The sequence below is a fragment of the Streptosporangium sp. NPDC004631 genome, from assembly GCF_053601935.1.
In genome coordinates this window covers 55,075-167,305 of the sequence record NZ_JBSGCR010000010.1, presented here as the reverse complement: position 1 = coordinate 167,305, position 112,231 = coordinate 55,075, and the positions used below count along the sequence as shown (strand labels likewise).

At 71.2% G+C, this 112,231-nt stretch carries 106 protein-coding genes and 1 riboswitch (2 of these 107 running past the window's edge); of the genes, 59 read left to right on the top strand and 47 right to left on the bottom strand.

The features are described from left to right. Window positions 1-1,110: the 5' portion of an alanine dehydrogenase gene (ald, locus tag ACWEF2_RS13380; RefSeq protein WP_453814884.1), read on the bottom strand. Its footprint begins 6 nt before the window's first position; 1,110 of the gene's 1,116 nt are visible here — the first part of the coding sequence; it begins with the start codon at window positions 1,108-1,110; its stop codon lies beyond the left edge, outside the window. A 474-nt stretch (window positions 1,111-1,584) separates the two neighbouring features. On the opposite strand from ald, the gene ACWEF2_RS13375 reads away from it, so the two are divergent. Further along, window positions 1,585-2,364, top strand: coding sequence for a SecDF P1 head subdomain-containing protein (locus ACWEF2_RS13375; RefSeq protein ID WP_453814882.1), 780 nt, complete (start codon window positions 1,585-1,587; stop codon window positions 2,362-2,364). Window positions 2,365-2,501: 137 nt separating this feature from the next. On the opposite strand, the gene ACWEF2_RS13370 is transcribed toward ACWEF2_RS13375, so the two are convergent. Together ACWEF2_RS13370 and ACWEF2_RS13365 are read right to left on the bottom strand one after the other, a co-directional pair. Then, window positions 2,502-3,890 (bottom strand): NCS2 family permease, encoded by a 1,389-nt coding sequence (locus tag ACWEF2_RS13370; protein WP_453814881.1) that lies wholly within the window; start codon window positions 3,888-3,890, stop codon window positions 2,502-2,504. A gap of 33 nt (window positions 3,891-3,923) precedes the next feature. Next, window positions 3,924-6,158, bottom strand: coding sequence for a xanthine dehydrogenase family protein molybdopterin-binding subunit (locus ACWEF2_RS13365; RefSeq protein WP_453814879.1), 2,235 nt, complete (start codon window positions 6,156-6,158; stop codon window positions 3,924-3,926). Between the two features lie 396 nt (window positions 6,159-6,554). Here ACWEF2_RS13365 and ACWEF2_RS13360 point away from each other — a divergent pair, with 396 nt between their 5' ends. The 4 genes from ACWEF2_RS13360 (at window position 6,555) to ACWEF2_RS13345 (ending at window position 11,428) form a co-directional block, all read left to right on the top strand. Then, window positions 6,555-7,847: a helix-turn-helix domain-containing protein gene (locus ACWEF2_RS13360; RefSeq protein WP_453814877.1), complete on the top strand. Its 1,293-nt coding sequence runs from the start codon at window positions 6,555-6,557 to the stop codon at window positions 7,845-7,847. Window positions 7,848-8,066: 219 nt separating this feature from the next. Beyond that, window positions 8,067-8,693, top strand: a complete 627-nt coding sequence (locus tag ACWEF2_RS13355) for a copper resistance CopC family protein (protein WP_453814875.1) — start codon at window positions 8,067-8,069, stop codon at window positions 8,691-8,693. Window positions 8,694-8,709: 16 nt separating this feature from the next. After that, the gene (locus tag ACWEF2_RS13350) at window positions 8,710-10,749 is read left to right on the top strand and encodes a cytochrome c oxidase assembly protein (protein WP_453814874.1); all 2,040 of its coding nucleotides are present in this window, start codon (window positions 8,710-8,712) and stop codon (window positions 10,747-10,749) included. Window positions 10,750-11,011: 262 nt separating this feature from the next. Beyond that, on the top strand, window positions 11,012-11,428 hold the full coding sequence (locus tag ACWEF2_RS13345; protein WP_453814872.1) for a sensor histidine kinase: 417 nt from the start codon (window positions 11,012-11,014) through the stop codon (window positions 11,426-11,428). 119 nt (window positions 11,429-11,547) lie between these two features. On the opposite strand, the gene map is transcribed toward ACWEF2_RS13345, so the two are convergent. After that, on the bottom strand, window positions 11,548-12,396 hold the full coding sequence (map, locus tag ACWEF2_RS13340) for a type I methionyl aminopeptidase (RefSeq protein WP_453814870.1): 849 nt from the start codon (window positions 12,394-12,396) through the stop codon (window positions 11,548-11,550). 45 nt (window positions 12,397-12,441) lie between these two features. On the opposite strand from map, the gene ACWEF2_RS13335 reads away from it, so the two are divergent. After that, window positions 12,442-12,621 (top strand): hypothetical protein, encoded by a 180-nt coding sequence (locus ACWEF2_RS13335; protein ID WP_453814868.1) that lies wholly within the window; start codon window positions 12,442-12,444, stop codon window positions 12,619-12,621. 9 nt (window positions 12,622-12,630) lie between these two features. Here the strand turns inward: ACWEF2_RS13335 and ACWEF2_RS13330 are convergent, their stop codons facing one another. Then, window positions 12,631-13,209, bottom strand: a complete 579-nt coding sequence (locus ACWEF2_RS13330) for a hypothetical protein (protein WP_453814866.1) — start codon at window positions 13,207-13,209, stop codon at window positions 12,631-12,633. Between the two features lie 123 nt (window positions 13,210-13,332). On the opposite strand from ACWEF2_RS13330, the gene npdG reads away from it, so the two are divergent. Continuing rightward, window positions 13,333-13,998: an NADPH-dependent F420 reductase gene (gene npdG / locus ACWEF2_RS13325; RefSeq protein ID WP_453814864.1), complete on the top strand. Its 666-nt coding sequence runs from the start codon at window positions 13,333-13,335 to the stop codon at window positions 13,996-13,998. A 78-nt stretch (window positions 13,999-14,076) separates the two neighbouring features. Continuing rightward, window positions 14,077-14,550, top strand: a complete 474-nt coding sequence (locus ACWEF2_RS13320; protein WP_453814862.1) for an N-acetyltransferase family protein — start codon at window positions 14,077-14,079, stop codon at window positions 14,548-14,550. 22 nt (window positions 14,551-14,572) lie between these two features. Here the strand turns inward: ACWEF2_RS13320 and ACWEF2_RS13315 are convergent, their stop codons facing one another. The 4 genes from ACWEF2_RS13315 to ACWEF2_RS13300 are packed head-to-tail and all read right to left on the bottom strand — an operon-like array spanning window position 14,573 to window position 17,988. Then, window positions 14,573-15,178, bottom strand: a complete 606-nt coding sequence (locus tag ACWEF2_RS13315) for a response regulator transcription factor (RefSeq protein WP_355600026.1) — start codon at window positions 15,176-15,178, stop codon at window positions 14,573-14,575. Then, window positions 15,175-16,278 (bottom strand): sensor histidine kinase, encoded by a 1,104-nt coding sequence (locus ACWEF2_RS13310; protein ID WP_453814860.1) that lies wholly within the window; start codon window positions 16,276-16,278, stop codon window positions 15,175-15,177. Before ACWEF2_RS13310 ends, ACWEF2_RS13315 begins: the two co-directional genes overlap by 4 nt. Window positions 16,279-16,288: 10 nt before the next feature. Then, window positions 16,289-17,065 carry an ABC transporter permease gene (locus ACWEF2_RS13305; RefSeq protein ID WP_453814858.1) on the bottom strand — a complete coding sequence of 259 codons (777 nt, stop codon included), beginning with the start codon at window positions 17,063-17,065 and terminating at the stop codon, window positions 16,289-16,291. Next, on the bottom strand, window positions 17,062-17,988 hold the full coding sequence (locus ACWEF2_RS13300; RefSeq protein WP_453814856.1) for an ATP-binding cassette domain-containing protein: 927 nt from the start codon (window positions 17,986-17,988) through the stop codon (window positions 17,062-17,064). The genes ACWEF2_RS13305 and ACWEF2_RS13300 overlap by 4 nt, the downstream gene beginning before the upstream one ends. A 238-nt stretch (window positions 17,989-18,226) precedes the next feature. Between ACWEF2_RS13300 and ACWEF2_RS13295 the strand changes: the two genes are divergently transcribed. Together ACWEF2_RS13295 and ACWEF2_RS13290 are read left to right on the top strand one after the other, a co-directional pair. Then, window positions 18,227-19,402 carry a trans-sulfuration enzyme family protein gene (locus ACWEF2_RS13295; RefSeq protein WP_453814854.1) on the top strand — a complete coding sequence of 392 codons (1,176 nt, stop codon included), beginning with the start codon at window positions 18,227-18,229 and terminating at the stop codon, window positions 19,400-19,402. A gap of 67 nt (window positions 19,403-19,469) precedes the next feature. Beyond that, the gene (locus tag ACWEF2_RS13290; protein WP_453814961.1) at window positions 19,470-20,399 is read left to right on the top strand and encodes a threonine/serine dehydratase; all 930 of its coding nucleotides are present in this window, start codon (window positions 19,470-19,472) and stop codon (window positions 20,397-20,399) included. Window positions 20,400-20,464: 65 nt separating this feature from the next. On the opposite strand, the gene panB is transcribed toward ACWEF2_RS13290, so the two are convergent. Further along, on the bottom strand, window positions 20,465-21,310 hold the full coding sequence (gene panB, locus ACWEF2_RS13285) for a 3-methyl-2-oxobutanoate hydroxymethyltransferase (RefSeq protein WP_453814852.1): 846 nt from the start codon (window positions 21,308-21,310) through the stop codon (window positions 20,465-20,467). A 368-nt stretch (window positions 21,311-21,678) separates the two neighbouring features. On the opposite strand from panB, the gene ACWEF2_RS13280 reads away from it, so the two are divergent. After that, window positions 21,679-23,241 (top strand): MFS transporter, encoded by a 1,563-nt coding sequence (locus ACWEF2_RS13280; RefSeq protein WP_453814850.1) that lies wholly within the window; start codon window positions 21,679-21,681, stop codon window positions 23,239-23,241. Window positions 23,242-23,248: 7 nt separating this feature from the next. Continuing rightward, window positions 23,249-23,866, top strand: a complete 618-nt coding sequence (locus tag ACWEF2_RS13275) for a TetR/AcrR family transcriptional regulator (RefSeq protein ID WP_453814848.1) — start codon at window positions 23,249-23,251, stop codon at window positions 23,864-23,866. 90 nt (window positions 23,867-23,956) lie between these two features. Here ACWEF2_RS13275 and ACWEF2_RS13270 read toward each other — a convergent pair whose 3' ends face one another. The 9 genes from ACWEF2_RS13270 to ACWEF2_RS13230 all read right to left on the bottom strand — a co-directional run bounded on the left by ACWEF2_RS13270 (window position 23,957) and on the right by ACWEF2_RS13230 (window position 36,071). Next, complete coding sequence (locus ACWEF2_RS13270) at window positions 23,957-24,172, bottom strand: DUF1918 domain-containing protein (RefSeq protein WP_355600018.1); 216 nt, start codon at window positions 24,170-24,172, stop codon at window positions 23,957-23,959. Between the two features lie 360 nt (window positions 24,173-24,532). Continuing rightward, window positions 24,533-26,317 (bottom strand): NAD+ synthase, encoded by a 1,785-nt coding sequence (locus tag ACWEF2_RS13265; protein WP_453814846.1) that lies wholly within the window; start codon window positions 26,315-26,317, stop codon window positions 24,533-24,535. 62 nt (window positions 26,318-26,379) lie between these two features. Then, window positions 26,380-27,270 (bottom strand): TolB family protein, encoded by an 891-nt coding sequence (locus ACWEF2_RS13260; protein WP_453814844.1) that lies wholly within the window; start codon window positions 27,268-27,270, stop codon window positions 26,380-26,382. A 60-nt stretch (window positions 27,271-27,330) separates the two neighbouring features. Beyond that, on the bottom strand, window positions 27,331-29,424 hold the full coding sequence (locus ACWEF2_RS13255; RefSeq protein ID WP_453814842.1) for a histidine kinase: 2,094 nt from the start codon (window positions 29,422-29,424) through the stop codon (window positions 27,331-27,333). A gap of 2 nt (window positions 29,425-29,426) precedes the next feature. Next, the gene (locus tag ACWEF2_RS13250; protein ID WP_453814840.1) at window positions 29,427-30,893 is read right to left on the bottom strand and encodes a BTAD domain-containing putative transcriptional regulator; all 1,467 of its coding nucleotides are present in this window, start codon (window positions 30,891-30,893) and stop codon (window positions 29,427-29,429) included. Between the two features lie 85 nt (window positions 30,894-30,978). Next, on the bottom strand, window positions 30,979-32,958 hold the full coding sequence (locus tag ACWEF2_RS13245; RefSeq protein WP_453814838.1) for a sensor histidine kinase: 1,980 nt from the start codon (window positions 32,956-32,958) through the stop codon (window positions 30,979-30,981). 302 nt (window positions 32,959-33,260) lie between these two features. Beyond that, on the bottom strand, window positions 33,261-34,541 hold the full coding sequence (locus ACWEF2_RS13240) for a terpene synthase family protein (protein WP_453814836.1): 1,281 nt from the start codon (window positions 34,539-34,541) through the stop codon (window positions 33,261-33,263). 62 nt (window positions 34,542-34,603) lie between these two features. Continuing rightward, on the bottom strand, window positions 34,604-35,149 hold the full coding sequence (locus ACWEF2_RS13235; RefSeq protein WP_453814834.1) for an EF-hand domain-containing protein: 546 nt from the start codon (window positions 35,147-35,149) through the stop codon (window positions 34,604-34,606). A gap of 34 nt (window positions 35,150-35,183) precedes the next feature. Next, a complete protein-coding gene (locus ACWEF2_RS13230) occupies window positions 35,184-36,071 on the bottom strand; it encodes a terpene synthase family protein (protein WP_453814833.1) in 888 nt (295 codons plus the stop codon). A gap of 328 nt (window positions 36,072-36,399) precedes the next feature. On the opposite strand from ACWEF2_RS13230, the gene glnA (ACWEF2_RS13225) reads away from it, so the two are divergent. The 5 genes from glnA (ACWEF2_RS13225) (at window position 36,400) to ACWEF2_RS13205 (ending at window position 43,770) form a co-directional block, all read left to right on the top strand. Beyond that, window positions 36,400-37,761, top strand: coding sequence for a type I glutamate--ammonia ligase (glnA, locus tag ACWEF2_RS13225; RefSeq protein ID WP_453814831.1), 1,362 nt, complete (start codon window positions 36,400-36,402; stop codon window positions 37,759-37,761). A 299-nt stretch (window positions 37,762-38,060) separates the two neighbouring features. Further along, window positions 38,061-38,786: a hotdog fold domain-containing protein gene (locus tag ACWEF2_RS13220; RefSeq protein WP_355600084.1), complete on the top strand. Its 726-nt coding sequence runs from the start codon at window positions 38,061-38,063 to the stop codon at window positions 38,784-38,786. A 57-nt stretch (window positions 38,787-38,843) separates the two neighbouring features. Further along, on the top strand, window positions 38,844-39,545 hold the full coding sequence (locus tag ACWEF2_RS13215; RefSeq protein ID WP_453814829.1) for a type 1 glutamine amidotransferase: 702 nt from the start codon (window positions 38,844-38,846) through the stop codon (window positions 39,543-39,545). 96 nt (window positions 39,546-39,641) lie between these two features. After that, the gene (locus tag ACWEF2_RS13210) at window positions 39,642-42,611 is read left to right on the top strand and encodes a bifunctional [glutamine synthetase] adenylyltransferase/[glutamine synthetase]-adenylyl-L-tyrosine phosphorylase (RefSeq protein ID WP_453814960.1); all 2,970 of its coding nucleotides are present in this window, start codon (window positions 39,642-39,644) and stop codon (window positions 42,609-42,611) included. Window positions 42,612-42,678: 67 nt separating this feature from the next. After that, window positions 42,679-43,770, top strand: a complete 1,092-nt coding sequence (locus ACWEF2_RS13205; RefSeq protein ID WP_453814828.1) for a hypothetical protein — start codon at window positions 42,679-42,681, stop codon at window positions 43,768-43,770. Between the two features lie 235 nt (window positions 43,771-44,005). Here the strand turns inward: ACWEF2_RS13205 and glnA (ACWEF2_RS13200) are convergent, their stop codons facing one another. Continuing rightward, window positions 44,006-45,430, bottom strand: coding sequence for a type I glutamate--ammonia ligase (gene glnA, locus ACWEF2_RS13200; RefSeq protein ID WP_453814826.1), 1,425 nt, complete (start codon window positions 45,428-45,430; stop codon window positions 44,006-44,008). 368 nt (window positions 45,431-45,798) lie between these two features. Here glnA (ACWEF2_RS13200) and ACWEF2_RS13195 point away from each other — a divergent pair, with 368 nt between their 5' ends. Continuing rightward, complete coding sequence (locus ACWEF2_RS13195; protein WP_453814824.1) at window positions 45,799-46,263, top strand: RDD family protein; 465 nt, start codon at window positions 45,799-45,801, stop codon at window positions 46,261-46,263. 45 nt (window positions 46,264-46,308) lie between these two features. Here ACWEF2_RS13195 and ACWEF2_RS13190 read toward each other — a convergent pair whose 3' ends face one another. The 9 genes from ACWEF2_RS13190 to ACWEF2_RS13150 form a co-directional block, all read right to left on the bottom strand. Next, window positions 46,309-47,106, bottom strand: a complete 798-nt coding sequence (locus tag ACWEF2_RS13190) for a class I SAM-dependent methyltransferase (protein ID WP_453814822.1) — start codon at window positions 47,104-47,106, stop codon at window positions 46,309-46,311. After that, window positions 47,106-47,786 (bottom strand): DUF4191 domain-containing protein, encoded by a 681-nt coding sequence (locus tag ACWEF2_RS13185; protein ID WP_453814821.1) that lies wholly within the window; start codon window positions 47,784-47,786, stop codon window positions 47,106-47,108. The genes ACWEF2_RS13190 and ACWEF2_RS13185 overlap by 1 nt, the downstream gene beginning before the upstream one ends. A 202-nt stretch (window positions 47,787-47,988) precedes the next feature. Continuing rightward, window positions 47,989-48,918, bottom strand: coding sequence for a lipoyl synthase (lipA, locus tag ACWEF2_RS13180; protein WP_453814819.1), 930 nt, complete (start codon window positions 48,916-48,918; stop codon window positions 47,989-47,991). A gap of 200 nt (window positions 48,919-49,118) precedes the next feature. Next, a complete protein-coding gene (gene lipB, locus ACWEF2_RS13175) occupies window positions 49,119-49,796 on the bottom strand; it encodes a lipoyl(octanoyl) transferase LipB (RefSeq protein WP_453814817.1) in 678 nt (225 codons plus the stop codon). 28 nt (window positions 49,797-49,824) lie between these two features. After that, entirely contained in the window at window positions 49,825-50,562 is a 738-nt protein-coding gene (locus tag ACWEF2_RS13170) for a Type 1 glutamine amidotransferase-like domain-containing protein (RefSeq protein WP_453814815.1), read from the bottom strand. A 38-nt stretch (window positions 50,563-50,600) separates the two neighbouring features. Then, complete coding sequence (locus ACWEF2_RS13165) at window positions 50,601-51,497, bottom strand: TIGR01777 family oxidoreductase (protein WP_453814814.1); 897 nt, start codon at window positions 51,495-51,497, stop codon at window positions 50,601-50,603. 143 nt (window positions 51,498-51,640) lie between these two features. After that, window positions 51,641-53,074: a 2-oxoglutarate dehydrogenase, E2 component, dihydrolipoamide succinyltransferase gene (gene sucB / locus ACWEF2_RS13160; protein WP_453814812.1), complete on the bottom strand. Its 1,434-nt coding sequence runs from the start codon at window positions 53,072-53,074 to the stop codon at window positions 51,641-51,643. Between the two features lie 37 nt (window positions 53,075-53,111). Continuing rightward, the gene (gene lpdA, locus ACWEF2_RS13155; RefSeq protein WP_453814810.1) at window positions 53,112-54,491 is read right to left on the bottom strand and encodes a dihydrolipoyl dehydrogenase; all 1,380 of its coding nucleotides are present in this window, start codon (window positions 54,489-54,491) and stop codon (window positions 53,112-53,114) included. 210 nt (window positions 54,492-54,701) lie between these two features. After that, entirely contained in the window at window positions 54,702-56,189 is a 1,488-nt protein-coding gene (locus ACWEF2_RS13150) for a leucyl aminopeptidase (protein WP_453814808.1), read from the bottom strand. 126 nt (window positions 56,190-56,315) lie between these two features. On the opposite strand from ACWEF2_RS13150, the gene ACWEF2_RS13145 reads away from it, so the two are divergent. The 3 genes from ACWEF2_RS13145 to ACWEF2_RS13135 all read left to right on the top strand — a co-directional run bounded on the left by ACWEF2_RS13145 (window position 56,316) and on the right by ACWEF2_RS13135 (window position 58,762). Then, window positions 56,316-56,663, top strand: coding sequence for a GntR family transcriptional regulator (locus ACWEF2_RS13145; RefSeq protein ID WP_355598500.1), 348 nt, complete (start codon window positions 56,316-56,318; stop codon window positions 56,661-56,663). A 95-nt stretch (window positions 56,664-56,758) separates the two neighbouring features. Then, complete coding sequence (locus ACWEF2_RS13140; RefSeq protein WP_453814806.1) at window positions 56,759-57,742, top strand: hypothetical protein; 984 nt, start codon at window positions 56,759-56,761, stop codon at window positions 57,740-57,742. Between the two features lie 96 nt (window positions 57,743-57,838). Continuing rightward, entirely contained in the window at window positions 57,839-58,762 is a 924-nt protein-coding gene (locus tag ACWEF2_RS13135; protein ID WP_453814804.1) for a CPBP family intramembrane glutamic endopeptidase, read from the top strand. Window positions 58,763-58,846: 84 nt separating this feature from the next. Here the strand turns inward: ACWEF2_RS13135 and ACWEF2_RS13130 are convergent, their stop codons facing one another. Then, the gene (locus tag ACWEF2_RS13130; protein ID WP_453814802.1) at window positions 58,847-59,677 is read right to left on the bottom strand and encodes an adenosylcobinamide-GDP ribazoletransferase; all 831 of its coding nucleotides are present in this window, start codon (window positions 59,675-59,677) and stop codon (window positions 58,847-58,849) included. 79 nt (window positions 59,678-59,756) lie between these two features. After that, on the bottom strand, window positions 59,757-60,914 hold the full coding sequence (locus tag ACWEF2_RS13125) for a bifunctional adenosylcobinamide kinase/adenosylcobinamide-phosphate guanylyltransferase (protein WP_453814800.1): 1,158 nt from the start codon (window positions 60,912-60,914) through the stop codon (window positions 59,757-59,759). Window positions 60,915-61,092: 178 nt separating this feature from the next. Between ACWEF2_RS13125 and ACWEF2_RS13120 the strand changes: the two genes are divergently transcribed. Further along, window positions 61,093-61,299, top strand: a complete 207-nt coding sequence (locus tag ACWEF2_RS13120) for a hypothetical protein (RefSeq protein ID WP_355598508.1) — start codon at window positions 61,093-61,095, stop codon at window positions 61,297-61,299. Window positions 61,300-61,507: 208 nt separating this feature from the next. Here the strand turns inward: ACWEF2_RS13120 and ACWEF2_RS13115 are convergent, their stop codons facing one another. Next, the gene (locus ACWEF2_RS13115) at window positions 61,508-62,506 is read right to left on the bottom strand and encodes an aldo/keto reductase family protein (protein ID WP_453814798.1); all 999 of its coding nucleotides are present in this window, start codon (window positions 62,504-62,506) and stop codon (window positions 61,508-61,510) included. A gap of 65 nt (window positions 62,507-62,571) precedes the next feature. Between ACWEF2_RS13115 and ACWEF2_RS13110 the strand changes: the two genes are divergently transcribed. Further along, a complete protein-coding gene (locus ACWEF2_RS13110) occupies window positions 62,572-63,819 on the top strand; it encodes an SMI1/KNR4 family protein (protein WP_453814796.1) in 1,248 nt (415 codons plus the stop codon). Between the two features lie 72 nt (window positions 63,820-63,891). On the opposite strand, the gene ACWEF2_RS13105 is transcribed toward ACWEF2_RS13110, so the two are convergent. Further along, entirely contained in the window at window positions 63,892-64,500 is a 609-nt protein-coding gene (locus ACWEF2_RS13105; protein ID WP_355598515.1) for a DUF3043 domain-containing protein, read from the bottom strand. Between the two features lie 170 nt (window positions 64,501-64,670). Here ACWEF2_RS13105 and ACWEF2_RS13100 point away from each other — a divergent pair, with 170 nt between their 5' ends. From ACWEF2_RS13100 to ACWEF2_RS13070, 7 genes are all read left to right on the top strand, one after another. Beyond that, window positions 64,671-65,453 (top strand): PspA/IM30 family protein, encoded by a 783-nt coding sequence (locus ACWEF2_RS13100; RefSeq protein WP_453814794.1) that lies wholly within the window; start codon window positions 64,671-64,673, stop codon window positions 65,451-65,453. After that, window positions 65,450-65,728: a PspA-associated protein PspAA gene (gene pspAA / locus ACWEF2_RS13095; protein WP_355598519.1), complete on the top strand. Its 279-nt coding sequence runs from the start codon at window positions 65,450-65,452 to the stop codon at window positions 65,726-65,728. The genes ACWEF2_RS13100 and pspAA overlap by 4 nt, the downstream gene beginning before the upstream one ends. 9 nt (window positions 65,729-65,737) lie before the next feature. Then, window positions 65,738-66,640 (top strand): zinc metalloprotease HtpX, encoded by a 903-nt coding sequence (gene htpX, locus ACWEF2_RS13090; protein WP_453814792.1) that lies wholly within the window; start codon window positions 65,738-65,740, stop codon window positions 66,638-66,640. Between the two features lie 3 nt (window positions 66,641-66,643). Next, window positions 66,644-67,216, top strand: a complete 573-nt coding sequence (gene pspAB, locus ACWEF2_RS13085; protein WP_453814790.1) for a PspA-associated protein PspAB — start codon at window positions 66,644-66,646, stop codon at window positions 67,214-67,216. Between the two features lie 3 nt (window positions 67,217-67,219). Next, window positions 67,220-68,686, top strand: a complete 1,467-nt coding sequence (locus tag ACWEF2_RS13080; protein WP_453814788.1) for an alpha/beta fold hydrolase — start codon at window positions 67,220-67,222, stop codon at window positions 68,684-68,686. A 96-nt stretch (window positions 68,687-68,782) separates the two neighbouring features. Then, complete coding sequence (locus ACWEF2_RS13075; protein ID WP_453814786.1) at window positions 68,783-71,212, top strand: protein kinase domain-containing protein; 2,430 nt, start codon at window positions 68,783-68,785, stop codon at window positions 71,210-71,212. A 121-nt stretch (window positions 71,213-71,333) separates the two neighbouring features. After that, window positions 71,334-72,044 carry an SIMPL domain-containing protein gene (locus tag ACWEF2_RS13070; RefSeq protein ID WP_453814785.1) on the top strand — a complete coding sequence of 237 codons (711 nt, stop codon included), beginning with the start codon at window positions 71,334-71,336 and terminating at the stop codon, window positions 72,042-72,044. 143 nt (window positions 72,045-72,187) lie between these two features. Here ACWEF2_RS13070 and nadA read toward each other — a convergent pair whose 3' ends face one another. After that, complete coding sequence (gene nadA / locus ACWEF2_RS13065) at window positions 72,188-73,342, bottom strand: quinolinate synthase NadA (RefSeq protein ID WP_453814783.1); 1,155 nt, start codon at window positions 73,340-73,342, stop codon at window positions 72,188-72,190. A gap of 193 nt (window positions 73,343-73,535) precedes the next feature. Here nadA and erpA point away from each other — a divergent pair, with 193 nt between their 5' ends. Further along, window positions 73,536-73,889 carry an iron-sulfur cluster insertion protein ErpA gene (gene erpA / locus ACWEF2_RS13060; RefSeq protein WP_068894270.1) on the top strand — a complete coding sequence of 118 codons (354 nt, stop codon included), beginning with the start codon at window positions 73,536-73,538 and terminating at the stop codon, window positions 73,887-73,889. 192 nt (window positions 73,890-74,081) lie between these two features. Continuing rightward, entirely contained in the window at window positions 74,082-75,068 is a 987-nt protein-coding gene (locus tag ACWEF2_RS13055) for a carbohydrate kinase family protein (protein ID WP_453814780.1), read from the top strand. 139 nt (window positions 75,069-75,207) lie between these two features. Here ACWEF2_RS13055 and ACWEF2_RS13050 read toward each other — a convergent pair whose 3' ends face one another. Both ACWEF2_RS13050 and ACWEF2_RS13045 read right to left on the bottom strand, forming a co-directional pair. After that, window positions 75,208-75,477, bottom strand: coding sequence for a sulfurtransferase TusA family protein (locus ACWEF2_RS13050; protein WP_355598534.1), 270 nt, complete (start codon window positions 75,475-75,477; stop codon window positions 75,208-75,210). Between the two features lie 25 nt (window positions 75,478-75,502). Further along, on the bottom strand, window positions 75,503-76,639 hold the full coding sequence (locus ACWEF2_RS13045; RefSeq protein WP_453814778.1) for a cysteine desulfurase family protein: 1,137 nt from the start codon (window positions 76,637-76,639) through the stop codon (window positions 75,503-75,505). A 168-nt stretch (window positions 76,640-76,807) separates the two neighbouring features. Here ACWEF2_RS13045 and ctaC point away from each other — a divergent pair, with 168 nt between their 5' ends. From ctaC to ACWEF2_RS13025, 4 genes are all read left to right on the top strand, one after another. Continuing rightward, a complete protein-coding gene (gene ctaC, locus ACWEF2_RS13040; protein WP_453814776.1) occupies window positions 76,808-77,605 on the top strand; it encodes an aa3-type cytochrome oxidase subunit II in 798 nt (265 codons plus the stop codon). Then, window positions 77,602-79,263 carry an aa3-type cytochrome oxidase subunit I gene (gene ctaD, locus ACWEF2_RS13035; RefSeq protein ID WP_453814774.1) on the top strand — a complete coding sequence of 554 codons (1,662 nt, stop codon included), beginning with the start codon at window positions 77,602-77,604 and terminating at the stop codon, window positions 79,261-79,263. Before ctaC ends, ctaD begins: the two co-directional genes overlap by 4 nt. Then, window positions 79,260-79,655: a cytochrome c oxidase subunit 4 gene (locus tag ACWEF2_RS13030; RefSeq protein ID WP_355598542.1), complete on the top strand. Its 396-nt coding sequence runs from the start codon at window positions 79,260-79,262 to the stop codon at window positions 79,653-79,655. Before ctaD ends, ACWEF2_RS13030 begins: the two co-directional genes overlap by 4 nt. 205 nt (window positions 79,656-79,860) lie before the next feature. Then, complete coding sequence (locus ACWEF2_RS13025; RefSeq protein ID WP_453814772.1) at window positions 79,861-81,057, top strand: Ig-like domain-containing protein; 1,197 nt, start codon at window positions 79,861-79,863, stop codon at window positions 81,055-81,057. A 331-nt stretch (window positions 81,058-81,388) separates the two neighbouring features. On the opposite strand, the gene qcrB is transcribed toward ACWEF2_RS13025, so the two are convergent. From qcrB to ctaE, 4 genes are read right to left on the bottom strand one after another with little or no spacing between them, the layout of a single operon-like run. Continuing rightward, window positions 81,389-83,029 carry a cytochrome bc1 complex cytochrome b subunit gene (gene qcrB / locus ACWEF2_RS13020; protein ID WP_453814770.1) on the bottom strand — a complete coding sequence of 547 codons (1,641 nt, stop codon included), beginning with the start codon at window positions 83,027-83,029 and terminating at the stop codon, window positions 81,389-81,391. Then, window positions 83,026-84,138 (bottom strand): cytochrome bc1 complex Rieske iron-sulfur subunit, encoded by a 1,113-nt coding sequence (gene qcrA, locus ACWEF2_RS13015; protein WP_453814769.1) that lies wholly within the window; start codon window positions 84,136-84,138, stop codon window positions 83,026-83,028. The genes qcrB and qcrA overlap by 4 nt, the downstream gene beginning before the upstream one ends. Continuing rightward, window positions 84,135-84,947 (bottom strand): cytochrome bc1 complex diheme cytochrome c subunit, encoded by an 813-nt coding sequence (gene qcrC / locus ACWEF2_RS13010; protein ID WP_453814767.1) that lies wholly within the window; start codon window positions 84,945-84,947, stop codon window positions 84,135-84,137. The genes qcrA and qcrC overlap by 4 nt, the downstream gene beginning before the upstream one ends. Before the next feature lie 16 nt (window positions 84,948-84,963). Further along, window positions 84,964-85,581 carry an aa3-type cytochrome oxidase subunit III gene (ctaE, locus tag ACWEF2_RS13005; protein ID WP_355598552.1) on the bottom strand — a complete coding sequence of 206 codons (618 nt, stop codon included), beginning with the start codon at window positions 85,579-85,581 and terminating at the stop codon, window positions 84,964-84,966. A gap of 195 nt (window positions 85,582-85,776) precedes the next feature. Between ctaE and ACWEF2_RS13000 the strand changes: the two genes are divergently transcribed. From ACWEF2_RS13000 to ACWEF2_RS12990, 3 genes are all read left to right on the top strand, one after another. Beyond that, a complete protein-coding gene (locus ACWEF2_RS13000; protein ID WP_355598648.1) occupies window positions 85,777-86,175 on the top strand; it encodes a response regulator in 399 nt (132 codons plus the stop codon). 90 nt (window positions 86,176-86,265) lie between these two features. After that, window positions 86,266-87,312, top strand: coding sequence for an anthranilate phosphoribosyltransferase (gene trpD / locus ACWEF2_RS12995; protein ID WP_453814765.1), 1,047 nt, complete (start codon window positions 86,266-86,268; stop codon window positions 87,310-87,312). An 82-nt stretch (window positions 87,313-87,394) separates the two neighbouring features. Beyond that, window positions 87,395-88,213: a sensor histidine kinase gene (locus tag ACWEF2_RS12990; RefSeq protein WP_453814763.1), complete on the top strand. Its 819-nt coding sequence runs from the start codon at window positions 87,395-87,397 to the stop codon at window positions 88,211-88,213. A gap of 18 nt (window positions 88,214-88,231) precedes the next feature. Here the strand turns inward: ACWEF2_RS12990 and ACWEF2_RS12985 are convergent, their stop codons facing one another. The 3 genes from ACWEF2_RS12985 to ACWEF2_RS12975 all read right to left on the bottom strand — a co-directional run bounded on the left by ACWEF2_RS12985 (window position 88,232) and on the right by ACWEF2_RS12975 (window position 90,841). Further along, window positions 88,232-88,519 (bottom strand): Lrp/AsnC family transcriptional regulator, encoded by a 288-nt coding sequence (locus ACWEF2_RS12985; protein WP_453814761.1) that lies wholly within the window; start codon window positions 88,517-88,519, stop codon window positions 88,232-88,234. A 43-nt stretch (window positions 88,520-88,562) separates the two neighbouring features. After that, a complete protein-coding gene (locus tag ACWEF2_RS12980; RefSeq protein ID WP_453814759.1) occupies window positions 88,563-90,275 on the bottom strand; it encodes a DEDD exonuclease domain-containing protein in 1,713 nt (570 codons plus the stop codon). A gap of 179 nt (window positions 90,276-90,454) precedes the next feature. After that, window positions 90,455-90,841 carry a transposase gene (locus ACWEF2_RS12975; RefSeq protein WP_453814757.1) on the bottom strand — a complete coding sequence of 129 codons (387 nt, stop codon included), beginning with the start codon at window positions 90,839-90,841 and terminating at the stop codon, window positions 90,455-90,457. Between the two features lie 226 nt (window positions 90,842-91,067). Here ACWEF2_RS12975 and ACWEF2_RS12970 point away from each other — a divergent pair, with 226 nt between their 5' ends. From ACWEF2_RS12970 to ACWEF2_RS12930, 9 genes are all read left to right on the top strand, one after another. Next, the gene (locus ACWEF2_RS12970) at window positions 91,068-92,270 is read left to right on the top strand and encodes a sensor histidine kinase (protein ID WP_453814755.1); all 1,203 of its coding nucleotides are present in this window, start codon (window positions 91,068-91,070) and stop codon (window positions 92,268-92,270) included. A gap of 46 nt (window positions 92,271-92,316) precedes the next feature. Beyond that, a complete protein-coding gene (locus ACWEF2_RS12965) occupies window positions 92,317-92,994 on the top strand; it encodes a response regulator (protein WP_453814753.1) in 678 nt (225 codons plus the stop codon). A 185-nt stretch (window positions 92,995-93,179) separates the two neighbouring features. Next, complete coding sequence (locus ACWEF2_RS12960; RefSeq protein WP_453814752.1) at window positions 93,180-94,502, top strand: NYN domain-containing protein; 1,323 nt, start codon at window positions 93,180-93,182, stop codon at window positions 94,500-94,502. A gap of 45 nt (window positions 94,503-94,547) precedes the next feature. After that, a complete protein-coding gene (locus ACWEF2_RS12955) occupies window positions 94,548-95,162 on the top strand; it encodes a hypothetical protein (RefSeq protein ID WP_453814750.1) in 615 nt (204 codons plus the stop codon). Window positions 95,163-95,300: 138 nt separating this feature from the next. After that, window positions 95,301-96,239 (top strand): NlpC/P60 family protein, encoded by a 939-nt coding sequence (locus ACWEF2_RS12950; RefSeq protein ID WP_453814748.1) that lies wholly within the window; start codon window positions 95,301-95,303, stop codon window positions 96,237-96,239. Window positions 96,240-96,743: 504 nt separating this feature from the next. Then, a riboswitch (cyclic di-AMP (ydaO/yuaA leader) is annotated at window positions 96,744-96,902 on the top strand. An 82-nt stretch (window positions 96,903-96,984) separates the two neighbouring features. Further along, the gene (locus tag ACWEF2_RS12945) at window positions 96,985-97,494 is read left to right on the top strand and encodes a C40 family peptidase (protein WP_453814746.1); all 510 of its coding nucleotides are present in this window, start codon (window positions 96,985-96,987) and stop codon (window positions 97,492-97,494) included. Window positions 97,495-97,864: 370 nt separating this feature from the next. Then, window positions 97,865-98,650 (top strand): hypothetical protein, encoded by a 786-nt coding sequence (locus tag ACWEF2_RS12940; RefSeq protein ID WP_453814744.1) that lies wholly within the window; start codon window positions 97,865-97,867, stop codon window positions 98,648-98,650. Next, window positions 98,647-99,924 (top strand): M48 family metallopeptidase, encoded by a 1,278-nt coding sequence (locus ACWEF2_RS12935; protein ID WP_453814742.1) that lies wholly within the window; start codon window positions 98,647-98,649, stop codon window positions 99,922-99,924. Before ACWEF2_RS12940 ends, ACWEF2_RS12935 begins: the two co-directional genes overlap by 4 nt. Next, on the top strand, window positions 99,921-101,063 hold the full coding sequence (locus tag ACWEF2_RS12930) for a glycosyltransferase family 4 protein (RefSeq protein ID WP_453814741.1): 1,143 nt from the start codon (window positions 99,921-99,923) through the stop codon (window positions 101,061-101,063). The genes ACWEF2_RS12935 and ACWEF2_RS12930 overlap by 4 nt, the downstream gene beginning before the upstream one ends. Before the next feature lie 16 nt (window positions 101,064-101,079). On the opposite strand, the gene ACWEF2_RS12925 is transcribed toward ACWEF2_RS12930, so the two are convergent. Further along, window positions 101,080-102,873 carry an AMP-dependent synthetase/ligase gene (locus tag ACWEF2_RS12925; RefSeq protein ID WP_453814739.1) on the bottom strand — a complete coding sequence of 598 codons (1,794 nt, stop codon included), beginning with the start codon at window positions 102,871-102,873 and terminating at the stop codon, window positions 101,080-101,082. 263 nt (window positions 102,874-103,136) lie between these two features. Here ACWEF2_RS12925 and ACWEF2_RS12920 point away from each other — a divergent pair, with 263 nt between their 5' ends. The 5 genes from ACWEF2_RS12920 to ACWEF2_RS12900 all read left to right on the top strand — a co-directional run bounded on the left by ACWEF2_RS12920 (window position 103,137) and on the right by ACWEF2_RS12900 (window position 107,245). Then, window positions 103,137-103,574, top strand: a complete 438-nt coding sequence (locus ACWEF2_RS12920; RefSeq protein ID WP_453814737.1) for an SRPBCC family protein — start codon at window positions 103,137-103,139, stop codon at window positions 103,572-103,574. 81 nt (window positions 103,575-103,655) lie between these two features. Beyond that, window positions 103,656-104,093 carry a hypothetical protein gene (locus tag ACWEF2_RS12915; RefSeq protein WP_453814735.1) on the top strand — a complete coding sequence of 146 codons (438 nt, stop codon included), beginning with the start codon at window positions 103,656-103,658 and terminating at the stop codon, window positions 104,091-104,093. A gap of 72 nt (window positions 104,094-104,165) precedes the next feature. Continuing rightward, window positions 104,166-105,110, top strand: coding sequence for an ROK family glucokinase (locus ACWEF2_RS12910; RefSeq protein ID WP_453814733.1), 945 nt, complete (start codon window positions 104,166-104,168; stop codon window positions 105,108-105,110). A gap of 18 nt (window positions 105,111-105,128) precedes the next feature. Beyond that, window positions 105,129-105,890, top strand: coding sequence for an endonuclease/exonuclease/phosphatase family protein (locus tag ACWEF2_RS12905; RefSeq protein ID WP_453814731.1), 762 nt, complete (start codon window positions 105,129-105,131; stop codon window positions 105,888-105,890). A gap of 206 nt (window positions 105,891-106,096) precedes the next feature. Continuing rightward, window positions 106,097-107,245 carry a hypothetical protein gene (locus tag ACWEF2_RS12900; RefSeq protein WP_453814729.1) on the top strand — a complete coding sequence of 383 codons (1,149 nt, stop codon included), beginning with the start codon at window positions 106,097-106,099 and terminating at the stop codon, window positions 107,243-107,245. A gap of 78 nt (window positions 107,246-107,323) precedes the next feature. Here the strand turns inward: ACWEF2_RS12900 and ACWEF2_RS12895 are convergent, their stop codons facing one another. Both ACWEF2_RS12895 and ACWEF2_RS12890 read right to left on the bottom strand, forming a co-directional pair. Continuing rightward, entirely contained in the window at window positions 107,324-107,794 is a 471-nt protein-coding gene (locus ACWEF2_RS12895; RefSeq protein WP_453814727.1) for a hypothetical protein, read from the bottom strand. A gap of 46 nt (window positions 107,795-107,840) precedes the next feature. Further along, window positions 107,841-108,605, bottom strand: a complete 765-nt coding sequence (locus tag ACWEF2_RS12890; protein ID WP_453814725.1) for an alpha/beta hydrolase — start codon at window positions 108,603-108,605, stop codon at window positions 107,841-107,843. A gap of 146 nt (window positions 108,606-108,751) precedes the next feature. Here ACWEF2_RS12890 and ACWEF2_RS12885 point away from each other — a divergent pair, with 146 nt between their 5' ends. The 6 genes from ACWEF2_RS12885 to ACWEF2_RS12860 all read left to right on the top strand — a co-directional run bounded on the left by ACWEF2_RS12885 (window position 108,752) and on the right by ACWEF2_RS12860 (window position 111,889). Then, window positions 108,752-109,477 (top strand): lysophospholipid acyltransferase family protein, encoded by a 726-nt coding sequence (locus ACWEF2_RS12885; RefSeq protein WP_453814723.1) that lies wholly within the window; start codon window positions 108,752-108,754, stop codon window positions 109,475-109,477. A 297-nt stretch (window positions 109,478-109,774) separates the two neighbouring features. After that, complete coding sequence (locus ACWEF2_RS12880; protein ID WP_453814721.1) at window positions 109,775-110,320, top strand: fluoride efflux transporter FluC; 546 nt, start codon at window positions 109,775-109,777, stop codon at window positions 110,318-110,320. Then, entirely contained in the window at window positions 110,317-110,712 is a 396-nt protein-coding gene (locus ACWEF2_RS12875) for a DUF190 domain-containing protein (protein WP_453814719.1), read from the top strand. The genes ACWEF2_RS12880 and ACWEF2_RS12875 overlap by 4 nt, the downstream gene beginning before the upstream one ends. Then, the gene (locus ACWEF2_RS12870) at window positions 110,709-111,068 is read left to right on the top strand and encodes a fluoride efflux transporter FluC (protein ID WP_453814717.1); all 360 of its coding nucleotides are present in this window, start codon (window positions 110,709-110,711) and stop codon (window positions 111,066-111,068) included. Before ACWEF2_RS12875 ends, ACWEF2_RS12870 begins: the two co-directional genes overlap by 4 nt. 81 nt (window positions 111,069-111,149) lie before the next feature. Beyond that, window positions 111,150-111,533, top strand: a complete 384-nt coding sequence (locus tag ACWEF2_RS12865) for a fluoride efflux transporter FluC (RefSeq protein WP_453814715.1) — start codon at window positions 111,150-111,152, stop codon at window positions 111,531-111,533. Then, on the top strand, window positions 111,530-111,889 hold the full coding sequence (locus ACWEF2_RS12860; RefSeq protein ID WP_453814713.1) for a fluoride efflux transporter FluC: 360 nt from the start codon (window positions 111,530-111,532) through the stop codon (window positions 111,887-111,889). Before ACWEF2_RS12865 ends, ACWEF2_RS12860 begins: the two co-directional genes overlap by 4 nt. Window positions 111,890-111,905: 16 nt before the next feature. On the opposite strand, the gene ACWEF2_RS12855 is transcribed toward ACWEF2_RS12860, so the two are convergent. Then, window positions 111,906-112,231, bottom strand: the final stretch of a protein-coding gene (locus ACWEF2_RS12855; RefSeq protein WP_453814711.1) for an ammonium transporter. The gene runs 883 nt beyond the window's last position; the window shows 326 of its 1,209 coding nt (coding positions 884-1,209); the start codon falls outside the window, past its right edge; the stop codon is at window positions 111,906-111,908.

The window sequence follows — 112,231 nt, the reverse complement described above, 5'->3', positions numbered from 1 at the left end:
GAGCACCCGCGCCAGGGGCACGGCCTCCAGGCCGTGGGCCTGGGCCACCGGCAGGTTGGCCAGGTGGCCCTCGTGTGTGTTCAGGCCGAGGGCCAGCGCGGGGTCGCCGCGCAGCGCCTCGCGCCAGCCCAGGTCGGCGATGGCCATCGCGTAGGGCAGGGTCACGTTGGTCAGCGCGTACGTCGAGGTGTGCGGGACCGCGCCCGGCATGTTGGCCACGCAGTAGAAGATCGAGTTGTGCACGCGGTAGGTCGGCTTGGCGTGGGTGGTCGGCCGGGAGTCCTCGAAGCAGCCGCCCTGGTCGATGGAGATGTCGACCAGGACCGATCCGGGTCTCATCCGCGACACCAGATCGTTGCCGACCAGTTTGGGCGCCTTGGCGCCGGGCACCAGGATCGCGCCGATGACCAGGTCAGCGGCCAGGACCGCACGCTCCACCTCGTAGCTGTTCGAGGCGACCGTCTGACAGTGCCCCTGATAGATGGTGTCGGCCTGACGGAGCCGGTCGATGTTCTTGTCCAGCAGCACCACCTCGGCCTGCATGCCGAGCGCGATGACCGCGGCGTTCATCCCCGAGACCCCGGCGCCGATCACGACCACGTTGGCCGCGTGCACGCCCGACACCCCGCCCATGAGCACGCCGCGCCCACCCCCGGACCGCATCAGGTGGTAGGCGCCCACCTGCGGGGCGAGCCGCCCGGCGACCTCCGACATCGGGGCCAGCAGCGGCAGGGAGCCGTTCGCGGTCTGCACGGTCTCGTAGGCGATGCCGGTGACGCCCGCTTCGAGCATGGCGTGGGTGCACGCCTCCGACGCCGCCAGGTGCAGGTAGGTGAAGAGCACCTGCCCCTTGCGCATCCGGTGGTACTCCTCGGCGACCGGCTCCTTCACCTTCAGCACCAGATCGCCCTCGGCCCACACGTCGTCCGCCGAGTCCAGGATGACGGCGCCCACGCCCTGGAAGTCGGAGTCGGGGATCGACGATCCGGCACCCGCGTCCGTTTCGACGAAGACCTGATGGCCGTGCCGGACGAACTCATGTGCTCCGGCGGGGGTGAGAGCCACGCGGTACTCGTGGTTCTTGACCTCGCGGGGAACTGCGATCTTCACGGCCCCTCCAGGGTTCGCGCCTCTGTCACCTTCACTGTGCGTTCCCGGGGAAGGGACCACTATCCGCAAGATGGAAGGAATCGACAGGCATTGCTGACAGTCTGTCGACCACTGGAGATTGTCATGTTTTCGGACCTGGCTTGACTTTCCGGTTACCGGGTCCTTTGAGTGATCGGTAGGCTCACCGCGAGCCGATGTGAGAAATACGGGGACATGACGATGGGGATGCACGCGGGGCCGGGTGACTCACCCGTGCCGCAGAGACCTCGGGCCGGCCGCCACAGTCGCTCCCGGCGGGCGCCGAAACCCCCGCCGGGACCTCCGGCCGGGTCTCCGTCCGGATCCTCCCCCGGATCTCCGCCGGGGCCCCCGCCCGGCCTCCCCGGCGGCCCCGGTGTCCCACCCGGCGGGGCGGGGCACCCCCGGGCGAGCCGGGTCACCACGATCCTCCTGATCGTCGCACTGATCGTCGTCGTGCTGACCACCGGTGTGCTCGGCACGCTCGCGGTGCTCATGACCCGCGACCCCGACATGCCGCTCGGCGCCGCGCCTCCCCGGCGCCTGGCGGTCCCCATCCACTTCGCCCCGGTGACGGGCAGTCAGGCCGGTCCCTGCACGGCTCCCGACGCCCTGCCCGACGACCCGGGGCAGACCTGCTACACGCTCGCCGCGGGGGTCAGCGTGAACGCCGTACGGAAGATCGAGGCGGTCCGGGAGCAGAACGGCGCCTACTCGGTCAGGATCGCGTTCGCGCCCGCGTTCCGCGACCAGATCAACGACCTCACCCAGGAGGCGGTCCGGCAGCAGATCGCGATCGTGGTGGGGGAGAAGGTGGTGGCGGCACCCAGGGTCGCCCAGGTGATCACCGAGGACAGTCTGAGCATCGCGGGTTCCTTCACCAAGGAGCAGGCGGACGCGATGGTCGCCCGGCTGCTCGGCGCCGCCGACACGGCGGGTTCCGGCACTTCTCCGAGCACACAGCCGAGCACCCCGGGAGGCGCCGAGCCGACCGGCGTGCTCACCCCGCCCGCGGTCACGCCCGCCACGGGTACCCCGGCGACGGCCACCACCCGGGCCTCCCAGCCGGCCGCCACCCCCACGGCACGCGGCGACGGCGGTGAGCGGAGGTACCCGGACTGCGCGACCGCGGTCAAGAACGGCTACGGCCCGTATTTCAAGGAGATTCACAAGCAGTACAAGTGGTATGTCGACCGGGACGGGGACGGCGTCGCCTGCGACCCCGGCGACCTCTAGGACCACTCCTCACCGGGTCAGGTGTCCTTCGCGGCGCCGGACCGGCGAGCGGTGACACCGGCCTGATCCGCCCGGCGCCGCCGGGCGGCCCGGCCCGGTGAACGTTCCCAGGCACGCCACCGGACGGGCCTCGGACGCTAGGCGAGGCCCCGGGCGAACATCCCCTGGACGGCCTCGATCGCGAAGTACGCGGCGAAGACCGCGGTGACCACCCAGAGCAGCCAGGGGATCTCCCGGCCCCGGCCGACCGCCGCCTGGACGACCGTGTAGGAGATCATCCCGGCGCCCACGCCGTTGGTGATGCTGTAGGTGAAGGGCATCAGCGCGATCGTCAGGAACGCCGGGACGGCCAGGGACAGGTCGTTCCAGGGGACGTTCCTGGCCTGCGTCATCATCAGCGCGCCGACCAGGACCAGCGCGGGGGCCGCGGCGGCGGCGGGCACCACCGAGGCGATCGGGGTGAAGAACAGGGCCAGCACGAACAGGCCGCCGGTCACCAGGGCGGCCAGGCCGGTCCTGGCCCCCTCACCGACCCCGGCCGCCGACTCCACGAACACCGTGTTCGCCGAGGCGCTGGAGAGGCCGCCGACCGCCCCGGCCACGCCGTCGACGGTCAGGATGGCCCCCAGCCGGGGCACCCGGCCCTCCGCGTCGATCAGGCCCGCCTCGTCGCTCACCCCGATGATCGTGCCCATCGCGTCGAAGAACCCGGAGAGCACCAGTGTGAACAGCACGACCGTCGCGGTCACGGCTCCGGCGCGGCCGAACCCGCCGAACAGGTCCACCCGGCCGATCAGCCCGAGGTCCGGGAGCGCCACCACCCCCTCCGGCACCCGGGGCACCACGACCCCCCACCCCCCGGGCTCGACCCTCGCCACCGAGTCGACCAGGATGGCCAGCACGGCGGTGACCCCGATGCCGATCAGGATGGCCCCCCGGACCTTGCGCACGTAGAGCACGATCACCAGCAGCAGGCCGAAGCAGAAGATCGCGACCGGCCAGCCGGTGAGATGTCCCGTCCTGCCGAGCTGTACCGGCGTCCCCGTCCCCTTGGCGACGAACCCGGCGTCCACCAGCCCGATCAGCGTGATGAACATCCCGATCCCCACGCTGATCGCGTGTTTCAGCGCGAGCGGGATGGAGTTCATGATGAGCCGGCGCAGCCCGGAGATCGCCAGCACCACGATCACCAGGCCCTCCAGCACGACCAGTCCCATCGCCTGCGGCCAGGTCATGTGCGGCGCCGCCTGGTAGGCGACCACCGCGTTCAGCCCCAGCCCCGCCGCGACGCCGAACGGCGCGTTGCCCACCACCCCCATCAGCAGCGTGCTGACCGCGGCCGCGGTGATGGTCGACGCGGTGAGCTGCGGGATCGACAGCTTCGCCCCGGTGACGTCGGTGGCCCCGCCCAGGATGATCGGGTTCAGCAGGATGATGTAGGCCATCGCCATGAACGTGGTGATGCCGCCCCTGACCTCGCGGGCCACCGTCGAGCCCCGCGCCGACAGCTCGAAGAACCGGTCCATGCTCCCTCACCCCTTACCGGGGGTGATCGGTTCCTACCCCCTCAGCGCGATGTCATGGGGCCGGATGGGCACCCGGGGCAGCGGCAGGCCGGTGGCCGCCCGCACGGCCGCGGCGATCGCGGGGGTGGAGGAGAGCGTGGAGGGCTCTCCCGCGCCGCGCAGGCCGTAGGGGGCGTGCGGGTCGGGGTTCTCCAGGATCGACAGCCGCATGGGCGGCATGTCGAGAATGGTGGGGATCAGATAGTCGGTGAACGACGGGTTGAGCACCCGTCCCCGCACCACCTGGATCTCCTCCATCAGCGCCAGCCCCAGCCCCTGCGCCGATCCGCCGTGGATCTGCCCCTCCAGCGCGAGCGGGTTCAGCACCCTGCCCACGTCCTGGACGGCCGCCAGCTCCACCACCTTGACCAGGCCCAGCTCCACGTCCACGTCGACCACGGCCCGGTGCACGCACAGGGCCAGCTGGGTGTGGGAGTCACCCCGCCCGGTGAGGCGGTCCATCGGAAAGGTCGGCCGGTGACGGTACTCCCTGGTCTCCTCGACCGCCCCGGCCCGTTCCAGCGCCTCCTCCAGCGACGCCCCGCCGGCCCGCAGCGTCTCCAGCCGCTCCCGTACGGCCTCGCACGCCGCCTTGACCGCGCCGCCGGTGACGTAGGACTGGCGGGAGGCCGACGAGGAGCCCGCCGAGCCCACCGCCGTGTCGGCCCGCGCGACCGTCACCCGGTCGATGCCCAGCTCTGTCCGGGCGATCTGCTCCTGGACCGTGACCAGCCCCTGGCCCACCTCGGCCGCCGCGGTGTGCACCAGCACGTGCGGCTCGCCGCCGAGCAGCTCCACCCTGACCCGGGCGGTGGAGTAGTCGTCGAACCCCTCCGAGAAGCAGATGTTCTTGATGCCCACGCCGTACCCGACGCCTCGCCGTACCCCCTCGCCGCGGGTGGTCTGCGCGACCCCGCCCGGCATGTCCAGCGGGCCGGTGCCCCGCGCGGCGGGCATCGGCGTCGCGGCGAGCTCCCGGAGCATGTCGGCCAGCGGCGCGGGGGAGTCGATGACCTGACCGGTGGCCAGCGTCGAACCCTGGGAGACCGCGTTGCGGACGCGGATCTCGACGGGGGACAGGCCGCACGCCTCGGCGAGCCTGTCCATCTGCGACTCGTAGGCGTAACAGGCCTGCACCGCGCCGAAACCGCGCATCGCCCCGCAGGGCGGGTTGTTGGTGTAGACGCCGTAGGCGTCGATGTGGACGTTGGGCACCTCGTACGGCCCGACCCCGAGCGAGGCGGCGTTGCCGACCACGGCCGGGGACGAGGAACAGTAGGCGCCGCCGTCGAGCAGGATCTCCGCCCTGACGTAGAGCAGTCTGCCGTCGCCGGTCGCGCCGTGCTCGTAGCGCATCCGGGCCGGGTGCCGGTGCACGTGGCCGAAGAACGACTCCTCGCGACTGTAGACGATCTTCACCGGGCGGCCGGTGCGGAGCGCCAGCATGCAGGCGTGCACCTGCATGGACAGATCCTCCCTGGCGCCGAAGGCGCCGCCGACCCCGGCCAGCGACAGCCGTACCCTCTCCGGTTCCAGGCCCAGGCACGGTGCGATCTGGTCGCGATCCACGTGCAGCCACTGGGTGGCGACGAACAGGTCCACCCCGCCGTCCTCCGCCGGTACGGCCAGCCCGGACTCGGGGCCGAGGAACGCCTGGTCCTGCATGCCGACCTCGTACTCCCCGGTGACCACCACGGGGGCCTCGAAGTCGGAGCCCACCCTGACCGGCTGGTGGCGCAGCACGTTGCCGCGCTCGTGGACCGCCGGGCACGACGGGTCGAAGGCGGCCCGGCGCGGGTCGGTGACCGCCTCGCGGACCTCGTAGTCCACCACGATCGCCTCGGCCGCCCGCCTGGCCGACTCGGGATGGCAGGCGGCGACCAGCGCCACCGGCTCCCCCTGATAGCGGACCTGGTCCACCGCCAGCACCGGCTGGTCCCTGAGCTCCAGGCCGTGGAACTTGGCGCCCGGCACGTCCTCGTGGGTGAGCACCGCCAGCACCCCCGGCATGGCGAGCGCGGCCCCGACGTCGACGGAGCGGATCCAGGCGGACGGGTGGGGGCTGCGCAGCGTCACCCCCCAGATCATGCCGGGGAGGTACAGGTCGGAGGAGTAGGCGAACTCGCCCGTCACCTTCAGCGTCCCGTCGGGGCGCGGGGCGCTCTCGCCGACACCCCGCCCCTGTGCCCGCCGCCGCTGTTCCCGCCGGATCTCGATGCCGCTCACCACAGCAGTACATCAGCCGGGGCGGGGGCGGAACATCGTGGACACGAGGAGAGTCGTCGACACGGCCCGCTACGTTATCCACCGGGTTGAAGAGCTCACCGGTGCGACCCCTCCACGACGGCGGACCGTGTCGACCTGTTTCTCGCTTTACACGCGGACTGACCTACCTGCTAGTCGGGGTAGCTCCAGCCCGCCCGGTGCTCCACCTGGACGTGCAAAGAATACTGACTCACGGCCTGCGAGGGGGCAGACGAATCAGCGCTTGCGGTCGTAACATTACTTGCGGCGGCAATTGCGGCCGTAAACAGAACGGCGAGGGCAGACAAAGCAAGGCGTTGGCGCACGGGGGGGCTCCTGTCGTGGGTTCTGCTGCTCGAACGATATCTTTCAAGGGGTAACGTGGCTGGTCAAGACTTGGTGGGGCAACGCATCAAGACCGTCCGTCGTCAACGTGGTCTTTCCCAAGCGCAGCTCGCTCATCCGGAGCTATCCGACAGCTATGTCTCTCTGATCGAGAGTGGCAAGCGTACTCCTACGCCCGCCGTTCTTGAGCTGCTCGCCGAAAAACTCGGCTGTTCCCTCACCTACCTGATCAACGGTGTGACGGCCGAGCAGATGCAGGAGATCGAGCTCGGGCTCGGCTACGCGCGGCTGGCCATGGAGAACGGCGAGGTCGGCGAGGCGCGCACGCGCTACGCCGAGCTGCTCGCGGACAACGGCCTCGCGGGCCTGCCTCAACTCAGGCAGGACGCCGAGTACGGCCTGGCCCTGGCCACCGAGGCGTGCGGCGACCTCGACGGGGCGATCGACCTGCTGAACGGGTTGCGCCGGAACGACTCGGCCGCGATGACGCCCGAGCGTCACGTCGCCGTCGCCGTCGCGCTCTCCCGGTGCTACCGCGAGCGGGGCGACCTGGCCCAGGCGGTGAAGGTCGTGGAGCAGATCCTGGGCGGCGCGGTGCGACCGGCCTGGACCGACGGGCTGATCAGGCTCGGCGCCCAGCTGCTGGCCGCCTACGTCGAGCGCGGCGACCTGCTCAGAGCCCGTCAGTTCTCCGCCGAGCTGCTCGCCGCGGCCGAGGCGCTCGGCATGCCGCAGGCCCTCACCCTGGCGCACTGGGGCGCGGCCATCGTCGCGGTGGAGAGCGGACGCGGAGACGAGGCGATCCCGCACGTCGAGCGGGCCCTCGCCATCCAGTCCGAGTACGGCGAGCCCCGCCGTCAGGCCCGGCTCCACAACGACTACGCCCAGGTCATGCTGACCGTGCGGCCCATGCAGGCCGGTTCCTGGCGCGACCTGCTGGTCAAGGTGGAGACCGAGCTGTCGGAGAGTTCGGCCAACCCGATGGACAAGATGCGCTGCGCGATGAACCTCGCCCGGGTGGAGCTGCTGCTCGCCAACCCCCAGCGGGCGGGAGAGCACATCAAGGCCGTCTGCGACATGCTCGACGGGATGCCCAAGCCGCTGCAGATGGAGGCACGCCTGTTGCACGGCCAGACCTCCGCCGAGCTGGGCGGCCAAGAGCTCGCCCTGCGGGAGCTGGAGGCGGCGGCCGAAGCCCTGGAGCAGCTGCCCGCCACCCGCTACACCGCTCACGCGTGGCTCACGGCGGCTCGGGTCTTGGAACGTATCGACGAGCCGGTTCGCAGTGTGGACGCCTACCAACGGGCGCTCGCCTGCGTGGGGTTGTAGATCGACACGGTGTTCGCGGGGCCGGAGGCGGGCGGGAACCGCCTCCGGCCTGGACCGGGTCCCCGCATCTGACAGCCGGTCTAGACCAGGGTCGGAATGGTGCGGAGCCGACGTCCGGGCCCGGCGGGCCGGAAACGGTCCTTGGAACGGTCCTCCGGCACGGCCGTCGGGACGGGGAGGTAGGGACCGCGTGGTGGCGTCGGTAGCCTTGAGGGTGCCATGAAGACTTCCCCTGTCGCGGTGGTTCTCGCGCTTCTCGTCACCCTCGTCCTCGGCACGGCATTCGCCTCGCCCGCTCTCGCCCACGACACGCTCCAGAGCAGTGACCCTGCCAAGGGCGCCCAGGTCGAGAGCCTGCGGGAGGTGAAGCTGACCTTCACCGCCAAGGTCCGCTTCCCGGCCGTCGTCGTGCACACCTCGGACAACACCGCCTACCAGGACGGCAAGCCCGCCGTCGACGGCCGGGTGGTCACCCAGAGGGTCAAGGGCGACCTGCCGCCGGGCGGATACGTCATCGCGTACCGGGTGGTCTCCTCCGACGGCCACCCGATCGAGGGGGAGATCCCCTTCACCCTGACCGGGGCCAAGCCCTCGCCGTCCGAGACCGGCGCCCCCTCGGCGGCCTCCTCGAACATCTCGGAACCCTCCGCCGAGCCCGTGCCGGCCGCCTCGGAGTCCGCCGGCCCCCCGGCCGCCGCGTTCAGCCCGGCCACCGCGGCCCAGGGCTCCGATCAGCCGAAGTCCTCCGGCGGTGCGCCCAGTTGGATGTGGCTCATCGTCGGCGGCGTGACCGGCGTCGGCATCGGCCTGTTCTTCAGCATGCGAAACAAGAAGCAGCAGCCGTGAACGGGGTGGAGCAGCCGTGAGCAAGGTGGGGCGGACCACACGGACCACGCGGACCGAGCGCGGCGGAACCGGCCGTACGGTGAAGCTGGCACTCGCGGGCGCGGGGGTGGCCGTCGCCGCACTGGTGATCGCCATGATCGCCGGAGGTGCCGCCACCCCGCGCATCATCCCCGGCCTGCCCGACGAGGGCACGTTCACCCGCTGGGGCCTGCCCCTGTCCAAGCTGGTGCTGAACACGGCGGGTGTGCTGACCGTGGGCACCCTGCTGGCCGCCACGGTCTTCCTCCCCAGCGACAAGGGACTGCTGGGCCGGACCGCGCTCACCTACGTCAGAGCCGCCTCGTGGCTCGCGCTCGTCTGGGCCGCGGCCGCGGCGACGACGATGATCTTCAGCCTCTCCAACGCCCTCGGCCTGCCCGTCATCGAGGTGCTCGGCGGCAACGAGCTGACCAGCTTCGCCAGCCAGGTGTCCAACGGAATCGCGCTCACCCTCGTGGTGCTGTTCGCGGTGGCGGTCGCCCTGTTCGCCCGAGGGGCGATCACCGTGGGCGCGAGCGGCGGCTTGCTGCTGCTCGCCCTGGCCACCATGCTCCCCCCCGCGCTCACCGGGCACGCCTCCTCCTCGCCCAACCACGACCTCGCCACCACCGGCGTGGCGGTGCACCTGCTCGTCCTCGCGCTCTGGGTGGGCGGCCTCGCCGTGCTCTGCGCCCACGCGCTGCGCGGGGAGCCGTCCCTGGAGATCGCCGCCACCCGGTTCTCCGCCATGGCGCTGTGGTGCTTCATCGGCGTCGGGCTGTCGGGCCTGTTCAGCGTCGTGGCCAGGCTCACCTCGATCTCCGAGCTCTTCACCTCCGCCTACGGCCTGCTGCTGCTGGCCAAGACCGCGACGTTCGCGGTGCTCGGCGCCATCGGCTGGTGGCACAGGAAGCGGACGCTTCCCCGGCTCGCCGCCGGTGTCCCCAGGGCATTCGTCCGGTTCGCCTCCGTCGAACTGCTCGTCATGTTCGCCACGGTCGGCCTGGCCGTCGCGCTCGCCCGCACCGCCCCGCCGCCGGGTCTCCCGGGCGACCGGGCATTCGAGGTGCTGGGCTACCCCATGCCGCCGGAGATCTCCCTGTCCACTCTGGCCTCGCTCTGGTGGTTCGACCTTTTCTCGGGCACCCTGATCGCCCTGCTTGGCGGGCTCTACCTCGCCGGGGTCGTACGGCTGGCCCGCCGCGGCGACTCCTGGCCGTGGGGCCGTACCGCCGCGTGGTTCACCGGCGTGCTGATCCTGCTCATCGCCACCCAGAGCGGTGTCGCCCGCTACGCCAAGGTGCTGTTCAGCGTGCACATGGCCGAGCACATGACGCTGTCCATGCTGGTGCCGATCTTCCTGGTGCTCGGCGCCCCCGTCACGCTGGCGCTGCGTGCGCTCAGACCCGCCGCCCGCCGGGGCGACCGGGGGCCGCGCGAGTGGCTGACCACGATCCTGCACAGCAGGTTCGTCCGCTTCGTCGGTCACCCGGCGATCGCCACCGCGATCTTCGTGGTCTCCACCTACGCGCTGTACTTCACCCCGTTGTTCGCCGCCGCGATGGCCGAGCACCTCGGCCACATCGCCATGACGGTGCACTTCCTGCTCAGTGGGATCCTGTTCTTCTGGGTGATCATCGGCGTGGACCCGGGCCCCCACAAGGTGCCCCACGTGGCCCGGCTGATCATCTTGTTCGTCACGATGCCGTTCCACGCCTTCTTCGGCATCGCGCTGATGAGCATGGGAACCCTGCTCGCCTCCCAGTGGTACGACCAGCTCGGCCGGACCTGGGGCGCGTCCGCGATCGTCGACCAGCAGACCGGCGGTGCCATCGCCTGGGGTTTCGGTGAGATTCCGACGCTGATCGTGCTGATCGCGCTGGCCCTGCAGTGGTGGCGGGACGACGACCGCAAGGCCCGGCACGCCGACCGCCGGGCCGACGCCGCCGCGGCCCGCGGCGGCGGCAGCGGCGACGCGCAGCTCGACGCCTACAACGACTACCTGGCCAGGCTCAACAGGCACGACCGCGCCGAGTAACCCGGCCCGCGACCCCGTAACCCCGTGACTCTGTGCCTCCCGCGCGGGGGGCTCCGCGGCGCGGTGGAAAGTGGCTCCGGCGCCACGGCCTTCTATCTTTCTATGTCGACGCAGGCACCTGCCGGTAACCTGGAAGCCAGGGGGGTCTGGCATCACCGCAGCGGGTGGGTATCCGGTCATCGAATGCCACGCCCACGCACGTACGGGTCACGTGTTCGGTCGGGGGGCCGGTGGCTGCCATGTGCGGCAGGAGGGTTGAGCAGTGACCAAGCAACTGCGCATGCGTGCGGGACACAGCCTTGCCCAGGCTCTCGAAGAACATCTGGCCGAATGGTCGGAGAGCACCGGGGTCACCGTTGAGATCTGGGCGCTGCCCGGCCGTGACGTGCCCGCCAGGATCGCCCGGGCCGTACTGGCGACCCTGGGGGAGTCGCTGTCCAATGTCGAACGGCACAGCCGGGCGACCGTGGTCTCCGTCGCGGTGACCCTGGGCCCCGCCGGGTTGCGCATGACGGTGAGCGACGACGGCGTCGGTTTCTCCGGACCGGCCACCGGGCGCGGCATCACCGCCATGCGGGCCCATTTCGCCGACGTCGGCGGCACGCTCAGCGTCAACGGTGTCCCGGGAGAGGGCACGACCATCACCGGTGCGGTGCCCAGGAGCCGACAGGGCCGCTAGGTGTGCGCCGGGTGCCGGTCCATGACCGGCCGGTGGCCGGTGACGCCGGCCACGCGCCTCCGCCGGGTCGGCCGCTCCCCCCCTCAGGAGAACCGGACGGAGAGCGGAGGGGCGGGCGGTCAGGGGAGCGTCAGGATCTCGTGGCCCGTCTCGGTGACCAGGATGGTGTGCTCGAACTGGGCGGTCCGCTTGCGGTCCTTGGTCACGGCGGTCCAGCCGTCAGGCCAGATGTCGTAGTCGATCGTGCCGAGCGTCAGCATGGGCTCGATGGTGAACGTCATGCCGGGCTCCAGCGTGACCGCCAGCGACGGGTCGTCGTAGTGCGGCACGATCAGGCCGGAGTGGAACGTGGTGCCGATGCCGTGACCGGTGAAGTCGCGGACCACACCGTAGCCGAACCGCTTGGCGTAGGCCTCGATGACACGGCCGGCCACATTCAGCTGGCGGCCGGGCGCGACGGCCTTGATCGCCCGGTTGGTGGCCTCGCGGGTGCGTTCGACCAGCAGGCGGGACTCCTCGTCCACGTCGCCGACCAGGAAGGTGGCGTCGGTGTCACCGTGCACACCGCCGATGAAGGCGGTGATGTCCACGTTGACGATGTCGCCGTCGCGCAGCACGGTGTCGTCGGGGATGCCGTGGCAGATCACTTCGTTGATCGAGGTGCACAGCGACTTGGGATAGCCGCGATAGCCCAGCGTGCTGGGGTAGGCGCCGTGGTCGCAGAGAAACTCGTGGCCGATCCGATCGAGCTCGTCGGTGGTCACGCCCGGGGTCACGTGCTCGCCGACCTTCTGGAGCGCCTGGGCGGCCAGTTTGCCCGCGATCCGCATCCGTTCGATGATCTCCGGTGTCTTGACGTCGGGCTCCCCGGTCTTCGGGGACTTCTTCCCGACATACTCCGGCCGCTCGATGTGGGCGGGGACCTTGCGGGTGGGCGAGATCCGCCCAGGCTGGAGCAGTGTCGTCATGGTCCCCCAGTCTAGTTGTGCTTCTCACTGGGCAGGATTGCCGTTATGAGCGATCAATGGTGGTTCTGCCTGAAGCACATGGCGGTTGAACCCGAGGAGGGCTGCCCCAACAAAGACCGGATGGGGCCCTACGAGGCCCGCGAGGCCGCGGCCAACGCGCTGAAGACCGCGGCCGAACGCAATGAGGTGTGGCGGGAGGAGGACAAGACCTGGAACGAGGACTGAGGCGTCGCGTCAGTAGGGGACCTGGGGGCCGCTGACCCGTTCCAGGAGCCGGGCCAGCCGGTCACGCAGACCGGGGCGCCGGCCGGTCTCGCCGGCGGCCATGCTGATCAGGTGCTGGGCTCCGTCGAAGGAGAGCGGCGCCCGGTCGGGGATCGCCAGCGCGTCGTGGGCCAGTCCCTCCAGGTCGGGATCGCCGCCGTCCAGGGCCAGAATGGTCGCTCCGACCTTCCTGGCGTCGCTGACGCGCTCCAACAGGATCTCGGGAGCCTGCTCCTCGGTCACCACGAACAACGTCTCACCCCGGCCGGCCTGCTCGATCCGCTCCAGCCCGACGCGCAGATGCGCGGGCGCGTCCGGGGCGGGTGCCCATCGGACCAGGGTGGGGGCGAGCTGGGGCAGCCCGGAGAGCCGGGCCTCGTCGCTCAGGTGTGCGGTCAGGTGCCAGGGCTCCTCCTGTGGGGTGCCCACAACCAGCAGCCCTCCCGGTGACCGCGTCGCGCGAAGGGCGAGGCCGAACTCGCGGGTCCGCTCGATCCAGCCGGTCGAGGCCAGGATCTCGCGCAGAAGTGTCACCGACCGAGCGTCCATGCCCTCCATGGTGCCCCAGTCACCCCGCGATGACGCTGGAAATGTGACCCTGGCATGATCTGGACAGGTGACAAGGCCGGTCGGGTCCGGCCCCGGGCGGCTGAGAATGACGAGGAGCGATCAGTGAGCGTTGATGTTCCGGACGTGAGGGGAATCTCGATCGGGATCCTGGGCGGCACCGGCGACCAGGGCAAGGGCCTGGCCAGAAGGTTCGCCCTCGCCGGAAACCCGGTGCTGATCGGCTCGCGCAGCGAGGAGCGCGCCCGGGAGGTCGCCGCGGGCATCGGTGAGTCGGTGCGCGGCGCCGACAACCGGACGGTCGCGGCCGAGGCCGACGTGGTGATCGTGGCGATCCCGTGGGAGGGCCACCGGGCCACCTTGGAGTCCCTGCGGACCGAGCTGACCGGCAAGATCGTCATTGACTGCGTCAACCCGCTGGGCTTCGACAAGCAGGGGGCCTACGCGCTGCCCGTCGAGGAGGGCAGCGCCGCCCAGCAGGCCGCGGCGGTCCTTCCCGACAGCCGCGTGGTCGCCGCCTTCCACCACGTCTCGGCCGTCCTGCTGCTGGATCCCGAGGTCGCCGAGGTCGATCTCGACGTGCTCGTGCTGGGCGACGACCGCGAGGCCACCGACACCGTGCAGGCGCTGGCGGGCCGGATCCCGGGCGTCCGCGGCGTGTACGGCGGGCGCCTGCGCAACGCCCACCAGGTCGAGGCGCTGACCGCCAACCTCATCTCGGTCAACCGTCGCTACAAGGCCCACGCCGGGTTCCGCGTCACCGACGTCTGAGCGTTACGAGTGGTCCCGTGCGGGGGTCGGCGTCATCGGTGTGTGGCCGGCTACCGAGAGGTCTTGGAGGTTCTCGACGTGAACAGTGATGGCGGGATAGAGATCCGGCTCGCGGACGCGTCGGACGCGGCGGCGGTCGCACGCGTCCACATGACCTCGCGGGCGGCCACCATGCCGTACCTGCCTCCGCAGAGGCGGAGTCACGACCAGGTGACCCGATGGATCGAGGACGTCCTTTTCAAGGAGTGCCTCACCTGGGTCGCGGTGCGCGGGACGGTGGTCCTGGGCTACGCCTCCCTCGCGGGGAACACGCTCGAACACCTCTATCTGCGGCCGGACGTCCGCCGCCGGGGGATCGGCACCCTGCTCCTCGACGAGGTCAGGCGGCACAGCCCGGACGAGCTGCGCCTGCACGTCTTCCAGCGGAACACCGAGGCCCGCGCGTTCTACGAGCGCCACGGTTTCACCGTCCTCGACACCAGCGACGGCAGCCGCAACATGGAGAACCTGCCGGACATGACCCTTCGCTGGACACCGCGCACCACACGGTGAACCACGACGGGGCCGATCGGCCCTAGATCCAGCCCACGTCCTCGGCGATCCGGATGGCGTCGATCTTGCTGCGGGCGCCGGTCTTGGCGATCGCGCCGGTCAGGTAGTTTCGCACCGTCCCGGTGGACAGGTGCAGCCGCGCGGCGATCTCCTCCGCCGGGGCGCCGCGCGCGGCCTCCCTGAGCACGGTCGCCTCGCGCGGGGTCAGCGGGCTCTCGCCGTACTCGATGGCGGTGGCGACCAGTTCGGGGTCCAGCACCCGCAGGCCCTGGGCGGTACGCCGGATCGCGTCGGCCAGACGGTCGCCGGGGGCGTCCTTGACCAGGAACGCCTCGATCCCCCCGGCCAGCGCCCTGCGCACCTGGCCGGGCCGGCCCATCGCGGTGAGCACCAGGACCCGGCAGCCGGGCAGCCGCTCCCGCAGTTCCACCGAGGCGGTGATGCCGTCGACCCCGGGCAGTTCGATGTCCAGCACCGCCACGTCCGGGCGGGTCCGCAGCGCCGCGGCGACGATCTCGTCGCCGCGGGTGACCTCGGCGACCACGTCGATGTCGGGCTCCAGCCTCAGCAGCGCGACGAGCGCCGCCCTGATCATGTGCATGTCCTCGGCGAGCAGCACCCGGATCACGCGGGCACCTCCACCGCGAGCCGGAAACCGCCGCCGCCGGTCCGCTCCGCGCTGACCGAGCCCCCCAGGCCGACGGCGCGCTCCCGCAGGCCGGTGAGCCCGTTGCCGTCGGCCGAACGCCTGCGGGCGCGGTCGTTGACCAGCTCCAGCCGTACGGTCCCGGCATGCGCCGAGGTGCTGATCGAGCAGATCGTGGCCTGGCTGTGCCGTACCACGTTGGTGATTCCCTCACGCACCGCCCAGGCCAGCGCCTCGTCGACGGGCCTGGGCACCTGGAGGTCGGCGAGGTTGGTCTGGCAGCTCACCCCCGAGGCCTCCAGCAGCGCCACCGCCCGGTGCACCTCCTCGGCCAGCGACATCTCGCGATAACCTCGCGCCACCTGCCGCACCTCCTGCGCGGCGTCCCTGGCCACGTGGACCAGCTCCGCCAGCTCGGTTCTGGCCGCGGCCGGGTCGCTCTCGACGAGCCTGCGCGCGAGGTCGCCCTTGAGCGCGACGGCGGTCAGGCTGCTGCCCAGGCCGTCGTGCAGATCACGGGAGATCCGCATTCTCTCCCGCAGCACCGCGGCCTCGGCCAGGTCCATTCTGGCCTGGGTCAGCTGCTCGCCGACCACGGTCAGCCGGACCACCCCGTAGATCACGAATCCGGTGGCGAAGAGACTGATCACGCTGTAGACGGCGCTCTGCGCCGCGTACTCCTGCACCGAGTAGCGCCAGAGGAGGGCGGACTGGGCCGCCGTCATCGCCACCAGGGCGCCCAGGGCGAACGGCGGTCGCAGGCGGAGCAGCACCGAGCCGAGCAGGATGGTCGGCGCGCCTGTCCACCAGTATCCGAACTGCCCCGGCAGCACGGCGAAGGGCACGTAGGTGGCGAGCACCTGGATCCCCAGGCCGAAGGTGGGGCCACCCGGCTCCGCGCCGCGCAGGGCGGCACGGACGTGCAGGAGGTGGGGGACGAAGAAGCAGGGGAGCCCGGCGGCGAGCACGGCGATCCCCGGCGCTCCGCCGTGCCGGGCGATCATGATCACGGGCAGGATCATGAAGCCCACGGAGATCAGCGTGACCAGCCCGATGGCCAGCAGCCGGGGGGATACTCGCATGACAGTGAACCTATGACCTCCGCGCTTCCCAGCGGAACCAGCGCACCGTCGCGACGACCCCGATCACCGCCCAGACGGCCAGCTTCAGCGCCGGTACGGCCGCCGCCCGCAGGTCGCCGCCGAAGGTGCCGTCCGCCGCGTAGGCGATCTTGGCCACGTCGACGACGGCGGCGGTGGGCAGCAGGCCGAGCAGCGTGCCGACCCAGCCGGGAAGCAGTTCCAGGAGCGGGCCGAAGCCGTTCGCGCCGATACCGGCCAGGAAGAAGAACGGCATGGCCATGACGGCCGCCAGTTCGGTACGCGGGACGAGCGCGGTGAACGCGGTCCCGAGCAGGCACAGGACGACGGCGCCCGCGACCACGGACACCAGGTACAGCAGCGGGTCGCGGGGCACCGGCAGATCCGTCAGCGCGTACAGGGCGACCGAGACCACGACGGTCAGCAGCGTGCTCTGCGCGGCGAGGCTGACGATCTCCCCGCCGAGGATGTCGCGGTCACCCAGCCCGGTGGCCCGCATCCGCTTGAGGATGAGCTGGTCGCGGCGGGTGGTGAGCGTCACCGCGATCTGGGTGAACGTCGCGATGACGAGGACCATGGCCAGCACCCCCAGATGCTGGTTCAGCAGGAATTCCGCGTTTCCCGCGCCGACCCGGTCCATCAGGAGCGGCAGTCCGATGCCCAGGCCCAGAAACAGGCTCACGGAGGTGCTCAGGGCCACCCGGTCCCGCCAGAACAGGCGGCTGCTGAAGCGGCTCACCACCGCCAGATCACGTGCCGACACGGTCACGCCACCTCCTTGCCGATGTCGTGGGTCATCTCGCCCTTGTCTCCCGCGGCGAGATCCAGGAACAGGTCTTCGAGCGTCGCCGTACGGACCTCCAGGCCGCGCAGGCGCAGGCCGCGTTCCGCGGCCCAGCTCAGCAGGGCCTGGGCGGCGAGGTCGGGATCGGCGACGCGGCACACCACGGTGTCCCCCTCCAGGGTGGCGTCGGGGACCGGCAGGTCCCGCGGGGTGACGGAGGCGGGAAGCTCGAAGGCGACCCGGCCGGCCCGTGCCGCCAGGGTCTCGGCCATGTCCCCGCCGCTGACGATCCGCCCCTGATCCATGATCGCCATGCTGGTGGCCAGCTGCTGGGCCTCCTCCAGGTAGTGCGTGGTGAGCAGGATCGTGGTGCCCTGTCCGGCCAGATCCCGGATGACCTCCCAAGTGTTTCTGCGCGCCTCGGGGTCCATCCCGGTGGTCGGCTCGTCGAGGAAGAGCACGTCGGGACGGCTCAGGACGGCCAGTGCCAGGTCCAGCCGGCGCTTCTCACCCCCGGAGAGCTGACGCACCCTGGTGGCGGCCTTGGCGCTCAGCGCGGTCAGCTCCAGGGCCTCCTCGCGCGGCCGGGGCGCGGCGACGAAGTCGCGCCAGGCGTCCACGGTCTGCGCCACGGTCAGGTCGGGGAGGAACCCCGCCTCCTGCAGCATGACGCCGACACTCCGCCGCACTCTGACCCGGTCCCTGACCGGATCGAGGCCGAGTACGCGCACCGTGCCCTCGTCCGGCGCCTGGAAGCCCGCCAGCACCTCCACCGTCGTGGTCTTTCCGGCGCCGTTCCGGCCGAGCAGAGCGAAGATCTCACCCCGGGGGACCTCGAAGGAGATGCCCCTGACGGCCGCGAAGTCTCCGTAGCTCTTTCTGAGCCCGTCCACCTGAATCGCTGTCATACCTCTGATCCTGGAGACCGGTCACTCTGGGGAACAGTGAGGAATTCACCACCGTGACCGGACGGCCCGCCCGGTGATCTCGCCTGGGCGGGTGATCGTGCGCGAGGCGGTGCGCCCCTCGGCCGTCCCGGCCCTCGGACGCCCTGCTCTCTTGGACGCCCTGCTCTCCTGGGCGGTCTGGTCTCTTGGACGGCCAGGCGATGGGCCGACGGGGGGACAATCGCTAGACTGGGCGTTCATGCCTGATGAGCTTCGCCCAGAGACCCGTGCCGTCCACCTTCCCCAGCCTCGGCTGGACGGCAGCCGCCCCATCGCGGTGCCGCTCTACCAGACCTCGGGTTTCGTCTTCGACGACCCGGCCGTCTTCGCCGACGGAATGGGGCGCCCCGACGGCCCCTTCGTCTACGGGCGGCTGTCGAACCCGACCGTCCGATCGCTGGAGGACGCCGTCGCCGGGCTGGAGGGCGGTGTGGGGGCGGTCGCCACCGCCTCCGGCATGGGGGCGATCAACTCCGTACTGCTCGGCCTGCTCAAGCCCGGCGATCACCTGATCGCGCAGAAGCCCCTCTACGGCGGCACCGCCGCGATGCTCAAGGATCTGGCCGGGCGGTTCCGGATCGAGGTCTCCTATGTCCCCGAGGACGACCCGGCGGCACTGCGCGCCGCCGTGCGGCCGGAGACCAGGCTGGTCTATCTGGAGACCATCGCCAATCCGGTGGCGCAGGTCGCGGACCTGCCGGGGATGTGCGCGGCGGCCCGCGAGGCCGGGCTGGTCTCGGTGGTGGACAACACCTTCGCCTCGCCGATCCTCTGCCGCCCGCTGGAGCACGGCGCCGACATCGTGGTCCACTCCACGACCAAGTATCTGAGCGGTCACACCGACGTGCTCGGCGGCATCGCGGTCTTCGCCTCGGCGGAGCTCTACCGCGCGGTGTGGCACTTCGCGGCCGAGCTGGGCGCCACCGCCGACCCGTTCGCCGCCTGGCTCACCCTGCGCGGCCTGCAGACCCTGCCGCTGCGCATGGAACGTCACTGCTTCAACACCCGCGAGCTCGCCCTCCGGTTGGACAACCATCCGGAGGTGTCCGCCGTGCACTGGCCCGGCCTGCCCTCGCACCCCTCACATCGGCTGGCCAGGAGGCTGCTGCCCGACTTCGGCGGGGTCTTCTCCTTCGACCTGGTCGGCGGGCGCGCGGCGGGCGAGAAGTTCATGAGCTCGGTACGGCTCGCCCTGCTCGCCCCCTCGCTCGGCGGCGTCGAGACCCTCATCCTGCACCCGGCGACCACCTCCCACCGCTCGCTGACGGCCGAGGAGCTCGCCCGGCACGGCATCGGCGAGGGCACGGTCCGGGTGGCGGTGGGCATCGAGCACATCGAGGATCTCTGGGCCGACTTCACCCAGGCGCTTTCATGATTTTTTGCTAGATGTCACTTTTTTGCTGGGTAGAACGGTTCTCCGGAGAGGGAGTGGAAGGGTGCCGATGGGGAACCCGCCGATCGGGGGCGTGTCGGTCAAGGACGTCGAGGAGGCCGCCGAGCGGATCGCCGGTCACATCCTCCGCACGCCGGTGCTGGAGGCGGCGCCGGGACTGTTCCTGAAGCTGGAGGGGATGCAGCACTCGGGGTCGTTCAAGGCCAGAGGCGGTTTCAACAGGATCCTGGCCGAGGGGGAGCTGCCCGAGGCGGGGGTGATCGCGGCGAGCGGCGGCAACCACGGCCTGGCGGTGGCGTATGTGGCGCGCGCCCTGGGCATCCGGGCGGAGATCTTCGTGCCGACGGTGTCCAGCCCGGTGAAGGTCGCGGGAATCCGCGCGCTCGGTGCCGAGGTGACGCAGACCGGGGCCGTCTACGCCGAGGCGTACGAGGCGTCGGTCCTGCGGGCGGCCGGGAGCGGCGCCCTGGAGATCCACGCCTACGACCATCCCGAGGTGGTCGCCGGGCAGGGCACGATCGGGCTGGAGGTGCTGGAGCAGATCCGGGGAGTGGACACCGTCCTCGTCGCGGTCGGTGGCGGCGGGCTGGTGGCCGGGATCACCGCGGCCCTCGACGGCCGCGCGCGGGTGGTCGCCGTCGAACCCGAGACGATCCCCACCCTGCACCGGGCGCTGCGGGCCGGAGGTCCGGTCCCGGTCCAGGTCGGCGGGGTGGCGGCCGACTCCCTGGGAGCCGACAGGATCGGCGAGATCGCCTACGGCGTCACCCGCGCCGCGGGGGTTCTGAGCGTCCTGGTCTCCGAGGAGGCCATCGTCGACGCCCGGCTGGAGCTGTGGCGGTCGTTCCGGACGGCCGTCGAACACGCGGGGGCGGTGGCCTTCGCCGCCCTGCGCTCCGGCGCCTACGTCCCGGCTCCCGGGGAACGGGTGGCCGTGATCGTCTGCGGGGCCAACACCGATCCGGCGACCCTGGCCTGATCCCGCCCCGCCGTACCGGGTCCCGCCGTACCGGGGTGGAGGGGAGTACGGCGGGGCCGGGCCGGTCAGTGGTAGCTGTGCTCGGCGGCGGGGAAGGCGCCGGTGGTCACCTCGTCGGCGAAGGTGCGGACGGCCCGGTCCATCTCCCGCGCCAGGTCGAAGTACTTCTTGACGAACTTGGCCGGGTGGGGGGTCAGGCCCATCAGGTCCTGCCAGACGAGAACCTGGGCGTCGGTGGCGGGGCCGGCGCCGATGCCGATGGTGGGGATGGACAGCGACGCGGTGACCCGCTCGGCGAGCTCGGCGGGGACGCACTCCAGAACCACCGAGAAGGCCCCGGCGTACTCCAGGTCCTTGGCGTCGGACGTCAGCTCGTCGCCGGACTGGCCGCGCCCCTGCACCCGGTAGCCGCCGAAGGCGTTGACCGACTGGGGGGTCAGGCCCAGGTGGGCCATGACGGGGATGCCGGCCGAGACCAGGGCCTCGACCTGGGGCAGTACCCGGCGGCCGCCTTCGAGTTTGACCGCGTGGGCGCCCGCCTCCTTCATGAAGCGGGCGGCCGTCTCCAGCGCCTGCTGGGGAGAGGACTGGTAGGAGCCGAACGGCAGGTCGGCGACGACCATCGCGCGTGACGAGCCGCGCACCACGGCCGCGGTCAGCGGCAGGAGATCGTCCACCGACACCGGCAGCGTCGAGTCGTGACCGTACACGACCATGGCGGCCGAGTCGCCGACGAGCAGCACCGGAATACCGGCCTGGTCGAAGACCCTCGCGGTCATCGCGTCGTACGCGGTGACCATCGGCCACTTCTCGCCCCGCTCCTTGGCGACGGCGATGTCACGGACGGTAACCCTTCGTCCAGCCTGGCCGCCGTAGAGCGCGGTCGGCGGGCTGGTGACGGAAGAGGACATGAAAGCACCCTCCAACGGGAGTCTCGAAGCGCCCCTGTGGCGTCTCCGGACGTTTCCGATGATTGCACGCGTTCGGCTGGTTCAACACCCCCGGCGCCGTCGGTAATCCGGTGGCGGAGGTGTCGGGGCCGTACGACACAATGCATGCGGAGGTAGGCAATCACATGGTTGCCGAACCTTACCGGCGTCTGCCGGCCATCTCCGGGGCCCGTCCCCCTGCTCGGCACCGCGTCCGTGGCGACCTTCGTGCTCACCGCCACCGAGCGGTCACCGGCGGCGACCATTACGAAACGAGACTGTTGCGTATCGAAAGCGGGAGGCGCTACGGTTGGGTTTCGAAACTTTGACGTATCGAAAACGGGGTTTTCATGAATCATCAACTCGGTCACCCCAGGCGGTGGCGGATCTTGGGAGTGCTGGTCTTCAGCCTCCTGGCGGTCGTGCTGGACAACACGATTCTCAACGTCGCCCTGAAGACGATCGCCGACCCGGTGGAGGGACTGGGGGCCACGCAGAGCCAGCTGGAGTGGGCGATCAACTCCTACACGCTCGTCTTCGCCGGTCTGCTCTTCACCTTCGGGGTGATCGGCGACCGCACCGGGCGTAAGCGCATGCTCTTCGTCGGCATGGTGCTCTTCGGCCTGGCCTCACTGGCCAGCGCCTACGCCCAGGATCCCATGCAGCTGATCGTCGCCCGCGCGTTCATGGGCATCGGCGGTGCCGCGATCATGCCGGCCACCCTCGCGATCATCTCCAACGTCTTCCCTCCCGAGGAGCGCGGCAAGGCCATCGGCATCTGGGCCGGCGGCGTCGGCATCGCCGTCGCGATCGGCCCGATCACCGGCGGCCTGCTCATCGAGCACTTCTGGTGGGGATCGGTCTTCCTGATCAACCTGCCGATCGTGCTGGTCAGCATGGTGCTCATCGCGCTCGTCGTGCCCGAGTCGCGTGACCCCAAGCCGTCCAGGCTGGACCCGGTCGGGGTGCTCCTGTCCATCGTCGGCCTCGTCGCGATCACCTACGGCATCATCAGGGGCGGTGAGCTGGCCACGCTCGCCAGCGCCGAGGTGCTCATCCCGTCGATCCTGGGACTGGCCGTGCTGGTGGCCTTCGTCTGGTACGAGCGCCGCATCGACCACCCGGCCTTCGACGTCCGTTACTTCGCCAACGCCCGCTTCTCCACCGCGGTCGGCATGATCGGCATCGTGTTCTTCGCGATGATGGGCGGAATGTTCTTCCTGGTCTTCTACCTGCAGATCGTGCTGGGCTTCACCCCGATGCAGGCGGGCGCGCTGATGATCCCCTTCGCCGCCGCGCAGATCATCTTCGCCCCGCTCAGCCAGCAGATGGCCAGGCGTTTCGGCGGCAAGGCGAGCGCCACGGTGAGCATGGTGGTCGTCGCCGCCACGCTGGGCTCCTACGCGCTGATGGACCAGCACACCCCGATCCTGGTGATCGAGATCGTCTTCTTCGTCCAGGGCGCGGCGATGGCCACCATCATGCCGCCCGCGACCACCACGATCATGGAATCGCTGCCCAGGGAGAAGGCCGGCGTCGGCTCGGCCATGAGCAACACCGTCCGGCAGGTCGCCGGGGCGCTCGGCGTCGCCCTGCTCGGCTCGCTGCTCTCGGCCACCTACCGCGAGGAGATCGCCCCCACCCTGGCCGGCCTGCCCGCGAAGCTTCAGCACGTCGCCGGTGAGTCCCTGACCGGCACGCTTGGCGTGGCCCAGTCGCTCGGCGGGCGCGGCGCGGCGCTGATCGAGCCCGCGAAGCAGGCGTTCCTGGACGGCATGCACATCACGGCCCTGGTCTCGGCGGTGATCGCGCTGCTCGGAGCCCTGGTGGTGCTCCGATGGCTGCCGGGTAAGGAAACCCCGGCGACCACCACTGAGCGGCATAACCCCGACAGGGAACCGGCAGTAGTCTAGAGACGCGATGACCACCACGGATGAGACACACGCGGCCCGCCCGGCAGGCCGGCCCCGCAGCGTCAGGGCAGAGAAGGCGATCATCGAGGCGACCCTCGATCTGATCGGCGAGAGCACCAGTCTCGGCGAGCTGTCGATCGAGGCGATCGCCAACCGGGCGGGGGTCGGCAAGACGACCATCTACCGGTGGTGGTCCGCCAAGGAGGACCTGGTCGTCGACGCCCTGGCCACGCTCAAGGCGCCGCTTCCCCCGCTGGCGGGCCGCTTCGTCCGGGAGGATCTGATCGCCTGCGTGGAGGTCTTCCGGCGCGAGGCGTGCGACGGGCGGGCGCGATGCGTGCTGAACATCGCGATGAACGAGGCCGAACGCCACCCCCGCCTGGCGGACCGTGTCCGGCAGGCGGCGATCGAGCCGCGCAGGGCGGTGCTGACAGCCCTGCTGGAACGGGGCGTCGCGACAGGCGAGCTGAGGGCGGACCTGGACGTGTCCGTCGCCATCGCGGCACTGATCGGCACCGTGGTCTGGTACATGCGGTGCATCGAGCAGAGCCCTGACGGCGATGTCCCCGAGGACATCGCCGAGCGGATCGTCGATCACATCCTGGCCGGTCTCGCCTCCCGCTGAGGGGGAACGACATCGGGCGGGGAGGATCGCGCACAGGGAAACCGCCGCCGTCCTGTTCGAGGACGGCGGCGGATCGTCCGGTTCACCCGATCACAGGGTCGTGAGCGGGGGTCCCTTCTGGTCTCCGGCCATCACATGCGCGTCGGGGCCGGGAAACACCATGCTCTCGTGCTCGTCGTACTCCCACCGCACCATGTAGGGCGGGGAGCCGTCCTCGTGGACCAACTGCACGATCACGCCGACCCGCCGGTGCTCACCGTGCCGGGTGCCCTCGACGACCAGCCTGTCTCCTACCGCTGCCTTCATCAGAGTTCCCCCCTTTTCTCTTGATTTCGGTGGACTACGGCACTGGCGGACTGCCGGGTGCAGTACCGCGCCCTGATGACCGCGTGGAGGGGCGGCGCGGCCGGCTTACCGTCCATCAGGTCACCGGTGACCGGCGGTTCAGCCCCCTCCCCGGGCACCGGAGCCTCTTCCGGTAATACCCATCCTGAGCAGGTCTTTCACCGGCAACCCCGGATGCTTCACACCTGATCGGCATCCCTACTCGACCACACCGAAAAGGCCCCTGTCCCGGGGGATGAGGAGCCTTGGGGAGTGCGGATCAGCCGTCGAACTCGCCTAGTTTGACGCACGGCGGCGGACTCCGGAAACCCCCGATGAGTCTCAGAGCGTCGTCTCACGCCAGCGGTTGGTGATGGGAAGGCGGCGGTCGCGGCCGAAGTTCTTGGGAGTGATCTTCGGGCCCGGAGGGTACTGGCGGCGCTTGTACTCGGCCAGGTCGACCAGGCGGATGATCCGGGCGACCAGGGCGGGGTCGTGACCGGCGGCGACGAGCTCGGCGGAGCCCATGTCCCTCTCCACGTAGTCGTCCAGGAGGTGGTCCAGCACGTCGTACTCCGGCAGGGAGTCGGTGTCGCGCTGGTCGGGGCGGAGCTCCGCGCTCGGCTCCTTCTCGATGGAGTTCTCCGGGATCGGCGGTGCCGCGAAGCCGTACAGGAACTCGTTCGACGTACCCGCCCGGGTGTTGCGCCAGCGGGACAGCTCCCAGACCAGGGTCTTGAGCACGTCCTTGATGGGGGCGAAGCCGCCGGCGGAGTCGCCGTAGAGGGTGGAGTAGCCGGCGGCCAGCTCGCTCTTGTTGCCGGTGGTGAGGACCAGGTGGCCGTGCTGGTTGGACAGGCCCATCAGGATCATGCCGCGCACCCGGGCCTGGAGGTTCTCCGAGGCCAGGCCGGACAGTGAGATCTCCTTTTCGAAGCCGCTCACGATGTCGCCGATCGGGACGGTCTGCGCGTTGACGCCCTGCCGGTCCACCAGCTCCAGGGCGTCGCTCAGCGAGTGCTCGGAGGAGTATCGGGAGGGCATCAGCACCACGTGCACCCGCTCGGGGCCGATCGCGTCGGAGGCGATCGTGGCGGTCAGCGCCGAGTCGATCCCGCCGGACAGGCCCAGGATGACCGACTGGAAGCCGTTCTTGGCCACGTAGTCGCGCACCGCGAGCACCAGCGCCGCGTAGACCTCGGCGACGTCGTCGAGCTGCTCGGAGATCACGGGGGGCTCCGGATCGTACGGCTCCACGGAGAACGCGGACAGCTCCAGCCGCTCCACCGTGATCACGGTCCCGTCCGCGGCGTCCACCTCGAACGTCCCGAGACCGCCGAAGCGGGCCTCGGGCAGTTCGAGATCGGTGATCAGTAGTTCCTCGGTGAACTGCGCGGCCCGCGCGACCAGCTCGCCGGAGGCGGACACGACCAGTGAGTCACCGTCGAAGACCAGCTCGTCCTGTCCGCCGACCTGGTTGACGTAGGCGAGGGCGCAGCCCGCCTCCTTGGCCCGCCGGGAGACCAGCGCGAGCCGTACGTCGTCCTTCTTCCGCTCGTACGGCGAGGCGTTCGGCACGACCAGCAGCCCGGCTCCGGCCTCCGCCACCACGGCGACCGGCCCGCCCTCCTGCCACAGGTCCTCGCAGACCGCGATCGCCACGTCCACCCCGTGCAGCCGGAAGATCGGCATCCGGTCGCCGCGCACGAAGTAGCGGTACTCGTCGAAGACGCCGTAGTTCGGCAGGTGGTGCTTGGCGGTCTTGGCGGCCACCCGGCCACGGTGGAGCAGCGCCGCCGCGTCCAGCGGGGCGCCCTTGGGCTGCCCGACGCGCGGTGCCAGGTTCGCCCGGTCCACGTAGCCGACGATCACCGGCGTCTCGCCGAGCCCCTCGTCGGCCAGCCGTTCGGCGAGGGTCTCGACCGCGGCGATCGACGCCTCCACGAAAGAGGTTCGCAGCACGAGGTCCTCGACCGGATATCCGGTCAGGAACATCTCGGTGAACACCACGAGGTGCGCGCCGCGCTCGGCGGCGCGCCGGGTCCACTCGACGAGCTTGTCGGCGTTGGCCGCCAGGTCGCCGACCGCCGGATTGGTCTGAGCCAGGGCGATACGCAGTTGAGCCACGTGCCCTACCTTATTGCGGCACACCGATCAGCCGGCGCCGGGGCGTCACCCGCCCCGGGCGCCTAACCCAGGACGTGGAGCAGGGCGAGGTTCCTGGCCTTGGCGGGCTCGGGCACCCGCTGGATCTCCTTGCCTGAGGCGTCCAGGATCACCAGGGTGTTGGCGGGCCTGCCCTGGACGCGTACGGCCAGGCGCCCGTCGCGGAGGTAGAGGGCGCCGAGCAGCCTGCCCCCGACCGGGATGGGGAGCCTCCTGCCGGTCTTGGTGTCGTAGATCGACGGGGTGAACGACTGGGGCCAGGAGCCGTCGCCGCCGGGGGCGTTCGCGCCGATCGTGTGCACCACGACCCGGCCGGCGTCGGGGGACAGGCTCTGCACGTGGTTGGCGAGCTTGATGCCGGGGGCCCTCCTGGAGACCAGGGAGCCGGTGTCCAGGAGGTGGACGCCGTCGGTGTCCCCCGCGTAACCGGCCAGCGTCCTGCCGTCGGCCGACCAGGTCAGGTGGCAGACGCCCATCGTCCGGCCGGCCTTCACCGGATTTCTCCCGTCGGCGCCGATCACCGTCACGGCCGTGGTCTCCGCCGTGCCCTTCACCGGGTAGGCGATCCGCCTGCCGTCGGCCGTCCAGGCCGGGGTCGAGCAGGGCCCGCCGTAGGCGGCGTCCTTGGCGATCACCCTGTCCGCGTTCGCGGTCTTGACGTGCAGGCGGTTCCCGCTGTCGATCCACGCGACCTTCCCGCCGCCGGGCGCCGCGGAGAACTGCCCGACGAAGCCTCCACCGCCGACGCTCCGCCGGCTCCAGCCGCCCCGGTGGGTCAGCACCTCGACCCCGCCGCCCTGGTAGCCGGAGTAGACGGCACCCGTGACCGGCGCCGGCCGCGACGAGGCGGTCGCGGGGGAGGCGACGGCGGACACGGCGACCGCGGTGCCGACGGCCATGGCCCAGTGCTTCACAACGATCTCCTCAAATGGATTCGGCAACGGATGGTTAGAGCCCCGAGGACCCCGGAAGGTTTACATCCGGCCGATCGAAATCGGCAGAACGGCCTCCACCGCCGTGCCGCCACCCGGCGCCGGGCCGATCACACACGTCCCGCCGAGCTCGGCGGCGCGCTCACGCATCGAGATCAGGCCGATGCCGGAGCGCGGCCCCTCGCCCAGTCCGTGGCCGTCGTCCTGGACCCGGACCGTCAGCGACTCGCCGCGCCGCAACGAGACCACCGCGGACCGGGCCGCGGCGTGCTTGCGGACGTTGGTGAGCCCCTCCTGCGCGATCCGGTAGGCGGCCACCTCGACGGCGGCCGGCAGGTCGGACAGGTCGCCCTCGGTCTCGACGGTCACCTCCGGCGGGCCCCCGGCCGCCAGCGCCCGTACGGCTCCCGCCAGCCCGAGCTCGTCCAGCGTCGGCGGGCGCAGGCCGTACACCAGCTCCCTGATCTCCTGGCCCACGGTGTCCATGCCGCCGCGCAGCTCGAACAGGAGCAGGTCGGCCGAGGCGGGGGCGGTGCGCAGGCTGATCCGGGCCATGTTGATCGCCATCGCCATGTCGGTCAGCGCGTGACCGAGCCCGTCGTGCAGGTCCCGGCGCAGGCGGCGGCGCTCCTCCTCGCGGGCGGTGAGGATGCGCTCGCGGGAGCGCTGCAGGTCGGCGGTGGTCATCACGGCGTGCGCCACATCCGCCACATACGGCGTGGCCACGGCGATCAGGCGGTCGTTGTGGGCGGCGGCGAACCTGCGAGGCCCCGGGGCGCCCAGGAACAGCCGCCCGACCGGCTCACCGTGCCAGATCAGCGGCACCGTGCGCGGGGACGGGCCCAGCAGGCCGGTCTCCACCCTCCGGGTTCCCTGTCCCCGTACCTCGACCGCTACGCCGGTGACGCTCAGGCCGTCCTTGACCACCGAGGCGACGGCGGCCAGCGCGTTGACGGGCTCGGCCTCGCCGACCTCATGGGCCAGCCGGGTGGCGAGGGCGGCCGGATCGCCGTGCGTGCCGTACATGAGCCGGTCGACCAGGCGTCGCAGCATGTGCCGGAGCGGGTGGAAGACGACCCCGGCGAACAGCGCCGCGGCCAGGCCGCCGATCCGGTCGTACCCGGACAGGACGAGGCCGGTGAGCGCGCCCGCCCCGAAGTAGACGACGCTGACCGCCGCGATCAGCCCGGCGGCCACGAAGGCGCGGCTGATCACGGTGTCGATGCCGTACAGCCGGTGGCGCAGCACGGAGAAGGCGATGGCGACCGGGATCAGCCCGGTCCAGACGGTCGCCGCCGGTATCCAGTCCTCTCCGGCGAGCATGCAGACGATGTAGACGGCGAACGCGCTCAGCGGCCAGGCGATCTGACGGCGCAGCACGGGCCCGGCCCGGCGGAAGCGCAGCGCCAGGGAGAGCAGCGACAGGACGGCCAACGCCATGATCAGCGCTAACAGGCCCTGCTGGACCGGCTGGTGGTAGGGGGCGAGCGCGTCGATCGCCAGGGGGTTCGGGATGATCCGGGGCAGCGGGTAGTTCTCGGCGGGCGGGGTCGGGCGCACGACCGTGCGGACCGCCTCGGCCGTCATCACCACGCCGGTCAGGACCACCATCGGGCGCCACCGCCGGGAGGGCAGCCGCCCGTCGGGCGAGTACAGCGGAAGCACCACGGCCAGCAGGCATCCGCCCACGACCCAGCCGATCCCCGCGGCGTAGCGGTAGAGGCCGGCCGCGGCCAGCGCGCCGTCGGCGCCGGAACGGTACATCATGGCGCTGCCGAAGTAGTTGACCGCGCAGCCGATTCCGCCGGCGCACATCAGCCAGGCGGGGGCCGAGCGGGATCGGCGGGCCAGCAGGAAGGCTCCCACCAGTGGAAAGGTCAGACCGCAGGCGAAATCGGGGTTGACGATCGAGATGGAGTCCCACTCCGGCGGCAGGCCCAGGGCGATCACGAACCCGGCCACCGTGAGCCCGAACGCGACGACGGACAGCGCGACGGCCGCCAGGCGCAGCGGGGAGGCTGGCCGGTCGTCGGCCGGCGCGGGCATGTCTCCGCCCCGGCCGGGCGCGTCCTCATGCCGGCCGCCGTCCGCGGTTCCGGTGACCGCGTCGCTGTGAGGCCGCGCCCGCGTGGACATCGTTACCTGCCCATGTCGCCCGGGTTGACCAGCCCCGACTCGTACGCCGCGACGACGAGCTGGGCCCTGTCGAACAGCCCCAGGTGGTTCAGGAGCTTGGCCACCGACCGCGCCACCGACTGCTCGGACACCGACAGGGTCGAGGCGATCTGCCGGTTGGTGAGTCCCCGGGCGATCAGTTTCATCAGGTCCAGTTCGGTGTCGCCGAGCCCGGCCAGCCCGGGTGGGGCCGAGGGGTTGACCCGCCCCGCGAAGGCCGCGATCAGCCGCGTGGTGACGGCCGGGTCTATCAGCGCGTCGCCGGCCTGGGCGGCGCGCATCGCGGTGATCAGCTGCTCGGGGGCCGAGGTCTTGAGCACGAAACCGCTCACCCCGGCCCGCAGCGCCGCGTAGAGGTTGTCGTCCGTGCCGAACGTGGTCATCATGACGACCTTCGGCGGCGCCTCGTCGGCCAGGATCCGCCGCGCGGCGGTCAGGCCGTCCAGCCGGGGCATCTGGATGTCCATCAGCACCAGGTCGGGTGAGGTCTCGCGGACGACCGCGATCGCCTGCTCGCCGTCCTCGGCCTCGCCGACGATACGGAACCCCGGCTCGCTGTCCAGTACGACCCGGAGCCCGGTGCGGACCAGCGCCTGATCGTCCACCACCACGACGCGCAGCGTCACGGGCTCGGCCATCCGCGCCGAGAGGGGCTCCCCGGGCGCGTCCGGCTCCCTGAGCAGGTCCAGATGGGGGGCGTGCGACAGCATGTCGGCCTCCAGGCGCTGGAGGGTGGTGCCGAGGTCGAGGCCGAGCTCCTCGCGGAGGATCGTCCCGGCCCGCCGGAGCGCCCCCAGCGCGTCGCCCTGCCTGCCGCTCCGGTAGAGCGCCAGCGCGAGCAGCCGCCAGCCCTCCTCCCGCAGCGGATGCGCCGACACGTACGCCTCCAGGTCGGCGACCAGGGCGCCGGACCGCCCGAGCCGGAGCCCCGCGTCGGCCCGGCGTTCGACGGCGATCAGCCGCAGCTCCTCCAGCCGGCCAGCCTCGGTCACCGCCCACGGCAGGTCGGAGAACTCGGCCAGCGCCGGACCCTGCCACAGCGCGAGGGCGTGCCCCAGACGCTCCCACACCGCGCCGGGCTCGCCCTCCGTCTTGACGGCGTTCTCGAACCTCCACGAGTCCACCTGACCGATCTCGGCGCGGAGCGCGTATCCCGGCGGGGCCGAGACCAGCACCTCGGCCTCCTCCCTGGGCGCGCGTCCCGGCTCCAGGGCGCGCCGCAGCCGTGAGACGTACCCCTGGATGGTGGACAGGGCCTGGGCGGGCGGCTCACCGGGCCAGAGCTCGTCGATGAGCATGCTCACCGGGACGGCGCGGCCGCCGGCCACGAGGAGCCGGGCCAGCACGGCCATCTGGCGTTGACCGCCGAGGTCGAGCACCATGTCACCGTGGCGCGCCTGGAACGGTCCGAGAGCACGGAATGTCAGCATTGCAGGCGCAAGCGTAGAGCTACCTGGTCCAAGGTCATACGGCAATACCCACCATCGTTCGCGTGCTGTAAGAAATCATCAGTGGTCAGGTCTCTACATTCAAGTTCACCGGCAGTACCGCCTCGACCAGCGTGCCCTCGCCGGGCGGCGACGTGATCACGCAGGTGCCGCCGAGTTCGGCGGCCCGCTCGCGCATCGACGCCAGCCCGACCCCGGAGCGCCGGCCCGGGGTGACCCCCACCCCGTCGTCGCCCACCCGGACGTTCAGATGCCCGTGCCCGCCGGCCGTCGCCGGAACCCGTTCCAGCGTGACCCGCACCGCGGCGGCCCCGGCGTGCCTGCGGGCGTTGGTGAGCGCCTCCTGGACGATCCGGTAGGCGGCGACCTCGACGGCGGCGGGCAGTCCGTCCAGGTCACCCCTCGCCTCCACCGAGGTGCCGGGGCCGGCCATCTCCTTCAGGGCCCCGGCGAGGCCGAGGTCGTCCAGGGCCGGGGGACGCAGGCCGTAGACCAGGTGCCTGATGTCGCCGGTCACGCCGTCCATCCCGGAACGCAGGTCGTCGAGCAGGCGCTCGGCGGTCTCCGGGGAGACGCGCAGCGAGTGCCTGGCCGCGTTGATGGTCATGGCCATGCCGCTGAGCGACTGGCCGAGGCCGTCGTGGAGGTCCCGGCGCAGCCGGCGGCGCTCCTCCTCGCGGGTGGCGACGATCCGCTCCCTGGACCGCCGCAGCGCACCGACCAGCCGGACCGCGTGGGCGGCGTCCGCCACGTACGGCGTGAGCGCCGCGATGACCCGCCCGTTGTGCGCGACCGGCAGGCGCCTGACCCCCGGCGGGCCGATGAGCAGGGTGCCGACCGGTTCGCCGTGCCAGACCAGCCGGACGTCGCGGACCACCTCCCGCAGTCTCCCCACCGTCACCTCGCCGGGCGTCCCGTTCCGGAACCGCACGCTCACCCCGGTCACGGCCAGGCCCTCGCGGAGCACCTCCAGGGTGGCGGTCAGGCCGCCCGCCGGGTCGGTGCGCTGAAGCCGCCGCCGGAGCTCCCCGGCCAGCGCCACCGGGTCGCCCTTGCCGCCGTAGAGCAGGCGGTCGGCGCCCCGCTGGAGCATCCGGCGCAGCGGGTGGAAGAACGCCCCGGCGCAGAGCGCGGCGAACAGCCCGCCGATCCGGTCCAGGTCGGACAGGAACAGGCTGGAGGCCGCGCCCACGGCCACGTACACGCCGCCGATCGCACCGACCAGGCCCGCGCCGACCAGCGTCCGGGTGATCAGCGTGTCGATGCCGTAGAGCCGGTGACGCAGCACGGAGAAGGTGATCGCGGCGGGGATGAGCGGGATCGTGAACGAGGTCAGCCACCACGCCGGGTTCCCGATCACCCAGGGGACGATGAGGGCCGCCATGGCCAGCAGCGGCCACAGGATCTGCCGGCGCTCCTCGGAACCCACCCTCCGGAACCGTACGGCCAGCGAGACGAAGGCGAGGATCATCGCCACGTTGGTGAGCTGGTCCAGCACGACACGGGCCCACCAGCCGAAGGAGAGCCGGTACGGCGGCTGCAGGGGCTGGAACTCCGCGATGGACGTGTCGACCGCCAGCACGGCGACCGTGAACCAGATCAGCGGTCGCCAGCGGGCCGAGGGCAGGCGCCCGTCCGGGTACAGCAGCGGCAGCAGCACGCCCAGCAGCAGGATGACGAGCTTCCAGCTCGCCCCGACGACCGTCCAGATCCCCTCGGGCAGCGCGAACCGGGGGTCGCGGACCCCCAGGAAGGCGAGGTTCGCCGACAGGCTGTTCAGCGCCGAGCAGAGCCCGCCCAGGCAGAGCAGCCAGCCGATGACCAGCCGGGGCCGCTGGAACACCAGCAGCGCCCCGAAGATCGGGAACGCCGTGCCGGCCACGTCCTCCGGCGCGAACGGCAGCGGCGTGTAGGAGGGCTGCGGCAGCCGTGAGGTGACCCAGACGTTGACGCACTCCATGGCGACCGACACGGCCGCGATCAGAACCGCTGCGATCCGTGCCTGGACGGGCGTCACCGTCGGGAACACCTGGCTCAGCCCGCGCATCGCCCCGGCCTTTCCATGTCGTACTTGGAAGGACCTTAACCGGCGCGGACCGCAATCCAATCAACAGGCGCTTAAAGTGACATGCGCCCCACACCCGCCCATGCCCCCGCGTTTACCCCTGGAGTTCCCGCGCCCCCGCCGTACGGCGGCGCAACGCGGGGCCGATCGCGAGCGCGCCCGCGCGGCCGCGAGGCCGTCTACCGCCGCACCCCGGTGGGTGACTCCCTGGTCTGCCCGTCCTGACGGACGACGCTCCCCCGTGCCTCCCGCGAGACATGCGGCGGACACGGGGGAGCGGCCGATCAGGTCACGTCATACCGGCTGGACTCCAGGAGCCACTCCAGCTGGGCCCGGGGAGCCCCAAGAAACGCGCAGGCCACCTTGCTGGCGTCCCTCGCCTGGACGGGTGAGAGCCCGAACCGGTCGAACAGCCCCGGCAACCGCATGGCGGCGGTCCGCAGGTCCTCGGCGCGTTCGGCGATGCGGTCGTTCACCCAGGCGACGGCGTCGGCGTCCGAGAGCCCGAACGCGCGCGCGGCGACCATCACGTAGTTGTGCACGTCCCCGTTCGCCCGCTCCTTGTGGTGCGAGGCGACGTCGTTGCACCACGCGGTGACGTCGTTGCAGGCGTCCACCAGCGTCCGCCAGGTCGGGCTCTCCCGCAGCTCGGCAGGGACCTCGACCCCCAGACACGGCTCCACCAGGTCGAACAGGTAGGGGCCTGCGGTTCCCCGCCGCAGCGCGGGATACTCGGCGGCCGAGGGCACCCGCCCCGCGCACCGGTTCTCCGCCTCCGTACGGCAGGCCGCCCCCTGAGCCGCCACCCCGCCGGCGAACCGCTCCCGCCAGCGGGGGCTCATCCGCGGGGCGGTCGCCTTCCAGAGGTCGAGGAAGGCCACCTCGACCGGTGCGGCACCCGCCGAGGCCCCCACCGAGGCATCCGCCGAGGCCGACGCGGAGGCTCTCGCCCGGAGTGGGGTGATGTCCCCGGCCCGGAGCGATGGCGTGATCTTCGTCTGGGCCGGTGACGGGCTCTCCATCCGTGCCGGACCCGTCGTCCGGAGCGGCGGGGAATTTCCCCGAAGGACCGTCATGACGGATCCAGGAGAGGCCGTCATGACGGATTCCGGCGGAGCGGGTGCCGGGACGGCGGGCCGGGCGGGCTCCGGCCGGACCGGGGCGTCACGCACGCCGGCCTCCGGCGGCCCGTCCTCCACCCGGCCGGGCGACGTTCCCGGGGCGTCGCCCGGGATCCCGGTCTCCGCCATATGACGTTCGAGCCGGGCGAAGGTGGCCTCCACGATGTCGGTCGCGCGTCCGGCGGGCTTCTCGTCCCACTCGTCGTCGAAGTGGAACAGCCAGGTCAGCCACTTGGCGAACAGGAGCGTCGAGTCGGCGCCGAACCCGGCGAAGGCCCGTCCCGCCATCCGGTCGAAGCCCGCGGACGCGGGCGTGTCCAGCCCGATCTCGCGGGTCCACTCGGCGAGTGAGGCGGTGATCCGGTCGATCGACGAGTGCATCCGGCACGGCGCGGCCATCACCGGGACCCGGTCGACGAGGGGGAGGAGCAAGGTCGCGGCCACCGAGGGATCCCGCTCCCGCGATGGCCGCGTTCCCGTCCTGGAGGCTGTGGGGGTGAAGGTCACTACAACGGACCGAACAGCCAGTTGCCGACCGAGCCCGGGTCGGTGCTCGTGTAGTACTCCCGAACCGCCTCGACCAGCTCGTCCACCGAGACGATTCCGTTCCGGTCGAGGTCCAGCCGGTCGAAGGCGGCGTCCACGTCGTCGTACCCGACGCCGAACGCGCTCATCATGATCCGGAACTCCGCCGGTCCGACGGCTCCGTCCCCGTCGGTGTCGCACAGCTCCGCGACCGCCTCCGCGGCCGGCCTGAACATCGCGTCGAACCGGTCTCCTCCGACGAACGCCGAGGTCATGCCAGCTCGGAACTCCTCCGGCGAGACCGTGCCGTCGCCGTCGACGTCGAGCTCGGCGGAGAGGGTCCGCCAGATCGCCTCGAAACCCCGGACGAGCTTGCTGCCCGCGGCCGAGGTCGGCGACTCGCCGAAACCGATCAGGATCCGGGCGCCCAGGCCGAGCAGGTCGTCACGCTCGACCCTTCCGTTGCCGTCCACGTCCAGATGCCCGAAGGCGCGGTCCAATTTGTGCTTGAGAAGTTCGGTACTCATCTTGACCTCCCGATTACTTGGAGAACTCAGATGATTACCCTACGTGACGATAGCGAGGTGATTCCAGAAGTCTCTCCAGGTAGGCCCGGGAAATCGTCAAGAAGGCGCAGGCCACCTGGACCACCTCGCGCGAGGCGGTGAAGCCCAGGTCGTACCGCTCCACGACCTGGGGGATCGTCCGGGCGGCCGTCCACAACTCCTCCACCCGGGTCGCCACGCGGTCGACCACCCACTCCACGGCCGCTCCGCCGCCCAGAGAGACCGAGGCGGCCTTCACATAGCCGCCTCCGGAGGTCAGGTCGTCGCACCACGCGACCACGTCACCGCTCGCCTCGGCGACCGACCGCCACTGCCGGCTCTCTCGGACCGGGGCCGGCACCTCGGTCCCGGCGCACGGCTCCACCAGGTCGAACAGGTATCGCCCGAAACCGGCCCTGCCCAGCGCCGGGTAGTCCTCGATCGAGGGCGCGCCGCCGCCGAGCAGCGCCGCACGCTGGGCGGTGAGTCCGGCCAGGAAGCCCGCCCGCCACCCCCGGCTCATACCGGGCGCGCAGTCCCGCCAGAGCTCGGCGAAGGCCCGCTCCACCGGCGCCGGTCCCGGCTCGCCCCCCTCGGCCACCGCGAGCACCCCGGCGAACGCCGAGGGCTCCCGGCGCAGGCACGACAGCCAGGTCAGCCAGCGGGCGAACAGCGTGGCCGTGCCGGTGCCGTACCGGGCGAACGCCCGACCGGCCAGCAGATGGACCCCGGGGGGCGGGGCCTCCAGTCCGGCGCCCCGGGACCAGGCGATGACGTCGGTCTCGATCAGGTGCGCCGACGGGTGCACGGGGCACGGTGCGGCCATCGCCGCGAGCCGTTCGACGAGCGGGGCCAGCGGTGCGGGCGTCGCCCCGCCCGGCGGCCCGTGGAGTTCGGTGCGCATCGTCGTCTTCCCCCGAAGGACGTGGATCTCTCAGGTCCGGTCACGAAGATCGCCACCGGCGCCGGTCGCCGCGGGGCGTCACGGATCACGGTGAACGACCGTGGGTCGCGGCGGATCACCGTCCGTGACCGGTGGCCCGCATTGTTCCGCCTGGTCATGCCCGTGGGCCAGCACCCTCCTCGCCGGGCGTGTCCCGGGCCGGGGTGACGCGGACCCGATGCGGCGTCTCGCCGTTCCTCCTCGTAACGTGTGCGAAACACGGAGCGGGCAGACTGGTGGAAGACCAGGCGTGTGGCACCACGCCGGTGTCGGCAGTGAAGGAGTGGCCTTGGACCGTCAGCAGGAGTTCGTTCTCCGCACCCTTGAGGAGCGCGACATCCGGTTCATCCGGCTGTGGTTCACCGACGTTCTCGGGTTCCTGAAGTCGGTGGCCATCGCCCCGGCGGAGCTCGAAGGGGCCTTCGCCGAGGGGATCGGCTTCGACGGCTCGGCGATCGAGGGCTTCGCCCGGGTCTACGAGTCGGACATGCTCGCCAAGCCGGATCCGGCGACGTTCCAGATCCTGCCCTGGCGCAGTGAGACGCCGGGCGCGGCCCGGATGTTCTGCGACATTCTCATGCCGGACGGCTCACCCTCGCACGCCGACCCGCGCTGGGTGCTCAAGCGTGCCCTGGCCAAGGCGTCCGACATGGGCTTCAGCTTCTACACCCACCCCGAGGTGGAGTTCTTCCTGCTGAAGGACCGGCCCGAGCGTGGTGTGCGGCCCGAGCCGCTCGACGACGGCGGCTACTTCGACCACACCCCGCACAGCTCGGGCCACGACTTCCGGCGTAACGCGATCATGATGCTGGAGTCGATGGGCATCTCGGTCGAGTACAGCCACCACGAGGGCGGCCCCGGCCAGCAGGAGATCGACCTGCGCTACGCCGACGCGCTCACCACCGCCGACAACATCATGACCTTCCGCCTGGTCATGAAGGAGGTCGCGCTGGAGCAGGGCATCTGGGCCAGCTTCATGCCCAAGCCCTTCACCGAGTATCCGGGCTCCGGCATGCACACCCACATGTCGCTGTTCGAGGGGGACCGTAACGCCTTCTACGAGCCCGGTGCCGAGTACCAGCTCTCCAAGGTCGGCCGCTCCTTCATCGCGGGCCTGCTCGCGCACGCCGCCGAGATCACCGCGGTCTGCAACCAGTGGGTGAACTCCTACAAGCGCCTGTGGGGCGGAGCCGAGGCGATCGCCGGAGCCGGCGGCGAGGCCCCGAGCTACATCTGCTGGGGTCACAACAACCGCTCGGCCCTCGTCCGGGTGCCGATGTACAAGCCCCACAAGGGCGGTTCGACGCGCATCGAGTTCCGCTCGCTCGACTCGGCCTGCAACCCCTACCTGGCCTTCGCGCTGATCCTCGCGGCGGGACTGAGGGGCATCGAGCAGGGGTACGAGATGCCCCCCGGCGCCGAGGACGACGTCTGGGCGCTCACCTCCGCCGAGCGCCGGGCCCTGGGCATCCAGCCGCTGCCGCAGTCGCTGGACGAGGCCATCGGCGTCATGGAGCGCAGCGAGCTGGTCGCCGAGACCCTCGGCGAGCACGTCTTCGACTACTTCCTGCGCAACAAGCGCACCGAGTGGAACGAGTACCGCCGCCAGGTCACCGAGTTCGAGCTGGGCCGGTATCTCCCGGTTCTCTAGGGGCTTGGGCGCCTCCGGCGCCCCGGTTTTCGGCGGCGTCCACTCCCTCCGCGCGATAGGGTCACCGATGCCGGTCCGCGGGGCGGGGGTTTTCGCGGTGCCGGACTCGGGGTCCGCGCCATGCCGGCCGTCGGGCCGTCCTCTGCCGCCGCGTGCTGCCACGTGTCGCCATGTGCCGCCGGTCCGCGGATCATGGCCACCTGGTTCACCGGGCGTATCATGACTCCGGTAAAATTTGTCGGTCCGTTTAAAGTGACTTTCGAGAATAAATCGCCATAAAAGGCGATAGGAGGTGCCGTATGACGACGGCTGCCGAGTTGCAGACCGTGGTATCCGTACCCGCACGTTTCCGCGGTCCCGAGGGCGTCGCGAACGGCGGATGGATAGCGGGCACGGTCACCGAGGCGTTGCACGGCGCCCGGCACGACTCGGCCGTCGAGGTCACGCTGCACGCCCCCACTCCACTGGAGACCGGGCTCTCCCTGCGGCACCTCGCCAACAGCGCCACCCTCACCCACGGTGACACCCTGCTCGCCGAGGCCATCCCGGTCGCCGAGCGGTTCAACGCCCCGGCGTTCGTGCCCTTCAACGAGGCCGCCCGCGCCGAGGGCGGTTTCGCCGGGCTCGGCGGACACCCCTTCCCCGGCTGCTTCGCCTGCGGCCTGCGCGCACCCGGAGACGGCCTGCGGATCTTCCCCGGAGCGGTGCCCGGCACCGACCTGGTCGCCGCCGGCTGGCGGGTGCCCATGGCCGTCACCGACCAGGACGGCGCCGTCCCCGACGCGGTCACCTGGGCCGCCCTGGACTGCGTCACCGGCTGGGCCCACTTCCAGCCCGGCGAGTCCGCCCTGCTCGGCAGGCTGACCGCGCAGGTCCACCGCCGGATCTACCCCGGCGGCACCTACTCGGTGGTCGCCCGCGCCGCCGGCCGCGAGGGGCGCAAGCTCTTCGGCGAGAGCGCCGTCTACGAGGTCGACGGCACCCTGGTCGCCTCGGCCAAGGCCGTGTGGATCGCCCCCGCGTGACCCGTGCCGGCGGGGGCCGGTGAAAGATCCCGCCGGACCCTCGCCGATGATTACCGCATGAGAGTCACCGTCGTCGAGAACGACGCCTCCGCGGGCCTGGGATTCTTCGCGGGCTGGCTGGCGGAGGCCGGGGTCGGATGCGAGGTCGTCCGGCCCTACCTGGGCGAGGCCGTGCCCGGACGACCCGAGGACGGCCTGATCGTGCTCGGCGGCGAGGCGGCGGCGTGGGAGGACGACCGGTGCGCCTGGCTGCCCGCCACCCGCGCCCTGATCCGCCGCTCGGTGGAGGACGGCCTGCCGACCCTGGGCATCTGCCTGGGCGGCCAGCTCATGACGCTCGCCTTCGGCGGCGCCGTCGAACGCGGCGAGCACGGGCTGGAGATCGGTGTGCGGGAGGTCGTCCCCCTCCCGGCCGCCGCCGACGACCCGCTGCTCGCCGGGCTCGGCCCGGTTCCCGCCGTGCAGTACCACGGTGACGCGATGACCCGGCTGCCGGAAGGCGCCGTACGGCTCGCCACCGGCGACCTCTACCCCAACCAGGCGTACCGCCTCGGGGAGCGGGCCTGGGCCGTGCAGTTCCACCCCGAAGCCACCCCGGAGCTCTTCACCGGCTGGACCGAGAGCTCGGCCGACCATCTGACCGCGCTCGGCCACTCGGTCGAGGAGCTCAACACGCGGGCGAAGGAGGCCGGGGAACGCCTGGCCCGCACCTGGCGGCCGGTCGCCGAGCGCTTCGCCGCCGTCGTCCTGTCCGAGTGACCGGACGACTACGGTAGGGGTGCCGGACGGGAGGCGAGGAGCCCGCCCGCGCCTGTGATCGGAGACGAGGAAGGGGCGGTGGGCGCTGTGCCCCGGATGCAGACGACCGCCGGGCGGCTGGCCAGGCTCGGGTTCGCCGACGGGGCCAGGGCCGGGCGGCTCCTCGACGAACTGGGGCCCGATGCGGCCGACGACCCCGGCCTGCTGGACTCCCTGGTCGCCACCGCCGACCCCGACCTGGCGCTCACCTCGCTCAACCGGCTGGCCGCCTCGGACCCCGCCGTTCTCGGCGCGCTCCGGTCCGATCCCGGCCTGCGGGCCCGGCTGCTCGGCGTCTTCGGTGTCAGCGCCGCCCTCGGCGAGCACGTGGTCCGGCATCCCGGACACTGGCGGCTGCTCGGCGGCGAGCAGGCCGTACGGAGGCCGGCCGGGCAGGAGCTCCGCACCGAGCTGCTGCGGGCCGTCGGCGCCGAGCCCGGCGACCCCGAACCCCGGGCGGCCGGCTCCGGCACGGCCACCCTGGTCGCGCTGCGGACCGCCTACCGGGGCCGCCTGCTCCACCTGGCCGCCAGGGACCTCGCAGGTGAGGCGTCGCTCACCGAGGTCACCGCCGAGCTGTCCGACCTCGCCGGGGCCGCGCTGGAGGCGGGGCTCGCCGTCGCCCGCTCCGAACACGCCGACCCCGGCGCGGTGCGGCTGGCCGTCATCGGCATGGGCAAGTGCGGGGCCCGGGAGCTCAACTACATCAGCGACGTCGACGTCGTCTTCGTGGCCGAGCCGCGTGAGGGGACCGACGAGACCGAGGCGCTCCGGCTGGCCGCCCGCCTGGCCCAGGGCATGATGCGCGCCTGCTCGGCCAGCACCCCGGAGGGGGCGCTGTGGGAGGTGGACGCGGCGCTGCGCCCGGAGGGCAGGTCAGGGCCGCTGGTCCGCACCCTCGCCAGCCACCAGGCCTACTACCGTCGCTGGGCCAAGACGTGGGAGTTCCAGGCGCTGCTCAAGGCCCGGCCGGTCGCCGGTGACCTCGAACTCGGCGAACGGTACGTCTCCGCGATGAACGAGCTGGTCTGGCAGGCCGCCACCCGCGACCGGTTCGTCGAGGACGTGCAGGCCATGCGCCGCCGGGTGGAGGCACAGGTGCGCGGTGACGAGGCCGAGCGGCAGCTCAAGCTCGGTCCCGGCGGCCTGCGCGACATCGAGTTCGCGGTCCAGCTGCTCCAGCTCGTCCACGGCCGCCTGGACCCGCTGCTGCGCCGCCGGGCCACGCTCCCCGCGCTCGCCGCCCTGTCCCGGGGCGGCTACGTCGGCCGGGACGACGCCAAGGCGCTCGCCGAGGCGTACACCTTCCTGCGCCGGATCGAGCACCTGATTCAGCTGTACCGGCTCCGCCGTACCCACGTGGTGCCCGAGGGCGTCGCCGACCTGCGGCGTCTCGGCCGGGGCCTGGGCATGACCGCCGATCCGGTGGGGGAGTTCACCGCCCGGTGGAGGCGGCACGCGCTGGAGGCGAGGCGGCTGCACGAGAAGCTGTTCTACCGGCCTCTGCTGCACGCCGTGGCCCGGCTGCCCGAGTCCGGGGCCCGGCTGTCCACCGCGGCCGCGCAGGCACGCCTGGAGGCGCTCGGCTACGGTGATCCGGCCGGATCCCTGCGCCACATCAGCGCGCTGACCAGCGGTGTATCCCGCCGCGCGGCGATCCAGCGGACCCTGCTGCCCGTCATGCTCGGCTGGTTCGCCGACGCCCCCGACCCCGACGCGGGACTGCTCGGCTTCCGTCAGATCTCCGACAAGCTCGGCGCCACCCCGTGGTACCTGCGGCTCCTCCGTGACGAGACCGCGGTGGCGGCGCGGCTGGCCAGGCTGCTGGGGACCAGCCGTTACCTGACGGGACTGCTGCTGCACGCCCCGGAGGCGGTGGCGATGCTCGGCTCGGACGCCGAGCTGGACCCCCGGCCCGCCGAGGCGCTGCTGGCGGAGGCGCGGGCCACGGTCGGCCGCTACCCGGGCGAGGCCGAGAGCGCGGTGGCCGCGGCGCGCGGGCTGCGGCGCAGGGAGCTGTTCCGCACCGCCGCCGCCGACCTCGCCGGGCACATCGACATCGAGCGGGTGGGGCAGGCGCTGTCCGCGCTCAACGACGTGACGATCCAGGCCGCGCTGGACGCGGCGATCGGCAAGGTCGAGATGGAGCGGCGCGCCCCGCTGGGCACGAGGTTCGCGGTGATCGCCATGGGCCGCCTGGGCGGCCTCGAATGCTCCTACGGCAGCGACGCCGACGTGATGTTCGTGCACGCGCCCCCCGAGGGGGGCGCCGAGCGGGAGGCCGGTGACGCGGCCTTCACGGTGGCCAACGAACTGCGCCGGCTGCTGGCGCTGCCCGCCCCCGACCCGCCGCTGCTCATCGACCCCGACCTGCGTCCCGAGGGCCGCCAGGGGCCGCTGGTCCGCACGCTGGCCTCCTACGCCGCCTACTACGGCCGCTGGTCGTCGCCCTGGGAGTCCCAGGCGCTGCTCCGCGCCCGGTTCTCGGCCGGAGACGCCTCACTCGGCGCCGAGTTCCTCGCCCTGGCCGACCCGCTGCGCTATCCGCACGGAGGCATCGCCGACGCCGCCGTGCTGCAGATCCGCAAACTGAAGGCGCGGATGGAGGCCGAGCGGCTGCCGCGCGGCGCCGACCCGGCCCTGCACACCAAACTCGGCCGGGGCGGGCTGTCCGACGTGGAGTGGGTGGCCCAGCTCCTCCAGCTCCGCCACGCCGGAGCGCTGCCGTCGCTGCGGACCACCCGCACCCTGGAGACGCTGCGCGCCGCGGTCGCCGAGGGTCTGCTGCCCGAGGCCGACGAGGCCGCGCTCGCCGAGGCGTGGCGGTTCGTCTCGCGCGTCCGCGACGCCGTCGTGCTGGTCAGGGGCCGCGCCGCCGACTCCGTCCCGGTGGACGTCCGCGAGCGGGCGCTCATCTCCCGCACCCTCGGCTACCCGCCGGGCAGCAGTGAGGACTTCGTCGACGACTACCGCCGTGTCACCCGCCGTGCCCGCCTGGTCATGGAGCGCGTTTTCTACGGAGGCTGAACCCGTTCCGTGAGGTGGTGTTGCGTTCCAATGGGCGAACGTGTATCAACGGTGCGGGTGATCTACTGTGATATCCGTTTATCTTGATCTGGCCATTGGGCTGGTGCTGGCCTTCCTGCTGCTGTCGCTTCTGGTGAGCGGGATCAACGAGGCGTTCGTCCGGCTGCTCGGCATCCGCAGCAAGTTTCTGTGGGCCTATCTCCGCGACACCCTGGACGGGGGGCCGAGCAAGGGCGGTTCGTGGATTCCGGCGGGCGTCGCAGACGTCTTCGCCAAGCTGCCCTTCTCCCGGCACGACCCCCGCCCCCGGCACGAGCCGGACCCCGCCCCCTCGGTGGTCGAGGCGCTGCCGGTGGACCCCTACGCGGTGCTAGCGGCCGACGAGTCCCCGCCCGAGGTCGACGTGACCGGGCGGCTGTACGGGCGGCTCCAGGAGATCGACCACCCCACGGGGGCCAGGACCAGCATCTCCGACATCCCGCCGGAGCGGTTCTCCGGCGCGGTGCTGGAGCTGGTCGCCGCCGAGGAGGGGGGTGTCGAGGGCCTGCTCGCCAAGCTGGAGGCCATCGGCAGTCCATTCGCCGGGCACCTGCGGGGCGTCTGGGAGGGTGCCCAGCGGGACATGAACAGGTTCCGCAAGGGTGTGGAGGACTGGTTCGACGGGGAGATGCAGCGGCTGTCCACGCTGTACCGCCGCTACGTCAAGTGGGTCGTGTTCACCCTGGCCCTGGCACTGACGCTGCTGTTCAGCATGGACGCGCTGGAGTACGGCAAGACCCTGCTGCGGGACAACGCCTACCGGGCCGCGGTCGCCGCCATCGCGGGCGGCGGCGGGGACGGCACGATCGCGCTGAAGGACTCCCTGAGGGACAAGTGCGCCGTGCCCGGCTCCGTCGAGCCGTACTCCTGTGTGACCGAGGTCTTCAGTTCCCCGGCCCTGGTCAAGATCTTCGATCACGCCGTGCTGAGCGTGACGATCCCTCCCGACGACACGCGGGATCCGTCCTTCGGCTGGAACGGCGGCGCCTGGTGGAGCCGCCTGACCACTCCGGGCCACTGGCCCGGCTATCTGATCACCGTCGTCGCCCTGCTGTTCGGCGCCACCTTCTGGTGGGACATCCTGCGCAGACTCACCGGCATCCGCGGCAGCCGCTCCTGACCTCTCCCGCCTCCCGGCCCTCCCCGCGAGCCGTACGGCCCTTCGCCTGACCCGGGGCCGGAGTCCGGGTCCACGCACGGTTCCGCGGGAGAAACCGGGAGGGGGCGCCGGCCGTGTCCTGAACGGACGGTCGGCCGACGCCCTTCCGAAAACAGCCCCTAAAGAAAACCGTAATACCCGAAATGCCCCAAGCGGGCCAAATATGGGCTTCTATCGAAATTGTCGCCCTATGGGGTCAGACGTCGTAGTACAGCTCGAACTCGTGGGGGTGGGGGCGGAGGCGGATGGGGTCGATCTCGTTCTCGCGCTTGTAGGTGATCCAGGTCTCGATCAGGTCCGGGGTGAACACGCCGCCCTCCAGGAGATACTCGTGGTCGGCCTCCAGCGCGGCGAGTACGTCCGTCAGGGAGCCCGGGACCTGCGGGATGTTACGGGCCTCCTCGGGAGGGAGCTCGTAGAGGTCCTTGTCCACCGGCTCGACCGGCTCGATCTTGTTGCGGATGCCGTCGATGCCGGCCATCAGCTGGGCGGCGAAGGCGAAGTACGGGTTGCACGACGGGTCCGGTACGCGGAACTCGATGCGCTTGGCCTTCGGGTTGGAGCCCGTGATCGGGATGCGGATGCACGCCGAGCGGTTGCGCTGGGAGTAGACCAGGTTGACCGGGGCCTCGTAGCCGGGGACCAGGCGGTGGTAGGAGTTCACCGTCGGGTTGGTGAAGGCCAGCAGGGACGGCGCGTGCTTGAGCAGACCGCCGATGTAGTAGCGGGCGGTGTCCGACAGGCCCGCGTAGCCGACCTCGTCGTAGAAGAGCGGCGCGCCGTCCTTCCAGAGCGACTGGTGGCAGTGCATGCCGGAGCCGTTGTCACCGAAGATCGGCTTGGGCATGAAGGTGACCGTGTGGCCGTGCGCCAGCGCCGTGCTCTTGACGATGTACTTGTAGAGCATCAGGGTGTCGGCGGACTTGAGCAGCGTGTTGAACCGGAAGTCGATCTCGGCCTGCCCGGCCGTGCCCACCTCGTGGTGCTGCATCTCCACGTCGATGCCCGCCTCGATCAGGTTGCGGACCATCTCCGAGCGCAGGTCGGTGAAGTGGTCCATCGGCGGGACCGGGAAGTAACCGCCCTTGTATCGCGGCTTGTACCCCAGGTTGCCGCCCTCCTGGGCCTTGCCGGTGTTCCAGGCGCCCTCGACGGAGTCGATGTGGTAGTAGCTGGAGTGGGCGCTGGTCTCGAAGCGCACGTCGTCGAAGATGTAGAACTCGGCCTCGGGGCCGAAGTAGACCGTGTCGGCGATGCCGGTGCCCTTGAGGTACTCCTCGGCCTTGCGGGCGACGTTGCGCGGGTCGCGGCTGTAGGCCTCACCGGTCAGCGGGTCGTGCACGAAGAAGTTGATGTTGAGCGTCTTGTGCTGCCGGAAGGGGTCGAGCACGGCGGTGGAGGGATCGGGCAGCAGCAGCATGTCCGATTCGTGGATGGCCTGGAAGCCGCGGATCGACGATCCGTCGAACATGAGACCGTCGGTGAAGACGTTCGCCCCGAAGTTCTCCGTGGGGAACGTGAAATGGTGCGTCGTCCCCGGCAGGTCGGTGAACCTGACATCGACGAACTGCACCCCCTCGTCCTTGATGAACTTGAGGACGTCGTCGGCGGAGTTGAACACGCGAACCTCCCATAGGGGCACGGGCTATCAGCTCCGAACGTAGAACTGCGCCGTTACCGCTCCGTGTCTCGTTTGTTTCACCCGTGTTAAGGGAGAATCACCTCCGCGTGCGGTTCCGCGAAGCCGCCCGACCAGGCGGAAAGGCGCGCACTCCGCCCATTTCTCAGGCCCGGAAGCGCGTTTGTCCTGGTTGGTCTGGTCGGTGAGCGCGGTGAAGCGCCGATCGATGTCATCTGTGCCGGACACGGGGATGCTCCCGGGAAAGAGCGGAACGAAAAGGATGACGGCGACGGTTGTGGCTTTCGCCCATCTTGGTGGTGATTCGGGCGAATGCGTGATCGGTGCCCCGGACGGATACCGTTAGAGCCATGAACAGCAGGCAGCAGCCCCGTTGGACCCAGACCTGGCTCGGTGGCGTCAGATCGGCCGGGGTCGATCTGGGGTATCCGGGAGAGCGGCTCGGGCTGCCCCGGGAGGGCAGCGGCGCGGTGGCCGGATTCGGGCGCAGGATCGGCGCCTTGGTGATCGACTGGCTGATCTGCACCTGGGCCATCACGCAGGGACTGCTGCGGATCAACCCGGCCCATCAGGTCTGGGTCCCGGTCGCGATCTTCGCGCTGGAGTATCTCCTGCTGGTCGGCACCATGGGCATGACGTTCGGCATGCGGCTGACCGGCATCCGGGTCGCCGCCCTCGGCGGTGGCCGTCCGCCGTTCCCGTCGGTGCTCGTGCGGACCCTGCTGCTCTGCCTGGCCGTACCGGCCCTGATCTGGGACCGTGACCAGCGGGGCATGCACGACCGCGCGGCGAACACCGTGGTCGTCCGGATGTGAGCGGGGGCGTGAACCCGTGTCCCGGGTTCCAGCCCGCGCCCCGGGTTACGGCCTGGCGCAGGTGAAGATGGCCGTACCGGGCAGGTGACGGCCGCGCAGCGGGCTCCAGCCGCCCCACTCGCGCTCGTGCCCCTCCGGCCACTCCGGCTCGACCAGCCCCCGCAGGACCAGGCCCGAGGCGGCGATGTGCCCGACCCAGTCTCCCAGCGTGCGGTGGTGCTCGACGTAGGACGGTCGCCCGTCGTCGCCGATCTCCACGTACGGCGAGCGGTCGAAGTAGGACCGGTCGGCGGTCAGCCCGCCCGGACCCGGGTCGTCGGGGAAGGCCCAGCGGATGGGGTGGCTCACCGAGAAGACCAGGCGGCCCCTCGGCCGTAGCACCCGGTGGGCCTCGGCGAGAACGGCGCGCGCGTCGGCCACGAACGGCAGCGCGCCGAACGCCGAGCAGGCCAGGTCGAACGATCCGTCGGCGAAGGGAAGGACCTCCGCGTCGGCCTGGACCACGGGCAGGGGGGAGTCCGCGCCGAGATCGATCCGGCGGGAGTGCCGGAGCTGCCGGAAGGACAGGTCGAAGGCGGCCACCCGCGCCCCCCGGCCGGCCAGCCACCGCCCGCACTGCCCGGCGCCACAGCCGATCTCCAGCACGTCGAGGCCCGCCACGTCGCCCAGCAGGTGGGCGTCGGCCTCGTCGAGCCCCTCGGGGCACCAGACGAAGCCGCTGTCACGGAGGAACTCCCCGTGCTCCGCCTGGTAGTCGTCCGCGGCCCCGTCCCACCAGCGGCGGTTGGCCCGCGAGGTGCCGGCGGCGTCCACGTGGCGCCGGTCCACCGCTGCCGGCTCCATCACCGCATCTTCGGCCGGGGCATCTTCGCGCCACGCGGCAGCGGGCCCTTGGGCATCGGCAGCGTCTGCGGAAGGGCCTTGAGCCGGCTGTTGATCTCGTAGACCGCGGGCTTCTTCAGGTTGCGGGGCAGCTTCATCAGGTGCCGCTGCAGCTTGGCGATGGGGATCTGCCCCTCGCCGTCGCCGGACTGGATGTCGTAGACCGGAACGTCCAGGGCGATCCGCTGGACCCGCTTCTTCTCGGCGACCAGCATCCGCTGCACCCGGGAGCCCGGCCCCTCGGAGACGAGGATCACACCGGGATAGCCGACCACCCGGTGCACGATGTCCTGGTCGCGGTTGACCGCGACGGCCGGGGTGACCTCCCAGTTGCCGCGCATTCCCTGCAGGATCGCGGCGGCGGCACCGGGCTGGCCGTCCAGCATGGAGTACTGGGCGCGCTGGGCGAGCTGGCCGAACACCACCAGCCCGACGGTGAAGGCCAGCATGATCCCGATAAAGAGCAGGTACCAGAACCAGCCCGTGACCAGGCCGATCACGACGCACAGCGCGAGCGTGCCGAGGGCCGCCGCGTAGACGATCGGCATCCCCTTGGGGTTGGCCTGCTTGATGATCTGCGCGATCATCCGGAGCTGCTTGATGCGCCCCGGGCGCTCTTGGTCTTCGGGCTTCTTCGCCATGTTCAGCAGGATACAAATCCTGGGGTCAAGAAGTGAAAACGTGACCTGCCGCGCTCAGCGTCCGAGACCGCGGTTCGGCAACAGAACCCGGCATACGGGACACAGATTCGGCATCCGGAACTCGGGCAGGGACAAGGGAAGAGGCGGACCCCGGCGTGGAAAGGGTCCCACGCCGTGCGCGGGACCCTTTCCACGACGCGGATCAGGCGTGCTGACGAGCCTCGATGGCCTGCTGGTAGAGGCGGCCCGCCCGGTAGGAGGAGCGGACCAGCGGGCCGGACAGGACTCCGGCGAACCCGATGGCCTCGGCCTCCTTCTGGAGCTCGACGAACTCCTCGGGCTTCACCCAGCGGTCCACCGGGTGGTGACGCGGGGTGGGGCGGAGGTACTGGGTCACCGTCAGCAGGTCACACCCGGCCCGGTGCAGGTCGCGCATGGCCTGGACGACCTCCTCGCGCTCCTCGCCCATGCCCAGGATCAGGTTGGACTTGGTGACCATCCCGGCCTGCCGGGCCTTGGTGATCACTTCCAGGGAGCGCTCGTAACGGAAGGCGGGGCGGATGCGCTTGAAGATCCGCGGCACGGTCTCGATGTTGTGCGCGAAGACCTCGGGCCTGGCGGAGAAGACCTCCTCAAGCTGCTCCCGGTTGCCGTTGAAGTCGGGAACCAGCAGCTCGACACCGCAGCCGGGCAGCAGCGCGTGGATCTGCCTGGCGGTCTCGGCGTACAGCCACGCGCCGCCGTCGGGCAGGTCGTCGCGGGCGACCCCGGTCACCGTGGCGTAGCGCAGCCCCATCTGCTTGACCGACTCGGCGACCCTGCGGGGCTCGTCCGTGTCGTACTCGGCGGGCTTGCCGGTGTCGATCTGGCAGAAGTCACAGCGGCGGGTGCACTGGTCGCCGCCGATGAGGAACGTCGCCTCGCGGTCCTCCCAGCACTCGTAGATGTTGGGACAGCCGGCCTCTTCGCAAACCGTGTGCAGCCCCTCGCGTTTCACCAGCGATTTGAGCTCGGTGTACTCGGGCCCGGTCTTCAGCCGGGTCTTGATCCACGGGGGCTTGCGCTCGATGGGAGTCTGGCTGTTGCGGACCTCCAGGCGGAGGAGCTTTCGGCCTTCAGGAGCAACGGTCACGGCACTCAGCTTATGTCCCACGGGGGTATGGGCCTACATGAGGTACCGCTTAATCCGCTTATCCGCCCACGCGCTCCGGCCCCGCCGGAGCGGCGGTTCCGGGATGACCGAGTGTTGTCGGGGGGCGCCTCGCGCATAGGCGTCCGTGTCACCGCTCGTCGTACCCGCGCGCCGGGTGGGCGAGATGGTGGGCGGGGGGTTCAGCGGCGGAAGAGGTCCTCCTCGGGGAGGTCGAACGCGTGCGCGCAGAGCGCCTCGGCCAGGTGCTTCTCGGCGTACGGCATGACCTCGTCGACCACGATCCGGCGGCCGGTCTCGGCCGACAGGGAGGAGACCCCCGCGTCGGTGAATCCGCACGGAACGATCCGGTTGTACCAGCTTGGGTCGTTGGAGCAGTTGAGCGCGAACCCGTGCATCGTCACGCCCCGGGTGACGCGGATGCCGACCGCGCCGATCTGCCGGTCGGGCAGGCCGTGGGAGGGGTCCCCCGCCACCCAGACGCCGCTGCGCTCCGCCACCCTGCCGACCTGCACCCCGAAGTCGGCGCAGACCTGGATGAGCGTCTCCTCCAGGAGCCGGACGTAGGCGACGACGTCCAGCCGCTCCCCGAGCTTGACGATCGGGTAGCCGACGAGCTGGCCGGGGCCGTGCCAGGTGATACGGCCACCCCGGTCCACGTCGATGACCGGGGTGCCGTCGCCGGGCCGCTCGTGCGGGGCGGTGCGCTTGCCCGCCGTGTAGACGGGGGCGTGTTCGAGCAGCAGGCAGGTGTCGGGGATCTCCTCCGCCACGCGGCGGGCGTGGATGCGCCGCTGAAGATCCCATGCCTGCTCGTAGGGGAAGTCAACGCCAAGACGGACGATCGCCAGCTCAGTCACGTCTAAAGAGTAGTTGACCCGTTCATGCTCAAGTCGTGAGAAGGCGAGGCTCGATGCGGAACTCCTTCACCCCGTTCTCCCCGTCACGCTCCACCCGGTAGGCGTAGCCGTCCGGGTCGACGGTCACGGCCTGGATGAACTCGGTGCCCACGTAGTGGAGCGCGACCCCCTCGTCGGCGGCGTATCCGCCGGGCAGCTCGCCGGAGGCCACCGACGCGTGCAGCAGCTCGCGGCGCTGCGCGTCGGAGTTGTAGTGGACACCGCAGGAGTAGGGGAGCAGCGCGAGGCCGTCGGCCCACACCCGCAGCTGCGGCCCGAAGGAGTCGGTGTTGCCGCCCACATGCCAGCAGAGCGCCCCGGCGCTCTGCCCGGACAGCACCACGCCCGACCGCCACGCCTCGGCGAACGCCTCGTCCAGGCCGTGCAGCCGCCACAGCGCCGCCAGGTTCGCCACACTGCCGCCGCTGACGTAGATGATGTCCTGGCTCAGCATCCACTCCCGCGGGTCTTCGACGTTGGGCATCGGGAAGACGGTCAGGTGGCTGATCTCGACGTCCCACGTGTGGAACGCTCCGTACATCCTCAGCAGCCACTCCGCGTCGTCACCGGTGGCGGTGGCGAGCAGACCCAGTCTCGGCCGGTCCTGGCCGGTCAGGTCCAGGGCGTACCGCAGCAGCGGGCTCGCCTCGATGAGGCCCTGACGCTTGGACTGACGGAACGATCCGCCCCCGATGGCGACGATGTGAGACTGCCCGGGCCTGCCCATATGTGATCTCCCCAGTGACTTCAGCGGAAACAGGGACCCTAGAGTACGGCGGCGAGTGCGTCGCCGAGACGCATATGCCGGAACGTGTGACCCGCCTCCAGCAGGCGCCGGGGCAGCACCCGCTGCCCCGTCAGCACGCCCTCCTCGGCGAACCCCCCGATGGCCGTACGCAGCACGAACCCGGGTACGGCCAGCGGCATGACGGGCCGGTGCACGGCCCGGCCGAGCTCCCGGGTGAACTCCGCGTTGGTGACCGGTTCCGGCGCGGTCAGGTTCACCGGGCCGGAGATGCCCGGATCCTCCAGAACGCGCTGTACGGCCAGCACCCAGTCGTCGATCGAGATCCACGACCAGTACTGCCTTCCCGAGCCCAGCGGCGCGCCCAGTCCCAGTTTGAAGATCGGCAGGATCCTGGGCAGCATGCCGCCGTCGGCGCTCAGCACCAGGCCGGTGCGGAGCCGGGCCACCCGCATGCCCGCCTCCTCGGCGGGCACCGTCTCCGCCTCCCAGGGCACCACCACGTCCCGGGCGAGGAAACCCTCGCCCGGCGGGGAGGTCTCGTCCACCTCGCGGTCGCCGGTGTCGCCGTAGAAGCCGATCGCGGAGGCGGACAGCAGCGCCGGAGGCCGGGACGCCGACTCCGTCAGCGCCCTCACCAGGGTCCTGGTGCCCTCCACCCGGCTGCGGACCACCTCGCGCCTGACGTCGTCGTTCCAGCGCCGGTCGCCGATGCCCGCCCCGGCGAGGTGGACCACCGCCGCCGCGCCCCTCAGGGCGGCCGGGTCCAGCAACCCCCGCGCAGGGTTCCAGAACGACTCGTCGGGGCCCTGCGGCGCGCGCCGTACCAGAGACACCACCCGCGTCCCCTCGGCCCGCAGAGCCCGGACCAGAGCCGATCCCAGCAGGCCCGAGGAGCCGGTCACGATGATCGTCATATCGCCCAATCTAATCGACCTCCTCCGGAATCTTCGGGAACCGGGCGGCCGGCGGATTCATCGAGGGCGGGGGAGGCCCGGGCGCGGAACGGACCGGGCCGGCCCGCGTGGCGCGGACCGGCCCGGTGGGAGGGAACGGCGGGCTAGCCGTTCAGACCCAGCTGGTTCTCGAACCGGCCCTCCTCCAGGCGGCGCTTGACCGTCGTCAGGAAGCGGGCGGCGTCGGCGCCGTCGACCAGGCGGTGGTCGTAGCTGAGCGCGAGGTACACCATCGAGCGGACGGCGACGACCTCGCCGTCCGGGGTGTCCAGGACGATCGGGCGCTTGACGACCGAGCCGGTGCCCAACATGCCGACCTGCGGCTGGTTGAGGATCGGCGTGTCGAACAGCGCGCCACGGCTGCCGGTGTTGGTCAGCGTGAACGTGCCGCCGGTGATCTCGTCCGGACTCACCTTGTTGGTGCGGGTGCGCTCGGCGAGGTCGGCGATCTTACGGGCGAGACCGGCGATGTTGAGGTCGCCCGCGTCCTTGATCACCGGGACGAGCAGGCCGCGCTCGGTGTCGGTGGCGAAGCCGAGGTGCTCGGTGTCGAAGTAGGTGACCTCGTTGGTCTCGTTGTTGATCGTGGCGTTGAGCTTCGGGTGCTGCTTGAGCGCCTCGATGGTGGCGAGGGCGAAGAACGGCATGAACGAGAGCTTGACGCCCTCGCGCCGCTGGAACTCGGCCTTCGCGCGCTCGCGCAGCTGCGCGATCCGGGTGACGTCGACCTCGACCACGGTGGTGAGCTGGGCCGAGACCTGCAGCGACTCGACCATGCGCTTGGCGATGGTCTGCCGCAGGCGCGACATCTTCTCGGTACGGCCACGCAGAGTGGTGTCCACCGCGATCGGCTCGGGAGCCGCGGCGGGAGCCTGGGCGGACTGCGGGGCCGGAGCCTGGGCGGCGGCCGAGGCGCGCTCGCGCTGGTTGCGGGCGGCCTCCAGCACGTCCTGCTTGCGGATGCGCCCGCCGACACCGGTGCCCGTCAGCGAGTCCAGGTCGACGCCGTGCTCGCCGGCGAGCTTGCGCACCAGCGGGGTGACGTACGGGCTCTCCCCGGAGGGGGCCGGCTCGGCGGCCGGGGCCTGGCGGGGCGGAGCCGGGGCGACCGGGATGGCCGGAGCCGGAGCCGGGGCGGCGCTCTGGCGGGGCGGAGCCGGCGCGACCGGGATGGCCGGAGCCGGAGCCGGAGCGGGGGCCGGCGGGGCGGGCTGCGGGATCGAGGAGATCGGCTGGGCCGGGGCTGGCTCGGCCTGCGGCGCGGGAGCGGACTCCTGAGCCGGGGCGGCGCCCGCGGAGCCGTTCTCGTCGATCACGGCCAGCTCGGCGCCGACCTCGACGGTCTCGTCCTCACCTACGATGATCTTGGTGAGGATGCCCGCCGCGGGCGACGGGATCTCGGTGTCGACCTTGTCGGTGGAGACTTCGAGGAGCGGCTCGTCGGCCTCGACGCGCTCGCCCTCCTTCTTCAGCCAACGGGTGACGGTGCCCTCGGTGACGCTCTCGCCGAGCTGGGGCATCTGTACGGACTTCGGCATGATTGTCTTCTCTCGTGTTCCGAGTGAGGGCTTGGGGTTAGTTGTGGACGTGCAGCGGCTTGCCGGCCAGGGCCAGCATCGCCTCGCCGACGGCCTCGGACTGGGTCGGGTGCGCGTGGACGAGCTGAGCCACCTCGGAGGGCAGGGCCTCCCAGTTGTAGATCAGCTGTCCCTCGGTCACCAGTTCACCGATGCGACGGCCGACCATGTGCACGCCGAGGACGGGACCGTCCTTCGCTGAAATGATCTTTACCGCGCCCTGCGTCTGCAGGATCTGACTCTTGGGGTTGCCCGCGAGGTCGTAGGTGAACTCCACGACCTCGTGGCCGCGCTCTCTCGCCTGGGTGGAGGTGATGCCCACCGAGGCGACCTCGGGGTCGGAGTAGGTGATCCGGGGCACGCCGTCGTAGTCGATCGGCGCCGGGTTGAGCCCGGCGATGTGCTCGGCCACCAGGATGCCCTCGGCGAAGCCCGCGTGGGCGAGCTGCAGGGTCGGGATCAGGTCGCCGACGGCGTACACGCCCGGCACGCTGGTCTGGCAGAACTCGTTCACGGTGACGGTGCCGCGCTCGATGGCGACGCCCGCCTCCTCAAGGCCCATGCCGGCGGAGACGGCGCCGCGGCCGACGGCCACCAGCAGCAGCTCGGCCTCCAGGGTCTTGCCGTTGGCGAGCGTGACGACCACACCGGTGTCGGTGGTCTTGACGCCCTCGAAGAAGACGCCCAGCTCCTGCTTGATGCCGCGGCGGCGGAAGGCGCGCTCCAGCAGCTTGGAGCTCGACTCCTCCTCCAGCGGGAGCAGGTGCGGCAGGCCCTCGACGATCGTCACCTCGGCGCCGAAGGAGCGCCAGACACTGGCGAACTCCACGCCGATCACGCCGCCGCCCAGGACGACCACCGAGGCGGGCACCCGGTCCAGCTTGAGCGCGTGCTCGCTGGTGATGATCCGCTCGCCGTCGATCTCCAGGCCGGGCAGGGACCGGGGCGCCGAGCCCGTCGCCAGCACGATGTTGCGGCCCTCGTAGACCTCGGAGCCGACGGCGATCCGGTTCGGGCCCACCATGCGGCCCTCACCCTCGACGATCGTGATGCCCCTGCTCTTCAGCAGGCCCTGCACGCCCTTCCAGGCGCGTGTGACGATCTTGTCCTTGAACGCGTGGACCGCGGGTACGTCGATGCCCTCGAAGCGGGCCTTGACGCCGTACGTCTCGCTCTCCCGCGTCTCGTCGGCGACCTCCGCCGAGTGCAGGAGGGCCTTGGTGGGGATACACCCCCGGTGCAGGCACGTGCCGCCGATCTTGTCCTTCTCGATCAGCACGACCGTCTTGCCCAGCTCGGCCGCCCGCAGAGCGCAGGCATACCCACCGCTACCGCCACCCAGAACGACGATGTCGTACGGGCCGCTGCCATCAACCACAGGAAAGCTCCTTGTTGGATTGAAATACCCTGTCACGGTCGCGCCTGTTCCGTGCCCTCATCGGCCTGGTGAACACCGACTCGCGTCCACTTCTCCGCCCTCGGGCCCCGGCTCGTCGCTCGGCCGGTGTCCCGCCGCTGGCCGGACACCGACAACCGCATCTTTTCATCTGTCCGTGTCGCCCGGTGACCCGCGTGCGCGGGCCCCCGGTCAGCCCGCGTAACGCTCGGCGAGGCCGACGAGCGTCCGGGTGATCGCGCCGGTGCCGCCCTTCGGCGTGTACCCGTGGGGCTCGCCCTTGTTGAACGCGGGACCGGCCATGTCGATGTGCGCCCAGCGCACCCCGTCCGGCACGAACTCCCGCAGGAAGATGGCCGCGGTCAGCATGCCGCCGAACCGCTCGGGGTGCAGGTTGGCGATGTCGGCGACGGGGGAGTCGAGCCCCTTGCGGAGCTCCTCGGGCAGGGGCATGCCCCACGCGCCCTCCCCCTGCTCGCCGGCGGTCTCGACGACCTCCGCGCGCAGGTCGTCGTCGTTGGCCATGACGCCCGCCGTACGCCAGCCGAGCGCGACGATCTGCGCGCCGGTGAGCGTGGCGATGTCCACGATCACGTCGGGGTTGTCCTGGGCGGCGCGGGCGATGCCGTCGATCAGGACCAGGCGGCCCTCGGCGTCGGTGTCGAGCACCTCGACGGTCTTGCCCGCGAAGCTGGTGAACACGTCGGAGGGGCGCTGGGCGGTCCCGCTGGGCATGTTCTCCGCCAGGCAGAGGTAGCCGACGGCGTTGACCTTCAGGCCCAGCCCGGCGATCGCCACGAGCGCGCCGAGAACCGCGCCCGCGCCGCCCATGTCGGATTTCATCCAGTCCATCGAGGCCGACGGCTTGAGCGACAGGCCGCCCGAGTCGAAGGTGATGCCCTTGCCGACGAACGCGAGCGTCTTGGCGGCCTCCGGGTGGCCGTAGGCGAGGCGCACCAGGCGAGGCGGGTTGACCGACCCCTGGCCGACGGCGACGATGCCGCCGTAGCCGCCCTCCTTGAGTGCCTTCTCGTCCAGGATCTCCACCGACAGGCCGGCCTCCGCGCCGGCCTGCTCGGCGATCTCGGCGAAGCGCGCCGGCCACAGGTCCGAGGGCGGGGTGTTGACCAGGTCGCGGACCAGGGAGACCGATTTCGCCACGGTGACGGCGTGCCCGACAGCGGCCTCGGCGCCGTCGGCGCCGCTCAGCACGGTGATCTCGGTCACCGGGGCGGTCTGCTCGCCGTCCGTGCGGTATCTGGTGAAGGAGTAGGCGCCGAGCAGGCCGCCCAGGGCGACCGCTCCGGCCTGTCGCGCGTCGCCGGCGGGCAGGGCGAGCGCGACGCGCTCGGTGCCGGCCAGGGCGCGGGTCGCCGTGCCCGCGGCGCGGCGGAGGGCCTCGGGCTCGTATCCGCCGTCGGGAGCGTCGCCGAGGCCCACGACGACGAGGAGCGGGGCGGTCAGTGCGCCGAAGGTCGGGACCTTGGCCACCTCGCCGGGCTTGCCCTTGACGCCCATGGCGCCGAGCGTCGCGGCGAGCCGGCCGCCGAGCGCCTGGTCAAGCCCCTCGGCTCCCGGAGCGGGGTGCGGGCCGTCCGGGCCGGTATGGACCCCGACGACCAGCGCGTCGGTGTCGAGCGAGACAGCGTTGTCAATTGAGTTCAGCCGCACAGTGGTCACGCGCCCGATGCTAGTCCCCTTGGGCCGTACGCATAAACGAGGGTTCGTCCCATGAATTAAATATCAACCAGATGGTGCTACAGCAAGTAGCGTCATTCGGGCAATGGTGCTATTGTTGCTAGTATCATGTTGCTCACCCTGGATCTGAACGACTCCCGGCCCCTGCACGACCAGGTCGCCGGCACGATCCGCCGCGCCATCGCGGACGGCTCCTACGCGCCGGGCGACCGGCTGCCACCCGCCCGGGATCTGGCGGACGCGCTGGGCATCAACGCCAACACCGTGCTGCGCGCCCTGCGCGAACTGCGGGACGAGGGCCTGCTGGAGTTCCGCCGCGGACGGGGGGTCAGCGTGCTCGGCCGCCCCGACGCCCGCGCGGTGCTGGCGGAGGCGGCGCGCGAACTGCTCGCCGAGGCCGACCGCTACGGCTACGGGCCCGAAGAAGTGATCCACATCATCAGGGAGCTGTCGTGACCCGCACGCCGCGTCCCCTCACACCCCGTCCGACCTCCCGGAACCCCCAGGAGAGAGCCGTTATGACATACCAAGGTTCCCCGGAAGGAGGCGCGATGACCTCCCGAGGCCGCGCCGTGGTCGCCCTTGTCTGGGGCGTGCTCGTCACCACCGTCCTGATCGGCCTGCCGCTCGCGCTCCGCGACCGCCTCCCCGATCCCCTCGCGACCCACTGGGACGGCGGCTTCATCCCCGACGGCCACACCTCCTTCGGCGGGAGCGTCCTGGCCGACCTGTTCCTGTGGGGCGTCGGCTGGGCCTTCCTGCTCGGCACCGCGCTGCGCGGCACGGTGCTGGACGCCCGGCTGTGGCGCGCTCTGTGGTGGGGTTTCCTGTTCGGCTGGGCCGTGTTCGCCCTGGGCGTGCAGGGCTTGGCCCTCTACGCCAACCTCGACGTCGCCGACTGGCGTCAGGCGGTGCTGCCCGGCTGGCTGCTCGCCGCCGTGCTCGGCTCCGCCCTCGCGGCCGGTGTGGTCGCGGGCCTGCTCGGCAGGGGCGAGCCCGACCCGCCCCGCGACCACCCGGTGCCGCCGAGCATGCGGCTGCGGCCGGGACGGCGTGCCGTCTGGGTGAGCCGCACCACCAACCCCTGGCTGGTCGGTCTCTCCACCGCGGCACTGCTGGCCCTGGTGGTCGTCGGCGTGCTCTTCACGACGGGCATCCTGGCCGACGGGGCCGCCTGGATCAGCCTGATCGTCCTGATCCCGTTGACGCTGTTCGGGTTCGCCACCAGCTCGATCAGCGCCCGGGCGGACGAGAACGGCCTGAGCATCGGCTTCGGCCCCCTGGGGCGGCCGGTTCACCGTACTCCGATCGGCGAGATCGAGGCGGCCTGGGTGGAGAGCTACGGCCCCTCCAGGGTCGGGGGCTGGGGCGTGCGCGGCATGCCGGGCACCGGCCGGATCACGCTCATGTTGCGCGGTGGCGAGTGCCTGGTCGTCCGCCGTGTCACGGGAGCGGAGATCGCCGTCTCCGTGGACGACGCCGAGCACGGCGCCGCCCTGCTGAACGCCTACACCGCCGAGACCGTCACCTCCTGACCGCCCCGCGTCCCGGCCGCCCCCCCGTTTCCCACTCCCCGCTCCGTCCCGGCCGCAGGCCGGGGTGGAGCGCGTCCCCCTTCGGAAAGTGACGTCATGCCCCGCCGCCCGGTAGATCTCCCGCTGTTCCTGCTCGTCGCGTTCGGTCTGTCCTGGCTGGCCGCCCTCCCCCTCTGGCTGGGGAACGCCTCACCCGACTCCCGGCTGACACCACTGATCGGCATCCTGATGATGCTCACGCCGACGCTCGGCGTGCTGGCCGTCCGGCTGTACGGCAGGCGGCGCGGCGCCCCCCGGACCACCCGGCGAGAGTGGGCCCGGCAGACGGGGCTGACCCTCGGGGAGCGACGGAGCCGCACGGTCGTGCTCTGCGTGCTGGCGTGGTTCGGCCCCCCGGTGCTGGCCGTCGCGGCGATCGTCCTCAGCGCGGCCCTCGGGCTGCTCACCGTGGACCTCGACGGGCTCAGCCTGCTCCGTGCCAACCTGGAGCAGGCGGCCCCCGGACAGCCTTTCCCCCTGGAGCCCGGAGTGCTGCTCGCCGTCCAGGCGGCGTCGGCGTTCCTCATCGCCCCCCTGATCAACTCGATCCCGGCGTTCGGCGAGGAGTGGGGCTGGAGGGGCTGGCTGCTGCCGCGCCTGATGCCGCTGGGCACCTGGAGGGCGCTGCTGGTCTCCGGGGTGATCTGGGGGGCCTGGCACGCCCCCCTCACCCTGCGCGGCTACAACTATCCGGCGTTGGGCGCATGGGCGGCGCCCATGTTCGTGGTGTTCTGCGTGGCCTTCGGATCCCTGCTCGGCTGGCTGCGCCTCTACTCCGGCAGCGTCTGGCCGGCGGCCGTCGGCCACGGCGCCCTGAACGCGTCGGGGGGCTTCGTGGTGTTCGTCGGTGACGTGGCCCACCCACCGAACCTGGCCGTCGCCGGCATCACCGGCCTGGTCGGCTCGGCGCTGCTGGCGGTGATCTGCGCCGTGCTGTTCAGACGCCTGCCGGTCCGCCCGCCCGCCCCGATAGCCGGATGAACCGGTGCGCCCCCGTGCTCGGCCGCGGCGACGCCCGCACCTCCGATCTCTCGGCGGACCCGCCGACCGGCCCCGGCGCCGTCCTCAGGGGGAACCCACCGTCACCGCGTACACCACCAGCGCCGTTGCGGTGGCGATCTCGACGAGTGCGCCGAGCACGTCGCCGGTGATTCCGCCCAGCCGCCGTACGGCCCGCCGCCGTAGCGCCCAGGCCGCCGACAGGCCCGCCAGGACGGCCAGCGGAGGCCCCAGGACACCTGGAACGAGGCCGGAGCCCGCGCCGATCACGTAGGTGAGGGCCAGAGGCGCCGTGCCGAGGAGCACCAGTGCCGTCACGGTCAGCGCGGGGCCCCGCCGTACGGTGCCCGCGACCATCGTGCCGAGGCCGTCGGGCCGGGCGGCCGGAACCCCGGTACGGCAGGCCCAGGTCAGCGCCAGCCTTCCCGTCGCGCAGGCCGTGATCAGGGCGGCCGGGCCCGCTCCCGCGGCCGTGACCTCCGACAGCGCCGCCACCTGGACCAGCAGGGTGAGGATCAGCGTCACGACGCCGAACGGGCCGATGTCGGACTGTTTCATGATGTCCAGCGCCCGCTCGGCGGGCCTGCCGCTGCCCAGCCCGTCGGCCAGGTCGGCCAGCCCGTCCAGGTGCAGTCCCCGGGTGAGCAGCGCGGGCACCGCGACGGCCAGCGCCGACGCGAGCGGCGGGCCGATCCCCAGCCACGGCGCCACCGCCGGTACGGCCGCGCCCACGGCCCCGATCAGGGCTCCCACGAACGGGGCGATCGTCATCGCGACCCCGCCCGCCCGGCGGTCGACCACACCCGGCCGGACCGGGAACACGCTCAGCGTGCCGATCGCCAGACGCAGCCCGTCGACCGGCGTGGACGGCGTCCCCGAGGGCGGAGTTCCAGGCACGGTCGACGATCGTAGCCCGCGCCTCCCCCCGGCCGGCCCGGCGGGGCGCGCCACTCCCGGGGAAGGCCGAAAGGAGAGGTCACAGGGGCAGCGGGAGGAGGCGGCCGGCCACGACCAGGGTGACCTCCTCGGACTCACGGGCCAGGCGCTGGTTCAGCCGGCCGAGGGCGTCGCGGAACATCCGGCCGCTGGAGGTCGCGGGCACCACGCCAAGACCGACCTCGTCGGAGACCGCCACCACCCGGGCACCGGGCCGCCGCCAGGCCGTGACCAGCTCGTCGCACCGGGCGGCGACCGCGTCCAGGCCGTCTCCGCCCGACCAGGCGTCGCACTCGTCGAAGACGGCGGCGACCCAGGTGCCGAGACCGTCCACCAGCAGCGGGATCTCGGTGCTCCGTACCAGCCCGGCCAGGTCGGTGGTCTCGGACGTCTCCCAGTGCGCGGGCCGTCGCTCCCGGTGCGCCCTGACCCGGCGGTCCCACTCGGCGTCGCCGTCGCCGGACGGGCCGGTCGCCACGTAGCGGACCCTTGGCTCGGTGGCCAGGCGGAGTTCGGCCTCGGCCGACTTACCCGAGCGCGCCCCGCCCAGAAGCAGGGTCCGCCGGGGGAGCGGGACGCGGGCGGGGGCGGGCTCGCCGAGATCGAGGACCGTTCCGTCCGGTACGGCCCGCACCCCCCACAGCGCGGCCCGGCGGGCCAGCTCGGCCTCGGTCGGTACCCGGTGGTCGATGTGCACCGCCACGACGTGGGTCCGATCGGTGACCGCGCCCCGGCGGCGCAGGCCCCCCAGTCGTTCGGGCCGGTCCAGGACGTCCATCAGCACCAGGTCGAACACCGCCCGGCCATCGTCCGGACACCCCGGATGTCCCGGAGACCGCCGGTCTGCCGGCACTCCGTCCCCGGGCCGGGCGGGGGGACCGGCGGGCGGGGCCGCGTAGAGGATCCGGTGGCCGCCGGGGGTGGTGAGGACGAGACCGTCGGGACCGGTCGAGGCCCGGTAGCCGGCGGGCAACCGGGCGGTGCCGGGGGAGGTCTCGTGATCCTGGAGGGCCGGGTTGGCGAGGGGGAGCCGTACGGAGCGGTCGTCGAGGGAGGCAGGGGATGTGTCGTGGCCGGACAGCAGGACGACCTCGGCGGGGCGGCGACGACCGGGGGGCAGGCGGAGGCAGGAGGCGCAGCCGCATCCCCGGGCGGGCCAGCCGTCGGCTCCCGCCGTACCGGAGATCAGGACCTTCACCGTCTCAGCGTATGGGCACCGAACCCGGGGAACGCGCCCCGTCCCCGCGCCCGGAGACGGTGCGGTGGATGTAGGGTTCGCTGAGCCTTCCGGAGGGCACCGCCCGACCTGTGGGAGAAGACCCGGCGTGCAAAGGCCCGGCCTCGTGGACCGGCCCGGTGAAGAAGGAGCGTATGGCATGACTTGGCACTGGCGTTATGAAAACGCGAACGGCGGCGAGGTGACCGAGGGGGTCGCGCCGTCCGAGGCGTTCCCCAGCCAGGCGGACGCGGAGTCGTGGCTCGGTGAGAGCTGGCGCGATCTGCTGGAGGCCGGTGTCGAGAAGGTCACGCTGCTCGAAGGCGACCGGGTCGAGTACGCGAGGATGTCGCTGCGCGCCGAATAGCCCGGACGGGCGGGTGATCGGAGAACACCTTCGGTCTCTCCGCGATTCGGAGCCCTCCGGGGCCTCCCGGTGATGTCGGAGAACCCCTCCGGGGCCTTCCGCGCACCGGAAGGCCCCGGAGGGGTGAAGCCCCGGTGAGGGCCGCTTCCATGCCCCTTGTCGGGCGTGTGTGGAGGCCCCGGAGAGGGTGAGCTCCGGTGGCCGGTGACTACGGGCGCTTGGCGGGGCTGACGGTCTTGGCGGGATCCCGCTCGACGACTGGGCCGAGAATGTCGTCGATCCTCCTCAGCACCTCGGCGTCCAGCTTCACACCGGCGGCCTTGACGTTGTCGCGGACCTGCTCCGGCCTGGTCGCCCCGACGATGGCGGAGGCCACGTTCGGGTTCTGCAGCACCCACGCCACGGCGAGCTGGGCCATGGTCAGACCGAGGTCGCCGGCGATCGGCCTCAGCTCCTGGACACGGGTGAGCATCTCCTCGTTGATCATCCGGGAGATGAAGCCGCCGCCGGCCGGGTCGGTGGCCCGGGACCCGGCGGGGGGCGGACGCCCGGGCAGGTACTTGCCGGTGAGCACGCCCTGGGCGATCGGGGACCAGACGACCTGGCCGATGCCCTCCTTCTCGCTCAGCGGCACGACCTCGGCCTCGATGACCCGCCACAGCATCGAGTACTGCGGCTGGTTGGAGACCAGGCGGTCGAGGCCGAGGTCATCGGCGATCTTCAACGCCTGGGCGATCTGCTCGGCGGTCCACTCGCTGACGCCGATGTAGAGGACCTTGCCCTGCCGTACGAGGTCGTCGAAGGTTTTGAGGGTCTCCTCCAGTGGTGTCTCGTAGTCGAAGCGGTGGGCCTGGTACAGGTCGATGTAGTCGGTCTTCAGGCGCCGCAGTGAGCCGTGGATGGACTCGGTGATGTGCTTGCGGGACAGGCCGCGGTCGTTCGGACCTGCGCCTGTGGGCCAGTAGACCTTGGTACAGATCTCCAGGGACTCGCGGCGGACGCCTTCCAGCGCGCGCCCGAGCACCTCCTCCGCCTTGGTAGCCGCGTAGACGTCGGCGGTGTCGAAGGTGGTGATCCCCTCGTCGAGCGCCGCCCGCACGCATTCCCTGGCGGTCTCTTCCTCGACCTGGGAGCCATGGGTGATCCAGTTGCCGTAGCTGATCTCGCTGACCATGAGACCGCTACGGCCAAGGTGGCGGAATTTCATGCGCTTGACCCTAATAGCTGCCATGGGACAGAGTGATTCGGGATACTCTGCCCGGCGTGTCGCGGTTGATCACTTCTCGATGGGTACGGCTCGGTCTGGTGGCTGTCGCGCTGACGGCGATCGCCGTGGTCGTTCTGCGCTCGCGCCGATCTCGCAGCACCCCGAGGCCGGTGTCCCGGGCCGCCCCCGGAGCGCCGCCCGGGACCGCCCCGCCGGGTGAGGCCGGGTCCGGCCGGGTGCCGCGATGGCCCCCGGCCCCGATCCTCGGCACCCCCACCGCCGACGATCTCAGGCGTTACGCCGTCCCCGCCTACATCCCCTCGTTCCTCTCCGCGGAACCTCATCCGCGAAAGCCCCTCGACGGCGCCGTCCGGCGCAGACTGCTCCGCTGGGGCGCCGCCGCGTGCGCGCTGGGCGTGCTGTTCTTCGGCGCCCAGGCGCTGGAGGACGTGACCTTCTCCAAGAGGGAGGAGCCGGCACCCGCGGGAGGGGTTTCCGGCGGGGGGCCCTCCGATCCCGCGACGTTCCCGTGTATGCCCGAGGCCCGGGACTCCGGCGCGGGAACGGACGGGTGGACGCCGGCGGATCGGGACGACCCGATCTGCCGGGACATGGGTGTCCAGCCCCCCTCCCGCTGGGGGCGGGTGGAGATCCAGCCCCTCCCCGAGGGCACCTCCCAGGTCCGGAGACGGGCCGGTTCGGCGCCCGGTGCGGACTGCCGCCCCTCGGGCGAGGCGCCGCGGGCGCGGGCGCTCAGCCCGGGGGTGACCCGGGCGGTGAACCGGCAGTGGACGCGGATCGAGCGATGGCTGAAGGCCAACGCCCCCGCCACCCGCCGCACCCTCGCCCCGCCCGCCAGAGGCCGGACGATCGCGATCGCCGAGGCGCAGATGGGGGTGCGGTTCCCCGACGACCTGCGCGCCTCACTGCTACGTCACAACGGGGCCCTCGCCTCCGGCGGGACCTCGGGCTTCGGCCTCCTGGCCGGGAAGATGCTCGGCGTACGGGAGATCCGTGACACCTGGCGGGAACTGTGCGGGGTCGAGGGCCCGCGCCCGCGGCGGTGGGAGGGACGCATGATCCCCATCGCCTCCGACCTGACCGGTGGCCACCTCGTGGTCGACTCGGCCGGGCGCGGCGTGGGGGAGATCGGCGAGGAGGGGGAGGCGGACTTCACGCCGGGCGGTGTCCGGATCCGTTCGCACTACGCGCTGCTGAAGAGGACCGCCGACGCCCTGGAGGCCGACGGGAGCGGCCTAAAGCCCCGGGCCGCCGGGGGCGAACTCGGCTCGGACCCCGTCGGCTCCGGCTGAGCGCCGCCGTTCCGTCCTGCCCCGCACCGCCCCGTCTCGGAGGAGACGGGGCCGCGATGCCCGAGCGGGGTTCTACTTCTTCGGCGGGACCGGCTTGCCGCCCGGCAGGACGGCGGGCGGCGGGAAGCGCAGCTTGCGGATCTGCAGCGCGCGCATGGCGGCGTAGAAACCGACGCCCTTGAGGCTCTCGCCGGGGAACTTCTCGGCCGCCAGCTTCTTGACCTTCCACGACACCCACACCGAGGTGAACAGGACGCCCACCATCATGACCGGCCATCCGATCGTGATGACGGCGACGTAGACGTAGCCGCGGATCTCGCCGGGGAACGGGATCCAGGTGAGCAGCAGGATGAGCAGGGAGAACGGCAGGAAGTACTGGCTGACGACGCGGCGGGAGTCCACCCAGTCGCGGGCGAACTTGCGGGCCGGCCCCCGGTCGCGGGCCGGGAAGTAGCGCTCGTCGCCACGCATCATGCCCTCGCGCGCCTTGACGCGGTCGTTGGCCTGACGGTCGCGAAGTTGCTTGTATGCCTCTTTGCGGTTCTGAGGGGCGTTCACCGGCTGGCGGCGACGGCCTTCGGCGTCCCGGCGCTTGGGTGTGGGACGCCCCTTGCCCGCAGGCTTAGGATCGTTGACGGAGACGGGGGAGTCGTCCGCGGTGGTCTGGGTACGTCGGAACACATCGTCAGCCTACCGGGACTGCAACTTAGTGACGCCCCCGCACGTTATGCGTAGGGTGAACCTAGGTGGCTCCGGTGCTTTTCTTGGGGGGCTGGAATCACTGGGGTGACCCGAAGCGCATTTGAAGAAGGGGACGGCCGACGCGCATGAGCGTGATGAAGAGACTTTCCATGATCTTCAAGTCCAAGGCCAACAACGCCTTGGACAAGATGGAGGATCCACGCGAAACCCTGGACTACTCCTACCAGCGTCAGTTGGAGTTGTTGCAGAAGGTGCGCCGTGGTGTGGCCGACGTCGCCACCTCACGCAAGCGGGTGGAGTTGCAGATCAACCAGATCGAGACTCAGTCGCGCAAGCTTGAGGAGCAGGGCCGCAAGGCCCTCGGCGTGGGACGGGAGGATCTCGCCCGCGAGGCGCTGACCCGCAGGTCGGGCCTGCAGACCCAGATCGCCGATCTCCGCGTGCAGCATGACAACCTGCAGGCCGAGGAGGAGAAGCTCACCACCGCCTCGCACCGGCTGCAGGCCAAGGTTGACTCCTTCCGCACCAGGAAGGAAACGATCAAGGCGACCTACACCGCGGCCGAGGCGCAGACGCGGATCAACGAGGCCTTCTCCGGCATCTCCGAGGAGATGGGCGACGTCGGTCTGGCGATCCAGCGCGCCGAGGACAAGACCGCCTCGATGCAGGCTCGCGCGGGGGCCATCGACGAGCTGCTGGCCAGCGGCGCGCTCGACGACTTCAGCGGCCAGCGCGGCGACGACATCCAGGCCGAGCTCGACCGCATGGGCGGCGGGCAGGACGTGGAGCTGGAGATCGCCCGGATGAAGGCGGAGCTCGGCCAGGCTCCGGCGCCCAAGAGCGCGATCGAGCCGGGTCCGTCCCAGCAGCCCCAGCCCCAGCCCCAGTCACATCAGACTCAGCAGCTCCGTCAGCCGGGGGAGGGACTGTGATCGTTCGCATCATGGGGGAGGGGCAGATCGAGATCGCCTCCGACGACCTCGACGTCCTCAACGCCCTGGACGGTGAGCTGGAGGCGGCGATCGTCGCCGGCGACGAGACCGTCTTCAGGACCAGACTGCACGACCTGCTGGACAAGGTCCGTCACGTCGGCAAGCCTCTCCCGGACGACAGCCTGGAGTCCTCGGAGCTGATTTTGCCTCCGTCGGACGCTTCCATGGACGAAGTGCGGGAGATGCTGGGCAACGAAGGGCTCATTCCCGGATAGCTTGGTCATATGGCACATACCCGGTTCGCCCCCGACCGGGGCCTGACCACCCGCATGATCCTGACCATGTTCCTGCTCGGGCTGCTCTACGTCGTGTTCGTGGGCGCGCTGATCGCACTGGGCGTCCAGACGGTCCTGGTGCTCCTCATCGCCGGAGGCACCCTGCTGGTGCAGTACTTCATGTCCGATCGCATCGCGCTGTTCGCGATGCACGGACGTGTGGTCAGCCCTGAGCAGGCACCCGAGCTGCACGGCGTGATCGATCGCCTCTGCGCCATGGCCGACATGCCCAAGCCGCGGGTGGCGATCGCCGACTCGGACGTTCCGAACGCGTTCGCCACCGGCCGCAACCAGAAGAACTCCGTGGTCTGCGCGACCACCGGGCTGCTGCGCCGCCTGGAGCCGGCCGAGCTGGAGGGCGTGCTCGCCCACGAGATGTCCCACGTGGCGCACCGCGACGTCGCGGTGATGACCATCGCCTCGTTCCTCGGCATCGTGGCCGGTCTGATGACCCGGTTCGCGCTCTACACCGGCCTGGGACGGAACCGTGACGACCGGGGCGGCCTGCCGATCGGCCTGATCGTGGTGCTGGTCTCGGCCCTGGTGTACGCCGTGAGCTTCCTGCTCACCCGTGCCCTGTCCCGCTACCGCGAACTGGCCGCCGACCGGGCGGGCGCGATGCTCACGCAGCGTCCCTCGGCCCTGGCCAGCGCGCTGGTCAAGGTCAGCGGAGAGATGTCGCGCATCCCGACCAGGGACCTGCGCGAGGCCGAGCCGTTCAACGCCTTCTTCTTCGCCCCCGCGCTGGCGGGCCGCTCCGGCCTGACCGCGCTGTTCGCCACCCATCCGCCGCTGAACCGGCGCCTGGAGCAGCTCAGCCGGATCTCCGCCCAGCTCGGACAGGGAGCGTGATCGGTGGCCAGGTGGTGGGACGCGCTGCTGGGCCGTACCGAACCCGTCAGACCCGATCTGGACGCCCTGTTCGCACTGCCGGCGGCGGCGGTGACCCTGCAGGCCGCGACGGACCTGACGCCGGCCGGGCTGGGCTCGGTCTGCTTCCGCTCGGCCGAGGGCGGGGCGTTCACCACACTGGAGCACGACGTCGTCGATCTGCTCGCCGCCGGGGGCGGCCCGCCGGTCACCCGGTCCGAGGACTCCTACGGCTACACGTGGCTGCTGGTGCGCCGTACCCCCGATCAGGTCGGCGAGCTGGTCACCGACCTGCACGCGGTCAACTCCTCCCTTGAGGGTGCGGGTTTCGGCCCCTCCCTGCTCTGCTCGCTGATCTCCTTCGCCGACCGGGACGGGCACAGGCTCGCCCTGGTGTATCTCTACAAGCGGGGGACCTTCTATCCGTTCGCGCCGCTCTCCGGCGGGCACAGGGACAACGCGCTGGAACTTCAGGTACGCGCCGCGCTTGAGGGGGAGCTGAGGATCGAGCCCGACCTGGGCCGCTGGTTCCCCCTCTGGGGCGCCCCCGGGCTGTGAGCGGTGGGTTCCCGCCGAAGGGTGCCCCCGGCCGCCGCCTGCGCCTTCGTCCTGGCGGGCCTGTGCTACAGCGCCTGGGTGCCGTTGCAGTTTCTCAACCCCGGGATCGACCGGGTCTGGGCCTACGTCAGCGAGCTGGCCGCCGCCGACCAGCCGTGGTCGTGGCTGGTGCGGGCCGCCGACGTGGCGGCCGGGCTCGCCTGCCTGGCCGGGGTGGCCCTGGCGCCCGACGGCCGCCCCGACAGGGCCGGGACGGCCGGCTGGCTCGGCCTCGCGCTGTTCGGAGGGATGACGGTGCTGGACGCCGGTCTCTTCCCGCTGGACTGCGCCTCGCTGAGCGATCCGTCGTGCGCGGCGGCCGAGGCCGCGGGCAGGGTCTCGGCCGCCCACCGGATCCACGCGGTGGTCAGCTCCCTGGCGCTCGCCGGGGTGGCGGTCAGTCTCGTGGCGCTGCCGGTGAGCGCGCTGCGGCGGCACAGGTGGCGGCACCTCGCCTGCGGCGGGGCCGCGCTGGCCTCTCTGATGGCCGTCGCCACGGTGTGGACCCTCGCCGTGGTGGCGGCCGGTCCCAGCGGCCCGGTGGGGGTCGCGCAGCGTTTCCAGCTCGGGGTCGTCGCGCTCTGGCTTCTGCTGCTGGGGGTCGCCCTGGCGTTGGACAGGACCCCGGAACCCCCGCCGACGGCGCACATCCTGCCGGAGGGGGCCGGGAGACCACCGGTGCTGATCTGCGCGGGGATGGCCGGGGCATGGTTCCACTGGGACCGGGTCGCCGCCGCTCTGAGCCGCGACCACGAGGTGATCCGTTTCGACCGGCCGGGGCTGGGGCTCAGCTCGGGCCACCTCGGGCCGCCCACGCTCGGTGAGGAGGCCGACCGGATCGCCGCGCTCGCCGGGACCGGGGCGGTGGTGGTGGGGCACTCGGTCGCCGGCCTGCACGCCGAGGCGTTCGCCAGGCTCCACCCCGGGCAGGTGGCCGGGCTGGTCCTGGTCGATCCCAGCTGTGAGCGCGCCCCGAGGGCTCGCGCCGGGCCGTGCGGGGCCGCGGTGCGGGCCGTACAGCGGGCCCTGCCCGCCCTGGGCCGCACCTTCGGCGCCACCGCGCTCGCCTACCCGGTGCTGCCCCTGGCGCACCGTCTCCTCATGGGGACATCCGGTCAGGGCCGTACGGTGTACGGCAGGGGTCGGGTGCTGGCCGCCGCGCTGGCCGAATGGCTGGCCTACCCGGACATGGCCGCCGCGCTCGGCGAGCTGCGCGCGAGCCGTCCCTTCCCGCGGATCCCGGTCGTCGTTCTCAGCGCCGGTCCCGAGGACCCCTGTCACCGCGACCTCGCCCGGCTGCTGAACGCCCGGCTGGTCACCCTTCCCGGCGTCGGGCACCAGGTCCAGCTCGAACGCCCCGAGGTGATCGTCGAGGCCGTCCGGACGCTCGGCGGTCACCACGACGGGCGGCCGGACGGTCGCCGCGGGTAGTTGGTTTCGGTCCGCCCCCTCCGGGATTGATGCACCGGTTGTGATTCTTTGCCGTCACAATGGACCGTAAAAATATGCCAAAGGGAGGGTATGGGTATGCCGGACCTTGCGTCCTTGCGGCCGGGAGACCCCGAGCGGGTGCGGGAGTATCGGCTCACGGCGAGACTCGGCGAGGGCGGTCAGGGAACGGTCTATCTCGGCGTGTCGCCCACCGGTGCCCGGGTCGCGGTCAAGCTCCTGCGCGCCGATCTCGCGCAGGACGAGGAGGCGCTGGAGCGCTTCGTGCGCGAGGTGGGCACCGCCCAGCGGGTCGCGCCGTTCTGCACCGCCGCGGTGATCGACACCGGGGTCGACCGGCACCGTCCGTACATCGTCAGCGAGTACATCGACGGCCCGACACTGGCCGAGATCGTGGCCGCGGAGGGGCCGCGTGCGGGCTCGGCGCTGCACCGGCTGGCGATCGGCACCGTGACCGCGCTCGTCGCCATCCACCAGGCGGGCATCGTGCACCGGGACTTCAAGCCGTCCAACGTGCTCCTCGCCCCCGACGGCCCCCGAGTGATCGACTTCGGTATCGCCAAGGCCCTCGACCGGACCTCCACGCTGACCGCCACGGCGATCGGCACCCCCTCCTACATGACCCCCGAGCAGCTGGCCGGGGAGAACGCCGGGCCGTCCGCCGACATGTTCGCCTGGGGCTGCACCATGGTCTTCGCGGCCACCGGCCGGCCGCCGTTCGGCGTCGACAGCCTGCCCGCGATCTTCAATCGGATCATGAACATGGAGCCCGATCTGCGGGCCATCGCCGATCCGGCGCTGCGGGACCTGGTCGGGCACTGCCTGTCCAAGGACCAGGCCCGGCGCCCGACGGCGGGGGAGGCCCTGCTGCGGCTGCTTGGCCACACCGGCGGCGCACCGGGAGCGCCGGGGGCGCCGGGGACCCAGACGCCCACCGCGCCCCGGGGCATCCTCGCCGAGGGCTCGGCCGCCGCCGCGCAGCGGACGGGCCCCGGCTCCGGCGGCCACCCCCCGCCCCCGCGGGACGGCCACACCCAGCGTGCCGACCACCTTCCGCGGGACGGCCACACCCAGCGTGCCGCCGCCCACCTCCCGCAGCCTGCCCTTCTCCCGCAGGACGGCCACCCTCCGCAGGGCGGATACCCTCCGCCTCCGCAGGGCGGCCGGCCGCAGCCTCCACAGGCCGGATACGGCCAGGCCGGCCATCCGCAGCAGACCGGGCCGCGAGGCCCGCAGGGGCTCCCGAGCCCCGGACCCGGGCCGGGAGGTTATCCGCCCCGGCAGACCGGGCCGGGGCATCCGCGGCAGGCCGGGCCCGGCTACCCGCAGCTCCACGGTTACCCGCAGCCCCACGGTGGTCCGCCGACCCACCCGTCCCAGGGAGGCCCGCAGCCGTTCCACGGGGCTCCGCCGTACCGGGGGCCGGGGGCGGCCGGGTCCGGACGTGGGCGCGGGGTCTGGATCGCGGTCGGTGCGGGACTCGTGGTCACACTCGCCGTGGCGGGAGGGGTCACGCTGGCGCTGCGGGCCGGCACGTCCGGCCCGGTCGTCACCCGGGCTGCCGGCGGCGACGACGTGCCCACGCCCTCCACCCCCACCGTCTCCGATCCGCCCCGGGCGACCAGGACGATCAAGCTGCCGGGCGGTTCGACCACGGTCCAGGAGAGCGACGACGACCCGATCAAGCTCACCTCCTACAGCCTCGACTGGGACAAGAACCTCTATGTCCGCACCTTCGGCGGCAGCACCTTCACCAAGAACGACAAGTACTTCCAGTACACGGTGAACGCCTCGGGCACCCAGGCGCTGGCCACCGACAAGGTCTACGACGCCGACAGCTACGCCGTCGTCTCGGTCGTCGACCGGAAGTCCGGCGCGGTGACCCGGATCAGGATCACCAAGGCGCCCGTCTACCCCACCCTCCCGCAGTGGTCCCCGGACGGCACACGGGGCCTGGTGACGCTCTACGAGGCGGTGGGGAGCACCAGCAAGGAGTACGGCTACGCGGTCATCGACGTCGCCGGGAAGAAGGCCAGGATCGTCCGCGTGAAGGAGAGGGACGCGGGCAAGTGGAGTTACTTCTGGCGGGGGGACGGCAGGGCCGTCGGGACCTGGGCGCTCGCCGGCAAGACCCAGCGCATCCGCTTCTACGACCTGCGGGGCACCGTGCTGCAGACCCTGCTCGACGTGGGCACCCCGGTCACCGTGGAGGGCGACGACATCTCCCCGTCGGGCACGCTGCTCATGACCTACTGCAAGGAGACCGAGCGGGAGATCTGCGTCTGGTCGACCACCACGGACGCGGAGGCCCGGTTCAGGATTCCGTTCGCCACCGAGCGGCTCATCGGCTGGTACGACGACCAGCACATCGCCGGCTGGCGGCGCAAGGGCACCGGCTTCGAGGCCGTGGTGATCGACTTCCAGGGGCGGGTGAAGCGGGTGCTGGCCACCAGCACCGACGCCAAGGAGTATGAGAAGCAGTTCATGCGTTTCACCCGGGAGCGCTGAGACGGCCCGCCCCGGCCGGCGGCCGGGGCGGGCCGTAATCCGATCTTCAAGACATGGCAGGGCACACCGGCGCCTCCCCGGCGCCGCCCCCGCCCCGTGATGCCATGAGCCTATGATCAAGATGTCTCATACCGTGGCCCTGGCCACTCTCGCCGCCACGGCGATGTTCGGCGGGGTCGCGTTCGCCGACTCCGGCTCCGGCACTGCGAAGGTGGTCATGGACGAAGGACGGTCCCAGGTAACGGTCGTCGGGGAGGGGAACCTGGCCGCCGTCCCCGACACCATGCGGCTGAACGCCGGGGTCGAGGTGCGCCGGGGCACCGCGGGGCAGGCCTTCGCCGACGCGCGCAAGGCCGCGGCCAGGCTGACCAGGGCGCTGCTCAGGGCAGGGATCGACTCCAAGGACCTGCGGACCAGCGAGCTGTCCCTCGGCCCCGAGTACGACACCTACCCCAAGGTCTCCGGCTACCGGGCGGCGCAGGGGGTCGAGGCCGTGGTGCGCGACGTCGAGAGCGCGGACAGGGTGATCGAGGCCGCGGTGGCCGTCGGGGAGGAGACCCGGCTGAACGGTGTGTCCTTCGAGGTGTCCGACAGCCGCAGGATGCTCAGGGCGGCGCGGGACGCGGCGTTCAAGGACGCCAGGGCCCGTGCCGAGCAGTACGCCCAGCTGTCCGGCCGCGAACTGGGCCCCGTCCTGACGATCAGCGAGGAGAGCGTCACGCCACCCCGGCCGACGACCTTCGGCGCGGGCATGGCCGCCGACAAGAGTTCGATCAGTCCCGGTCAGCAGGGCGTCTCGGTCACCGTGCGGGTGGTCTACGAGCTGAGGTAGTCCCCGTCCCGGAGGCCCCGGAGGCCCCGGAGGCCGGGGAGAGGCCTGAGGCGTCCCGGGAGACGGGCCCCGGCGGCGTGAACCGCCGAGGACCCGTCTCCGGGGCCGGGCTTCGAAAGAGCCCCGGAGAGCCCCGGAGAGGCTCAGGGAAGGGCCAGCATCCGGTCCAGGGCCACCTTGGCCCAGTGGGTGGTGTCGGCGTCCACGGTGATCTGGTTGACCACCTGACCGGCCGCGAGGGACTCCAGCGCCCACACCAGATGCGGCAGGTCGATCCGGTTCATCGTCGAGCAGTAGCAGACGGTCTTGTCGAGGAATGTCACGTTCTTGTCGGGGAACATCTGTCCGAGCCGCTTGACCAGGTTGAGTTCGGTGCCCACCGCCCAGGAGGAACCGGCCGGCGCCTCCCGGAGCGTTCCGATGATGTATTCGGTCGAGCCGACGTAGTCCGCCTTGGTGACCACCTCGTGCCTGCACTCGGGGTGGACCAGCACGTTGACGCCACTGATCCTCTCGCGCACGTCGTCCACGCACTCGGGGGTGAAGCGGCCGTGCACCGAGCAGTGCCCCTTCCACAGGATCATCCGCGCGTCGCGGAGCTGCTCGGCGGTCAGCCCGCCGTTCGGCCGGTGCGGGTTGTAGACGACGCAGTCGTCCAGCGACAGGCCCATCTCCAGCACCGCGGTGTTCCGCCCCAGGTGCTGGTCGGGCAGGAACAGCACCTTCTCGCCACGGGAGAACGCCCAGTCGAGGGCGCGCCCGGCGTTGGACGAGGTGCACACCGCGCCGCCGTTGCGCCCGCAGAACGCCTTGATGTCGGCGCTGGAGTTCATGTAGGTGACCGGGACCGTGACCTCGGAGATCCCGGCGTCCTCCAGCACCTCCCAGCACTCCTCCACCTGGTCGAACGTGGCCATGTCGGCCATCGAGCAGCCGGCGGCGAGGTCTGGCAGCACGACCTTCTGGGAGTCGCCGGTGAGGATGTCGGCCGACTCCGCCATGAAGTGCACGCCGCAGAAGACGATGTACTCGGCGTCCGGCCGGGCAGCCGCCTCCCTGGCGAGCTTGAAGGAGTCACCGGTCACGTCGGCGAACTGGATGACCTCGTCGCGCTGGTAGTGGTGCCCCAGCACGAAGACCCGGTCGCCGAGCGCGGACCTGGCCCGCCTGGCACGCTCCACCAGCGCCGGGTCGGAGGCCGCGGGCAACTCGCCGGGACAGTCGACCCCGCGCTCACTGTGTGGGTCGGTCCCCGTGCCGAGGACGAAAAGCGGAAGGCCGGTCTCGGTGGTCGTCACGACCACACCCCCTTATCGTCGAACTGACGACTAATAATGACACACACGGTGATGGGATTTATTCCGGGGTCGGACGACGGTCGTGAGCCCAGGAATGTGTAGTCGTCGGCGCGTGTTGGTAGCGTCTAAGAAGGACGTCACAAACAGACAGCCGTTCCAGGCGGGCGGTTGACGCAGACGCGGGAGTCACCACATGTCGGTTGAGAGCAGCGAGACCACGGCCCAGGGCCTGATCCTCAGTGACGCGGCCGCGGCCAAGGTCAAGAGCCTGCTGGAGCAGCAGGGTGAGGAAGGCCTCCAGCTGCGCGTGGCCGTGCAGCCCGGAGGCTGCTCCGGCCTGCGCTACCAGCTCTTCTTCGACGACCGCTCGATGGACGGGGACGTCGTCACGGACTTCAACGGTGTCAGTGTGGTCACCGATCGGATGAGCGCCCCGTATCTCGTGGGCGCCACGGTCGACTTCGTCGACACGATCGAGAAGCAGGGCTTCACGATCGACAACCCGAACGCCACCGGCTCCTGCGCCTGCGGAGATTCGTTCAACTAGTGCCCTGATCCGCCCGTACGGCCGCGAGCGGGCGGGACGGGCGTCGCGCGGAGGCCCCGCGAGGTGGAGAACCCGTCACCTCGCGGGGCCGCCGCGCGTCTACGCCGTCGCGTATTCTTGCGGGGCTCCGATGCAATTCCCGCTGTTCCCATGATCCGTTTCCATGATGCTGACAACGAGGAGAACGACCCCGTGCGCATCGCCGTCACCGGCTCAATCGCGACCGATCATCTGATGATTTTCCCTGGCCGCTTCGGCGACCAGCTCATCGCCGACCAGCTCGACCGGGTCTCCCTGTCGTTCCTCGTGGACGACCTGCAGATCCGCCGTGGCGGCTGCGCGGCCAACATCGCCTTCGGCATGGGCTGCCTGGGACTGCGGCCCGTCCTGGTCGGCGCGGTCGGCGCGGACTTCGCCGACTACCGATCCTGGCTGGAGCGGCACGGCGTCGACTGCGACTCCGTGCACACCTCCGAGGTCCACCACACCGCCCGGTTCCTGTGCACCACCGACGAGGAGCACAACCAGATCTCGTCGTTCTACACCGGCGCGATGGCCGAGGCCAGGCTGATCGAGCTGGGTCCGATCGCCGACCGGCTCGGCGGCCTGGACCTGATCCTGGTCAGCCCCAACGACCCCGACGCGATGCTCCGCCACACCGACGAGGCCCGCAGCCGTCACGTCCCGTTCGCGGCCGACCCCTCACAGCAGCTGGCCCGCATGCCCGGCGAGGACATCCGGAGGCTGATCGACGGCGCCGCCTACCTGTTCGGCAACGACTACGAAAAGGGGCTGATCGAGCAGAAGACCGGCTGGTCCGACGGGGAGATCCTCGACCGGGTCGGCGTCCGTGTCACCACGCTCGGCCCCAAGGGCGCCGTGATCGACCGCAGGGGTGAGCCGTCCCTGCACGTCTCGCCCGCCCCCGAGCTGGGCAAGGCCGACCCCACCGGGGTGGGCGACGCCTTCCGCTCGGGCTTCCTGGCGGGGGTCGCCTGGGAGCTGCCCTTGGAACGTTGCGGCCAGATCGGCAACCTCACGGCCACCCACGTCCTGGAGCGCATCGGCTGCCAGGAGTACGAGCTGGGCCAGAGGGCGTTCCTCGACCGCTTCGCCGGAGCCTACGGTGCCGACGCCGCCGCAGAGGTGGCCGTCTCGGTGAAGTGCCACTACGCCTGAGTCCTGTCCGCCGTCTCCCGGCCCCGGCCGAGCCCCGGTGGCGCGTACGCGGCGCCCGGGTTCCACCCGGTAACCGGCCCCGGCCCGCCCCGCGGTGCGCGGCGGGCCACGGCCCGGGGCGGGGGCCTGGAGGCGCGGGTCAGTAGTTGCGCCGTACGTGGATGGCCCAGCCGCCCTCGGGAAGCTCGTGGCTCGCCACGTGGTGGTGCGACTTCAGCCGGCACCACGCCGGGATGTCGGTGAACGCCGCCGGATCGTCGGCCAGGACCGAGACGATCGCGTTGCGCGGAACCTGGTTGATCTGCTCGGCGAGCATGATGATCGGGATCGGGCACTTCTTGCCCAGCGCGTCGATGGTCAGCGCCGGAGGCTGGGTGGATCCCTCCGTGGCGGCCTGTGCGGACGTCATGAGGTCTTCACTCCCCAGATGTTGATCACGACTTTACCCCCGCATCCTCGCGAATCCTCCTCACCATGTCCGGGAGAACGGCGACAAGGCGATCGACGTCGGTCGCCGACGTGCCCTGGGGCAGCGATACCCGGACGTTCCCATGCGTAAGCACGCCCATGGCCTCCAAAACATGTGATGGACGAAGCGTACTGGCCGTGCATGAGCTGCCGGACGATACCGCGAATCCTGCCTTGTCTAATTCCGTCAGCAAAGCCTCACCTTCCACGTAAAGACACGAAAAGGTGACGATATGAGGAGCTCGTGCGACGGGGTCGCCGATCACCTCGACGTCGGGAACGCGTCCGGGCACCTCGGTTCTGATCCGTTCCACCAGCGCCGAGAGCCGTGCCGACTCCTGGGCCGACTCGGCGGCCATGGCGCGCAGCGCGGCGGCCGACGCGACGATCGCCGGCACGTTCTCGAAGCCGGGGACCCTGCGGCGCTCGCGCTCGTCCTCGGGGAGAGGGCTCCGCCAGCGGGTGCCCTTGCGGACCACCAGCACGCCGACGCCCGCGGGGCCGCCCCACTTGTGCGCGCTCGCCGTCAGCACCGACCAGCCCCCGGGCAGGGGCATCCGGCCCGCGGTCTGCGCCGCGTCCACCAGCAGCGGCACACCGGCCTCGGCGCACGCGGCCGCCGCCTCGGCGACGGGCTGGACCGTTCCGACCTCGTGGTTGGCACTCTGCAGGCAGGCCAGCGCCGTCCCCTCGGCCAGGACCGCCTCCCGGAAGGCGGCCGGGTCCACCGCCCCGGTGCGGCCGACACCGACCGTCTCGACCGAGCCGCCGTCGCGCTCGTGGACCCCGGCGGCGTGCAGCACGCTGGAGTGCTCGACGGCCGAGGTCACCAGGCGGCGCCCCGCCCGGCGCCGGCCGTGCAGGGCGCCGAGCACCCCCAGGTGCACGGCCTGGGTGCCCGAGGTGGTGAAGGCCACCTCGTCCGGCCGGGCCCCGAGCACCTCGGCCACCTCGGTACGCGCCTGCTCCAGTAGCATCCTTGCCCGGCGGGCGGGACCGTACAGTCTTGCCGGGTCGGCCCAGCCGACGTCGAGCGCCGCGATCAGAGCCTCGCGTGCCTGAGGGTGCAGCGGCTCGGTGGAGGCCGCGTCGAAGTACGCCACGCCCCAATGGTCGCATCACGCGCGGCGCAATCGGGGGCTGCGCGGGGGGGCGGGGGCGGTCCGCGCTAATGTGTCCCCCAGCGTAAAGCTGTGAACTACAAGTTGTGAATATGAACAAACGACCGCCCAGGAGCGACTCCTGGGCTTCATCTGTGGGGTAGGCGATCCGTGAGTCCGACCCGCCGTTCCGCACGGCGTCCGTTGGCCCGCCGCCGGGTGCCACGCGCTGCCGCTCTGGCGCTGCTGATGGTGTCCGCAACGGCGTGCAGTGCCGAAGAGTGGTCCCGAGGCGGCATGCCCGAAGGCATCACCAAGCAGGCCGAAACCGTTCAGAATCTATGGAACGGATCCTGGATCGCCGCTCTCGCCACCGGTCTGGTCGTGTGGGGCCTGATCCTCTGGTCCGTGGCGTTCCACCGCAAGAGGAAGAACTCCAAGGAGGAACTGCCGCCCCAGGTGCGCTACAACCTCCCGATTGAGATCCTCTACACGGTTGTGCCCATCATCATGGTCGGCGTCTTCTTCTTCTTCACCGCGCGGGACCAGAACTACGTCAACGCGATCTCCGGGCAGGCCGAGGTGAAGGTCAAGGTCGAGGCCTTCCAGTGGAGCTGGCGCTTCACGACGGACTACAACGGCAAGAAGACCGAGGTTGTCGGCAAGCCCGTCAGTGAGTACACCCAGGGGCCGCAGCTGATCCTCCCGGTCGGTAAGAAGGTCGAGTTCGACCTCGTCTCGCCGGATGTCATCCACTCCTTCTGGGTGCCCGCCTTCCATTTCAAGCGTGACGTCATCCCGGGTGTGGAGAACAGGTTCGAGGTGGAGACGCTGAACAAGCCGGCGGTCTACGCCGGTCGCTGTGCCGAACTGTGCGGTGTGGACCACAGCCGGATGCTCTTCTCGGTGAAACTCGTCTCGCAGGCCGAGTTCGACCAGTACATCGCTACTCAGGCGGGTGCCCAGTGACCGCACTTAACGAGCCCATCTCCCTCACGGTGGCGCCGACCCGCAAGGGGTCGGTCATCGCGAAGTGGCTTTCGTCCACCGATCACAAGATCATTGGACATCTCTACCTCATCACCTCCTTCGCGTTCTTCCTGATCGGCGGCGTCATGGCGCTGATCATGCGGGCCGAGCTGGCGCAGCCGGGTCTGCAGATCACCAGCGCCGAGCAGTTCAACCAGCTGTTCACCATGCACGGCACGGTCATGCTGCTCATGTTCGCCACGCCGCTGTTCGCCGGCTTCGCCAACGAGCTCATGCCGCTGCAGATCGGCGCGCCGGACGTGGCGTTCCCCCGGCTGAACATGGTGAGCTTCTGGCTGTTCCTGTTCGGCAGCCTCATCGCCCTGTCGGGCTTCCTCACCCCGGGCGGCGCGGCCAGCTTCGGCTGGTTCGCCTACACCCCGCTGTCGAACGCGATCAGCTCGCCCGGTATCGGCGGCGACCTGTGGATCATGGGCCTCGCCATCAGCGGCCTGGGCACCATCCTCGGCTCGGTCAACTTCGTCACCACGATCATCTGCATGCGCGCGCCCGGCATGACGATGTTCCGGATGTCGATGTTCACCTGGAACGTCCTGCTCACCGCGATCCTGGTGCTGATGGCCTTCCCGGTGCTCGCCGCCGCGCTGCTGGCCCTGGAGGCCGACCGCAAGCTCGGCACGCGCATCTTCGACTCGGCCACCGGCGGTGCGATGCTCTGGCAGCACCTGTTCTGGTTCTTCGGCCATCCCGAGGTGTACATCATCGCCCTGCCGTTCTTCGGCATCGTCACCGAGGTCCTGCCCGTCTTCAGCCGCAAGCCGCTCTTCGGCTACATCGGCCTGGTCGGCGCGACCATCGCGATCGCCGGTCTGTCGATCACGGTGTGGGCGCACCACATGTACCCGACCGGCAAGGTGCTGCTGCCGTTCTTCTCGTTCATGACGTTCCTCATCGCGGTGCCGACCGGGGTGAAGTTCTTCAACTGGCTCGGCACGATGTGGCGTGGCCATCTGACCTTCGAGTCGCCGATGCTGTTCTCCATCGGCTTCCTGGTCACCTTCCTGTTCGGCGGTCTGACCGGTGTCATCCTGGCCTCGCCGCCGCTGGACTTCCACGTCGCGGACTCCTACTTCGTGGTGGCCCACTTCCACTACGTCGTCTTCGGCACCGTGGTCTTCGCCATGTTCGCGGGCTTCTACTTCTGGTGGCCCAAGTTCACCGGCAAGATGCTCAACGACACCCTCGGGAAGATCCACTTCTGGACGCTGTTCATCGGCTTCCACACCACGTTCCTGGTGCAGCACTGGCTCGGCGCGGCCGGCTTCCCCCGTCGCTACGCCGACTACAGCCCGATCGACGGCTTCACCGATCTGAACATGGTCTCCTCGGTCGGCGCGTTCCTGCTCGGCGCCTCCACACTGCCGTTCCTCTACAACGTCTGGCACACCCACAAGAACGCCCCGAAGGTCACCGTGGACGACCCCTGGGGCTACGGCAACTCCCTGGAGTGGGCGACGTCCTGCCCGCCGCCGCGGCACAACTTCACCTCGCTGCCGCGCATCCGGTCCGAGCGCCCGGCGTTCGACCTCAGGCACCCGTACGTCTCGGCCCCTCGTGAGCTGGAGGAGAACCGATGAAGGTTCAGGGCTGGTTGTTCATCCTCTGCGGCGTCTTCTTCGCCGCGGTGGACGTCGTGTACTGGTTCTGGTCCAGGGAGCCGGTCGGCACGACGGCGATGGCCATCTCGGTGGGCTTCGCCTTCATGATCGGCTACTACCTGATGTACACGGCCCGCCGTATCGGGGACCAGCCGGAGGACAACAAGCAGGGCGAGATCAGCGACGGCGCCGGGGAGATCGGCTTCTTCAGCCCGCACAGCTGGTGGCCGCTCTTCGTCTGCCTGGCCGTCTCGCTCTGCGCGGTCGGCGTGGTCATCGGCTGGTGGCTGTTCCTGATCGGCGTCTTCGCGGTCATCATGAGCATGATCGGATTCGTCTTCGAGTACTACCGGGGGCAGTTCTCGCACTGACCCTCGGGGACGGCGCGGGCGGGGCACCTCAGACCGCCCCGCGCCGTTTCGCGGCCGAGAACGGGCCACGGGAAGCTTCCGTGGCCCGTTTTTTGGTGTTTATTGGGAACTCAGCATGGTTGTCATATGTGGCGCTCCGCTTACTACGGGTAATAACAGGATCAGTAGACCGGTCCTGAACAGGGGAGTACACGTGGGGCAGGCGATGCGTGGTTCGATTCAGGGGGCCGGGCTGCTGGCGCTGGTGCTGGTGGGTTCGTGTTCGACCGGCGGGGGCACCGCCGCGCGGGGCACGGAGGGCGCCGCGCAGTACGCCGACGCGGCGGTCAGCGTGGTTCCTCTCGACAGGTCGGGCAATGTGCCGACCGACGCGACGATTCTGGTCGCGGCCCGGGGCGGAACGCTGAAGAGTGTCACCGTGAAGGGCCGCAAGAACTCCCTGCCGGGCGAACTGAGCGCCGACGCCACCCAGTGGCGGAGCCGGGGCACCGCGCTTCCGGGGGCCTCCTACGAGGTCACCGCGGTGGCGGTGAACCCGTCCGGCAAGGTCACCCAGACGGTCACCTCCTTCTCCACGGTCAAGGCCGACAAGAGCTTCACCATTCAGGAGCTCCTGCCGAACAAGGAGATGACGGGTCTCACCGTCGGGGTCGGCATGCCGATCATGATCACCTTCGACCAGCCCATCACCGACCGTGTCTCGGTCGAGCGCAACCTGGTGGTGCGCACCTCCAAACCGGTCCTGGGCGCGTGGCACTGGTTCGACGACAAGACCGTGCACTTCCGCCCCAAGACCTTCTGGCCCGCCCACACCAAGGTCCGGGTCGAGGCTCACCTCGCGGGCGTCCGGGGCGGGAAGGGCCTGTACGGCAAGCAGAACCAGAACATCCATTTCAAGATCGGGCGTTCCCAGATCACCAGGGGCAGCACCCTCACCCACCACCTGACCGTCAAGCGCAACGGCAAGACCGTCAGGGAGATCCCGATGAGCGCGGGCCAGGGCGGCACCTGGAAGTACTACACGACCAGCGGCGTCCACCTGGCCATGTCCAGGGAGCCCGTCACCATCATGACCTCGCCCGGCATCGGCCCCGGCTCCGCGGGCTACTACCAGATGACCGTCTACAACACCGTCCGCATCTCCAACAGCGGGGAGTACGTCCACAGCGCCCCGTGGTCGGTCGGCTCACAGGGCTACTCCAACGTCAGCCACGGCTGCGTCAACGTCAGCCCCGGCAACGCCGTCTGGTTCATCGACAACACGCTGATCGGGGACCCGATCATCATCACCGGCTCGCCCCGCAAGCTGGAGCCCACCAACGGCTGGGGTCACTGGCAGGAGAACTGGAGGCAGTGGCTCAGGTGGAGCAGCGTCAAGTACTTCACCACCGAGTCCCTCTGAGCCGTCCCCGAGTCTCTCTGAGCTCCGAGTCCCTCTGAGCCGTCTCCGGGGTCTTGCGAGCCGTCTCCGCGGCCGGCCCCCGCCGTCCCGGGGGTCCGCCGGGCCCGCTCGGGTTTTCCCGGCGCCCGTCTCGGGAGAGCGTCCCGGGGGGTACGGGGAGGCTCTGAGGGGGCCGTGGGTGCCGGATGTCCCCTGGGTCGCCCCTTTCCTCGGCGGGCCGGTCGGCGGCCTGTGCGGGCCGTACGGCGCGCTGGAGGGGTGGTGGGGGACAGGGCGTGGAAAGCGGAAGGGCCCGGGCACCGTGAGGTGTCCGGGCCCTTCCTGTGGAGGGTCAGCGGGTGAGGGACTTGTCGTCCTTGCCCGGGCCGACCTCCGCGTGCTCGTCGTGACCGTGACCGTGCCCGTCGTCCAGCGGGATCTTCTCGCCGCCGTAGAGCTCGCTCAGCTTGGCGCGGAGCCTGCCGAGCGGGCCGCGCATCCCCTTGGACGGGATGCCGTCATCGTCGGTCCCGGTACCGGTGATCATCGGCACCGGCGTCTTGCCCCGCATGTGAGCCGCGATGGCCTCGTTCGACGGGACGTGGACCTCGATGTACTCGCCGTGCGGCAGACGCTTGATGACGCCCGACTCCACACCGTGGCCGAGCACCGCGGCGTCGCTGCGCTGCAGGCCCAGGCAGATCCGGTAGGTGACGCCGTAGGCGACCATCGGGCCGAGGAAGATCAGGACTCGTCCGATGTAGGTCGTCCAGTTCAGCGAGACGTGGAAGACCGAGGCGATCTCGTCGTTCGCGCCGAGCAGCCACAGCACACCGTAGAACGTGACCGCGGACATGCCGATCGCGGTGCGGTGCGGGTTGTTGCGGGGACGGTCGACCACGTGGTGCTCGCTGCGGTCGCCGGTCACCCACTGTTCGATGAACGGATACAGGGCCAGGCCCGTCATGATGACGCCCATCGGGAGCAGCGCCGGGATCAGCACGCTCATCGGCAGCGTGAAGCCCAGGACGTTGATCTCCCACGCGGGCATCAGGCGGAGCGAGCCCTCCAGGAAGCCCATGTAGAAGTCGGGCTGGGAGCCCGCCGAGATGTCCGCCGGCGTGTAGGGGCCGAACAGCCAGATCGGGTTGATCTGCGCGAAGGTGCCCAGCAACGCGATCACCCCGAACGTGAACATGAAGTACGCGCCCGCCTTGGCCATGAAGGCCGGGTAGAACGGGGCGCCCACCACGTTGGTGTTCGTCCGGCCGGTGCCGGGCATCTGGGTGTGCTTCTGCACCCACATCAGGATCATGTGGGCGGAGATGAGCGCCAGCAGGATGCCCGGGATGAGCAGGATGTGAAGCGAGTAGAACCGCGAGATCACGTCCTCGCCCGGGTACTCGCCGCCGAAGAGGAAGAAGGTGATCCAGGTGCCGACCAGCGGCAGCGAGATCGCCACGCCCTCGGTGATCCGCAGTCCGGCGCCGGAGAGCAGGTCGTCGGGGAGGGAGTAACCGGTCAGGCCCTCCAGCAGCGCCAGCGTCAGCAGGCCGACGCCGATCAGCCAGTTGAGCTCGCGCGGCTTGCGGTAGGCGCCGGTGAAGAACACCCGCAGCGCGTGCACCATCATGCCGGCGACGAACAGCAGGGCGGCCCAGTGGTGCATCTGCCGCATCAGCAGACCGCCGCGGACGTCGAAGCTGATGCTCAGCGTCGAGGCGTACGCCTCGGACATCATGATGCCCTTGAGCGGTTCGTACGAGCCCTCGTAGGCGACGTGGCCCATGGAGGGTTTGAAGAAGAACGTCAGGAACGTGCCGGTGAGCAGCAGCACGATGAACGAGTACAGCGCGATCTCACCGAGCAGGAACGACCAGTGGTCGGGGAAGACCTTCCGCAGGTTGCGCTTGAGGAAGTTTCCCGCGCCAAGGCGGTCGTCCAGGAAACTGCTTGTGCTCGCTATGGGCTTCGGAACGGCTCCGGTGCTCATGCGTGGCCTCCGTTCTCACGGACCTCGGCCTCGGCGTCGCCGCGCTCCCAGAAGCTGGGACCGGGGGGGACGGCGAAGTCGGCCGTGGCGACGAGGTACCCCTCATTATCCACGGCGATCGGAAGCTGGGGCAGAGGCCGGGCGGCCGGGCCGAAGATCACCTTGGCGCCGTCGGCGGCGTCGAAGGTCGACTGGTGGCACGGGCAGAGGATGTGGTGCGTGGTCTGCTCGTAGAGGGCCGCGGGGCAGCCGACGTGCGTGCAGATCTTGGAGTACGCGACGATCCCGTCGTGCGTCCAGTTCGCGTTCGTCCCGGACTTGATCTCTTCCGGGCGGAACTTGATCAGGATCAGTGTGGCCTTGGCCAGGGCGTTCAGGTCGTGTTCGTACCCTTCGGGCACGACGGACAGGATGCCGCCGGGGGAGTTGAAGTCCGCCGCGCGGATCGGCGCGCCGGTGCCCTCGACGACGAGCCTGCGGTCCTTGCCGTCCTTGGTCTTCCGGCCCCAGACGGTGTGCCGCAGCTCCTTCGGGAAGTCGGAGTAGGACGGGCCGAGGTCGCGCAGCAGCACCAGCGGGGCCAGGCCCAGCGGAGCCGAGGCGAGCAGCAGCGTACGGCGGAGCAGCGGGCGCTTGGCGATGCCGCTCTCGGCCGCGCCCTGCAGGAAGGTCTCGGCGACGTACTCCCTGGCCTCCGGCCCTGAGGCCATCGGGTGGCGTTCCTGGACCAGGTTGTATTTCGGCATGACCATGCGGACCCAGATCACGATGCCCGTGGCCAGCGCCAGCAGTGCCACCGTGAGCGTGCCGCCCAGGGCCAGCGTGGAGACCTTCGTCTTCTCGATGTCGCCGACCTGGAACACCACGTAGGAGACGATGAAGGCGATGCCCGCCAGCAGGGTGACGACGAAGCAGAGGGCGGCGAACCTCTCGCCCTTCTTCGCGATTCTCTCGTTCTGCGGGGTCACGCCGGGGACGTCGGGGACGCCCGCGGCGTCGTGCTCCTCGGCGCCGAGCAGGGACGTGCCCGCCGCGGGTGAGGGGGTGCCGATGACGCGCCGTGGCACGCGTTCCTCGGGCTGCTCGATGTCGTGGTCGTTGTCAGTCATTGGTGGGCCTGTCGCTTCTTCGCGGTGATCCAGATGGCGGCAAGGGCGAGCAGGCTGATGCCCACGATCCAGGCCACCAGACCCTCGGTTACCGGGCCGATGCGGCCGAGACCCGCGCCGCCCGGGTTGGGCTCCTCACGCACGCCCACGATATAGGCGATCATGTCCCGTTTCTCCTCGGGAGTGATGATGCTGTCGTTGAACACGGGCATCGCCTGCGGGCCGGTGATCATGGCCTCGTAGATCTGCGCCGGGCTGGCCTGGTCCAACGGCGGGGCGTACTTGCCCTGGGTCAGGGCGCCGCCGGAGCCGACGAAGTTGTGGCACTGGATGCAGTTCGCACGGAACAGCTCGCCACCCCTCGCCTTGTTCCCCTTGGCGGGGTCGACCTGCTCGGCGGTGGGGACGGTCGGGCCGCCGCCGAGAGACTGGATGTAGGCCGAGAGCTGCCTGATGGTGTCGCCGTTGACCCAGGGGGCCGGCGGCTTGCGCGGGGCCTGGGCGCCGGGGTTGGCCAGGGGCATACGCCCGCTGCTGACCTGGAAGTCCACGGCCGCCGCGCCGACGCCCACGAGCGTGGGGCCCTGCGCGGTGCCTTCGGCGTTCATGCCGTGGCAGCTGGAGCAGCTCTGCTCGAAGAGCTTCTTCCCCTCGGCGACGTCGTCGGCTCTGCCGGACGCGATGGCCGCGTCAGCCCGCTCGCTCGACGGGGCCAGGAGGGTGTAGAACCCTCCGACCAGCCCCAGGGCAAGAAGCAGGACGGCGTATCTCGCGAGGGGATGCCGCCGTCTAGCGGTGATCCTAGTCACAGAGATCCCCGATTCCTTAGTGAATGCCATAGATGGTTACGAAAAGGCCAATCCAGACCACGTCCACGAAGTGCCAGTAGTAGGACACGACGATCGCGCTGGTCGCCTGCTCACGGGTGAAGCGCTTCGCGGCGTACGTGCGTCCCAGCATGAACAGGAACGCGATCAGTCCACCGGTCACGTGAAGGCCGTGGAAGCCCGTGGTCAGGTAGAACACCGAGTCGTACGCGGAGTGCGACAGGGTGTGCCCCTCGTGAACCAGCTGGCTGTACTCGTACAGCTGACCGGCGACGAACACGGCGCCCATCAGGAAACTGACGAGGTACCAGAAACGCAGCTTGGCGACCTGGCCCTTCTCAGCTGCCCACACGCCCAGCTGACAGGTCACACTCGAAAGAACCAGGATGATCGTGTTGACCAGCGAGAACTGGACGTTCAAATGAGCCTCGGGCCAGGGGAATCCCTCGCCGAGGCTCACCGACCGGATGGTGAAGTACATCGCGAACAGCGCCGCGAAGAACATGAGCTCAGAGGACAGCCAGACGATCGTGCCGACGCTGACCAGGTCAGGCCTGCCGGACGAGTGTGCTGTCGTCGTCGATGAGATTGCGGATGCTGTCGCCACGGGCAGCATTATTGCGGCTCTCCCGGTCGGGTTGCCGCACGACCCCCCGGTAGCGGGGTCAAACACCCTCTCAAACTGCGATTATGAGGCAAATCACCCGGTGCTCTCTCCGACCTTGGGTCTCCGGGCGAGGTGACCGGTACCATCCCAGGTGACCGTACATCGACAAGGGATAGTGAGCGCACCTTGAGCACCGACGACAAGATGAGGGTCCTCGTTTACAGCGACGACGCGAGCACCCGAGAGAAGGTGCGGCAGGCACTCGGCCGGCGTCCGGCCGCCGACGTGCCCCTTGTGGAGATCGTGGAGTGCGCCACCCACGCCAAGGTCGTCCAGCACTTCGACTCCGGTGAGATCGACGTGGCCGTGCTCGACGCGGAGGCCCAGCCGGCCGGCGGCATGGGCGTGGCCCGCCAGGCCAAGGACGAGGTGTACGACTGCCCGCCGATCTGCCTGCTGATCGCCCGTCGCGACGACCGCTGGCTGGCCGAGTGGTCGCGGGCCGAGGCCGTCGTGGCGCAGCCGATCGACCCGGTCGTCCTGGCCGGCACCGTCGCGGACCTGATGCGCCGCCGCCAATCCACCCGGCTGACCGCCCGCTAGAGCCCCGCCCTCACCGCCCCACCCGGCTGACCGCCCGCTTAAAGCCCCCGCCCTCACCGGCCACCCGGTGGAACACCTTCTGGAGACCCCATGGACGCGCGCACCAGCTGGCCCGCGCTGTTGTCGGCCCTGCTCGTCGGTGAGCACCTGACAGCCGACGAGACCGCCTGGGCGATGAACGAGATCATGTCCGGCTCGGCCACGCCGGCGCAGATCGCCGGCTTCGCCGTGGCGCTGCGGGCGAAGGGGGAGACGGTCGCGGAGGTGACCGGGCTGGCGCGCACCATGCTGGAGCGGGCGGTCCCGCTGTCGGTGGCGGGTCCCGTCGTCGACGTCGTCGGCACCGGCGGCGACCGCGCCCACACGGTCAACGTCTCCACGATGGCCGCGATCGTGGCCGCCGCGGCGGGCGCGCGGGTGGTCAAGCACGGCAACCGGTCGGCCTCCTCCTCCTGCGGAGCCGCCGACGTGCTGGAGCACCTGGGGATCGTGCTCGACCTGTCCCCGGAGAACACCGCCAGAGTCGCCGTCGAGGCGGGCATCGCCTTCTGCTTCGCGCCGTTCTACCATCCGGCGTTCCGGTTTTCCGGGCCGCCGCGCAAGGAACTCGGCATCCCGACGGTCTTCAACTTCCTGGGGCCGCTGACCAACCCGGCCAGGCCCGCCGCCCAGGCGATCGGCATCTTCGACGCCGGCATGCTCCCCGTGGTCGCGGGGGTGTTCGCCGAGCGCGGCGTGTCGGCGCTGGTCTTCCGGGGAGACGACGGGCTGGACGAGCTCACCACCACGACGACCTCCACGGTCTGGGTGGTGCGTGACGGCGCCGCCCGGCGCACCGTCTTCGACCCGGCCGCGCTCGGCGTCCCCAGGGCCGCGCCGGACGCGCTGCAGGGAGGGGACGTGGCGTTCAACGCGCGGGCCGTACGCGACCTGGTCGGCGGGAAGACCGGTCCGGTCCGGGACGCGGTGCTGCTCAACGCCGCCGCCGCGCTGGTCTCCCTCGACGGCTCGGGAGACGACCTCACCGCCGCGATGGCCGCCGGATACGCCCGGGCCGGGCAGGCCGTGGACTCCGGCGCCGCGGAGGTCACCCTCGACCGCTGGATCGAGGCCAGCCAGGCGCTGAGGCCGTCCTGATCTCTCCGTCCCCTCACCGGGGGATCTTGCATCCGCCGGTGAGGGGATGTGGTCCCCGCGGGCGCCGTCCTAGATTGCGCCCATGTGGCGTGTCGACCTTCTGGCCGGGCGGATAGCGTTCGCCCTGCCCCTCCTCGTGGTCCTGGGGCTCTCCCTGGCCGTCGCGGGGCTCCTTCGCGAACGGCGGCTGCTGCTCCAGCGGCTCGACCGGGAGCGCGCCAAGGCCGCCGAGCGGCGGGAGGCCCTGGACCACGCGGCCGTCACGAGGGAACGCGTCCGGATCGTTCACGAACTGCACGACGTGATCGCCCACGGGGTCAGCATGATGACGCTGGGCGTCGGCGCAGGCCGGATGATCATGGAGCGTGACCCCTGCCGGGCCAGGGAGACCCTGCGGGTGGCCGAGGAGTCGGGCCGTCAGGTCCTGATGGAGCTCCAGCGCACGCTGAGCCTGCTGAACCCGGAGGACGGTCCCCCCGGGGTCCGGGCGCCCCAGCCCAAGCTGTCCGACCTGTGTGATCTGCTCGTCCAGGTCCGTGCCGCGGGCCTGCGGGCCGACGCGGTCACCGACGGCCGGCCCGCCGAGGTCGGCCTCGCCCTCGAACTGTCGGCCTACCGCATCGTCCAGGAGGCGCTGGGCAACACCCTCAGGCACGCGCGGGCCCGGTCGGCCCACGTCACCCTGCGCTGGCGGCCGGGCTTCCTCGACGTGCTGGTCCGCGACGACGGCCGTGCCGCCTCCGTGCCGCCCTTCGGCCCCGGCCTGCTCGGCATGCGCGAGCGCGCCACGATGTTCGGCGGGACGTTCGAGGCGGGGCCGCTGCCCGGCGGGGGGTTCGAGGTACGTGCCCGCCTGCCCACGGCGGGCGAGACGCGCCCGGGGGCCCACCGGCCGGGGTGAGTCATCTCGGGCGGGCCGTCAGTCGGAGTTGCCGAGACCGATCGAGAAGGCGGCCTCCAGGTCGTGCCGGGAGTAGGTGCGGAAGGCGATGTGCGTCTCGGTGTGCAGGACCCCGGCCACCTTGTTCAGCCGCCCGGGGATGACCTCGGCGATCTCCTCGTAGGCGGAGACCCGGACCATGGCCATCAGGTCGTACTCGCCGGTGATGGAGTACACCTCGCTGACCCCCTCGATCTCGGCGATCGTCTGGGCGACCTCGGGGATCCGGTCCACCTCGGCGTTGATGTGCACGATCGCGGTGATCACGGCTTCCTCCTCGTTTCCGACTGCCTGCTGTCCGTCGAAGCTATCAGCGCGGTGGACGGCCCTCGCGCAACCGGTGCGGCTCGCGTGCCTGGTAGGCGCGGTCGATGCGGGCCTTGAGCCGTCCGGCGCCGCCGACGGGCAGGCTCCACGTGCCCTCCACCTGCACCAGCCGCACGCCGGGACTCTCCAGCCAGCGCAGCACGCACTCGGTCTCCTCGGCGCCGGCGGCCGGCACCGGGCCGGGCCCCGGGACCACGGTCTCGGCGGTGGACACCAGCGCGTCCACGAACGGGGTGGGGTGGGCGCCCCGGGGCATCACCCCGGCCGAGACCAGCCGGCCGTGCCGGACGACGTGGATCTCCCAGTCGCCCGGGGCCGCCGGGGCCGCCGCGACCATCTGGGGGATCGAGGTGAGTGCCCGCAGCCGTTGCATGCGGGCCGAGGTGCGGATGTAGGAGGCGAGCCGGTCGCGGTCGGCCACCGCCTCCTCGTAGCGCTGATCGAGGGAGAGCCGCTCCATCCGGGCCTCGATCGCGGAGAAGACCGCGCCGGCGTCCAGTTCCATCGCCCGGCGGGCGGCCACGACGTGCAGGCCGTACTCCTCGACGCTCTGGCGGCCCTCGCAGGGCGCCCCGCACCTGCCCATCCCCGCGAGCGCGCAGGCCGGGCGGCCGGTGCGCGGAGTGATCCTGTCGGTGCACTGCCGCAGCGGGATCGCCTCGTGCAGCGCGGTGCGGGCGTCCTCGGCGGCGCGGACACCACCGAACGGGCCGAGGTAACCGGCGCCGTCGTCTCTGATCTCGCGCACGATCGACAGGCGGGGAAACGGCTCGTCGGTCAGCTTGAGCCAGACCATCCTCTCCGGAGAGCGCGACCTGCGGTTGTATCGCGGCTTGGCGGACCCGATCAGCCTGAGCTCCCTGACCTCCGCCTCCAGCGGCGTCGCGCAGACGATCGTGCGGACCCGCTCGGCGATGCCGACCATCTCGCGGATCCGGGGGCGGGTCTCGCTCGCGGTGAAGTAACCGCGCACGCGGTCGCGGAGGTTGACGCTCTTGCCGACGTAGAGCGGGTCGCCGCGCTCGTCCTCGAACACGTAGACGCCCGGCCCGGTCGGCACCGCGTCGGCCAGATGCCGCTTACGGCGCTGCCCCGCGGTGGGCGCGCGGACAAAACCCCTCAGCTCCTCCAGGGTCTCCACCCCGAAGGAGCCCGCCCGCTCCAGCAGCGCGTGGAGCACGTCCACGGTGGCCTGGGCGTCGGCGAGCGCGCGGTGGCAGGGCTCGGTCCTGCTGAAGAGCCGGGCCAGCGTGGACAGCTTGCAGTTCGGGACCTCACCGCGGTTCAGCAGCCTGCGGGCCAGGACGACGGTGTCGACCACCGGATGGGCCGGCGGGGGATACCCGTGGGCGGCACAGGCCGCCTTGACGAAGGCCAGGTCGAACCCCGCGTTGTGCGCCACCAGCGTGGTGCCCTCGGCGAACTCCAGGAACGACGGCAGCACCGCCTCGATCCTCGGCGCCGTGGCGACCATGGCGTCGGTGATGCCGGTCAGCACCGAGATGAACGGCGGGATCGGCGTCCCGGGGGCGACCAGCGTGCCGAACTCGCCGAGCACCTCACCGCCGCGGACCTTGACCGCGCCGATCTCCGTGATCGCGTGCTCGCCCGCGGAGACCCCCGTGGTCTCCAGGTCGAACACGACGAAGGTGATCTGGCTGAGCGGTGTGCCCAGCTCGTCCAGAGTTCCCTGCACGCTGTGCTCCACGGTTCACCACCATAGGAGTCCGTACTGACATTTACCGCCCCGGGTCCCCGGCCCATGTGACGGTCGTCGACGGCCGGCCCCGATCGCCGGGGTCGGCCTCTCCCGGTGCGGGAGCGCCCCGGCCCCTCGCGGTCCGGGGCGCGCGGCGCGTGGTTCACGGTGCGGGGTCACCAGTTCGCGATTTCGAACGTTCCTCCGGGCCGGATGTCCCTGGGCGGGGTGTGCCGGTGAGTCCCGGCGCTCGTGGATCCGGGGCCGGCCGTCAGGTCTCGGTCCCCGGCCTCGTCGCGGCCGGTCCGCAGGGCGTCCAGGATCGTCTCCCAGGTGCCGTCCGTCGACCAGCGGCGATGGCGGTTGTAGACGGTCTTCCAGCTGCCGTAGGTCTCCGGCAGCCTCCGCCAGGGGCAGGAGGTCCGGGCCCGGAAGAACACCCCGTTGATGATCATGCGGTGATCGGCCCACCGGTGCCCACGCCGGGGATGGGCGGGCAGTAGCGCTGCCAGCCTTGTCCACTCATCCTCGGTCAGATCATGACGCTTCAGTCGGTCGTCCACGACCACATGATCTACACCATTGGTGATGGAAGATCCACAGGATAGGGCTCAACCGTCTCTCGGGACCGCCTCTTCCTCAGGCCGTGCCCGCCGCGCACGGCGCCGGCCCGAGTGTGTCCGGCGCGACGCCCGCGAGAGGGGAGCCCCGGCGCGCCCGCGGAAGGACGGCGGGGCATCGGCTTCGGCCGGTGTCGGATCGGCCGGCACGGGCCTACTCTCGGAGAACGTGACGGAGTATCGGTGGTCGCCAGCCGCGGTCCTGCGCGGTGGTCTCGCGGGCGGGCGGTCCCCGGTGCGGCGCTCGGCCCGCGACTGGGCCGTCGACATCGTCATCTTCCTCATAGGCGCGGGGATGGGGCTTGTGGTGGCGCTGATGTTGCGCTCCGACACCTCCACGCCGCCGGCGGTCGTCCTCGCCGACCAGGTCGTGGGCGCGCTCGCCTGCGCCGCGGTCTGGCTGCGCCGCCGCCGGCCGGTGGGTCTCGCCTTCGCCCTCCTGCCGGTCTCGCTGCTGTCGAGCGTCGCCTCGGGTCCCATCTGCGTGGCGCTGTTCACCGTGGCCGTGCACCGGTCGTTCATGCTCGCCGCCCTGACGGGCGGGCTCTACCTGATCACGCTCGCGCTCTACATGTGGTGGCGTCCCGACCCCGACCTGCCCTTCACGCTGACGTTCGCGCTCTCCGCGCTGGTCTACCTGCTCTTGATCATCTGGGGCATGTTCGTACGGGCCAGGCGCCAGCTCGTGTTCTCGCTGCGCGACCGCGCCGAGCGGGCCGAGGTGAAGGCGGAGCTGCGGGTGGAGCGGGCCAGACGCCTGGAGCGCGAGCGCATCGCCAGGGAGATGCACGACGTGCTCGCCCACCGGCTCTCGCTGATCAGCGTGCACGCGGGCGCGCTGGAGTACCGGCCGGACATGGCGCCGCGGGACGTGAGCCGCGCGGCCGGTGTGATCCGGGCGGGGGCGCACCAGGCGCTGCAGGATCTGCGGGAGATCATCGGGGTGCTCCGGCTGGACTCCGGGGACACCACTCCCGACCGGCCCCAGCCCACCCTCGCCGACCTGCCGGGGCTGGTGGAGGAGTCCCGCCTGGCCGGCATGGAGGTGACGCTCGACATGCGGGTGGGCGACCCGGACGCCGCCCCCGCCCGCCTGGGCAGGAACGCCTACCGGATCGCCCAGGAGGGGCTGACCAACGCCCGTAAGCACGCCGCCGCCGCGCCGGTGGACATCGTCGTGACGGGCGGTCCCGGTGACGGGCTCACCGTTGAGATCGGCAATCTCGTGACGGCCGGGCACGCCATCCCGGGCAGTGGGGCGGGCCTGATCGGGCTCACCGAGCGTGCCGAGCTGATGGGGGGCCGTCTCGGCTACGGCAGGGGCCTCGACGGCCGGTTCCTGCTCAGCGCGTGGCTGCCCTGGACCCGGTGAGCGGACGGGGACCGGCCGAGGGGCCGGGGTGGCTAACGTGACCCCCATGAGTTCACCGTCCCCCGATCCGGGGATCCGCGTGCTGATCGTGGACGACGACGCGCTCGTCCGCGCCGGGCTTTCGATGATCCTCGGAGGTGCCCCCGATCTCGTCGTCGTGGGCGAGGGCGCCGACGGGGCAGAGGTTCCTCACCTGGTGGCCGAGTACCGGCCCGACGTGGTGCTCATGGACATCCGGATGCCCGAGGTGGACGGGCTGGCGGCGACCGAGCGCCTGCGCGCCACCTCCCCGGCCCCCGAGGTGGTCGTTCTGACCACCTTCCACGCCGACGCCCAGGTGCTGCGGGCGCTCAGGGCGGGGGCGGCGGGGTTCCTGCTCAAGGACACCCCTCCGGGGGAGCTGGTCACCGCGATCCGCAAGGTCGGGGCGGGCCAGCCGATCCTGTCGCCCGCCGTGACCCGGCAGCTCATCGCGCACGTGGCCGACGGCGGTGCGGGGGCGCGCCGGGAGCGGGCCGTGGCGTCGCTGGCCGGGCTCAGCGACCGTGAGCGCGAGGTCGCGCTGGCGGTGGGCCAGGGGAGATCGAACGCGGAGATCGCCGTCGGGCTCCACATGAGCGTGGCGACGGTCAAGGCCCACGTGTCGCGGGTGCTGACCAAGCTGGAGCTGAACAACCGGGTCCAGATCGCGCTGACCGTCCACGACGCGGGCTACCCGGCCTGAGGCGCGTGTCACGGGTGGCCGGGGGTGTGCGTCGTCGGCAGGGCGGGGGGATGGCGGACGAGGGATGAGTGCCTGCTCAGGGGGGTGGGGAGAGGGCGGCGGGCGTTCGCGCTCTGCGGTGGGGTCGGGGGCGGAGTGCGGTAGCCGTACCCTTGACGTGAAGACCAATCCGAGTAGGGGCCGTGATGAGTTCAGCCGGAGAGGGCCTGTCTCGTCCGCTACCCGAGCAGGTTCGCTCGCACGTCGTGGAGCTGGCGTCCCAGATTCTCGGGTCGATGGCCGCCGCCGTGGTGCCCCCTCCGCTCAAGGGGATCGCCAGGTTTGACCCCCGCAAACGGGCCAAACTAGGTGGCGCGCCGATCGCCGCCCAACTGGAGAGCGACAAGAAGTTCCGGGAGCTGGTCGCCGAGGCGCTGGCCACGGGCTGGCCCGAGCTGGTCGCGAGCCTGGCCGACGGTGTGGTGCCGCCGGCCGCCGACCCCGTCCTGGTGGCCGCGGCCGCCTACCTCACCCGGCCACCCGGCTGGGTGGAGATGGTGGAGGCCGCCCGCAGGGACCTGGAGCGGTCGGCCGCCGCGGCCGAGGGCTCGGCGCAGGAACAGGCGCTCAGCCGGCTGCGTGAGCAGCTGAACGCCCAGAAGACCTCGGCGAAGGAGGAGACCGACCGGCTGCGCGAGCAGCTCAGGACGGCCCGTTCGGAGATATCCGACCTGCGCCGCAAGCTGCATGACGCCCGCGAGCGCGCCAGGGCGTCCGACGCGCGGGCCGCCGAGATGCGGGAGGCCGCCCAGGAGGCCAAGGCCGCCGCCGTGACCGCGGGGAGCGCGGGGGAGAGCGAGCTGCGCCGCCTCCGCGAGCGTCTGGCCGACGCGGAGCGGCAGCTGGAGGCCACCCGCCGGGCCGCCCGCGAGGGCCGCAGCGTGGAGGACACCAAGGTCCGCATGCTGCTCGACGCCCTCCAGGACGCCGCCGCCGGGCTGCGCAGGGAGCTCGCCCTGCCGTCCGGCATCCACCGGCCCGCCGACTCGGTGGCCTCCGTCGCACCGGGCAGGAACGGGGTCCAGGCGGTGCCCGCGCGGGCGCTCGCGGACGACGACCCCGCCCTGCTCGACCAGCTGCTGGCCTTACCGCAGATCCACCTGATCGTGGACGGTTACAACGTGACCAAGACCGGCTACGGCACGCTCACCCTGGCCGATCAGCGCAACCGTCTGCTCACCGGCCTGGGCGCGCTGTACGCGCAGACCCGTACCGAGCTGACCTGTGTCTTCGACGGTGCCGAGCTGAACGGCCCGGTGCCGGTTTCGGCACCCCGGGGGGTCCGGGTGATGTTCAGCGCCCCCGGCCAGATCGCCGACGACCTGATCCGTCAGCTGGTCCGCGCCGAGCCCGTGGGCCGGGCCGTCGCGGTCGTCTCCTCCGATCGGGAGGTGGCCGAGTCGGTCCGCCGGATGGGCGCCCGGCCGGTTCCCTCCACATTACTTCTACGGCGTCTCGGGCGAGCCTGAACCTTTTGGTCGTATGGTGCATCGGATCCCGTGGAGGTTGATTCGATGCAGAAGATCGTCATGCTGGTCTGTGCCGCCCTTGTCGCCGGTACGGCCGCCGCCGCCCCCGGTGTTCCCAAGGGGTTCCTGCTGTATGAGAAGGACGCGGCCAAGAAGGACAACGATCCCGAGACGAACTGGACGGTCAGCGACTCGGTGAAGACCCGGCTGGCGGTGGACCCCTGTGACAGGAGCGGTGTGGGCGGGGCGGGCCGTACGGCCGTCCGGACGGTGACGTTCACCGGTGTGCCGGACTTCATGAAGGTCGAGCAGGTGCTCCTGTACGGCTCGCGGGCCACCGCGGAGCGGGCCATGGCCCAGCTCCGCGCCGCGCTGACCGCGTGCGGGTCCAGGACGGACGCGGGGGCCGGCTACCGCTACGTCTCCGCGCCGGTGACCGGCCTCGGGGACGACGCGCTGAGGATCTCCGGGCAGGTCTACTACGGCGGGAAGACGGGGGTCGGCGGGGAGCGGAGCGTGGTGGTCCGCAGGGCCAACGCGGTGCTGGTCTACCTGTGGGCGGGGGAGTACGACCGGCCGGTCAAGCGGGACTGGGCCGTTCAGTTCCGGGACGCCCGCAGGATGACCGCCAGGGTTTGCAGCGTCGCGGCCTGCAAGTAAAGAACAAAACGGCCAAAAAGGTGAGCGATACCTTACCTGTTCTGTACTATTTCGCCCCAGGTCTTTGCATGGGGAGGCGGCGCCGTGGCCGTGGCGGGTATGCCGGTTGGGTTTGTGCGGATGCCGATGGTCGCAGGGGTGGCCCTAGCTCTGTTCCTGGTGCCGATGGGCGGGGCCTTCGCAGAACCGAAGCCGACGATCGCCCAGGCCAGGAAGAAGCTGGAGAAGCTCAACGACCAGGCCGACAAGGTTGTCGAGAGGTACAACCAGGCCGGCGAGAAGTGGAAGCGGGCCCGCAAGAGGTATCGGGCGCTGAACGGCGACCTCACCCGTCAGAGCGCGAAGGTCGCCGGGCTGCGCAAGGAACTCGTCACGATGGCCGTCAGCAGCTACCAGCTGGGCGCCGCCAACGGCTGGTCGGGCATGGTCGGCCGGCCCGACCCCGGCTCGCTGCTGAGCGGCCTGGCCGCCGTCGACCAGATGTCCGCCTCCCGCGCTCAGTCCCTGAACGCCTTCGAGGAGGCCACCAAGACGTTGCGCGGCAACCGCGACCAGGCCAGGGAGGCCCTGACCGAGGCCGATCGGACGCGTGACGAGCTGGCCGAGGAGAAGGCCAAGGCCGACAGGATGGTGAAGCTCCAGACGAAGGTGCTGCGCGATCTCGGCGCCTTTAGGACCGGCAACCCCAACAGCTCGGGGATCCAGTACAACGGCCCGGCGTCCGGCAACGCCCGGGCCGCGCTGAGCTTCGCCTTCGCCCAGGTCGGCAAGCCCTACCAGTACGGCGGCACCGGCCCGGGAGGCTGGGACTGCTCCGGCCTCGTCCAGGCGGCCTGGCGCAGCGGAGGCGTCAGCCTCCCCCGCACGACCTGGGAGCAGTGGAGCTGGGGGGCCGGCCGCAAGGTCTCCCTGAGCGAACTCCAGGCCGGTGACCTCATCTTCAGTGAGGGGCTGGGACATGTGAGCCTCTACGCGGGCGCCGGAAAGATCGTCCACGCCCCCCAGACCGGGGACGTCGTCAAGGTCGTTCCCCTGTCGGCCTACGGCCGCCGCCTGGTCGGGGCCGTCCGCCCCTGAGCCCGCCCCCTCAGCGCCCCGCTCGGCCCTCAGCGCCCCGTCCGGTGCCGCTGGAGCGTTCCACGGAAGGGTCCGCTGGATCGTTCCGCTGGGAGGACTGAGCGCGGCTGAGGGCCGGCGGATGCGCGCGGCCTCGCGGCGATCCCGGAGAGCGGGGTGGGCATGGCGGGGCCGAGAGTGGCCCGTGGGCCGTACGCGGAGGGTGAGAAGGTCGCCAAAGATGTGACGTACGCGACAGGAGAGGCGCTTTCCGAATAATGATCCGGAGGGTGTGACGAGAGTCATATTCGACCGATGAAGTCGCCCCCGAGCAGGTCTTCCGTGGGCGCGAGAAGCGTTATTTGATCTTTAAACTTTGTGAGGGCTTTGCCGAAACGTGATGATCAGAGTAGCTTCTGGCGTCGCGGCGAGTAAGCCATACCGTCGCGCCGAGCGTCGGTCCCCCAGGCCGGCTTTCCGATAGAAATCCAATTGGTCGCCGTTCCTCCAAGGGGTCCGCCCCACCACGGTGACCTGCCGAATTCGTGCAGCCAGGAGGCATGGAGCCGGGGAACCAATAGGCCGTCAACCTACGGTCAGGGGTGAATCGACATATCTGTGTCGTAGGGCGTCTTCCCAGCCCGAATCCGTCAGCTAACCCGGTAGGCATCAGTGGAAGTCCCAAGGAGAAATCCTGTCTACCACCCTGCATAACCTTCGTTTGTCACGCCTTTTTCGTCTTTCCCTCGGTGGGTTTGTCCTCACGTTGACCGCCTCAACCGGGGCGGTCACGCTGGGACCCACGGCGGCGGGGGCGGCGACGGACAGCGCGGCCGCGGTTCAGGTCGGGAGCACGGCGAAGACTCACGTCAAGCGCACGGCCAAGACCGCGATGAACAGGGCCGCACGGCAGAGGACAAAGGCCAGGAAGGCCGTATCGGTGGCCAAGCGGCAGATCGGCGATCCGTACCGGTGGGGAGCCACCGGTCCCGGCGCGTTCGACTGCTCGGGCCTTGTCCAGTACGCGTGGCGCAAGGCCGGCGTCTCCCTCCCCAGGGTCACGTACAGCCAGTACCGCGTCGTCAGGAAGAAGGTCTCATGGAGCAGGTTGCACCCTGGTGACCTGCTGTTCTTCTACGGAAAGGGCCACGTGGGCATGTATGTCGGCCACGGCAGGATGGTCCATTCGCCGAGCAGCGGCAAGACGGTCCGGATCGTGAGGCTGAGGGGCTACTACAGGTCCTCCTTCGCCGGAGCCGTCCGTCCGGGCGGCTGACAGCGGGACACGGCCCCGTCCATCCGGTTCGGGGCACAGCCGGAGAGTTGACCCCATCGTGGTCGCCGTGGAGGGGGACAGGTGTCCGGACCGTTCAACGTCGAACGGCGTTCTCGGCGCGTCGCGGAGCCGGGTCGCGGGAACGCCGCCCGTGCCGTCCGCGCCGTGGCCGATGGGGCCGGACCGGAGCCGGCCGGACGTGGTGACACCACAACCCGCTCCGGAGGAGATGGGTAACAGGTAGAGGAGGCGGCTCCACGATCACGCCTGTGATCGTGGAGCCGCCTCTCCTCGACCGCCCCGGCCCGGTTCGCCGGCGGTGTCCCGGCGGACGCGACCGCCGGTCGCCGGTCCACTAGCATCGGCTGACATGTCGCTCCCGAGAGGGCGCCGTGCCGTGCTCGCCGGGATGCTGACGCTGGTGGGCGCGGGTCTGGCCGCCGACGCGCGGCCGGTGTCGCAGGGGGTCCGCGACCTGTGGCCCGGCGCCGCCACCGTGGTCCGCGGCGAACGCTCCCTCGTCGCCGGTCACCGCGTCCCGCTCGCGGAGCTGCGGGATCTGGCCGCGCGGGCCGACCGCGCGGCCCGGATCGTCGGCGAGGTCTGGGGGCCGGTCCGGGCGGTCGTCCTGTTCCCCGCCACCGACGCGGAGGCCGCGGCGCTCGCGGGGACCTCCGCCACCGGTGGCCTGGCCGCGATGACCGTCGCCGACCGGGTGATCATCCTGCCGACGGGGTACGCGAGGCTCAGCGCTACCGGCCGGGACGTGGTGATCGCCCACGAGCTCACCCACGTGGCCACCGGCGCGATCCGGGGCGGCCGGGTGCCCATGTGGCTGTCGGAGGGGTTCGCCGACTACGTCGGCTACCGCGACGCCGGGATCCCGGTCCGGGTGGTCGCCGCCGAACTGGCCGAGGAGGTGCGTGCCGGTGCCCTGCCCACCCGGCTCCCCGGCCCCGCCGACTTCGCTCCCGGCGCCTCACGCGCCGCCCAGAGCTACGAGGAGGCGTGGCTCGCCTGCCGGTACATCGCGGAGCGCTTCGGTGAGCGGGCGCTGGTGAGGCTTTACGGTAGCGATGTGGGCGGCGTGCTGGGTCTGTCGCGGGCCGAGCTCACCGCCGCCTGGCGCGACCACCTCCGGAGGGAACTCGGATGACGCGGACCGTGACGGACACGCCCTCGGGGCTGAGAGGCGCGGGATGGGCGCTGGCCGTCCTCGGCGCGGCCACGCTGGTGGTCGTGGCGCTGACCACGCCCTGGCGGGCGCTGCCCGCCGACGCCCCGCCGGTCGCGCCGGATCCGGCCCGTGACTTCACCGCCGCCCAGATCGCCCGCTCCGAGTCCTTCGACGCCGCGGTCGGCGCCCCCGGCTACCTGTCGCTCGGCCTGACCCTGATCGTGGCGGGGGCGCTGGTGGGCACCCCGCTGGGCGCGCGGCTGCTCGGCGGGCTGCGGGGGCCGTGGTGGCTGCGGGTGCTGCTCGGTGTTCTCCTGCTGTCGGCGGCCGTGGAGGTCCTGCGCTGGCCGCTGGGTATGTGGTCGGAGACCCACCTGCGCGAGTTCGGCCTGTCCACGCAGGGCTGGCCGGCCTGGTCGGCCGACCGCGTCAAGAACATCGCGGTCAGGACCGGGCTGCTGGCGATCATGGTGCTGGCGGTGGTCGCGCTGGCCCGCCGTTACCGCCGCTGGTGGATCCCCGCCGCGATCGGCGCGTTCGCGCTGACGGTGCTCGCCTCCTTCGCCTACCCGGTGGTGATCGAGCCCATCTTCAACGACTTCACGCCGATGCCCGCGGGCCGGCTCCGCGACGACCTGCTGGCCATGGCGGCCAGGGACGGCGTGCCGGTCGAGGACGTGCTCGTCGCCGACGCCTCCCGGCGGACCACCGCGCTCAACGCCTACGTCTCGGGGTTCGGCGCGACCCGCAGGATCGTGGTCTACGACACGCTGCTGCGAGCCCCCGGCGACCAGGTCGAGCTGGTGGTGGCGCACGAGCTGGGCCACGCCAAGGCCGGGGACGTCCTGTACGGCACGCTCGTCGGCGGCCTGGCCGCGGCCTGCGGGGCGTGCCTGCTCTACCTGCTGACCTCGGCGGGCCCGGTACGGCGACGCGCCGGAGTCGCCTCACCGGCCGACCCGAGGGCGGTGGGCCTGGTGATGGGGGTGCTGACCTTGGCCACGGTCCTGTCGGGACCGGCGCAGAACCTGGTCAGCAGGCACATCGAGGCACGGGCCGACGCGCACGCGCTGGACCTGACGGGGAAGCCGGTGGTGTTCGCCGCCATGCAGAAACGCCTGGCGATCACCAATATTTCCGATTTGTCGCCCAGTGCTATTGAATACCTGATCTATGCATCTCATCCCACGACGCCGCAGCGCATCGCGATGGCACGTTCCTGGGCCCTGCTGAACGGCATGCGGGAGCCGTGAACCGTACGCTGATCGTCACCAACGACTTCCCGCCCCGGGCCGGGGGGATCCAGTCGTTCGTGCACGGCCTCGCCGCGGGACGGCCGCCGGACTCGGTGGTCGTCTACGCCCCGAGGTGGCCCGGCTGCCCGGGCTTCGACGCCGGGCAGCCTTACCCGATCGTGCGCCACCCCACCTCGCTGATGCTGCCCGTCCCCGCGGTCGCCCGCCGGGCGGCGGGGCTGGTCGCCGAGTTCACGTGCGACACCGTGGTGTTCGGGGCGGCGGCCCCGCTCGGCCTGCTCGCGCCGGACCTGCGCGCGGCCGGGGCGCGGCGGATCGTCATGATCACCCACGGCCACGAGGCGGCCTGGGCCGGGGTCCCGGTCGCGCGGCGGCTGCTCGCGAGGATCGGCGGCCACGCCGATGTGGTGACCTACCTGGGGGAGTACACCAGGCGGCGGCTGGCGAGGGTGATCCCCGGGGAGAAACTGGTACGGCTGGCTCCCGGCGTCGACACCGGCGTCTTCCACCCCGGCGCGGGCGGGGATCGGGTACGGGCGGCACTGCGCCTGGGGGATCGGCCGGTGGTGGTCTGCCTGTCCCGGCTGGTGCCCCGCAAGGGGCAGGACATCCTGCTGCGGGCCTGGCCCGAGGTGCTGCGGGCGGTGCCCGGCGCCGTGCTGCTGATCGTGGGCGGCGGGCCGTACCGCGCGACCCTGGAACGGCTGGCCCGGCCGCTGGGCGACTCGGTCAGGATGACCGGGCCGCTCCCGTGGTCCTCGCTGCCCGCCCACCTCGACGCGGGAGACGTGTTCGCCATGCCCTGCCGTACCAGGCTGGGCGGCATCGACGTGGAGGGGCTCGGCATCGTCTACCTGGAGGCGTCCGCCAGCGGGCTGCCCGTGGTGGCGGGCGCGTCGGGCGGTGCGCCCGACGCCGTCCTGCCGGGGGAGACCGGCCTGGTGGTGGACGGAACCTCCCCCGAGGGGGTGGCCGGAGCCCTCGTCGGCCTGCTGCGGGATCCGGCGGCGGCCCGGGCGATGGGCGAGCGCGGGCGCGAGTGGGTCCGGCGCGACTGGGACTGGAGCCTGGTCGCCGACCGATTCGCCCGCCTGCTGGCGGTGCCGCCGGACACCAGGGCGGTCACGGGGGCTTAGCCCCCGGAGCCGCGTGTCAGCCGTACAGGGAGTCGATCTGCCTGGCGAAGTCGCGCGTCACGATGTTGCGCTTGACCTTGAGGGTCGGGGTCAGGTGCCCGCTCTCCTCGGTGATGTCGATGTCGAGCACCGCGAACTTCTTGATCTGTTCGGCCTTGGAGACCGACCGGTTGGCGTCGTCCACCGCCTTCTGCACCTCGGCGAGGATCGCCGGGTCGGTGCTGAGGTCGGCGACGCCGGCGCCCGGCCTGCCGTGGGCCGTCCTCCACTGCTCCAGGGCCTCGGGGTCGAGGGTCACCAGCACCCCGACGAACGGCCTGTCGTCGCCGACCACCAGCGCCTGGCTGATCAGCGGGTGGGCGCGGATGCGGTCCTCCATCGGGCCGGGGGCGACGTTCTTGCCGGCGGCGGTGACGAGGATCTCCTTCTTGCGGCCGGTGATCCGCAGGTAGCCGTCCCCGTCGAGCTCGCCGACGTCGCCGGTGTGGAACCAGCCGTCGGCGTCGACCACCTCGGCGGTGGCCTTCTCGTCGTTCCAGTAACCGGAGAAGACGTGGCGCCCCTTGACCAGCACCTCGCCGTCCTGCCCGATGCCGATCGTGACGCCGGGGAACGGCTTGCCGACGGTGCCGATCTTGTTGGCGCCCGGCTGGTTGACCGTGGAGGGCGCGGAGGTCTCGGTCAGGCCCCATCCCTCGAAGACCTCGATGCCCACGCCCCGGAAGAAGTGGGCGAGCCGCTCGCCCAGGGCCGAACCGCCGGACACGGCGGCCGTGAGCCTGCCGCCGGTGGCCGCGCGGAGCCTGCCGTACACCAGCCTGTCGAACAGGGCGTGCTTGAGCGTGAGCCCGAGCCCGGCACCGCCGGTGGACCGCGCCCGGCTCCAGGCCATCGCGGTGGCGGCGGCGGCGTGGAAGATCTTGCCCTTGCCCGCGGCCGAGGCCTTCTGCTCGGCCGCGTTGTAGACCTTCTCGAACACCCTGGGCACGCCCAGCAGGAAGGTCGGACGGAAGCTCTGCAGGTCGGGGGCGACGTTCTTCATGTTCGCGGTGTGCGCCAGGATCGTGCCGGTCTCGACCAGCACCACCTGGATCATGCGGGCGAAGACGTGCGCGAGCGGGAGGAACAGCAGCGCGGCCCGGCCGTCCACGGTGAACAGCGGTTCCAGGGGGCCGGCCGCCACGTTCCTCGCGGTGAACAGCAGGTTGTCGTGGGTCAGCGCGCAGCCCTTGGGGCGGCCGGTGGTGCCGGAGGTGTAGACGATGGTCGCCAGGTCGGCCGTGCCGCACCCGCCCCTGCGCCCGGCGAGCGTCTCGTCGGTCACCTCGGCGCCGCTCGCGGCCAGCTCGCCGGTGGCGCCGTCGTCGATGTGCCAGAGGTGCTTGAGCTCCGGCAGGTCGGACATCGCCTCGCGGACGGTCTCCCGGTGCGTGTCCAGCTCCACGAAGACGGCCTTCGCGCCGCTGTCGGAGAGGATCCACCTGACCTGGTCGGACGAGGAGGTCTCGTAGATCGGCACGCTGGCCGCGCCGGCCGCCCAGATGGCGTAGTCGATCACGGTCCACTCGTAGCGGGTGCGTGACATCAGGGCCACCCGGTCGCCCGGCTCGACGCCGGCCGCGATCAGCCCCTTGGCCACCGCGGCGACCTGGTCGCGGAACTCGCCCGCGGTGACGGCGGCCCAGCCGTCGCCGGCCTTGCGGCGCAGGACGACGGTGCCCGGCTCCTGTTCGGCACGGTGAAACACCGTGTCGGTGAGGTTGGCGGAGGCGGGGACATCCACCAGAACGGGGACGCTGTACTCGCGCACGGGTCACTCCTGCGGGAAACGCGGATCGATGGGCTGCCTGGAGATCGTCCCGAGGTGCTCCGCGAGGGTAGATCCGTCACCCAGGCGTGGCCGGGGGCGATTTCACGGTATCAGTCTTGCCCCGCCGGGCCTCCGGACCGTGTTCGCGTCGCCCGTGTCGCATCTGATTCGTTACTTATGTCCATATTGGCGGGTGGTGTGGCGAGTCCCTGAGCGGTGAGCCGTGCGTTCGCGAGGAAACGGCGAACGAGTACGGTATGCCCATGGCTGATCGCACCACCTCCACCATTACGATCGGCGCCGGCCGGTCCACCGTCATGAGGACGATCGCCGACTTCCCGGCGTACCCGGAGTGGGCGGGCCAGGTGAAGTCGGCGCGGGTCCTGTCCGCCGGGCAGGACGGCAGGCCGGTGCGGGTCCGGTTCGTCCTGGACGCGGGCGTGATCAACGACGAGTACACCCTCGGCTACAGCTGGCACGGCGACGAGTCCGTCGAATGGAGCATCGTCGAGGCGGGGAGGATGGTCTCCGGGCTCACCGGGCGTTATCGCCTGGCCGATGCGGGCAGCGGTACCGAGGTGACGTACGAGCTCGCGGTGGACCTCAAGGTTCCCATGATCGGCATGATCAGGCGGAGGGCGGAGAAGGTCATCATCGACACCGCCCTGAAGGGGCTGAAGAGGCGCGTCGAGAGCGCGTGACACGGCGGGTAGGCCGTCATGTCCGAGATGCCGTGCTGCATGCGGGCCTTCTCCGGGTACGGTTCGAGACGGGAGGGCCTGATGACTGAGAAGACCGGAAGAACCGAGAAGCCCGAGAAGGGCACGGACCCGCTGGGCGACGCGGCCGAGGAGGCGTTCAAGCTTTTCGACGCGCTCCAGCAGAAGGCGGCCAGGGAACTGGGCAGGAGCCTGATCCGGGGCACGGTGACCGGGGTCGGTGGAGTCTTCTCCGGCTCCCCCCGGAGCGGGCGGGACGTGTGGGGGGAGGCGGTCTCCGAGCACGACGAGTACATCTGCCGGGCCTGTCCCGTCTGCCGCGCCATGGCCGCCCAGCGTGAGTCGGGTGGCGCGGTCGCCGACCACCTGGTGCGGGCGGGCGGCGAGCTGTTCGCGGTGTTCAAGTCGGCCGTCGACGGGCTGAACAGGCCCTCGTCCGGCGGGCGGGAACGCGAGCGCGACCGGGCCGAGGCTCCCGCGGAGCACGTCGACCTGGGCTGAGCCCGGGGGAAGAGGTCTGGGCTGAGTCCAGAGGGAGCGGCCTGGGGTGAACCCAGGGGGAGAGGACGGACAATGGCGCTGACCATCGGCGTTGACATCGGCGGCACCAAGATCGCGGCAGGGGTCGTGGACGAGGACGGTCAAGTCGTCGCGCATCTGCTGCGGCCCACCCCGGCCCGGAACTCCGAGCAGGTCGCCGAGACGATCGCCGAGGTCGTCGCGGAGCTCGTCGAGGGCCGGGAGATCGAGGCCGTGGGACTCGGCGCCGCGGGGTTCGTGGATGAGACCCGGTCCGTCGTGCGCTTCGCGCCCAACCTCGCCTGGCGCGAGGAGCCCCTGCAGAAGAAGGTCTCCGATCTGGTCGGCCTGCCCGTCGTGGTGGAGAACGACGCCAACGCCATGGCGTGGGGCGAGGCCAGGTTCGGCGCCGGGCGCGGTGAGACCCACCTGGTGTGCGTGACTGTCGGCACCGGGATCGGCGGCGGCCTGGTGTTCGACGGCACGCTCTACCGGGGCCGCTGGGGTATGGGCGCCGAACTCGGCCACATGCAGGTCGTCCCCGAGGGGCGCCTGTGCGGGTGCGGCAACCTGGGCTGCTGGGAGCAGTACGCCAGCGGCAACGCCCTCGTCGCCGAGGCCCGGCAGATCGCCGAGCGCGACCCGGCGCGCGCCGCCGGGCTGCTGGAGCTCGCCGGCGGATCGCCCGACCGCATCGAGGGCCAGGCGGTCACCGAGGCGGCCCGGCGGGGGGACCCGGCGGCACTGGCCGCCTTCGCCACGCTGGCCGCCTGGCTCGCCCAGGGCCTGGACGACCTCGCCGCGATCCTCGACCCCGGCTGCTTCATCCTCGGCGGCGGCGTCTCACGCGCCTCCGACCTCTGGATCGACCAGGTCCGGGAGAACTTCGCCCGCAACCTGACCGGCCGGGGGCACCGCCCGGTGGCCGACATCCGCCTGGCCGAGCTGGGCGCGGCGGCGGGCGTGGTCGGCGCGGCCGACCTCGCCCGGCTCCGCTGAGGCGGGGCTGAGGCGAAGGTGCTCTCCGGACGGGGCGGGGGAGCCGTGCCGCTCAGAGTCGCCAGCTACAACGTGCGTTCCATGAGGGACGACGTCGCCGCGCTGGGACGGGTGATCACCGCGCTCCGCGCCGACGTGCTCTGCGTGCAGGAGGCGCCCCGGTTCCTGCGGTGGCGTCGCAGGCGCGAGCGGCTGGCCGCCTCCGGAGGCCTGACCGTGGCGGCCGGGCGGCGCTCCGGCGGGGTGGCCGTGCTGACCGGGCCGGGTGTCCGGCTGCTGTACGGCGAGGGACACCTGCTCAGGCGCTTCCCCGGTCTGGAACGGCGCGCCATCGCCATCGCCGTGGTCGAGACCGGGGGGCGGCGGGTGGCGGTCGGCTCCGTTCACCTCGATCTCGACGCCGACGCCCGGTCGTACCACGCGGGTGAGGCCCTGACCCTGCTGCGGGCCGCCTCCGACCGCTTCGGCGCGCTGCCGGTGCTCGCCGGGGACATCAACGAGCAGTCCCACGAACCGGCCTGGCGGCGTATCGCCGAGCGGCTGGCCGACTGCTATCCGGTCTCGCCGTCCGGTGACGGCCTCACCTTCCCCGCGGTGCGGCCCCGTGAGCGCATCGACGCGATCTTCGCGGCGGCGGGTCTCTCGGTGGTCTCCTGCGGCGGGGCCGGAGCCGACCCCGCCGACCTTCCGCTGGCCACCGACCACCTGCCGGTGGTCGCCGAACTCACGGTCTCCTCCGGGGAAGGCGTCCTGCCCGGCCGAGCCGGCCGGGACGGGTGAACCCGCCTCGGGCGCTTCCGGCGTCGATCCCCGCCCTGACCTCCGTCCCGGCCTCGACCCCCGTCCCGGTGCCGGTGCCGGTCGCGGGGGCGACCTCGGTGAAGACGGCCGTTGAACCCCAAGGATCGGGCACGATACGCTCCGCACACTTTCCCGAGATCTCCATCCGGGCGGCAAGTCGGGGAGCCGGGCACGCGGGAGGGGTTGTGCGCCGTACCATTTGGGGCATGACCCGTCGCCTTCCGCGGCGTGTGCTGGCGCTGTGCGCGGGAGGTCTGCTCCTGCCGGCCTTCTCTCCGCCGGCCGCTCACGCCGATCCCGTCAGCCCGCCCGTGGCGGAGGCATGGCAGGCGCCGACCAGCGCGCGGCTGAGCAGCGACGGGTCGCTGTCCGATGTGGCGGGGATCTCCGCCGGTGACGTCTGGGCGGTGGGCCAGCAGAGCGTCTGGGACATCTGGCAGAGCCGGGGCGCGATCACCCACTGGGACGGCGCGGCCTGGACCGAGGTCGGCATCCGCAACGACCCCACCGGCGCGGGGCTGCTGCGCTCGGTCGCCGCAGCCTCCCCGACCCGGCTGTGGGCCGTCGGTGAGGGCCACGACGGCATGCCGTACCTCGCGGCGGGGGACGGGACGGGCTTCGACCGGGTCGTCGTCGACAGGCTGCACGCGGGTGACTGGCTGGGCGGGGTGGCGGCCGTCCCCGGCCGGATGACCGCGGTCGGCCGCCGGGACCGGCAACCCCTGATCGTCGCCGAGTCCGGTGGCAGGTGGAGGCTCACGCAGCTCACCGGCAAGGGCACCCTGTACGGCGTGGCGCTGGCCGGCAAGGGCGACGGCTGGGCGGTGGGGGACACCGGCGGCAGGCCGTTGATCACGAAGCTGTCCGGCGGCCGATGGAAGGCCGTGGCGGCCCCCGACATCCCGGGCGGCTATCTGCGTGACGTCTACCTCGACGGGGCGAAGCGGGCGCTGGCCGTCGGCGGCGTCTACCGGCGGTCGGGCGGGGTCAGCCCGCTGATCCTGTCCTGGAACGGCAAGAAGTGGTCCCGGATCTCCCTGTCCGGCGACGACGTGCGCCTGTACGGCGTGACCGGCGACCGCAAGGGGCACTTCTGGATCTCAGGGGTGGACATGGACCGGCCGGGCGAGGCGTTCCTGCTCCGTTACGACGGTCACACGGTCAAGACGTTGCGCGGCGCCACCGCCGACACCCCGCGGACCATCAGGCTCCAGTCGGTGACCTATCTCCCCGCCACCGGCACCGTGTGGACCGTGGGCCACGTGGTGGACGCCCAAGGCCGTTACACCGACGTGATCGAGCGGTTCGGCACCCCGGAGCGGGCCAAGCCGTAGCGCCGGGCGGGCCGGGCACTCCCGGTGTGGAGGCCCCCGATGAGCGGCCCCGGGAAACCCTCGGGTGACCGCGGACCCTCAGATGACCGCGCCGTCGTCCCAGCCGGAGTCGTTGGGCGGCCCGTCCCCCATCCGCACCACCAGAGCCACGAAGCCGCCGATGAAGACGGCCACCGCGGTGAACAGCATCCAGCCCTGCAGTTTCCAGTTCAGGGCGGCGCTGAGCAGCAGGTAGGCGGGCCCGCCGAACAGGCCCAGCCAGGCGATCTTGGTGGTGGTGTCGGTCCTGGGGAGAGGGGGCGGGGGCGGGGGCACGTAGTGGCCCTCGTCGTCGGGGTCGGTCTCCTCGTCGTCGATGAGGTCGGTGAACTCCTCCTCGACCGAGGGGGGCCGTTCCTCCTCCGACTGCTTGACCACCCGCCGGGGAGGCTCGACCGGCAGGTTCTCGCTGTCCGGCCAGGGTTGGTCGGCCGAGTCGAGCTCGGCGGTGTCGTTGAAGGACGCGACGATCTGACGCCAGACCTCGTCCTCATCGCTTTGAGGTGTCACTTAGCCGGCCCGTCCCTCCCGGAGACCGCGCATTCCCCACTCGCGTTCAGTCTCCCTGCAAGGGTACAGAGGCGTTCGCTTTGATGAACTCCAGGCTCCCCGCAAAGATCCGATCCGCATCGTTGTCGAGAGTCGCGACGTGGTAGCTGTCGTTGAGCTCCACAACACTAAGGTTCCCCCCGGTCAGCCTCTCACGCAGGATACGTACACTGGCCGGTTTGACGACATGGTCCTGCGGACTGTGGAAGACCAGCACCGGCCGGGTGATCTTGTGAAGCTCCGCGCGGGTCAGTGCCCACAGCCGGGGGAGGGTGGCGGCGGCCCTTACCGGCGTCCGCGAGTAGGCGAGTTCGGTCACCCCCTCCTTCTTGATGTCCCCGGCCACTCCGGGCACCGACCGGACCACCAGCCCGAGGAGGGGCGCCAGCGCCAGCAGCGGCACGTCGTTGGCGACCGAGGGGTTGACGACCACCACCCCCCTGATCCCCTCGCCGTGCACCTCGGCCAGCCGCAGCGCCATGCAGCCGCCCAGCGACAGACCCGTCACGAAGACCTCGTCACAGTCGCCGCGCAGGTCGGCCAGGGCCTTGTCGAGCTCGGCGTACCAGTCCTCCCAGCGGGTGCGGCCCATCTCCTGCCAGGTGGTGCCGTGCCCCGGCAGCCTGGGCAGTGTCACGCTGAGGCCCGCCGAGGCCAGGTACTCGCCCCAGGGGCGCAGTGACTGGGGCGACCCGGTGAATCCGTGACAGAGCAGGACCCCGATCTTTCCGCCCCTGTGGTGGTACGGCTCCGCGCCGGGCATGACTGGCATCGCAGCTCCTTGTAGGTTCGCCCGATCGTCGCATGCCTGGGGCGTATTTTGCGAGAGGTCGTTTTGGGGGGTTTGGTGAGGTAGGTGCTCCGGCTTGGAGATGGGAGGATGATCCCAGGTCCCCCTGCCGACCGAAGGAGCCTCACGTGTTCTATTGGGTGGTGAAGGCCATCCTCTGGCCCTTCCTCCATCTCGTCTTCCGCCCGTGGGCGGAGGGCGTGGACAACGTGCCACGGGAGGGGCCGGTGATCCTGGCCGGTAACCACCTGTCGTTCGCCGACCACTTCTTCGGGGCGCTGTTCCTGCCGCGTAAGGTGATCTCCCTCGGCAAGTCCGACTACTTCACCGGCCGGGGGGTCAAGGGTTTTCTCAGCCGGGCCTTCTTCAGCGGTGTGGGCACCGTCCCGATCGACCGCTCGGGCGGCAAGGCCAGCGAGGGGGCGCTCCGCACCGGCAAGCGCATTCTCGCCGAGGGCCAGGTGCTCGCCATCTACCCCGAGGGCACCCGCTCCCACGACGGGCGCCTCTACAAGGGCAAGACCGGCGTGGCCCGGCTGGCCCTGGAGGCGCGTGTCCCCGTCGTTCCGTGGGCGATGGTCAACACCTTCGAGATGATGCCCCCGGGCCGTCTCCTCCCCAGGCTGGGCATCCGCCCGGGGGTGAAGTTCGGCAAGCCGCTGGACTTCTCCCGCTACTACGGGATGGAGGAGGACCGCCTCGTCCTGCGCGCCGTCACCGACGAGATCATGTACGCGCTGATGGAGCTCTCCGGCCAGGAGTACGTCGACAGGTACGCCGCGAGCGCCAAGGTGGAGGCGGCCCGCAAGGCCAGGGAGTCCCGCAAGGCCGGGGAGACCCGCGGGCCCGCCTAGCGTTGTGACCGGGAACGTTCCCCGGGGCGCGCGCCGCCGGGCGGCGATCGGGCCGGGGTCGCCGCTCGCCGTACCGGTGCCGTGGAGGACGGTCACCTCGGAGAGGGGAAGTGGTCACCGTATCGGCTCCTATCGGTGGTCGAGGGTGGTCGTTATGATGAAGCCGACGACCTCCGTGCGATGTGCGAGAGGCCACGGCGGTGGGGCCCGCCGGCTCCACCGACCCGGAGCAGACCACGGCGGCGACCGTCAACGGTCCCTATCAGATACGTTCCGTCGTGCTGGTGGGAGAGTGCCATGTCCGAGACACCCGATCGTCGTCCCCCAGGTCTTCCAACGGGCTCCGGCGGTGATCCGCGAGCCGTCCCCCGGCGGGCGGAGCCCCGGCGGCCCCGGCAGGCGTGGCGGTCCTGGCGGATCTGGCGGGCCCAGTGGGCGACGCTTGGGGCGATCTCGGCCGGTGGGGTGATCGGGGCGCTGACCCGCTACGGGATCAGCGCGGCCCTGCCGCATCCACCGGGGGGCTTCGCCTGGGCCACGTTCCTGGTCAACGTGACCGGATGCCTGCTGATCGGCGTGCTGATGGTGCTCGTCACCGAGATCTGGCAGGCGCGTCCGCTGGTCCGCCCGTTCCTCGGGATCGGGGTGCTGGGCGGGTTCACCACCTTCTCCGCCTACATCCTCGACGTCGGCCAGACGGTCGCCGCCGGCTCCCCGGAGACGGCGCTGGCCTACCTGGCGAGTACGGCGGTCGCCGCCCTGGTGGCGGTCCATCTCGGCGCGTCGGCGATCCGCCTCCTCATCCGTCCCCGAATCCGTCCCCGAGGCGAGGAGCGGTCGTGAACATACAGGGGCCCGCGCTCCGACTGACGATCTTCATTGGCGAGACCGGGCAGTGGCGTCATCGGCCGCTGTACCACGAGATCGTGCACCGAGCCCATCAGGCCGGCCTGGCCGGGGCCAGCGTGATCCGCGGCATCGAGGGATACGGCGTCTCCGACCACATCCACACCACCCGGATCCTCTCGCTGTCCGGCGACCTTCCGCTGGAGATCATCATCATCGACTCGGCGGAGGCGATCCGGGCGTTCCTTCCTCAGCTGGAGGAATTGGTCACCGAGGGACTGGTCGTCGTCGAGCCGGTCGAGGTGGTCCGTCACGCGGGCAGGACGGTGGCGCCCCCCGAGCGGACCGGGCGGACCGAGGAGGCGGAGAAGACCGAGGGAACCCCGTGACCCTGCTGCTGGTCGCCCTGGGCGCGGCCCTGGGAGCGCCGCTGCGCTACCTGACCGACCGCGCGATCCAGATCCACTACGACGCGACGTTCCCGTGGGGGACCTTCACCGTCAACGTGGCCGGATCGGCGCTGCTGGGCTTCCTGGCCGCGCTGCCCGCCCACAGCGCGATCCTGGCACTGGCCGGGAGCGGGTTCTGCGGCGCGCTGACCACCTACTCCACCTTCGCCTACGAGACGGTACGGCTGGCCGAGAGCGGAGCCCGCCTGCTCGCGGTCATCAACGTCGCCGCGAGCGTCACAGCCGGTCTGGGCGCGGCCTGGTTCGGCATGGTTGTGGCTCAGGCGCTCGCCTGAACTGCGACGATGTGGAAATCGGGGAGAATCTGGAGGGTGTCGAGGCCGGTGGTCCCCGCCGTCCCGATCTAGCCTGCGGGTATGAAGATCTCTCGAACCGACGTCGCGGCGGTGGCCTGTGGAGGGGCGCTCGGCGCGCTGGCCCGTCACCTGATCCATCTGGCCTTTCCGAACCCGCCACGGGATTTTCAGTGGACGCTGCTGTGGGTCAGTGTGTCCGGCTGTCTGCTGATCGGCGTGCTCACCGTCTGGCTGGAGAGACATCCCGGCCACCCGCTCGTCGGACCGTTCCTGTCCACCGGCTTCCTCGGCGGTTTCACCACCTTCTCCTCCTACGCGGTGAACGTGGAGCAGAGGTTCCACTACGGCCAGCCCGGTGTCGCGGTGGCACACCTGGTGCTCACCCCCGTGCTGGCGATGATCGCCGTGTTCGTCGGGACGGCCTTCGCCAGGAGGGTGATATGACCACCGCCATCCTGGTACTGGTGGGCGGCGCCTTCGGGGCTCCGCTCCGCTACCTTCTCGGCAAGTGGATCCCCACGCACTTTCCGTGGGCCATTTTCATCGCGAACGTGTCGGCCTCGTTCCTGCTCGGCCTGGTGGGGGCGGGGGTGAGCACCGGTTGGCTGCCCGGCTGGGCGCTGGCCCTGGCCGGCACCGGGTTCTGCGGGGCGCTCAGCACCTACAGCACCTTCGCCAACGACACCCTGAAACTGGCCGAGCAGGGCGAGCGCCGCCTCGCGGTGACCAACCTGCTGATCAACGTCGTGTGCGGTCTCGTGGCGGCCTTCGTCGGCGCGGCCCTGGGCAGGGCGTTCTGATCGCCCACCCCGGGCGCTACCCCTGGCCGAACTGCAGGTCCGAGCCGGCGAGCTGCTCGGCCTCGGTCTCCTTCATCCGGAAGAGCCGGTCGACGACCTTGCCGATCACGAAGGTGACCACGAAGCTGTAGACGCCCACCACCACGATGGAGAGCGCCTGCTTGCCGAGCAGCGCGCCGCCGCCGCCGTAGAACAGGCCGGCGGTCTTGAACGCTCCGGTCGAGAACAGCCCGATCAGCAGGGTGCCCACGATGCCGCCCATGCCGTGCACGCCGACCACGTCCAGGGTGTCGTCGTAACCGAGGACGAACTTCCACTCGACGGCGAACGAGCAGAGGACGG

What these genes read in the sequence shown, in the direction of transcription:
- ACWEF2_RS13370 (WP_453814881.1), bottom strand. Translation starts at nt 3,890, where the DNA reads ATGGACCGGTTCTTCGAGCTGTCGGCGCGGGGCTCGACGGTGGCCCGC.
- ACWEF2_RS13355 (WP_453814875.1), top strand. Translation starts at nt 8,067, where the DNA reads ATGAAGACTTCCCCTGTCGCGGTGGTTCTCGCGCTTCTCGTCACCCTC.
- map (WP_453814870.1), bottom strand. Translation starts at nt 12,396, where the DNA reads ATGACGACACTGCTCCAGCCTGGGCGGATCTCGCCCACCCGCAAGGTC.
- ACWEF2_RS13335 (WP_453814868.1), top strand. Translation starts at nt 12,442, where the DNA reads ATGAGCGATCAATGGTGGTTCTGCCTGAAGCACATGGCGGTTGAACCC.
- ACWEF2_RS13330 (WP_453814866.1), bottom strand. Translation starts at nt 13,209, where the DNA reads ATGGACGCTCGGTCGGTGACACTTCTGCGCGAGATCCTGGCCTCGACC.
- ACWEF2_RS13310 (WP_453814860.1), bottom strand. Translation starts at nt 16,278, where the DNA reads ATGCGAGTATCCCCCCGGCTGCTGGCCATCGGGCTGGTCACGCTGATC.
- ACWEF2_RS13300 (WP_453814856.1), bottom strand. Translation starts at nt 17,988, where the DNA reads ATGACAGCGATTCAGGTGGACGGGCTCAGAAAGAGCTACGGAGACTTC.
- ACWEF2_RS13295 (WP_453814854.1), top strand. Translation starts at nt 18,227, where the DNA reads ATGCCTGATGAGCTTCGCCCAGAGACCCGTGCCGTCCACCTTCCCCAG.
- ACWEF2_RS13290 (WP_453814961.1), top strand. Translation starts at nt 19,470, where the DNA reads ATGGGGAACCCGCCGATCGGGGGCGTGTCGGTCAAGGACGTCGAGGAG.
- panB (WP_453814852.1), bottom strand. Translation starts at nt 21,310, where the DNA reads ATGTCCTCTTCCGTCACCAGCCCGCCGACCGCGCTCTACGGCGGCCAG.
- ACWEF2_RS13280 (WP_453814850.1), top strand. Translation starts at nt 21,679, where the DNA reads ATGAATCATCAACTCGGTCACCCCAGGCGGTGGCGGATCTTGGGAGTG.
- ACWEF2_RS13275 (WP_453814848.1), top strand. Translation starts at nt 23,249, where the DNA reads ATGACCACCACGGATGAGACACACGCGGCCCGCCCGGCAGGCCGGCCC.
- ACWEF2_RS13270 (WP_355600018.1), bottom strand. Translation starts at nt 24,172, where the DNA reads ATGAAGGCAGCGGTAGGAGACAGGCTGGTCGTCGAGGGCACCCGGCAC.
- ACWEF2_RS13255 (WP_453814842.1), bottom strand. Translation starts at nt 29,424, where the DNA reads ATGTCCACGCGGGCGCGGCCTCACAGCGACGCGGTCACCGGAACCGCG.
- ACWEF2_RS13250 (WP_453814840.1), bottom strand. Translation starts at nt 30,893, where the DNA reads ATGCTGACATTCCGTGCTCTCGGACCGTTCCAGGCGCGCCACGGTGAC.
- ACWEF2_RS13245 (WP_453814838.1), bottom strand. Translation starts at nt 32,958, where the DNA reads ATGCGCGGGCTGAGCCAGGTGTTCCCGACGGTGACGCCCGTCCAGGCA.
- ACWEF2_RS13235 (WP_453814834.1), bottom strand. Translation starts at nt 35,149, where the DNA reads ATGAGTACCGAACTTCTCAAGCACAAATTGGACCGCGCCTTCGGGCAT.
- ACWEF2_RS13230 (WP_453814833.1), bottom strand. Translation starts at nt 36,071, where the DNA reads ATGCGCACCGAACTCCACGGGCCGCCGGGCGGGGCGACGCCCGCACCG.
- ACWEF2_RS13220 (WP_355600084.1), top strand. Translation starts at nt 38,061, where the DNA reads ATGACGACGGCTGCCGAGTTGCAGACCGTGGTATCCGTACCCGCACGT.
- ACWEF2_RS13215 (WP_453814829.1), top strand. Translation starts at nt 38,844, where the DNA reads ATGAGAGTCACCGTCGTCGAGAACGACGCCTCCGCGGGCCTGGGATTC.
- ACWEF2_RS13210 (WP_453814960.1), top strand. Translation starts at nt 39,642, where the DNA reads ATGCAGACGACCGCCGGGCGGCTGGCCAGGCTCGGGTTCGCCGACGGG.
- ACWEF2_RS13195 (WP_453814824.1), top strand. Translation starts at nt 45,799, where the DNA reads ATGAACAGCAGGCAGCAGCCCCGTTGGACCCAGACCTGGCTCGGTGGC.
- ACWEF2_RS13190 (WP_453814822.1), bottom strand. Translation starts at nt 47,106, where the DNA reads ATGGAGCCGGCAGCGGTGGACCGGCGCCACGTGGACGCCGCCGGCACC.
- ACWEF2_RS13185 (WP_453814821.1), bottom strand. Translation starts at nt 47,786, where the DNA reads ATGGCGAAGAAGCCCGAAGACCAAGAGCGCCCGGGGCGCATCAAGCAG.
- ACWEF2_RS13170 (WP_453814815.1), bottom strand. Translation starts at nt 50,562, where the DNA reads ATGGGCAGGCCCGGGCAGTCTCACATCGTCGCCATCGGGGGCGGATCG.
- ACWEF2_RS13165 (WP_453814814.1), bottom strand. Translation starts at nt 51,497, where the DNA reads ATGACGATCATCGTGACCGGCTCCTCGGGCCTGCTGGGATCGGCTCTG.
- sucB (WP_453814812.1), bottom strand. Translation starts at nt 53,074, where the DNA reads ATGCCGAAGTCCGTACAGATGCCCCAGCTCGGCGAGAGCGTCACCGAG.
- ACWEF2_RS13145 (WP_355598500.1), top strand. Translation starts at nt 56,316, where the DNA reads ATGTTGCTCACCCTGGATCTGAACGACTCCCGGCCCCTGCACGACCAG.
- ACWEF2_RS13140 (WP_453814806.1), top strand. Translation starts at nt 56,759, where the DNA reads ATGACCTCCCGAGGCCGCGCCGTGGTCGCCCTTGTCTGGGGCGTGCTC.
- ACWEF2_RS13135 (WP_453814804.1), top strand. Translation starts at nt 57,839, where the DNA reads ATGCCCCGCCGCCCGGTAGATCTCCCGCTGTTCCTGCTCGTCGCGTTC.
- ACWEF2_RS13120 (WP_355598508.1), top strand. Translation starts at nt 61,093, where the DNA reads ATGACTTGGCACTGGCGTTATGAAAACGCGAACGGCGGCGAGGTGACC.
- ACWEF2_RS13115 (WP_453814798.1), bottom strand. Translation starts at nt 62,506, where the DNA reads ATGAAATTCCGCCACCTTGGCCGTAGCGGTCTCATGGTCAGCGAGATC.
- ACWEF2_RS13100 (WP_453814794.1), top strand. Translation starts at nt 64,671, where the DNA reads ATGATCTTCAAGTCCAAGGCCAACAACGCCTTGGACAAGATGGAGGAT.
- htpX (WP_453814792.1), top strand. Translation starts at nt 65,738, where the DNA reads ATGGCACATACCCGGTTCGCCCCCGACCGGGGCCTGACCACCCGCATG.
- ACWEF2_RS13075 (WP_453814786.1), top strand. Translation starts at nt 68,783, where the DNA reads ATGCCGGACCTTGCGTCCTTGCGGCCGGGAGACCCCGAGCGGGTGCGG.
- ACWEF2_RS13070 (WP_453814785.1), top strand. Translation starts at nt 71,334, where the DNA reads ATGTCTCATACCGTGGCCCTGGCCACTCTCGCCGCCACGGCGATGTTC.
- erpA (WP_068894270.1), top strand. Translation starts at nt 73,536, where the DNA reads ATGTCGGTTGAGAGCAGCGAGACCACGGCCCAGGGCCTGATCCTCAGT.
- ACWEF2_RS13050 (WP_355598534.1), bottom strand. Translation starts at nt 75,477, where the DNA reads ATGACGTCCGCACAGGCCGCCACGGAGGGATCCACCCAGCCTCCGGCG.
- ACWEF2_RS13030 (WP_355598542.1), top strand. Translation starts at nt 79,260, where the DNA reads ATGAAGGTTCAGGGCTGGTTGTTCATCCTCTGCGGCGTCTTCTTCGCC.
- ACWEF2_RS13025 (WP_453814772.1), top strand. Translation starts at nt 79,861, where the DNA reads ATGCGTGGTTCGATTCAGGGGGCCGGGCTGCTGGCGCTGGTGCTGGTG.
- qcrB (WP_453814770.1), bottom strand. Translation starts at nt 83,029, where the DNA reads ATGAGCACCGGAGCCGTTCCGAAGCCCATAGCGAGCACAAGCAGTTTC.
- qcrA (WP_453814769.1), bottom strand. Translation starts at nt 84,138, where the DNA reads ATGACTGACAACGACCACGACATCGAGCAGCCCGAGGAACGCGTGCCA.
- ctaE (WP_355598552.1), bottom strand. Translation starts at nt 85,581, where the DNA reads ATGCTGCCCGTGGCGACAGCATCCGCAATCTCATCGACGACGACAGCA.
- ACWEF2_RS13000 (WP_355598648.1), top strand. Translation starts at nt 85,777, where the DNA reads ATGAGGGTCCTCGTTTACAGCGACGACGCGAGCACCCGAGAGAAGGTG.
- trpD (WP_453814765.1), top strand. Translation starts at nt 86,266, where the DNA reads ATGGACGCGCGCACCAGCTGGCCCGCGCTGTTGTCGGCCCTGCTCGTC.
- ACWEF2_RS12990 (WP_453814763.1), top strand. Translation starts at nt 87,395, where the DNA reads ATGTGGCGTGTCGACCTTCTGGCCGGGCGGATAGCGTTCGCCCTGCCC.
- ACWEF2_RS12965 (WP_453814753.1), top strand. Translation starts at nt 92,317, where the DNA reads ATGAGTTCACCGTCCCCCGATCCGGGGATCCGCGTGCTGATCGTGGAC.
- ACWEF2_RS12960 (WP_453814752.1), top strand. Translation starts at nt 93,180, where the DNA reads ATGAGTTCAGCCGGAGAGGGCCTGTCTCGTCCGCTACCCGAGCAGGTT.
- ACWEF2_RS12955 (WP_453814750.1), top strand. Translation starts at nt 94,548, where the DNA reads ATGCAGAAGATCGTCATGCTGGTCTGTGCCGCCCTTGTCGCCGGTACG.
- ACWEF2_RS12940 (WP_453814744.1), top strand. Translation starts at nt 97,865, where the DNA reads ATGTCGCTCCCGAGAGGGCGCCGTGCCGTGCTCGCCGGGATGCTGACG.
- ACWEF2_RS12935 (WP_453814742.1), top strand. Translation starts at nt 98,647, where the DNA reads ATGACGCGGACCGTGACGGACACGCCCTCGGGGCTGAGAGGCGCGGGA.
- ACWEF2_RS12920 (WP_453814737.1), top strand. Translation starts at nt 103,137, where the DNA reads ATGGCTGATCGCACCACCTCCACCATTACGATCGGCGCCGGCCGGTCC.
- ACWEF2_RS12915 (WP_453814735.1), top strand. Translation starts at nt 103,656, where the DNA reads ATGACTGAGAAGACCGGAAGAACCGAGAAGCCCGAGAAGGGCACGGAC.
- ACWEF2_RS12910 (WP_453814733.1), top strand. Translation starts at nt 104,166, where the DNA reads ATGGCGCTGACCATCGGCGTTGACATCGGCGGCACCAAGATCGCGGCA.
- ACWEF2_RS12890 (WP_453814725.1), bottom strand. Translation starts at nt 108,605, where the DNA reads ATGCCAGTCATGCCCGGCGCGGAGCCGTACCACCACAGGGGCGGAAAG.
- ACWEF2_RS12880 (WP_453814721.1), top strand. Translation starts at nt 109,775, where the DNA reads ATGTCCGAGACACCCGATCGTCGTCCCCCAGGTCTTCCAACGGGCTCC.
- ACWEF2_RS12865 (WP_453814715.1), top strand. Translation starts at nt 111,150, where the DNA reads ATGAAGATCTCTCGAACCGACGTCGCGGCGGTGGCCTGTGGAGGGGCG.
- ACWEF2_RS12860 (WP_453814713.1), top strand. Translation starts at nt 111,530, where the DNA reads ATGACCACCGCCATCCTGGTACTGGTGGGCGGCGCCTTCGGGGCTCCG.